This is a genomic window from Klebsiella sp. CTHL.F3a, from assembly GCF_019890895.1.
In the GTDB taxonomy this organism is placed as follows: domain Bacteria; phylum Pseudomonadota; class Gammaproteobacteria; order Enterobacterales; family Enterobacteriaceae; genus Klebsiella; species Klebsiella grimontii.
Window position 1 is genome coordinate 5,739,100 of the sequence record NZ_CP082360.1, and the last position, 115,343, is coordinate 5,854,442.

General features: G+C 55.3%; 94 protein-coding genes, 8 tRNA genes, 3 rRNA genes, 1 pseudogene and 1 riboswitch (1 of these 107 running past the window's edge). Of the genes and pseudogenes, 44 read left to right on the plus strand and 62 right to left on the minus strand.

The features are described from left to right. Positions 1-109: 109 nt before the first annotated feature. The 3 genes from K7H21_RS26870 to cyaY all read left to right on the plus strand — a co-directional run bounded on the left by K7H21_RS26870 (position 110) and on the right by cyaY (position 3,821). A complete protein-coding gene (locus K7H21_RS26870) occupies positions 110-1,786 on the plus strand; it encodes an MFS transporter (protein ID WP_223035478.1) in 1,677 nt (558 codons plus the stop codon). 86 nt (positions 1,787-1,872) lie between these two features. After that, positions 1,873-3,456, plus strand: a complete 1,584-nt coding sequence (locus tag K7H21_RS26875) for an MFS transporter (RefSeq protein WP_112167219.1) — start codon at positions 1,873-1,875, stop codon at positions 3,454-3,456. Between the two features lie 44 nt (positions 3,457-3,500). After that, entirely contained in the window at positions 3,501-3,821 is a 321-nt protein-coding gene (gene cyaY, locus K7H21_RS26880; protein WP_004097546.1) for an iron donor protein CyaY, read from the plus strand. An 80-nt stretch (positions 3,822-3,901) separates the two neighbouring features. Here the strand turns inward: cyaY and cyaA are convergent, their stop codons facing one another. Next, positions 3,902-6,451: a class I adenylate cyclase gene (gene cyaA, locus K7H21_RS26885; protein ID WP_032741996.1), complete on the minus strand. Its 2,550-nt coding sequence runs from the start codon at positions 6,449-6,451 to the stop codon at positions 3,902-3,904. Between the two features lie 346 nt (positions 6,452-6,797). On the opposite strand from cyaA, the gene hemC reads away from it, so the two are divergent. The 4 genes from hemC to hemY are packed head-to-tail and all read left to right on the plus strand — an operon-like array spanning position 6,798 to position 10,888. Then, positions 6,798-7,739 (plus strand): hydroxymethylbilane synthase, encoded by a 942-nt coding sequence (hemC, locus tag K7H21_RS26890; RefSeq protein WP_032741995.1) that lies wholly within the window; start codon positions 6,798-6,800, stop codon positions 7,737-7,739. Continuing rightward, positions 7,736-8,476 (plus strand): uroporphyrinogen-III synthase, encoded by a 741-nt coding sequence (gene hemD / locus K7H21_RS26895; protein ID WP_004127436.1) that lies wholly within the window; start codon positions 7,736-7,738, stop codon positions 8,474-8,476. Before hemC ends, hemD begins: the two co-directional genes overlap by 4 nt. A 21-nt stretch (positions 8,477-8,497) precedes the next feature. Next, positions 8,498-9,688: a uroporphyrinogen-III C-methyltransferase gene (gene hemX, locus K7H21_RS26900; protein ID WP_049114610.1), complete on the plus strand. Its 1,191-nt coding sequence runs from the start codon at positions 8,498-8,500 to the stop codon at positions 9,686-9,688. Positions 9,689-9,691: 3 nt separating this feature from the next. Beyond that, positions 9,692-10,888: a protoheme IX biogenesis protein HemY gene (gene hemY / locus K7H21_RS26905; protein WP_004127430.1), complete on the plus strand. Its 1,197-nt coding sequence runs from the start codon at positions 9,692-9,694 to the stop codon at positions 10,886-10,888. Between the two features lie 582 nt (positions 10,889-11,470). Here hemY and K7H21_RS26910 read toward each other — a convergent pair. The 19 genes from K7H21_RS26910 to trxA all read right to left on the minus strand — a co-directional run bounded on the left by K7H21_RS26910 (position 11,471) and on the right by trxA (position 28,580). Continuing rightward, positions 11,471-11,547: transfer RNA gene (locus K7H21_RS26910), tRNA-Pro, on the minus strand. A 45-nt stretch (positions 11,548-11,592) separates the two neighbouring features. Further along, a tRNA-Leu gene (locus K7H21_RS26915) sits at positions 11,593-11,679 on the minus strand. A 22-nt stretch (positions 11,680-11,701) separates the two neighbouring features. Beyond that, positions 11,702-11,777, minus strand: a tRNA-His gene (locus K7H21_RS26920). Positions 11,778-11,832: 55 nt separating this feature from the next. Then, positions 11,833-11,909 (minus strand) — tRNA-Arg (locus K7H21_RS26925). Between the two features lie 102 nt (positions 11,910-12,011). Beyond that, complete coding sequence (thrP, locus tag K7H21_RS26930; protein WP_004127426.1) at positions 12,012-13,397, minus strand: bifunctional threonine/serine APC transporter ThrP; 1,386 nt, start codon at positions 13,395-13,397, stop codon at positions 12,012-12,014. A gap of 240 nt (positions 13,398-13,637) precedes the next feature. Further along, positions 13,638-14,378, minus strand: a complete 741-nt coding sequence (gene wecG / locus K7H21_RS26935) for a lipopolysaccharide N-acetylmannosaminouronosyltransferase (protein WP_004127424.1) — start codon at positions 14,376-14,378, stop codon at positions 13,638-13,640. A gap of 11 nt (positions 14,379-14,389) precedes the next feature. Continuing rightward, entirely contained in the window at positions 14,390-15,736 is a 1,347-nt protein-coding gene (wzyE, locus tag K7H21_RS26940) for an ECA oligosaccharide polymerase (protein WP_004127421.1), read from the minus strand. Further along, entirely contained in the window at positions 15,733-16,812 is a 1,080-nt protein-coding gene (locus K7H21_RS26945) for a TDP-N-acetylfucosamine:lipid II N-acetylfucosaminyltransferase (protein WP_049115421.1), read from the minus strand. Before K7H21_RS26945 ends, wzyE begins: the two co-directional genes overlap by 4 nt. Then, positions 16,809-18,059 carry a lipid III flippase WzxE gene (gene wzxE, locus K7H21_RS26950; RefSeq protein WP_004127414.1) on the minus strand — a complete coding sequence of 417 codons (1,251 nt, stop codon included), beginning with the start codon at positions 18,057-18,059 and terminating at the stop codon, positions 16,809-16,811. Before wzxE ends, K7H21_RS26945 begins: the two co-directional genes overlap by 4 nt. Position 18,060: 1 nt before the next feature. After that, entirely contained in the window at positions 18,061-19,191 is a 1,131-nt protein-coding gene (gene rffA, locus K7H21_RS26955) for a dTDP-4-amino-4,6-dideoxygalactose transaminase (RefSeq protein WP_004127411.1), read from the minus strand. Positions 19,192-19,195: 4 nt separating this feature from the next. Continuing rightward, on the minus strand, positions 19,196-19,870 hold the full coding sequence (gene rffC, locus K7H21_RS26960) for a dTDP-4-amino-4,6-dideoxy-D-galactose acyltransferase (protein WP_112167223.1): 675 nt from the start codon (positions 19,868-19,870) through the stop codon (positions 19,196-19,198). Continuing rightward, complete coding sequence (gene rfbA / locus K7H21_RS26965; protein WP_142445063.1) at positions 19,848-20,729, minus strand: glucose-1-phosphate thymidylyltransferase RfbA; 882 nt, start codon at positions 20,727-20,729, stop codon at positions 19,848-19,850. Before rfbA ends, rffC begins: the two co-directional genes overlap by 23 nt. A 17-nt stretch (positions 20,730-20,746) precedes the next feature. After that, complete coding sequence (gene rffG / locus K7H21_RS26970; RefSeq protein ID WP_142445062.1) at positions 20,747-21,814, minus strand: dTDP-glucose 4,6-dehydratase; 1,068 nt, start codon at positions 21,812-21,814, stop codon at positions 20,747-20,749. Continuing rightward, positions 21,811-23,073 carry a UDP-N-acetyl-D-mannosamine dehydrogenase gene (wecC, locus tag K7H21_RS26975; protein ID WP_223035479.1) on the minus strand — a complete coding sequence of 421 codons (1,263 nt, stop codon included), beginning with the start codon at positions 23,071-23,073 and terminating at the stop codon, positions 21,811-21,813. The genes rffG and wecC overlap by 4 nt, the downstream gene beginning before the upstream one ends. Beyond that, positions 23,070-24,200: a non-hydrolyzing UDP-N-acetylglucosamine 2-epimerase gene (gene wecB, locus K7H21_RS26980; protein ID WP_004127395.1), complete on the minus strand. Its 1,131-nt coding sequence runs from the start codon at positions 24,198-24,200 to the stop codon at positions 23,070-23,072. Before wecB ends, wecC begins: the two co-directional genes overlap by 4 nt. 56 nt (positions 24,201-24,256) lie before the next feature. Then, on the minus strand, positions 24,257-25,303 hold the full coding sequence (gene wzzE / locus K7H21_RS26985; protein WP_142445061.1) for an ECA polysaccharide chain length modulation protein: 1,047 nt from the start codon (positions 25,301-25,303) through the stop codon (positions 24,257-24,259). Positions 25,304-25,324: 21 nt separating this feature from the next. Next, positions 25,325-26,419, minus strand: a complete 1,095-nt coding sequence (gene wecA / locus K7H21_RS26990) for a UDP-N-acetylglucosamine--undecaprenyl-phosphate N-acetylglucosaminephosphotransferase (protein ID WP_004127391.1) — start codon at positions 26,417-26,419, stop codon at positions 25,325-25,327. Positions 26,420-26,661: 242 nt separating this feature from the next. Further along, a complete protein-coding gene (rho, locus tag K7H21_RS26995) occupies positions 26,662-27,921 on the minus strand; it encodes a transcription termination factor Rho (protein WP_002883293.1) in 1,260 nt (419 codons plus the stop codon). A 329-nt stretch (positions 27,922-28,250) separates the two neighbouring features. Further along, entirely contained in the window at positions 28,251-28,580 is a 330-nt protein-coding gene (trxA, locus tag K7H21_RS27000; protein WP_004097507.1) for a thioredoxin TrxA, read from the minus strand. Between the two features lie 341 nt (positions 28,581-28,921). Between trxA and rhlB the strand changes: the two genes are divergently transcribed. Both rhlB and gppA read left to right on the plus strand, forming a co-directional pair. Next, positions 28,922-30,187, plus strand: a complete 1,266-nt coding sequence (gene rhlB / locus K7H21_RS27005; protein WP_004127388.1) for an ATP-dependent RNA helicase RhlB — start codon at positions 28,922-28,924, stop codon at positions 30,185-30,187. Between the two features lie 114 nt (positions 30,188-30,301). After that, a complete protein-coding gene (gene gppA / locus K7H21_RS27010) occupies positions 30,302-31,798 on the plus strand; it encodes a guanosine-5'-triphosphate,3'-diphosphate diphosphatase (RefSeq protein WP_162626108.1) in 1,497 nt (498 codons plus the stop codon). Between the two features lie 94 nt (positions 31,799-31,892). On the opposite strand, the gene K7H21_RS27015 is transcribed toward gppA, so the two are convergent. Continuing rightward, the gene (locus tag K7H21_RS27015; protein ID WP_004127377.1) at positions 31,893-32,633 is read right to left on the minus strand and encodes a GntR family transcriptional regulator; all 741 of its coding nucleotides are present in this window, start codon (positions 32,631-32,633) and stop codon (positions 31,893-31,895) included. Positions 32,634-32,853: 220 nt separating this feature from the next. On the opposite strand from K7H21_RS27015, the gene K7H21_RS27020 reads away from it, so the two are divergent. The 3 genes from K7H21_RS27020 to K7H21_RS27030 are packed head-to-tail and all read left to right on the plus strand — an operon-like array spanning position 32,854 to position 36,250. After that, positions 32,854-33,870, plus strand: coding sequence for an ADP-ribosylglycohydrolase family protein (locus tag K7H21_RS27020; RefSeq protein WP_004127374.1), 1,017 nt, complete (start codon positions 32,854-32,856; stop codon positions 33,868-33,870). A gap of 18 nt (positions 33,871-33,888) precedes the next feature. Beyond that, positions 33,889-35,304, plus strand: a complete 1,416-nt coding sequence (locus tag K7H21_RS27025) for a purine-cytosine permease family protein (protein WP_049112506.1) — start codon at positions 33,889-33,891, stop codon at positions 35,302-35,304. Then, a complete protein-coding gene (locus tag K7H21_RS27030) occupies positions 35,288-36,250 on the plus strand; it encodes a PfkB family carbohydrate kinase (protein WP_004127369.1) in 963 nt (320 codons plus the stop codon). The genes K7H21_RS27025 and K7H21_RS27030 overlap by 17 nt, the downstream gene beginning before the upstream one ends. Positions 36,251-36,253: 3 nt before the next feature. Here K7H21_RS27030 and rep read toward each other — a convergent pair whose 3' ends face one another. The 4 genes from rep to K7H21_RS27050 all read right to left on the minus strand — a co-directional run bounded on the left by rep (position 36,254) and on the right by K7H21_RS27050 (position 40,581). Beyond that, positions 36,254-38,272, minus strand: a complete 2,019-nt coding sequence (rep, locus tag K7H21_RS27035) for a DNA helicase Rep (protein ID WP_049112508.1) — start codon at positions 38,270-38,272, stop codon at positions 36,254-36,256. Between the two features lie 102 nt (positions 38,273-38,374). Then, on the minus strand, positions 38,375-39,103 hold the full coding sequence (gene pnuC / locus K7H21_RS27040; RefSeq protein WP_004127360.1) for a nicotinamide riboside transporter PnuC: 729 nt from the start codon (positions 39,101-39,103) through the stop codon (positions 38,375-38,377). Next, complete coding sequence (locus K7H21_RS27045; RefSeq protein WP_049112509.1) at positions 39,103-39,852, minus strand: nucleoside phosphorylase; 750 nt, start codon at positions 39,850-39,852, stop codon at positions 39,103-39,105. The genes pnuC and K7H21_RS27045 overlap by 1 nt, the downstream gene beginning before the upstream one ends. Positions 39,853-39,876: 24 nt before the next feature. Continuing rightward, a complete protein-coding gene (locus K7H21_RS27050; protein WP_004127355.1) occupies positions 39,877-40,581 on the minus strand; it encodes a Crp/Fnr family transcriptional regulator in 705 nt (234 codons plus the stop codon). Positions 40,582-40,775: 194 nt separating this feature from the next. On the opposite strand from K7H21_RS27050, the gene ppiC (K7H21_RS27055) reads away from it, so the two are divergent. Next, positions 40,776-41,057 (plus strand): peptidylprolyl isomerase PpiC, encoded by a 282-nt coding sequence (gene ppiC / locus K7H21_RS27055; protein ID WP_004127352.1) that lies wholly within the window; start codon positions 40,776-40,778, stop codon positions 41,055-41,057. A 52-nt stretch (positions 41,058-41,109) separates the two neighbouring features. Then, the gene (ppiC, locus tag K7H21_RS27060; RefSeq protein ID WP_004127351.1) at positions 41,110-41,391 is read left to right on the plus strand and encodes a peptidylprolyl isomerase PpiC; all 282 of its coding nucleotides are present in this window, start codon (positions 41,110-41,112) and stop codon (positions 41,389-41,391) included. A 167-nt stretch (positions 41,392-41,558) separates the two neighbouring features. Here the strand turns inward: ppiC (K7H21_RS27060) and ilvC are convergent, their stop codons facing one another. Further along, positions 41,559-43,034 (minus strand): ketol-acid reductoisomerase, encoded by a 1,476-nt coding sequence (gene ilvC, locus K7H21_RS27065; protein ID WP_004127350.1) that lies wholly within the window; start codon positions 43,032-43,034, stop codon positions 41,559-41,561. A 162-nt stretch (positions 43,035-43,196) separates the two neighbouring features. Between ilvC and ilvY the strand changes: the two genes are divergently transcribed. Then, a complete protein-coding gene (gene ilvY, locus K7H21_RS27070) occupies positions 43,197-44,087 on the plus strand; it encodes an HTH-type transcriptional activator IlvY (RefSeq protein ID WP_004127349.1) in 891 nt (296 codons plus the stop codon). A gap of 58 nt (positions 44,088-44,145) precedes the next feature. Here the strand turns inward: ilvY and ilvA are convergent, their stop codons facing one another. The 6 genes from ilvA to ilvL form a co-directional block, all read right to left on the minus strand. Next, positions 44,146-45,690 carry a threonine ammonia-lyase, biosynthetic gene (gene ilvA, locus K7H21_RS27075; protein ID WP_087828788.1) on the minus strand — a complete coding sequence of 515 codons (1,545 nt, stop codon included), beginning with the start codon at positions 45,688-45,690 and terminating at the stop codon, positions 44,146-44,148. Positions 45,691-45,692: 2 nt separating this feature from the next. Beyond that, a complete protein-coding gene (gene ilvD / locus K7H21_RS27080) occupies positions 45,693-47,543 on the minus strand; it encodes a dihydroxy-acid dehydratase (RefSeq protein WP_004097475.1) in 1,851 nt (616 codons plus the stop codon). A gap of 61 nt (positions 47,544-47,604) precedes the next feature. Then, positions 47,605-48,534 carry a branched-chain amino acid transaminase gene (locus K7H21_RS27085; RefSeq protein ID WP_004097473.1) on the minus strand — a complete coding sequence of 310 codons (930 nt, stop codon included), beginning with the start codon at positions 48,532-48,534 and terminating at the stop codon, positions 47,605-47,607. 16 nt (positions 48,535-48,550) lie between these two features. Beyond that, a complete protein-coding gene (gene ilvM / locus K7H21_RS27090; RefSeq protein WP_004107599.1) occupies positions 48,551-48,808 on the minus strand; it encodes an acetolactate synthase 2 small subunit in 258 nt (85 codons plus the stop codon). Then, positions 48,805-50,451 carry an acetolactate synthase 2 catalytic subunit gene (gene ilvG / locus K7H21_RS27095; protein WP_087828786.1) on the minus strand — a complete coding sequence of 549 codons (1,647 nt, stop codon included), beginning with the start codon at positions 50,449-50,451 and terminating at the stop codon, positions 48,805-48,807. The genes ilvM and ilvG overlap by 4 nt, the downstream gene beginning before the upstream one ends. Before the next feature lie 139 nt (positions 50,452-50,590). Further along, positions 50,591-50,689: an ilv operon leader peptide gene (gene ilvL, locus K7H21_RS27100; protein WP_001311244.1), complete on the minus strand. Its 99-nt coding sequence runs from the start codon at positions 50,687-50,689 to the stop codon at positions 50,591-50,593. Between the two features lie 350 nt (positions 50,690-51,039). On the opposite strand from ilvL, the gene K7H21_RS27105 reads away from it, so the two are divergent. Then, positions 51,040-52,560 (plus strand): YifB family Mg chelatase-like AAA ATPase, encoded by a 1,521-nt coding sequence (locus K7H21_RS27105; RefSeq protein ID WP_004127345.1) that lies wholly within the window; start codon positions 51,040-51,042, stop codon positions 52,558-52,560. Positions 52,561-52,583: 23 nt separating this feature from the next. Here K7H21_RS27105 and K7H21_RS27110 read toward each other — a convergent pair whose 3' ends face one another. Further along, complete coding sequence (locus K7H21_RS27110; RefSeq protein WP_004097464.1) at positions 52,584-52,922, minus strand: MaoP family protein; 339 nt, start codon at positions 52,920-52,922, stop codon at positions 52,584-52,586. A 118-nt stretch (positions 52,923-53,040) separates the two neighbouring features. Between K7H21_RS27110 and hdfR the strand changes: the two genes are divergently transcribed. Continuing rightward, a complete protein-coding gene (hdfR, locus tag K7H21_RS27115) occupies positions 53,041-53,862 on the plus strand; it encodes an HTH-type transcriptional regulator HdfR (RefSeq protein WP_142445059.1) in 822 nt (273 codons plus the stop codon). 81 nt (positions 53,863-53,943) lie between these two features. On the opposite strand, the gene K7H21_RS27120 is transcribed toward hdfR, so the two are convergent. From K7H21_RS27120 to btuB, 9 genes are all read right to left on the minus strand, one after another. Continuing rightward, a tRNA-Trp gene (locus tag K7H21_RS27120) sits at positions 53,944-54,019 on the minus strand. Between the two features lie 53 nt (positions 54,020-54,072). Then, a tRNA-Asp gene (locus K7H21_RS27125) sits at positions 54,073-54,149 on the minus strand. Between the two features lie 55 nt (positions 54,150-54,204). Further along, a 5S ribosomal RNA gene (gene rrf, locus K7H21_RS27130) occupies positions 54,205-54,320 on the minus strand. 200 nt (positions 54,321-54,520) lie between these two features. Then, positions 54,521-57,426 (minus strand): 23S ribosomal RNA (locus tag K7H21_RS27135). A 178-nt stretch (positions 57,427-57,604) separates the two neighbouring features. After that, positions 57,605-57,680 (minus strand) — tRNA-Ala (locus K7H21_RS27140). Positions 57,681-57,788: 108 nt separating this feature from the next. After that, positions 57,789-57,865 (minus strand) — tRNA-Ile (locus tag K7H21_RS27145). 72 nt (positions 57,866-57,937) lie between these two features. Continuing rightward, positions 57,938-59,477: ribosomal RNA gene (locus tag K7H21_RS27150) — 16S ribosomal RNA — on the minus strand. Together the 16S, 23S and 5S rRNA genes with 4 tRNA genes alongside form the textbook arrangement of a ribosomal RNA operon. A 378-nt stretch (positions 59,478-59,855) precedes the next feature. Next, the gene (gene murI, locus K7H21_RS27155) at positions 59,856-60,710 is read right to left on the minus strand and encodes a glutamate racemase (RefSeq protein WP_223035480.1); all 855 of its coding nucleotides are present in this window, start codon (positions 60,708-60,710) and stop codon (positions 59,856-59,858) included. Next, on the minus strand, positions 60,655-62,505 hold the full coding sequence (gene btuB / locus K7H21_RS27160; RefSeq protein ID WP_139529981.1) for a TonB-dependent vitamin B12 receptor BtuB: 1,851 nt from the start codon (positions 62,503-62,505) through the stop codon (positions 60,655-60,657). The genes murI and btuB overlap by 56 nt, the downstream gene beginning before the upstream one ends. A 65-nt stretch (positions 62,506-62,570) precedes the next feature. After that, positions 62,571-62,752: riboswitch (cobalamin riboswitch) on the minus strand. A 117-nt stretch (positions 62,753-62,869) separates the two neighbouring features. On the opposite strand from btuB, the gene trmA reads away from it, so the two are divergent. After that, positions 62,870-63,970: a tRNA (uridine(54)-C5)-methyltransferase TrmA gene (gene trmA / locus K7H21_RS27165; protein WP_139529980.1), complete on the plus strand. Its 1,101-nt coding sequence runs from the start codon at positions 62,870-62,872 to the stop codon at positions 63,968-63,970. A gap of 46 nt (positions 63,971-64,016) precedes the next feature. Here the strand turns inward: trmA and K7H21_RS27170 are convergent, their stop codons facing one another. Together K7H21_RS27170 and fabR are read right to left on the minus strand one after the other, a co-directional pair. Further along, a complete protein-coding gene (locus tag K7H21_RS27170) occupies positions 64,017-64,376 on the minus strand; it encodes a YijD family membrane protein (RefSeq protein WP_004127333.1) in 360 nt (119 codons plus the stop codon). 15 nt (positions 64,377-64,391) lie between these two features. Further along, on the minus strand, positions 64,392-65,027 hold the full coding sequence (gene fabR / locus K7H21_RS27175) for an HTH-type transcriptional repressor FabR (protein ID WP_004107582.1): 636 nt from the start codon (positions 65,025-65,027) through the stop codon (positions 64,392-64,394). 196 nt (positions 65,028-65,223) lie between these two features. Between fabR and sthA the strand changes: the two genes are divergently transcribed. Continuing rightward, positions 65,224-66,624 (plus strand): Si-specific NAD(P)(+) transhydrogenase, encoded by a 1,401-nt coding sequence (sthA, locus tag K7H21_RS27180; RefSeq protein ID WP_004116922.1) that lies wholly within the window; start codon positions 65,224-65,226, stop codon positions 66,622-66,624. Here the strand turns inward: sthA and oxyR are convergent. From oxyR to argC, 4 genes are all read right to left on the minus strand, one after another. Beyond that, complete coding sequence (gene oxyR, locus K7H21_RS27185) at positions 66,607-67,524, minus strand: DNA-binding transcriptional regulator OxyR (protein WP_004127331.1); 918 nt, start codon at positions 67,522-67,524, stop codon at positions 66,607-66,609. The genes sthA and oxyR overlap by 18 nt on opposite strands. Before the next feature lie 267 nt (positions 67,525-67,791). Next, positions 67,792-69,165: an argininosuccinate lyase gene (gene argH / locus K7H21_RS27190; protein WP_004127328.1), complete on the minus strand. Its 1,374-nt coding sequence runs from the start codon at positions 69,163-69,165 to the stop codon at positions 67,792-67,794. Between the two features lie 77 nt (positions 69,166-69,242). After that, positions 69,243-70,019 carry an acetylglutamate kinase gene (argB, locus tag K7H21_RS27195; protein WP_109213033.1) on the minus strand — a complete coding sequence of 259 codons (777 nt, stop codon included), beginning with the start codon at positions 70,017-70,019 and terminating at the stop codon, positions 69,243-69,245. A 6-nt stretch (positions 70,020-70,025) separates the two neighbouring features. Continuing rightward, positions 70,026-71,030: an N-acetyl-gamma-glutamyl-phosphate reductase gene (gene argC, locus K7H21_RS27200; protein ID WP_223035481.1), complete on the minus strand. Its 1,005-nt coding sequence runs from the start codon at positions 71,028-71,030 to the stop codon at positions 70,026-70,028. A 184-nt stretch (positions 71,031-71,214) separates the two neighbouring features. Between argC and argE the strand changes: the two genes are divergently transcribed. Together argE and ppc are read left to right on the plus strand one after the other, a co-directional pair. Continuing rightward, positions 71,215-72,366 carry an acetylornithine deacetylase gene (gene argE, locus K7H21_RS27205; protein ID WP_004127321.1) on the plus strand — a complete coding sequence of 384 codons (1,152 nt, stop codon included), beginning with the start codon at positions 71,215-71,217 and terminating at the stop codon, positions 72,364-72,366. Positions 72,367-72,620: 254 nt separating this feature from the next. Continuing rightward, entirely contained in the window at positions 72,621-75,272 is a 2,652-nt protein-coding gene (gene ppc / locus K7H21_RS27210) for a phosphoenolpyruvate carboxylase (RefSeq protein ID WP_049113499.1), read from the plus strand. A gap of 97 nt (positions 75,273-75,369) precedes the next feature. Here ppc and zinT read toward each other — a convergent pair whose 3' ends face one another. Next, entirely contained in the window at positions 75,370-76,017 is a 648-nt protein-coding gene (gene zinT, locus K7H21_RS27215; protein WP_004127314.1) for a metal-binding protein ZinT, read from the minus strand. Positions 76,018-76,168: 151 nt separating this feature from the next. On the opposite strand from zinT, the gene K7H21_RS27220 reads away from it, so the two are divergent. The 9 genes from K7H21_RS27220 (at position 76,169) to nagE (ending at position 87,726) form a co-directional block, all read left to right on the plus strand. Then, entirely contained in the window at positions 76,169-77,032 is an 864-nt protein-coding gene (locus K7H21_RS27220) for an AraC family transcriptional regulator (protein WP_004127311.1), read from the plus strand. Positions 77,033-77,237: 205 nt separating this feature from the next. Further along, positions 77,238-77,900 (plus strand): fructose-6-phosphate aldolase, encoded by a 663-nt coding sequence (fsa, locus tag K7H21_RS27225; RefSeq protein ID WP_004107558.1) that lies wholly within the window; start codon positions 77,238-77,240, stop codon positions 77,898-77,900. A 56-nt stretch (positions 77,901-77,956) separates the two neighbouring features. Continuing rightward, entirely contained in the window at positions 77,957-79,060 is a 1,104-nt protein-coding gene (gene gldA, locus K7H21_RS27230) for a bifunctional L-1,2-propanediol dehydrogenase/glycerol dehydrogenase (protein WP_004127305.1), read from the plus strand. 134 nt (positions 79,061-79,194) lie between these two features. After that, positions 79,195-79,944, plus strand: a complete 750-nt coding sequence (locus K7H21_RS27235) for a DeoR/GlpR family DNA-binding transcription regulator (protein ID WP_004127304.1) — start codon at positions 79,195-79,197, stop codon at positions 79,942-79,944. Positions 79,945-80,106: 162 nt separating this feature from the next. Then, positions 80,107-82,530 carry a glycyl radical protein gene (locus tag K7H21_RS27240; protein ID WP_223035482.1) on the plus strand — a complete coding sequence of 808 codons (2,424 nt, stop codon included), beginning with the start codon at positions 80,107-80,109 and terminating at the stop codon, positions 82,528-82,530. A 98-nt stretch (positions 82,531-82,628) separates the two neighbouring features. Further along, positions 82,629-83,543 (plus strand): glycyl-radical enzyme activating protein, encoded by a 915-nt coding sequence (locus K7H21_RS27245; protein ID WP_004127298.1) that lies wholly within the window; start codon positions 82,629-82,631, stop codon positions 83,541-83,543. 9 nt (positions 83,544-83,552) lie between these two features. Further along, positions 83,553-84,290 carry a glucosamine-6-phosphate deaminase gene (gene nagB, locus K7H21_RS27250; RefSeq protein ID WP_004127295.1) on the plus strand — a complete coding sequence of 246 codons (738 nt, stop codon included), beginning with the start codon at positions 83,553-83,555 and terminating at the stop codon, positions 84,288-84,290. A gap of 9 nt (positions 84,291-84,299) precedes the next feature. Beyond that, positions 84,300-85,442 (plus strand): N-acetylglucosamine-6-phosphate deacetylase, encoded by a 1,143-nt coding sequence (gene nagA / locus K7H21_RS27255; protein WP_004127287.1) that lies wholly within the window; start codon positions 84,300-84,302, stop codon positions 85,440-85,442. A gap of 268 nt (positions 85,443-85,710) precedes the next feature. After that, positions 85,711-87,726 carry an N-acetylglucosamine-specific PTS transporter subunit IIBC gene (nagE, locus tag K7H21_RS27260; RefSeq protein ID WP_004127285.1) on the plus strand — a complete coding sequence of 672 codons (2,016 nt, stop codon included), beginning with the start codon at positions 85,711-85,713 and terminating at the stop codon, positions 87,724-87,726. Positions 87,727-87,890: 164 nt separating this feature from the next. Here the strand turns inward: nagE and K7H21_RS27265 are convergent. From K7H21_RS27265 to K7H21_RS27275, 3 genes and pseudogenes are all read right to left on the minus strand, one after another. Next, positions 87,891-88,200 (minus strand): annotated as a pseudogene (locus K7H21_RS27265) (EamA family transporter); the annotation flags it as partial. A gap of 100 nt (positions 88,201-88,300) precedes the next feature. Further along, on the minus strand, positions 88,301-89,188 hold the full coding sequence (gene metF, locus K7H21_RS27270) for a methylenetetrahydrofolate reductase (RefSeq protein WP_004127280.1): 888 nt from the start codon (positions 89,186-89,188) through the stop codon (positions 88,301-88,303). Positions 89,189-89,354: 166 nt separating this feature from the next. Then, positions 89,355-90,260, minus strand: a complete 906-nt coding sequence (locus K7H21_RS27275; protein WP_170101104.1) for a LysR family transcriptional regulator — start codon at positions 90,258-90,260, stop codon at positions 89,355-89,357. 91 nt (positions 90,261-90,351) lie between these two features. On the opposite strand from K7H21_RS27275, the gene K7H21_RS27280 reads away from it, so the two are divergent. Beyond that, the gene (locus K7H21_RS27280) at positions 90,352-90,723 is read left to right on the plus strand and encodes a carboxymuconolactone decarboxylase family protein (RefSeq protein ID WP_139529975.1); all 372 of its coding nucleotides are present in this window, start codon (positions 90,352-90,354) and stop codon (positions 90,721-90,723) included. A 39-nt stretch (positions 90,724-90,762) separates the two neighbouring features. Here the strand turns inward: K7H21_RS27280 and K7H21_RS27285 are convergent, their stop codons facing one another. Together K7H21_RS27285 and metB are read right to left on the minus strand one after the other, a co-directional pair. Continuing rightward, on the minus strand, positions 90,763-93,195 hold the full coding sequence (locus tag K7H21_RS27285; protein WP_142444984.1) for a bifunctional aspartate kinase/homoserine dehydrogenase II: 2,433 nt from the start codon (positions 93,193-93,195) through the stop codon (positions 90,763-90,765). Positions 93,196-93,197: 2 nt separating this feature from the next. Then, positions 93,198-94,358, minus strand: a complete 1,161-nt coding sequence (gene metB / locus K7H21_RS27290; RefSeq protein ID WP_004127265.1) for a cystathionine gamma-synthase — start codon at positions 94,356-94,358, stop codon at positions 93,198-93,200. Positions 94,359-94,624: 266 nt separating this feature from the next. Between metB and metJ the strand changes: the two genes are divergently transcribed. Next, positions 94,625-94,942 carry a met regulon transcriptional regulator MetJ gene (gene metJ, locus K7H21_RS27295; RefSeq protein ID WP_004107547.1) on the plus strand — a complete coding sequence of 106 codons (318 nt, stop codon included), beginning with the start codon at positions 94,625-94,627 and terminating at the stop codon, positions 94,940-94,942. A 94-nt stretch (positions 94,943-95,036) separates the two neighbouring features. On the opposite strand, the gene rpmE is transcribed toward metJ, so the two are convergent. Next, entirely contained in the window at positions 95,037-95,252 is a 216-nt protein-coding gene (gene rpmE, locus K7H21_RS27300; RefSeq protein WP_004107543.1) for a 50S ribosomal protein L31, read from the minus strand. Positions 95,253-95,493: 241 nt separating this feature from the next. On the opposite strand from rpmE, the gene priA reads away from it, so the two are divergent. From priA to rraA, 7 genes are all read left to right on the plus strand, one after another. Next, positions 95,494-97,689, plus strand: a complete 2,196-nt coding sequence (gene priA / locus K7H21_RS27305) for a primosomal protein N' (RefSeq protein WP_004127261.1) — start codon at positions 95,494-95,496, stop codon at positions 97,687-97,689. A gap of 150 nt (positions 97,690-97,839) precedes the next feature. Then, a complete protein-coding gene (gene cytR / locus K7H21_RS27310; protein ID WP_004127258.1) occupies positions 97,840-98,868 on the plus strand; it encodes a DNA-binding transcriptional regulator CytR in 1,029 nt (342 codons plus the stop codon). A 91-nt stretch (positions 98,869-98,959) separates the two neighbouring features. After that, entirely contained in the window at positions 98,960-99,934 is a 975-nt protein-coding gene (gene ftsN / locus K7H21_RS27315) for a cell division protein FtsN (protein ID WP_223035483.1), read from the plus strand. Between the two features lie 91 nt (positions 99,935-100,025). After that, complete coding sequence (hslV, locus tag K7H21_RS27320) at positions 100,026-100,556, plus strand: ATP-dependent protease subunit HslV (protein ID WP_004127251.1); 531 nt, start codon at positions 100,026-100,028, stop codon at positions 100,554-100,556. A 9-nt stretch (positions 100,557-100,565) separates the two neighbouring features. Next, positions 100,566-101,900, plus strand: coding sequence for an HslU--HslV peptidase ATPase subunit (hslU, locus tag K7H21_RS27325; protein WP_004127247.1), 1,335 nt, complete (start codon positions 100,566-100,568; stop codon positions 101,898-101,900). Between the two features lie 243 nt (positions 101,901-102,143). Next, complete coding sequence (menA, locus tag K7H21_RS27330; RefSeq protein ID WP_004127244.1) at positions 102,144-103,070, plus strand: 1,4-dihydroxy-2-naphthoate polyprenyltransferase; 927 nt, start codon at positions 102,144-102,146, stop codon at positions 103,068-103,070. Positions 103,071-103,162: 92 nt separating this feature from the next. After that, positions 103,163-103,648: a ribonuclease E activity regulator RraA gene (gene rraA / locus K7H21_RS27335; RefSeq protein WP_004127241.1), complete on the plus strand. Its 486-nt coding sequence runs from the start codon at positions 103,163-103,165 to the stop codon at positions 103,646-103,648. A 59-nt stretch (positions 103,649-103,707) separates the two neighbouring features. On the opposite strand, the gene pfkA is transcribed toward rraA, so the two are convergent. The 3 genes from pfkA to cpxP all read right to left on the minus strand — a co-directional run bounded on the left by pfkA (position 103,708) and on the right by cpxP (position 106,422). Continuing rightward, entirely contained in the window at positions 103,708-104,670 is a 963-nt protein-coding gene (pfkA, locus tag K7H21_RS27340; RefSeq protein WP_004127238.1) for a 6-phosphofructokinase, read from the minus strand. A 202-nt stretch (positions 104,671-104,872) separates the two neighbouring features. Beyond that, positions 104,873-105,769 carry a CDF family cation-efflux transporter FieF gene (fieF, locus tag K7H21_RS27345; protein WP_049113482.1) on the minus strand — a complete coding sequence of 299 codons (897 nt, stop codon included), beginning with the start codon at positions 105,767-105,769 and terminating at the stop codon, positions 104,873-104,875. A gap of 149 nt (positions 105,770-105,918) precedes the next feature. Beyond that, positions 105,919-106,422 carry a cell-envelope stress modulator CpxP gene (gene cpxP / locus K7H21_RS27350; RefSeq protein WP_004127232.1) on the minus strand — a complete coding sequence of 168 codons (504 nt, stop codon included), beginning with the start codon at positions 106,420-106,422 and terminating at the stop codon, positions 105,919-105,921. Between the two features lie 149 nt (positions 106,423-106,571). Between cpxP and cpxR the strand changes: the two genes are divergently transcribed. After that, positions 106,572-107,270 (plus strand): envelope stress response regulator transcription factor CpxR, encoded by a 699-nt coding sequence (gene cpxR / locus K7H21_RS27355; protein WP_004127228.1) that lies wholly within the window; start codon positions 106,572-106,574, stop codon positions 107,268-107,270. Then, entirely contained in the window at positions 107,267-108,640 is a 1,374-nt protein-coding gene (gene cpxA, locus K7H21_RS27360; protein ID WP_004107505.1) for an envelope stress sensor histidine kinase CpxA, read from the plus strand. Before cpxR ends, cpxA begins: the two co-directional genes overlap by 4 nt. A gap of 92 nt (positions 108,641-108,732) precedes the next feature. On the opposite strand, the gene yiiM is transcribed toward cpxA, so the two are convergent. Both yiiM and sodA read right to left on the minus strand, forming a co-directional pair. Beyond that, positions 108,733-109,407: a 6-hydroxyaminopurine reductase gene (gene yiiM, locus K7H21_RS27365; RefSeq protein ID WP_223035916.1), complete on the minus strand. Its 675-nt coding sequence runs from the start codon at positions 109,405-109,407 to the stop codon at positions 108,733-108,735. Positions 109,408-109,478: 71 nt separating this feature from the next. Then, positions 109,479-110,099, minus strand: a complete 621-nt coding sequence (gene sodA, locus K7H21_RS27370) for a superoxide dismutase [Mn] (protein ID WP_004127220.1) — start codon at positions 110,097-110,099, stop codon at positions 109,479-109,481. Between the two features lie 291 nt (positions 110,100-110,390). Here sodA and rhaT point away from each other — a divergent pair, with 291 nt between their 5' ends. Then, the gene (gene rhaT, locus K7H21_RS27375) at positions 110,391-111,425 is read left to right on the plus strand and encodes an L-rhamnose/proton symporter RhaT (protein WP_004127216.1); all 1,035 of its coding nucleotides are present in this window, start codon (positions 110,391-110,393) and stop codon (positions 111,423-111,425) included. A gap of 5 nt (positions 111,426-111,430) precedes the next feature. Here the strand turns inward: rhaT and rhaR are convergent, their stop codons facing one another. Both rhaR and rhaS read right to left on the minus strand, forming a co-directional pair. Then, positions 111,431-112,279 (minus strand): HTH-type transcriptional activator RhaR, encoded by an 849-nt coding sequence (rhaR, locus tag K7H21_RS27380; protein WP_004127212.1) that lies wholly within the window; start codon positions 112,277-112,279, stop codon positions 111,431-111,433. A gap of 74 nt (positions 112,280-112,353) precedes the next feature. After that, positions 112,354-113,190 (minus strand): HTH-type transcriptional activator RhaS, encoded by an 837-nt coding sequence (rhaS, locus tag K7H21_RS27385; RefSeq protein WP_004127210.1) that lies wholly within the window; start codon positions 113,188-113,190, stop codon positions 112,354-112,356. A gap of 311 nt (positions 113,191-113,501) precedes the next feature. On the opposite strand from rhaS, the gene rhaB reads away from it, so the two are divergent. Both rhaB and rhaA read left to right on the plus strand, forming a co-directional pair. Then, positions 113,502-114,968 carry a rhamnulokinase gene (gene rhaB / locus K7H21_RS27390; protein ID WP_223035484.1) on the plus strand — a complete coding sequence of 489 codons (1,467 nt, stop codon included), beginning with the start codon at positions 113,502-113,504 and terminating at the stop codon, positions 114,966-114,968. Then, positions 114,965-115,343: the 5' end (the start) of an L-rhamnose isomerase gene (gene rhaA / locus K7H21_RS27395; protein ID WP_087828801.1), read on the plus strand. 881 nt of this gene lie beyond the right edge of the window; 379 of the gene's 1,260 nt are visible here — the first part of the coding sequence; it begins with the start codon at positions 114,965-114,967; the stop codon falls past the right edge of the window. Before rhaB ends, rhaA begins: the two co-directional genes overlap by 4 nt.

A 115,343-nucleotide genomic window follows, 5' to 3' on the forward strand; every position in this document is an offset into this window, starting at 1 on the left:
CCCCTGGCGCTTACGACAGTAAGTGACTGGGGTAAACGCAGGCAGCCAACACAGAGGCAGCTTGAAGGATGATGTGTAGATTGCCTGAAATTAACCACAGAACACTATCATGACGACAAATTCAGTAATTAACTCTCCCGGCATATCGCGCAACGCGGCCGCCGATACGGCGATGAAATGGTTGCCGCTTCTGGTACTGTGCCTCGCCCAGCTCTCGACATCCGGCGATAATGCCACGCTGAGCATCGCTACCGGCGCGTTGGTCAGCGACCTGCACGCCTCAATGGATCTCATCAGCATCGCCAACGCGATGTACTCGCTGGCCGCGGGGTCTCTGATGGTCGCCGCCGGAATGGCCGGGCTTATCGTGGGCTGGAAGAAAACCTTCCGCATCGGCTGCGCGCTGCTGTTTCTCGCCGAACTGACCGCTTATTTCTCACCGAACATGCTGGTCTTCACCTACGGCGCCCGTCTGCTTTCCGGTATTGGCGGAAGCTTTATGATCCCGTCGGTGCTGGGGCTTATCGCCAGTAACTACAAAGGCCGCCAGCAGGCGATCGCCTTTGGCGCTATCGGCGCAGCTAGCGGCGTCTCCTTCGCCGCCGGCCCGTTGATTTGCGGCCTGCTGGTTGACCACCTCGGCTGGCGCGCCGCGTTTGCCGCTATCGCCGGCCTGTGCATCGTCATCTTCAGCGGCTCCTTCCTGGTCCCTACGCCGGCAAAACCTGAACGCAAAGTGGTGTTCGATCTGCCCGGCGTCGTCCTGACCGTCATCGGCCTGTTCAGCGTGATCCTCGGCTTCCTGAAAGTATCAAGCTGGGGTCTGTTTACGCCGTTTAACGCGCCGTTCACCGTTATGGGCCTTAGCCCGGCGCCGTTCCTCGTCCTGTTTGGTCTGATCGTGCTGGCGATTATGCTGAAGTGGGAGCGCCATCGCGAAGCCACCACCGGCAGCGCGCTGATCCCGCTGTCGTTCCTCGCAACGCCGCAGGTGCGTAACGGTCTCTATCTGACGGCGTTTATCTTCCTCGCCTACGGTTCCGGTATTTTCGTGACCGTGAGCTTCGTGCAGGTAGTTGCCGGACTGAACGGTATTGAAACCGGCCTGCTCATTCTGCCGTTTGCGCTGGGCGTCGTGGTCTTTTCGCTGGGGCTGCCGATCGTCTGGAAAAACGCGAATCCGAAACGGATGTGCCAGAGCGCGCTGCTCATCGGCACGCTGGGCTCCGTGTTGTGCATCTTCGGCTTCGGCCCGTCTGATTTCAGCATGATCGTGCCGGTAGGGATGTGTCTGATTGGCGTCAGTATGGGCATCGTTTCCGCCTATTCCAGCTATATTGTTACCAGCGCCCTGCCGGCGCGCGATGCACAGCAGTCGGGCGGCGTGCAGGCGACTTCGCGTAACGTCGGCCAGGCAATCGGCGTGGCGGTTTGCGGTATGGTGATGCTGACGGCGATCACCATGACAGTGCAGGATATGGCGAGCCACGACGCTTCGCTGAGCCAGGATACACAGCAAAAAGTGGCGAATATCTCCGTCATTCCTTATCTCAGCGATACCGGCTTCTCAAAGCTAATGCTGGATCAAGGCGTGAATCAAAAGGATGTGACGGAACTCAACCAGGTCTATAAAACCGCCCGCCTGAAAGCTACGCGAGCGGGCATGGTCGCCACCGCGGTCATGACGCTGCTGTTTTTATTCGGGACGCGCAATCTCCCCGTCCGCGCCAAAGGGTCTGACGACGCAGCAGGAGAAGAGCCGCGTGCTAAGAAGTCGAAAATCTGAGTTAAGATCAAAAGATAACTAACAATAACGCGCCCCTCCCGCGAGGAAGGGCGCGTTTTGTCGTTTCTATCAAAAAGGAACAATCTGTGACCACCAACCCTACACCGACAAACTGGTTACCTTTGATTGTCTTGTGCTGCGCACAGTTTCTGGCCTCCGCCGATAACGTGACGTTGAGTATCGCCACGCAGGCGCTAATGAACGACCTGCACGCGACGCTTGGACAGGTCAGTACGGCGAATACCATGTATCCGTTGATTGCGGGCACGTTTATGGTGGCGGGCGGAATGCTGGGGTGTATCTGGGGTTGGCGGATGCTGTTTCGCATCGGATGCCTGATTTTTATCCTCGCCGAAATCTGCGCCTTTTTTTCGCCATCGATCACGCTCTTCACCTGGGGCGCGCGTCTGACCGCCGGGATAGGCGGTAGCCTGATGATCCCCGCCGTTTTTGGCCTGATCTCTGCCCTGTATCAGCAGCGACGACGGGTTGCCGCTTTTGGCGCGCTTGGCGCCTCCAGCGGCATTTCATTCGCCTGCGGGCCCATTCTATGCGGATATTTACTGGACCACGTCGGCTGGCGCATCGCGTTTGCCTCGCTGGGCCTGCTGGCGCTGCTTATTCTCATCTGTTCTGTCATCATCCCGGTATCAGAAAACAAACGCGCCGCTATCCCCTTCGATACCCCGGGTTTCCTGTTAGGCACCCTGGGGCTGTTTCTGACCATTTTCGGCATTCTGCGCATCCCGGTCTGGGGACTGATTATGCCTTTCGACGCCGCAGTGAGCATTCTCGGCCTGAGCCCCGCCCCTTTCGTCATCCTGTGCGGCCTGATTGTGCTGGTGATGATGCTGCGCTGGGAACGTCATTTTGAAGCCGCCACCGGCCACGCTCTGCTGCCCGCGGTTTTCCTGAAAACCCGCCTGGTGCGCCACGGGCTCTATCTCACGGGTTGGATATTTTTTGCCTACAGTTCGGCTATTTTTACCGTGGTGAGTTTTGTGCAGATTGTTAAAAGCGTATCGGCGATGGAAACAGGGCTGCTGATACTCCCTTTTGCGATCTGTCTCGCCGCCTGTTCTCTGGGTTTACCGCTGCTCATTCAGCAGCGAAACCCTCGCCGCCAGTGCCAGATGGGGCTGACTGCGGGAATCGCCGGCGCTCTGGTTGCCGCCGCGGCGCTGCACGTGACGGGATTTACCCCTGTACTGATGGCGTCAGGGCTCTGTTTAATCGGCGCGGGGATGGGCACCATCGCGACCAATGCCCCGATACTGGTCACCACGGGCGCAGGGAATCGGCACGCCGAACAGTCCGGCGGCGTTCAGGCCGCCTCGCGCGATATCGGGCAAGCATTAGGAATGGCGTTAATCAGTACCGTCATGCTAACGGTATTGACCTTCATGATGAAATATCAGGTACAGCACGATGTGGCAATCAGCCTGGCCGCCCGACAGGCCATCGGCCATCTCACGTTTATCCCGTGGACGAGCGATCGAACTTTTCATCAGCTTATCCAGACACAAAGCCTGGCGACCGGTGATATTTATAGCATTCTGCAGCATTATCAACAGAGCCGGATGGAAAGCGCGCGCTATGGGCTGCTGGCGATGGCCATCGTGACGTCTCTACTGCTTATCCGCCTTCGCCATCTGCCGAAGTCATCGTAGATTGCGCTATACTGCCGCCACGATCAAAAAAGCGGGAAAGAACCATGAACGACAGTGAATTCCATCGCCTGGCCGATACCCTGTGGATGACCATCGAAGAGCGTCTCGACGACTGGGATGGCGACAGCGATATCGACTGTGAAATCAACGGCGGCGTGCTGACTATCAGCTTTGAAAACGGCAGCAAAATTATTATCAACCGCCAGGAGCCGCTGCACCAGGTATGGCTGGCGACAAAACAAGGCGGCTACCATTTCGACTTGAAAGGCGACGAGTGGGTATGCGACCGCAGCGGCGAAACGTTCTGGGATCTGCTGGAACAGGCGGCGACCGCGCAGGCCGGTGAAGCGGTGAGTTTTCGCTAAGCGCGCGTGATTCGAGTTCCCCGGATTGCGGCTGGCGCCTTATCCGGGCTACATAACCCTATGCCGCACGCTACCCTTTCTCAGGAGTAGTGCTGCAGCATTGGCGACGTTGCGGCATCCTGACCGGCTGAAGCGGTAGCGGCGGCAATCACCTGGCTGCGGAACGGGATCACCTGTTCGCGACCGTCGACGTCGACGATTTGATAAAACTGCGGCAGGTTAAAGTTGATAAAGCTGGAGCCGTAGGTAAAGCGGTCATGCGATGAAGAGTAGAAGCGGCTGACGTCGCGCACCAGCTCCTCTTTGCTGCCCTCACAGTGGTGATACACCTCGGCGCGGTTGCTCTCATCAAGAATATAGATGTTAAATCCGTTATCGTTATCCGCATCTTCAAAGAAGAACTGAATGATCCCTTCGCTGGCAAAACCATCCACCACCTGCGGCAGCCTGACGTGGTTGGTCTCCACCTGCACCGACAGGCCGTGCAGTTTGTTATGCGAAATCGCGCCGTAGAATTCGATGGCGTTTTCCAGCTTCTGTACCGAGACGTTAAGGCGCTCGAAAAACAACCCCCAGGTCTGCCCGGATACGCGCAGCGCTTTAAAGCGGCCGGTATCCTGACGGGTGCTGGAGAGGCGTAGCTCAACGCATTCAGAAACCAGCTGCTGCACGCGAGTGCGGATCAGGCCGCGCAAATGCTGGCTATAGCAGAAGACCTCCACGCTATCCGGCGGCGCGGCGTCCTGATGCATCTTGCCGAGAATGGTTTTCAGCGCTTCGATCATCGCCTGCTCGCCGTTAAAATGCAGCGTTCGCACCTCGTTCCACGAGTTGCGGTACAGCAGATCGATGCTGCCAATCAGGCATTTTTGCTCTTCGCCGAAGCTAAAAACATCGAGCTTACGGAAGTCAAAATGCACCACCTGATTGCGGAAGGCCGCCGTCGGATCATATTCGAGGTTGACGATAATCGCCAGGTGGCGAATTTCGCACGGGCTATACAGCGCTTTCGGCGTCGGGGACGGCAGGCGCAACGGGAAGTGGTGCGCCACATCGGCCACCATCTCCTGCAGTTTAGCCAGATCGACAATGCCGTTGCCCTTAATAAACAGGCGAGTGCGTGACGTCAGCAGGCCGTTAAACCAGGCCCAGGCCACCAGCTTATTAAGATAACGGTTATATTCCAGCGGCTGGTGGCTGATGATCGACTCCATATCCGGCGCGCGGTTATAGACATACCAGCCGGTACGGTTGGCACGGCCGGGCGGCACATGGATAAAGGTCAGATTCGGCTCAGACAGATCCGGCGAAATTTGCGGGTTAACCAGGGTCACTTTCCCCGGCAGCGCTTCAAAGGCGGCGTACAGCTTACGCGTCAGCACGCCAATATCCTGCGGACTGGCGGAAACGCTCAGGTTGTTGCGACGCGCAAAGCGAATCAGGTTGCGATAGCTCTGCATCATCGCATCAAGCAGCTCGTTATGCGCTTTACGGACTTCGTCAATCTTCCAGTTGGCCCGGTTATCGAGCATCATCAGACGCTTTTCATCCCAGCCCCACTCTTTAACCAGGTGGCTGACGACTTCACGGCGCCAGCCGACGCAGGCACGCTCGCGGCTCAGCTTCTCGCACACTTTTAAATAGAAACATCGACGCACCAGATCGAGGCGCGTTTCATCCTCGATAGCCTGCAGATAGAGCGTGACGCGCTCCAGCATCATGCAGTAAGGGTCGAGGCCAAACGATACGATTTCACCGTCATGCAAGCGCTGCTTGATATCTTTCGCCAGCAGACGGTTGTTGGGGTACTCCCAGGAGTACGCTTCCAGCAGCAGCGTCTTCAGCACCGCTTTATAGGGCGAGTCGATGCTTTTATACAGCTGCCACAGGCTGGCGCCGAAGTACTCTTCCGCCGAGAGGGAGCTCAGACCGCCGAGATCCAGCCATTCGTTCGGCGTCAGCACGCCCTGCGCGTAGAGGCTCATCACGTAATCATCGTAATGCTCTTCTTCCTCGCACGGCACCATATTCCACAGAATACGCTTCCCGGCAAGGCGCACCGCGGTGCGGTAAAACTCATCCAGTAGCAGGATATGCTGGGTCGAACCGCAGTCTTCACCGCCCAGGCTGCCGCTTTCGTTATGGCGGAAGCGGTTTTCGTCGATCAGGAAGAAGCTCACTTCAACGCCCAACGACGCAGCCCAGCTTTCCAGCAGGCTGCATTTTCGCTGCAGCAGCTGGCGCTCTTCGCTATCCAGCCACGACTGATGGCAAACCCAGATATCAAGGTCGGAAGAACAGCTTTGCCCAACGGAAGAAGTACTGCCCATGGAGTAAAGGCCAGTGATGGGCAGCTCGCCTTTCGGCGGTTCCTGGGTCAGCATTCCACGATTGAGTTCAAGCTCGTCAAGGTAGTGGCGTTGGGTTTCATCAGGCGTGTAGAGGCAAATGCCACGGGGAACGTTACCGTCAAGGTAACCCGGCATCAGCGGGTGATGATAATGTAGTAATGTCGGCAGTAGACTGTAAACCTGCTGGAAAGCGGGTCCCATGGCAGCAAGGGCGCGATCCACGCGCAATTGGTTGATGGCATCCAGTCTCTGTTTCAGTGTCTCAATATAGAGGTACAAGACATATCGCCTGATGTTCAAAAACCCGACGTACAATAGTACGGAGAGTTTCAGTATTTCAACAAAAACCGTCACCATTCGTCGTCGGTGTGGTTGTGATGAGCTGCTGACTGACAAATGGTTTAAAACGTGATCAATCTAACACCTTGCGGATTGACCGTAAAGAAAGATGCGCTACATACAAGTGTAGCACCCTTTACTACGTGTAAATTCTTCACTACGTTTGCGGCAACCCGCAAACGCATGAAAGGCTAAAATGATGGCCGCGACCCTTACCCCCACAAAACTAACATCCCTAAGACAACAATGTTAGGATGGTTAGTGGTCGACTATGACGGTAACAAGCATGTTAGACAAAGTTTTGAGAATTGCCACACGGCAAAGCCCGCTTGCGCTATGGCAGGCACATTATGTGAAAGAGCGTCTGGAAGACTGTCATCCGGGGCTTTCTGTTGAACTGGTGCCGATGGTCACCCGCGGCGACGTGATCCTTGATACGCCCCTTGCAAAAGTGGGCGGCAAGGGTCTCTTTGTGAAAGAGTTAGAGCTGGCCATGCTGGAAGGCCGCGCCGATATTGCCGTCCATTCCATGAAAGACGTGCCGGTGGAATTTCCCGCTGGACTAGGACTGGTGACCATTTGTGAACGAGAAGATCCGCGCGATGCGTTTGTCTCGAACCACTACGCTTCCATTGATGAACTGCCGCACGGCAGCGTCGTTGGCACATCAAGTTTACGTCGCCAGTGTCAGCTGGCCGCAGCGCGGCCGGATCTCACCATCCGCTCCCTGCGCGGCAACGTTGGCACTCGTTTAAGCAAGCTCGATAGCGGCGAGTACGACGCGATCATTCTTGCCGCCGCGGGGCTTAAGCGCCTGAACCTTGAGGCACGTATTCGTCAACCGCTGACGCCGGAGCAATCTCTGCCCGCCGTCGGCCAGGGCGCGGTCGGCATTGAGTGTCGCCTTGACGACGAATGGACCAAAGCGCTGCTGGCCCCACTGAACCATACGGAAACGGCCATACGCGTACGCGCTGAACGGGCGATGAACACCCGGCTTGAAGGCGGTTGCCAGGTGCCTATCGGCAGCTATGCCGAACTGATCGACGGTGAGCTATGGCTGCGCGCGCTGGTTGGCGCACCGGATGGCTCGCACACGGTACGCGGCGAGCGGCGCGGTCGTCCGGAAGATGCCGAAACGCTGGGTGTCTCCCTTGCCGAAGAACTTCTGGATAACGGCGCGCGCGACATTCTCGCCGTCGTTTACGCAGGAGAAGCGCCACGATGAGCATTCTGGTTACCCGTCCGCTGCCGCAAGGCGAAGAGTTAGTCAGCCGCCTGCGCGCGCTGGGACGCGTGGCCTGGAGCTTTCCGCTCATCGAGTTTACCCCGGGTCGACAGCTCCCTGAGCTGAGCGCCCAGTTGGCAAGCCTGGCGGCGGGCGATTTACTCTTCGCGCTATCACAGCATGCCGTTGAGTTTGCCCACGCTCGCCTCCAGCAGCAGGGGCTGCGCTGGCCCACGGCGCCCGACTATTTTGCCATTGGCCGCACCACCGCGCTGGCCCTGCATAAAGTCAGCAATCGACAAGTTCGCTACCCGTTAGATCGGGAAATCAGCGAAGTCTTGCTACAATTACCTGAATTACAAAACATTGCGGGGAAAAAAGCGCTCATCCTGCGCGGCAACGGCGGGCGAGAATTACTCGGCGACACGCTTCGCGAACGCGGTGCCGATGTCACTTTTTGTGAATGTTATCAACGTAGTGCGAGGCACTATGATGGCGCAGAAGAAGCAATGCGCTGGCAGTCCCGCGGGGTTTCAACGCTGGTCATTACCAGCGGCGAGATGCTGCAGCAGCTCTGGGCGCTAATACCACAGTGGTATCGCGAACGTTGGCTCCTGAGCTGTCGCATTTTAGTTGTCAGTGAACGTCTGGCCGAACAGGCCAGGGAATTGGGCTGGCAGGATATCCAGGTTGCCGATAGCGCCGACAACGATGCGCTGCTACGCGCATTACAATAACTCTCAACATTGGAAGCCATAATGACGGAACAACAGAATCAATCCGCCGTGGTTGAAGAGACCAGGGAGGCCGTGGACACAACGCCACAGCCAGAAAATAACGTAGAAAAGAAAAACGGCGGCAGTAAAACCAGCCTCGCTCTGAGCGCCATAGCTATCGCTATCGCCCTCGCCGCTGGCATAGGTCTTTATGGCCTGACGAAGACCCAGGCGACCCGCCAGAGCGAAGCCAGCGCCGGGCTATCCAGCCAGATCGCCGCGCTGCAAAAAGCGCAGGAAAATCAAAAAAGCGAGCTTGAAAGCATCATTAAGCAGCAGACCGAGCAGCTGACGCAAGCACAGCGTCAGCAGGATGCTCTGGCGAAGAAGCTGGAAGAAGTGCAGGAAAAGGTCGCGGTCATTTCCGGCAGCGACGCAAAAACCTGGCTGCTCGCGCAGGCTGATTTCCTCGTGAAACTGGCCGGACGTAAGCTGTGGGGCGATCAGGATGTGACGACCGCCGCCGCGCTGCTGAAAAGCGCCGACGCCAGCCTCGCCGACATGAACGATCCAAGCCTGATTAGCGCCCGTCGCGCCATCACCGACGATATCGCCTCGCTCTCCGCCGTAAGTCAGGTGGACTATGACGGCATCATTCTGAAGGTTAACCAGCTCGCCAACCAGATCGATAATTTACGCCTGGCGGACAATAACGACGATGACACCCCGATGGATTCCGATAGCGATGAGCTATCCAGCTCCATTAGCGAGTGGCGGGTAAACCTGCAAAAAAGCTGGCAGAACTTTATGGACAGCTTTATTACCGTTCGCCGCCGCGATGAGACCGCCGTACCGCTGCTGGCGCCAAACCAGGACGTCTACCTGCGCGAAAACATTCGCTCGCGTCTGCTGGTCGCGGCGCAGGCCGTTCCGCGCCATCAAGAAGAAACCTACAAACAGGCGCTGGATAACGTCTCAACCTGGGTTCGCGCCTACTACGATACTGAAGACGCCACCACTAAAGCCTTCCTTGAGGATGTGGATAAGCTCAGCCAGCAAAGCATCACCATGAACGTACCAGAGAGCCTGCAGAGCCAGGCGCTGCTTGAGAAACTGATGCAAACGCGGGTACGTAATCTGATGGCGCAGCCGGCTGAAACCCAGACCAGCGTTCCGGCTCCCGCGCCGGCACCTGCTGCCCACGCGCCAACGCCTGCGCCACAAGGAGAGTAACGCATGTTGAAAATTCTCTTACTCTTCGCGCTGCTGCTTGCCGGAATCGTTGTTGGCCCGATGATCGCCGGTCATCAGGGCTACGTCCTGATCCAGACCGATAACTACAACATTGAAACCAGCGTCACCGGGCTAGCGATCATCATGATCCTCACCATGGTGGTGCTGTTTGCCATTGAGTGGCTGCTGCGGCGCATTTTCCGCACCGGCGCCCATACCCGCGGCTGGTTCGTGGGCCGCAAACGTCGTCGCGCCCGTAAGCAAACTGAGCAGGCGCTGCTGAAGCTGGCGGAAGGCGACTATCAGCAGGTTGAGAAGCTGATGGCGAAAAATGCCGATCACGCTGAGCAGCCGGTTGTGAACTACCTGCTGGCGGCGGAAGCCGCGCAGCAGCGAGGGGATGAAGCCCGCGCCAACCAGCATCTGGAGCGCGCAACTGAGCTCGCCGGCGATGACCTGATTCCTGTCGAAATTACCCGCGTACGCCTGCAGTTGGCGCGTAATGAAAACCACGCCGCCCGCCACGGTATCGACAAGCTGCTGGAGATCACGCCGCGTCATCCGGAGGTTCTGCGCCTAGCCGAGCAGGCCTACATTCGTACCGGAGCCTGGAATTCGCTGCTGGATATCATTCCGTCAATGGCGAAAGCCAACGTCAGCGATGAAGAGCACCGCGCCGAACTGGAACAGCTGGCGTGGATTGGTCTGATGGATAAAACCCTGGCCGACGGCGGCAGCGAAGGTTTGCGCGAATGGTGGAAAAACCAGAACCGTAAAACCCGCAGCCAGGTGGCGCTACAGGTGGCAATGGCGAATCGCCTTATCGAAAGCGACGACCATGATACCGCGCAGCAGATTATTATTGATGGTCTGAAAAAGCACTACGACGACCGTCTGGTCATGCCGATCCCGCGGCTGAAAACCAATAATCCGGAACAGCTGGAAAAAGTTCTACGTCAGCAGATTAAAACGGTCGGCGACCGCCCGCTGCTGTGGAGTACGCTGGGACAATCACTCATGCGCCATGGCGAGTGGCAGGAAGCCAGCATTGCGTTCCGCGCTGCGCTCAAGCAGCGCCCGGATGCGTTTGATTACGCGTGGCTGGCCGATACCCTCGACCGCCTGCATCAGCCGGAAGAAGCGGCGACGATGCGTCGCGACGGCCTGCTGTTAACCCTGCAAAACAACCCGCAGCAATAATGCGATTCTCGCCTCCGCCGGGGGCGAGAATATCTTCCCTTCCCGCCTGAACGCTTTCCGAGCCCTGAAAAGAAAAAAACGCCTGCTCTGAAACCAGGGCAGGCGTTAAAACAGGTCTGTTTGACAACAAATTGGGTGCTTCACTCAACGTAGTGTCCATGGTGTTTGATGAGGCTATATGCTTCATCCTTCACGCTGTCTCTTCGTTGGCTGCACACTCTCCCTAAATCACTTACCTTTGTAAGCGCCTGGGGATTCCCGTGCTGGCCGTCTCGACACATCATGAATGATTTAGCATATAAAATGCGACATCTGTCAGTGGACGATAAGCACCGTAAAACGGCTCTGCATCATTCCTGAGTTTATGAGGCGCTAAGGCGAACATAAGAGATGGAATGAGCATCTACCCGGTTATTATCGCACAGGATCTGTAGAAAATGCATCTACCCGAACAGGGAATTGGGACTATTCTGGAGAATAAATTGTAATGTGATTAGCGGAATATTGTTTTCGATATCAGGAAGATAAGATTTTTTTTCAAAATCAAAAAACAAAAAACCCCGCCGAAGCGGGGTTCAAAATTGGTCGGCGAGAGAGGATTCGAACCTCCGACCCACTGGTCCCAAACCAGTTGCGCTACCAAGCTGCGCTACTCGCCGATGTACTGCTTTTTTGAATTTTTAGTTCAATTCTTTATAAAGTCGTGGTGCGAGGGGGGGGACTTGAACCCCCACGTCCGTAAGAACACTAACACCTGAAGCTAGCGCGTCTACCAATTCCGCCACCTTCGCAATATCACAACTTTCTAAATAATGGGGTGGCTAATGGGATTCGAACCCACGACAACTGGAATCACAATCCAGGGCTCTACCAACTGAGCTATAGCCACCACTGCAAATCTTTTACGCGGTATTGAAACCACCGCAGCTCCAGCACCGGGTAAATGGTGCGCCCGACAGGATTCGAACCTGAGACCTCTGCCTCCGGAGGGCAGCGCTCTATCCAGCTGAGCTACGGGCGCTTAGCGCCGTTGCGGGGTCGGATAATACGGACTTCCTACCCCGCTGTCTAGTGCCTTTTTAAAGAAAATTATCGTTTGCTCATGCTTTGTGCGTTTTGTTGCTTATTGCGCCACATTATCAACATTCCCGCGTCGACCAAGGCCAAATACCTTATAAATAAGCGTCACGGCGGCAAGGAAAATCATTCCGACAAAGAGCGACATACGCGTATCGTCGTTAAATCCCATCCCTATCAGTACGCAAACCAGGAACGCCATAGTCAAATAGTTTGCCCACGGGAACAGCAGCGAGCGAAACGGATGGCTGGCCATGGCTTCTTTATGCACAAGACGAAAACGCAGCTGGCTAATCAGAATCACAAACCACGGTACCATCCCCGGCAGCACGCTGGCGCTGTAGACGTAGACGAAAACCCGCTGTGGATTAGGGATAATGTAGTTCAGGCACGAACCGACCAGCAGAATCAGGATCGACAGCGCCACGCCCGCCGAGGGTACGCCGTTGCGCGAGACTTTGGCGATGGCCGCGGGCAGCTGGCGATTCCTTGCCAGCGCGTAGAGCATGCGTCCGCAGCTGTACATTCCGCTGTTACAGCCGGAAAGCGCCGCCGTGAGCACCACAAAGTTAATAATACCTGCCGCCGCGGTGATGCCGATTTTGGCAAAGGTCAGCACGAACGGACTGCCGTTGGAGCCAATCTGATCCCACGGGAAAATAGTGACGATAACGAAAATCGCCCCCACGTAGAAAATCAGGATTCGCCACAGCACTTTTCCTACCGCGCTGCGCAGCGTGACCTGCGGATTCTTCGCTTCACCGGCGGTAATGCCGATAAGCTCGACGCCCTGGTAGGAAGCGACCACGATACACAGCGCCGTCAGGAAGCCCTTCCAGCCGCCGGCGAAGAAGCCACCGTGCTCGGTGAGATTGCCAAAGCCAATAGCGTGCCCGCCGTTGCCAAAACCAAAGAAAATAACGCCCAGCCCCACCACAATCATCACAATAATGGTGGTGACCTTAATCATAGCGAACCAGAATTCAATTTCACCGTAGAGCCGTACCGCCGCCAGGTTCGCCAGCGCCACCAGCCCGACCGCAATCAGCGCCGGTATCCACTGGACCATATCCGGGAACCAGAACTGGACATAGACCCCAATAGCCGTAATTTCCGATATCCCGACCGCCATCCACATAAACCAGTAAGACCATGCGGTGAGATAGCCGAAAAACGGGCTCATATAGCGGTGGGCATAAACGGCGAACGAGCCGGTTACCGGTTCGAGGAACAACATTTCGCCCATCGAACGCATGATAAAGAAGACAAAGAGCCCGGCGATAATATACGCCAGCAGAACCGAAGGTCCGGCCCACTTAAGCGTACTTGCCGCGCCCATAAATAACCCCACGCCAATCGTGCCGCCAAGAGCGATTAGCTCAATGTGTCGCGCCTCCAGTCCCCGCTGAAGTTCCGCTTTTTTCTCAGTCATATAACCTCTTGTGTTTGCCCTGCTCCGGGTTTAAGCGCATCCCAACCAGGATGTGTCTATACCGGTTATTTTTATGAATGAATAAAATGGAATAGCCCTGCCTGCGCGACGGTCAACTGACCGTCGCGTTTTAAGCATGCGAATGGTTAATGAATTTGAGGGAAATGGCAAATAAAGTATCAGACGAGTGAATACATTACACAGAATACCCAGGTAAACCCGCCCGCTTGCAGTGGAATGTCACAGCTTATCGGTGTAATACCAGCGTAAATAACGCAGCAGGCGCGCCTGCCTTTTTATTCGGCTCGGCTGCGAAACCAGGCGATAGAACCACTCCAGACCCAGATCCTGCCAGAACTTCGGCGCCCGCTGCACGTGGCCGGTAAAGACATCGTAGGTGCCGCCCACGCCCATATACAGCGCCTGCGGATAAACGTCCCGACAGTCGCGCATCAGGATCTCCTGACGCGGCGAACCCATCGCCACCGTGACGATCTTCGCCCCGCTATCGCGGATTCGCTCAAAGAGTGCCTGACGCTGGTCAGCGGCAAAATAGCCATCCTGGCTTCCAACGATATTCACGTTCCAGCGCTGGCGAAGCTGCTGCTCCGTTTGCGCCAGCACCTCGGGCTTACCGCCGATCAGAAATACCGGCGTTCCCTGAGCGCCTGCGCGCGCCATTAGAGCTTCCCATAAATCAGCGCCGGCGACGCGCGACACCTGCGACTGAGGGTATTTTTTACGTAGTGAGCGTACTACGCTGATGCCGTCAGCATATTTGAATTCTGCGGCTTCAATCAGCGCCCGAACCTCGGGGCTGTCTTCTACCGCCAGCATCTTCTCTGCATTAATCGCCACCAGCGTCCCCGTACGGATCTCGCCGTCGGCGTACAGATAATCCAGAGCGTGTTGCATATCGCGCCAACCAATGAGTTGTAGCCCTCTCAGCAGATACAACGGCGCGGATGTGGTCTCAGTCATGTACACCCTTATCAGACTTGAGGTTGCGTCAGCGGTTTAGCCCGCTTATGAATCAGCCCCACGCTATCCAGGAACCAGTACAGCAGTTTTGCCGCCAGCAGGCAGATCCCAAAGATGACGAGGAAAAAAACCACGCGGGAACCGAATGAATCCAGCCCTTCACGCGCCAGCACGATCATGTTGAAGATAGCGCCAAAACAGAAACTGTGCAGGATCGCCGCTTTATAGCGGTTCGTCTCCCGGTTGCCAAGCTCGTACAGCCAGTCAAACCATTTAATGATCAGCCCAACCGCCACCGCGCCCAGCGGGACGAACCAGACGCCGCCCATCACCACCAGCGAGCCAATCAGGGTCGGCGAAATCGCCAGGCCAGAATGGTTATTCAGCACGTCCCAGGTGAAATAGTTCGCGGTATTGAGCACCATTGTCGGACGACCGTGCCACAACCAGCTGGGGATAAACACGTAAAAATCCCGGATGATGGGCGCCAGCCCCTGGAACTCGATCTTGTCGTAGTTTTGCAGCAGCAGGGCCAGGTTTTCCCACGGCGAGAAAGTATCGCGGGTCAGATAGAGGAAAGTATAAAACGCCTCATCGCCGCTGACGTTCATGCCATAGCGCTTGAGGGCCAGCCAGAACATACCGACGATACCCAGCACGCCCGCCGCCGCCAGCATCCACAGGCTGATCCAGCCGCGAATGATGCCGATAAACAGGAAAATGGCAAAAGCGATGATAATGTTCGCCCGGGTGCCGCCAACGATGGCGTAGGTCAGCAGGCCAAAGGCGACGGTGCTAACGAGGAAGAATATCCACGCTTTATAATCCTGACGCAGAAAATAGACCACCAGCATTGCCGGGATGAAAAAGTAGAAGAAACGCTTTAGCGCCACGCCGGAGACTTCGCTGGAGAATATCTGGCTATAGGAGTTGAGTTTGAATAACAGGAATCCGTTATGCGCAAAGAAGATGCCGACGCAAAGCAGCGCCAACCCGAGTAAAATGCCCCAGGTCAGATGGGTCTCCACGCGATTCATCGTAAACAGCGGACGATGCGGATGGCCGTGCGCCGCCGAGCGTAGTCGCGTTTTGTAGGTGGCGTAGTAAACCGCATAAAAACAGACGGAAACCAACAGAGTTTGCAGCAGAATTTCCGGCGGGGCGACCGCGACGTCAAAGCGGAACACCAGAATACTGGTCAGCGGGAAGCCAAAGAAAAAGGTCAGCAGAAACAACAGCGAGAAAAAGACGTTGAAGTTGAAGCGTACGCGACGAAATTCAAAGTACGTGGCGGTGGCGATAAAGAGCGTCGACAGCAGCCAGACCAGCAGCAGCCCGCTAAATTGCATTAATGTCATGCATCCCCCCCCGCGGCAATCCGCAACGCGCGTCGCCAGCCCGTCAGATAATTCGGACGGAAGAAGGCGATCTGATTTTTATCCACACCGGCCAGCTGGCGCTGTGCTTCACGCACAACGCTCACGTCCAGCGCATCGCGGGTAAAGAGTACCGGAATATGCTGCTCCGACATATCCTGCCAGAAGGGATTATCCCGATTCAGCACGCAAGGGATGCCCGCCTGAATCAGCAGGCACAGCGTGCCGATACCCTGCTGACGGGCAAACAGGAAGTAGCCAAGATCGCAACGACGCAGCAGGGCCAGATAGTCATCAAACGCCAGCTTATCGCCCAGTACCTGAAGATGCTGCGGGCTGAACAGCGCCGCGCCGGCCGCGCGAACTTCATCGATATAGTCACTATTGTTGGCCGGATAGCCCATCGGCACGACGACATTGACCGTATCGCCGAACTGCTGATGAATCGCACGCAGCGCGGCGATGTGCTCATTGCTACGATCGCCGGAATTCCCCACCAGAATAGTCAGCGTGTCACCGCGCGGGGCGCTATCGGCGAGCGAATTCAGCGCCGGATCCATACGGGTCGGGAAGTAGAGCAGCTCACCCGGCACGCCCGAATGGCGGGCGGCGAACCAGCTCAGATCGCCGCGGGTAGCAAACACGCGCCCTACCCGGCCCTGCGCCATGCGCCGCAGGGGATAGAACAGACGAAACTTCAGGCTGGCGGAGTTCTCATACAGGTCCGCCCCCCAGATATGCCAGTTAAACTGCGCCGGGCGGATCCCGCCGCTGAGCAGCGCCAGCCACAGGCCGGTATTGAACTGGCCGTGAAAGAAAAAGCGCTGCTGCCGGTTCGCTTTTGCCAGCGCGATAACCGCCTGCGCCAGCGACTTTTTCCCCGGATAACAGCTGATGGAGAGCGCGGGATAGGCTGCGCGGATCCCTGTCTCCTCACCGACGACCATAAATATACGCGCCTGCTCGTCATCGACGGCCAGCTCATCATTAAAGAACCGCAGCACGGTCTGGTTGTGGTGCGGGATATCCGATCCCAGTACATGTATCAGTGCTGTCATGCCCGTTTACGCCAAAGTAAAAACACGCCGCTACAGAGAGCGAAATAAACAATATAGGTAGCCATATACGCCTGCGCCGCGCCGATTGCGCCATGCGCCGGGATAAGCCAGTGCGAGAATGCGGTCAACAGCGTGAACTGGCTGATTTCCGTCAGAATATAAAAACGTAGCGAGGCTTTGGCGATCACCAGATAGCCATAAACATAAGCCCCGACCTTTAACACATCGCCCACCAGCTGCCAGGCAAACAGATCGCGCATCGCCGTAAAACGGTCGGAAAAAAGTAGCCAGATAGCGAAATCACGCAGCAGCCACACCGTTAAGCTTGCTGCCGCCACCGCCGGGAGAACAAATTTTAACGATTTGCTAATCTCGCGGGTGATATCCGCTTTCGCCGTTAGCCGGGACAATGTCGGTAACAGATAAACGCTAAATGACGCGGTAATAAACTGCAGATAGGCGTCGGAGATGCTGCTCACCCCTTGCCAGATCCCCACCGCGTCCCAGCCATAGTGGGCCGCCAGCAGGTTACGCATCATCACATAGGCAACCGGCAGCGTCACCGAGGTAATCAGCGCCATCAGGGTAAATTTCGATAGCTGCCCCGCCAGGCCGTTGTCCCAGCGCGGGCACAGCGCGCTCAGCGGAATATTGCCGCGTCGCCACAGTACGAAGGCCGCCGGCACAACCACCAGCGCGGGCACCAGCGCCAGCCCCAACAATGCGCCCTGATAGCCGCCGAAACGGTAGCAGGCATAGTACGCCGCCACGCCAATCAGGCTCCCGGCGATAAGCGACAGCGCATTACCCGCCGCATCGCGAAAACCTTTCATCAGCGCTAACAAGAAATTCGCCCAGGCGATCCCCATCTGTACCAGGGCCACCAGCCGCACCAGGTTCTGGTAATGCTGATGGCCGAACAGCCCCTGGCTGATTGGCGCGGCCGCCAGCAGGAAGATCAGCGCCAGCAGTGTAGAGAAACCCAGTACCATCGCCGAAGAGGTGCCAACGACGTTGTACAACTGCCGGCGATCGTCATGATGCTGGGCTACCAGCTTAGTGACGCCGTTAAATATCCCGGCCCCCGCCAGTACGCCAAGTACGGTCACCAGCTGGCGGAAGTTACCCGCCTGCCCCACCCCTGCCGGGCCGAACGACACGGCCAGCAGCTTAACCACCAGCAGACCGGCGCCGATTTTGACCAGCGTGGACGCCGCGGTCCACAGAGACGCTTTTGCCAGCGACATATCAGGAGAAATAGCTCAGCAGCGAGTTAATTACCGTGCGCTGGTTGACGTTCGACAGGTTGTAGAATAAAGGCAGACGCAGCAGGCGTTCGCTCTCCTGAGTGGTGTAGCGATCCGTCCCGTGGAACTCGCCGAAGGTTTCCCCGGCCGGGCAGCTGTGCAGCGGGATATAGTGGAACACCGCCAGAATTTCCGCCTCTTTCAGCCAGGCGATCAGCTTGCTGCGATCGTCAATATCGCGCAGCTTGATATAGAACATGTGCGCATTTTGCCCGCAGTCGGCAGGAACGATCGGCAGATCGATACGTCCAGCCCGCGCCAGCGGCAGCAGGGCATCATAGTAGTTCTGCCACAGCGCCAGGCGCTGCTGGTTAATCCGCTCCGCCGCTTCCAGCTGCGCCCACAGATAGGCGGCCTGTAAATCGGACATCAGATAGCTGGAGCCGATATCGCGCCAGGTATATTTATCCACCAGACCACGGAAAAACTGGCTGCGGTTGGTGCCTTTTTCACGAATAATCTCCGCGCGCTCGACCAGCTTGCGATCGTTAATCAGCGTCGCGCCACCTTCACCACCCGCGGTATAGTTTTTGGTTTCATGAAAGCTGAAGCAGCCAATATGGCCGATAGTACCGAGCGCCCGGCCTTTATAAGTCGACATCACGCCCTGCGCGGCATCCTCCACCACAAACAGATTATGCTTGCCGGCGATAGCCATAATAGTGTCCATCTCGCAGGCCACGCCGGCGTAGTGAACCGGCACAATCGCGCGGGTTTTCTCGGTAATGGCCGCTTCAATCAGCGTCTCATCGATATTCATGGTATCGCGACGAATATCAACGAAGACGATTTTCGCGCCGCGCAGCACAAAGGCGTTGGCGGTGGAGACGAAGGTGTAGCTCGGCATAATCACTTCATCGCCCGGCTGGATATCCAGCAGCAGCGCCGCCATCTCCAGCGAAGCGGTGCAGGACGGCGTCAGCAGCGCTTTCACGGTACCGAAACGCTGCTCCATCCACTGCTGGCAGCGGCGGGTAAAACCGCCATCGCCGCACAGCTTGCCACTGCCCATCGCGGACTGCATATAATCAAGTTCGGTTCCCACCACCGGCGGCGCGTTAAATGGAATCATCATGTCACCTGTATAACCAGTACGCGGTGCTTTCGATATTCGCACCGCTAAGAATGTAACGTTTAAGCGCGGCGGTGTTACCCATCTGGGTCGCCACCCGCAGTGTCGTCAGCCCACGCAGCGCGGCCCAGCGCTGGGCTGCTTGCATTAATTCCGCTCCTGCGCCGCGTCCGGCCAGCAGGCCAATTCTCGCCTCGCGCTCGCTGAGCTGGCGCAGGGAGACAAACGCGCGAATATCACCATCAGGGGCGCGAAACACCAGACACTGATGATCGAAAGTCCCACGCACCGCATTTTCAATCCACTGGGCATAGAAGCGGGCGCTGGCATCGGCTGCGTACCAGGGCGCGCGAAAACGGCTCTGCGCAAAGGCCAACGCCGCCAGTTCTCGCAGCCGGGGAATATCCACCTCGGTCGCCGGCTCGGCACCGCTATCATCTGAAGCCGCAGGCGAAAGCGCGAGATCGACCTCGCCCTCCACCAGCCGGAAGCCCAATGCCTGCAGCGCGTCCAGACGCGCAATATCATCCGCCGCGACTTTCGCCTGCACCCGCGACCATCCGGCCAGCGCTTGCGCCGTCAGCGGCGGCGCATCGTCGCCAAAACGTACGATGGCGCTATTGACGCCGAAGAAGCGGTTTTCCCATTCAAGGGGTTCAATACTGGCGCGGACGGGCACGGAGTAAATCCAATAAATATTGGCCGTAGCCGGTTTTCTCCAGCCGTTTCGCCGCGCGCTTCACGCCGTCGTCGTCCAGCCAGCCATTACGCCAGGCAATCTCTTCCAGGCAGGCAATTTTGAAGCCCTGACGCTTTTCAACCGTCTGCACAAACATACTGGCCTCGATTAGGCTATCGTGCGTGCCGGTATCCAGCCAGGCAAAACCGCGGCCCAGCAACTCCACCGTCAGCGCGCCATCCTCGAGATACATTTGATTAATGGAGGTGATCTCCAGCTCGCCGCGCTCTGAGGGCTTAACCCGTTTCGCGTACTCTGCCACTTGACCGTCGTAGAAATAGAGGCCGGTTACCGCCCAGTTGGACTTGGGTTGCTTTGGCTTCTCTTCCAGTGAAATGGCGTGAAATTCGTCATCAAACTCCACCACGCCAAAGCGTTCCGGATCCATGACCTGATAGCCGAACACCGTTGCCCCGCTAGTGCGGGACGCTACGCTACGCAGCTTCGGGCTAAAACCCTGGCCGAAAAAGATATTGTCACCCAACACCAGACATGAAGGCTCACCGTTGAGAAAAGCCTCGCCGATAATAAAGGCCTGCGCCAGCCCGTCCGGGCTTGGCTGAACAGCATAGCTTAGCTGCACGCCGAACTCTGAGCCATCACCAAGCAGACGCTGAAAATCGCGCTGGTCATCCGGAGTGGTGATAATCAATACTTCGCGAATTCCGGCCAGCATCAACACCGAGAGTGGATAGTAAATCATCGGCTTGTCATAGATGGGTAGCAACTGTTTTGAGACGCCGCGCGTGATCGGATGCAGGCGAGTACCCGATCCGCCGGCCAAAATAATACCTTTCATTTTTCCCCCTCAGACGCTCATGCTTGCAGGCCCAGGCGTTCACCTTGATAGCTGCCATCCAGCACAGGTCGCCACCAGTCTTCATTCGCCAGGTACCATTGAACGGTTTTACGCATGCCGCTGATAAAGGTTTCATCCGGCGCCCAGCCCAGATCACGTTCAATTTTCGCCGCGTCAATGGCGTAGCGCAGGTCATGTCCGGGGCGGTCGGCAACAAAGGTGATGAGATCGCGATAGTGCGCCAGGCCAATCGGTTTATGCGGCGCGAGTTCTTCCAGCAGATCGCAAATGGTTTCCACCACTTCGATATTTTTACGCTCGTTATGGCCGCCGATGTTGTAAGTTTCTCCCGGCCCACCACGAGTTGCCACCCGATATAGCGCCCTAGCGTGATCCTCAACATACAGCCAGTCGCGAATCTGCTCACCATTGCCATAAACCGGCAGCGCTTTCCCCTCCAGCGCATTCAGGATGGTCAGCGGGATCAATTTTTCCGGGAAGTGATACGGCCCGTAGTTATTCGAGCAGTTGGTCACCAACGTTGGCAGTCCGTAAGTGCGCTGCCAAGCCCGTACCAGATGATCGCTGCTGGCTTTTGAGGCCGAATAGGGACTGCTGGGCGCATAAGGCGTGGTTTCGGTAAAAAACGCGCCGCTGTCGTGCAGATCGCCATAGACCTCATCCGTTGAGATATGGTGGAAACGAAAGACCGATTTTTTTTCGTTCGCCAGCGTATTCCAGTAAGCACGCGCCGCTTCAAGCAGAGTATAGGTACCGACAATGTTGGTTTCGATAAACGACGCCGGGCCATCAATAGAGCGGTCGACGTGGCTTTCGGCGGCCAGATGCATCACGATATTGGGCTGATAGTGGTGGAAGACGCGGTCCAGTTCGACCCGATCACAGATATCCACCTGTTCAAAGGCGAAACGCGGATCCCCGGCAACAGGCGCCAGCGACATCAGATTTCCGGCGTAGGTCAGCTTATCAACCACCACTACGTTATCAGTAGTTGCAGTGATGATTTCGCGCGCCACCGCCGAACCGATAAATCCCGCACCACCTGTGACCAGAATCGTGTTCACCGCCACACCCCTTTGGTATCGACGATAAAATGCTGGCTCACGCTGTCACCGCTCATCGCTTTAAATTCTTTATGATCGACCAGCATCACCAGCACATCGGCGCTCGCCAGCGCTTCGTCAAGCGTCGCCAGAGCGCACAGTCCGTCGAGCTTTTTCGGCAGCTGATGAATATTTGGCTCAACGACCAGGGTTTCGCCGCCGTGCCAGCGGGCGATTTGCGCGGCAATAGCCATTGCCGGGCTTTCGCGCAGGTCATCAATATTCGGCTTAAACGCGAGGCCAAAACAGGCGATTTTTAGCTCGCTGGCGCGTTTGTTGCTCACCGCGAGACAGTCGGCGACTCGCGCTTTCACCTGGTCGATTACCCATTCTGGTTTGTGGTCGTTGACTTCACGCGCGGTCCGGATAAGTCGAGCTTGCTGCGGGTTCTGCGCCACGATAAACCACGGGTCGACCGCGATACAGTGGCCGCCAACGCCCGGGCCCGGCTGAAGAATATTGACGCGCGGATGACGATTCGCCAGGCGAATCAGCTCCCAGACGTTAATCCCCTGATCGGCGCAAATTAGCGAAAGTTCATTGGCAAAAGCGATATTAACGTCACGGAAGCTGTTTTCAGTCAGCTTACACATCTCGGCAGTGCGCGAGTTGGTCACCACGCATTCGCCTTCAAGGAAGATTTTATACAGCTCGCTAGCGCGGGCCGAGCACACCGGCGACATGCCGCCAATCACGCGATCGTTTTTAATCAGCTCAACCATCACCTGCCCCGGCAAAACGCGCTCCGGACAGTAGGCAATATTGACGTCAGCCGCTTCGCCAGCCTGCTGTGGGAAACTCAGATCGGGGCGCATTTCCGCCAGCCAGCCAGCCATCTGCTCGGTTGCCCCCACCGGCGATGTGGACTCAAGGATAACCAGCGAGCCTTTCTTCAGCGTCGGCGCGATAGATTTAGCCGCCGATTCGACGAAAACCATATCCGGTTCGTGCAGATCTTTAAACGGCGTCGGCACCGCAATAAGATAGGCGTCGGCTTCTACCGGCGCGGTAGTGGCGCTCAGGTAGCCCTGTTCGACCGCCGTTTTGACGACGCTCGCCAGATCCGGCTCCACGATATGAATTTCTCCACGGTTAATGGTCTCCACGGCGTGTTGATTAATATCAACGCCGACCACCCGCTTTTGCCGGGAGGCGAACGCGGCAGCGGTTGGCAGGCCAATATATCCAAGGCCAATCACTGAAATGGTAGAAAAATTCATAGCGTTACCTGATTATTTTTAAGTGCAGACAAAATACGATGACACGCTTGTCCATCGCCGTACGGGTTATGCGCCCGGCTCATGGCCTGATACGCGGACTCATCTTGCAGCAAGCGCGTGACTTCATTGACGATGCGTTGGCTATCGGTTCCCACCAGGCACACGGTGCCCGCGCTAACCGCTTCCGGACGCTCGGTCATGTCACGCATCACCAGCACCGGCTTACCGAGCGATGGCGCTTCTTCCTGGATACCGCCGGAATCGGTCAGGATCAACCATGCGCGATTCATCAGCCAGACGAACGGTAGATAATCCTGCGGCTCAATAAGCATGACGTTCTCAACGTGGCCGAGAATACGCTTAACCGGCTCGCTGACGTTCGGGTTCAGATGAACCGGATAGACAATTTGTACGTCCGGGTTGTTAGCGGCGATCTCCGCCAGCGCATGGCAGATTTGCTCAAAACCACGGCCAAAGCTTTCCCGACGGTGCCCGGTGACCAGAATCATCTTTTTGCCGTTGGCGAGGAAGGGATAGCGCTGAGTCAGCTCGTTGCGCAGGACTTCATCGCTCAACACCCGGTCGCGCACCCAGAACAGCGCGTCAATAACCGTATTGCCGGTTACCGCGATCCGATTGTCGGCGATGTTTTCCCGCAGCAGGTTCTGCCGCGAGGTTTCCGTCGGCGCAAAGTGGTACGTTGCCAGATGCCCGGTCAACGTACGATTCCCCTCTTCCGGCCACGGCGAGCTCAGATCGCCCGTACGCAGCCCGGCTTCCACGTGCCCTACCGGAATGCGCTGATAAAAAGCGGCCAGGCTTGCCGCCATCGTCGTGGTGGTATCGCCATGCACTAGCACCACGTCCGGCTTAAACGACTCCAGCACCGGCTTTAAGCCCTCAAGGATACGGCAGGTAATCTCCGTCAACCCCTGGCCCGGCTGCATAATGTTAAGGTCGTATTCCGGAACAATAGAAAAAAGTTTCAACACCTGATCGAGCATCTCCCGATGCTGCGCGGTCACGCAAACTTTCGCCTCAAAATGAGGATCCTTTGCCAGCGCATGAACCAGAGGCGCCATTTTGATAGCTTCTGGTCTCGTGCCAAATACCGTTAGTACTTTCACATCGATTCTCTTCGATTAGGTGATAAAGGCTGAATGTCCTTCACCACGGGCCGCATTCACTGGACACGGCGACGCGATAACGAAACGCCTGCGCCGATGAGCGCGCCCACAATCCCCCACATCACCATCAGAAACACGCGGCGCGGGCTATCGCGTTTTACCGGTTCTTCAGGCGTTCGCAAATACCTGTAAGTCTGAAAACGCGGATCCAGGGTCGGCCCAACGTTTAATGTCGTTAGCATGGCGCGGCTTTGGTCATAATCAAGATCGTACTCCGGCCCCACCGCCTGCAGGTTTTCCAGTCGGGCCTGCAGCATCGGCCGTCCCAGTAAAAACAGCTCTGAATCCGGCAACTGGTCTGGTGGAATATCGGTTTCGCTGCGGGAGATATTGTGCTGCTGGGCGACTTTCAGCGCCTGTTCCACGCTATGCATGCGACGATTGAAAATCTCTCGCGCCACCTCTTCCTGACGCTTCACCTGCGCTTTCATCTGGATGGTACGCGCGGCCCAGGCGCCTTTAAGCTCGTCATTCAGATGCCCTGCCGCACGCTGGCTGGCGAAAGCCACATACTGGCGCAGCAGATTATTGGCATCCGGCGCGGTTTCTGCCGTCAGCTTCACGCTATCGTTGATGCTTTTTAGCGCATCGCCGGGCATAAACTGGATATCGTTAATCAGGTCATCCAGCAGAGCGGCATCGGCGCGAGCGTTACCCGACTGGCGCTGCTTGTAGTAGTCCGTTTGCAGCCAGAAGTCGCGGCGGGTATCCCATGACGCCTGCTGCATGATGAACTCTTTATAAGCTTCATCCATTACCGAAGGCTGATCGACCGAGACGAGATTGGCCTTGATATCGAGATTGCGTAAAAACTGCTGTTGCGAATAGTATCCCCCCAGCATGTTTACCGTTGGCCGATCGGTAATCGCCGTCGCGCTCCACTCCTGGCGAGCAAAAAAGGTATAAACCAGAACAACCAGTGCAAAGAGCACTGCGATACCTGCTATCCAGCTTTTTCCTGCCCATAAGGCGCGAAACAGCCCGCGAATATCCAGCTCATTCTCAACGTTCACTGTTTGTGCTCCCGGTAATGGTTGAGTCATCACGTCCCCAGATTGATTTGGTTAATTTGGATTATTGCCGCTGTGTCGCCGAATTCTGCGTCTAATACGTTTAACCATGCGCGCCACTTTCCAGGCGCGTTTAATGCAGTAGCCATAAAGAAAGAAGGCTACCAAAAAGAGTATTAACATCACCCATTCCGGCACAATGCGGGTGTATTCCGCCACCACGCCAACCAGAGCCAGCAGCGCGGCGGCCAGAGTGATCAGGACAAACGCCTGGCGGGAAGTAAACCCGGCGCGCATGATTAAGTGATGAATATGCTGACGGTCCGGGGAGAATGGACTCATCCCTTTACGCAAGCGACGGTACATAATCGCCACCATATCCATCAATGGGATAGCAATAATCCACAGCGCCGTGACCGGGCTAATAGGATGCGTCTTTCCCTGCGTGGTCTCCAGCAGGATCCAGATGATAGTGAAGCCAATCATGGTGCTGCCGGCATCACCCATAAAGACCTTATAGCGACGGCCAAGCGCACCGAGGTTAAGTAAAATATAGGGCAAAATGGCGGCAATCATCGCAAAACACCACATCGCCAGGCTGTACTGGCCATCAAACCACAGGATGATGCCCGTTGCCGCGAAAGAGACGGAGGACAGGCCGCCAAGCAGCCCATCAATACCATCTACCATATTGAAAGCATTGATCGCCGCCCAAACGGCGAACAGCGTGAGGAAGAAACCAAAGGGGCCGAGCACCAGCTCCCATGAGCCGAATATAAAACCGAGGCTACTAAGATGAAGATTTCCCACCATCATCATAATGACGGCGATAGCGGCCTGAATAACCGCGCGAATTTTTACGCTGATATCAAAGCGGTCGTCCAGCGCGCCGACCAGCACAAGCACCCCGGCACACCCCAGGTATAACCTTGCGTGGGGAATGTAATAGTCGGCGATGGCAAACGTAAAACAAATACCTGCGAAAACTGAAATACCACCAACTAACGGAATCAAACCCTGATGCCGTTTGCGATAGTTAGGTTTATCCACCAGCCCAACTCTTTTTGCCGCCTTGCGAGCGATAAATATAAACAGGGTAGTGAATAAGAAAATACTGATTAATTCAGTAATAGCAGTGAGTAAATTCACAACGCATGTGCTCTCAGCATAGTTAATCCGGGAAGTATAACGATGATGCCTCAACTCCAGAAGGGGCAAAGCAGAACATTACAAATTTATTGTAGAAATTTTAGACTGTTAAAGCTGTCTCTGCCTGCCATCATCCTGCACACATCATACGTTAACACCCATTTTGTTTTCCCTTGCTGGATCATACAAACCCGGAAAACAAAACGCCACGCAATAGCGTGGCGTTTTCTGGCATTTTTAACTTACGAACGCTTCATCATATCGAAGAAGTCATCGTTAGTTTTGGTCATCGCCAGTTTATTGATGAGGAATTCCATCGCGTCGATTTCACCCATCGGGTGAATGATTTTACGCAGGATCCACATCTTCTGCAGCTCTTCCTGAGTGGTGAGCAGCTCTTCTTTACGGGTACCGGAACGGTTGTAGTCGATAGCCGGGAAGACGCGTTTTTCTGCGATCTTACGAGAGAGATGAAGCTCCATGTTACCGGTGCCTTTAAACTCTTCGTAGATAACTTCGTCCATTTTAGAACCGGTATCGATCAGCGCCGTAGCGATGATGGTCAGGCTACCGCCCTCTTCCACGTTACGCGCGGCGCCGAAGAAACGCTTCGGACGATGCAGGGCGTTGGCGTCCACACCACCGGTCAACACTTTACCGGAGGCCGGGACCACGGTGTTGTAGGCACGCGCCAGACGGGTAATGGAGTCGAGCAGGATGATAACGTCTTTCTTATGCTCAACCAGACGCTTCGCCTTCTCGATAACCATCTCGGCAACCTGAACGTGGCGGGATGCCGGCTCGTCAAAGGTCGAAGCGACAACTTCACCTTTAACCAGACGCTGCATCTCGGTCACTTCTTCCGGACGTTCGTCGATCAGCAATACCATCAGTACGCAATCAGGATGGTTGTAAGCAATGCTCTGCGCGATGTTCTGCAGCAGCATGGTTTTACCGGCCTTCGGCGGCGCGACAATCAGACCACGCTGGCCGCGACCGATCGGCGATGCCAGATCCAGTACGCGGGCGGTTAAGTCTTCCGTCGAGCCGTTACCACGTTCCATACGCAGACGTGAATTTGCGTGCAGCGGGGTTAAGTTCTCGAACAGAATCTTGTTACGCGCGTTTTCCGGCTTATCGTAGTTAACTTCGTTAACTTTCAACAACGCAAAGTAACGCTCACCCTCTTTAGGAGGACGAATCTTACCGGAAATGGTGTCACCAGTGCGGAGGTTGAAGCGGCGGATTTGGCTGGGGGATACGTAGATGTCGTCGGGACCGGCGAGGTAGGAGCTGTCTGCTGAACGGAGGAAACCAAATCCATCCTGCAGTATCTCCAGTACGCCATCGCCAAAGATATCCTCGCCACTCTTCGAATGCTGCTTGAGGATGGCAAAAATAATATCCTGCTTACGCATACGGGCCAGGTTTTCCAGCCCCATATTTTCGCCGAGAGTAATCAGCTCAGAAACCGGCGTATTCTTTAATTCGGTAAGATTCATAATGGTGTGGGTTCTTAAACTCGGGGTGATTCTCGAACTTAATGTTGTGAATGGTATGGCAGGAACATCCATGCCTGTTAACGGCCTTCATCTCGTGTCTGTACGTTGCCTGGTCACAGGAAAGAACGCAGAACTGAAACGACTAAACGGAATGAGTGATAAGCCCGGATTATAAGCCTCACGCGCATTTTTGCGGGACGCTTTGGGTAAAACAAGATTCAAACAAAGGTATGTTTAAAACGAAGTCTGAGATTAACTTAGCACGACTCTCGCCGGGCGTCCAGAGATCCGCAAAAAATTGGACGCTGGACGCCGGCAGAGCAAGCCGCTTACGCCAGGTTGGCGTCGAGGAACTCTTTTAACTGGCCTTTAGACAGCGCGCCAACTTTGGTCGCTGCAACTTCGCCATTTTTGAACAGCAGCAGGGTCGGAATGCCGCGAATGCCGTATTTCGGCGCGGTACCCGGGTTCTGATCGATGTTCAGTTTAGCAATGGTCAGTTTGCCCTGATACTCTTCAGCGATCTCATCCAGAATCGGGGCGATCATTTTGCACGGACCACACCACTCTGCCCAGAAATCGACGAGGGTTAGCCCGTCAGCCTTGAGTACGTCCGTGTCAAAACTGTCGTCAGTCAGGTGAATAATTTTATCGCTCATATTTAACTCCACAGGAATAAGCCTGGTGTGTTGGTGTCGCGGCCATCAACGACGTGTCGATGCTACGTTATGCACGCTGTTCTTCAGAATGCCCCTTTTATCGATCTGCGTCACAATGTCCATCATGAACTTTGCCCCACAAAAGATAAAGCAACCCGCGTTCAAACCGGCTTATCGCAGATTTGTCACCCTCGCCTCGCTTAGTAGTCTAAGCTTTCGAAGATTCGTTCAGTTGCCGCAGACGCACCTTGAATAATTTCATACATAGCCAACGAAAGGTTGACGTTATTTCACCGGATACGCTTTCTTAATGCAATAGTTAGCTGATATTCTACCACACTATGAGCAAAACACATTTAACAGAACAGAAGTTTTCCGACTTCGCCCTGCACCCGGCAGTGATTGAAGCCCTTGAAAAAAAAGGGTTTCATAATTGCACACCCATCCAGGCACTCGCCCTCCCGCTTACGCTGGAAGGTCGCGATGTCGCCGGGCAGGCGCAAACCGGTACCGGTAAAACGATGGCGTTTCTGACGTCAACGTTTCATTATCTTCTCACTCACCCGGCGATCGCTGACCGCCAGGTCAACCAGCCGCGCGCGCTGATCATGGCGCCGACGCGTGAACTGGCGGTACAGATTCATGCTGACGCCGAACCGCTGGCGCAGGCTACCGGTCTGAAACTGGGCCTTGCTTACGGCGGCGACGGCTACGATAAGCAGCTGAAAGTGCTGGAAAGCGGCGTGGATATTTTGATCGGCACCACCGGTCGCCTTATCGACTACGCCAAACAGAACCATATTAACCTCGGCGCCATTCAGGTTGTCGTACTTGACGAAGCCGATCGCATGTACGATCTCGGCTTTATTAAAGATATCCGTTGGTTGTTCCGCCGTATGCCGCCGGCGAATCAGCGCCTGAACATGCTGTTCTCTGCCACCCTTTCTTATCGCGTCCGTGAACTGGCGTTCGAACAAATGAACAACGCCGAGTACGTCGAAGTTGAGCCTGAGCAGAAAACGGGCCACCGTATTAAAGAAGAGCTGTTCTATCCTTCCAACGAAGAAAAAATGCGCCTCCTGCAGACCTTGCTTGAAGAAGAGTGGCCGGATCGCGCGATTATTTTCGCCAACACCAAGCATCGTTGTGAAGATATCTGGGGTCACCTGGCGGCGGACGGCCATCGCGTTGGTCTGTTGACCGGCGACGTCGCGCAGAAAAAACGCCTGCGCATTCTCGATGAATTTACCCGCGGCGATATCGACATTCTGGTCGCAACCGACGTTGCCGCCCGCGGTCTGCATATTCCGGCCGTTACGCACGTCTTTAACTACGACCTGCCGGACGATTGCGAAGACTACGTTCACCGTATTGGCCGTACCGGCCGCGCTGGCGCCAGCGGTCACTCCATCAGCCTGGCCTGTGAAGAGTACGCGCTGAACCTGCCGGCGATTGAAACCTATATTGGCCATTCAATTCCAGTCAGCAAATACAATTCTGACGCACTCATGACCGAACTGCCCAGACCGCTGCGCCTCACGCGCCCGCGTCCTGGCAACGGCCCGCGTCGTAACGGCCCACCACGTAATCGTCGTCGTTCAGGTTAAAGCAATATGTCATACACAAAATCATGCAAGTTGCATCAAGGCGGCAAGAGAACGAATCCCGAGGAGCCGCGCTCCGGGAAAAAGCATGCAGCCAACGCAGAGGCAGCTTGAAGGATGAAGTGTATGAGTTCCACCTCGCTCTATGCAGCTATCGATCTTGGCTCCAATAGCTTTCATATGTTGGTTGTACGCGAGGTCGCCGGGAGCATCCAGACCCTCAGCCGTATCAAACGCAAAGTCCGTCTGGCCGCTGGCCTCAACGGCGACAACACGCTCTCTGCCGAAGCCATGGAGCGCGGCTGGCAATGCTTGCGCCTGTTCGCCGAGCGTTTGCAGGATATCCCCCCGACGCAAATCCGCGTGGTCGCCACGGCGACGCTGCGCCTGGCGGTTAACGCCGGTGAGTTTCTGGAAAAAGCGCGGGAAATCCTCGGCTGCGCGGTGCAGGTTATCAGCGGCGAAGAGGAAGCACGCCTGATTTATCAGGGCGTCGCGCATACCACTGGCGGCGCGGATCAGCGTCTGGTCGTGGATATTGGCGGCGCCAGCACCGAACTGGTTACCGGTACCGGCGCGCAAACCACCTCGCTTTTTAGCCTGTCGATGGGCTGCGTGACCTGGCTGGAACGATACTTCGCCGATCGCAGCCTGACCAAAGAAAACTTTGACCAGGCCGAAACCGCCGCGCGTGAAGTTTTGCGTCCCGTCGCCGATGTTCTGCGCTATCACGGCTGGAAAGTGTGCGTCGGGGCTTCCGGTACGGTCCAGGCGTTACAGGAAATCATGATGGCGCAGGGGATGGATGAACGCATCACCTTAGCCAAGCTACAGCAGCTCAAACAGCGCGCGATTCAGTGCGGTCGGCTGGAGGAGCTGGAGATCGAAGGTCTGACCCTTGAACGGGCGCTCGTCTTTCCTAGCGGGCTGGCGATTCTTATGGCCATCTTCAGCGAGCTGAATATTCAGTGTATGACGCTCGCCGGCGGCGCACTGCGTGAAGGTTTGGTATACGGCATGCTGCACCTGTCGATCGATCAGGATATTCGCAGTCGTACCTTACGCAATATTCAGCGCCGGTTTCTGGTTGATACCGAACAGGCACAGCGCGTTGCCCAACTGGCCGCCCATTTCGTTCATCAGGTGGAAAACAGCTGGGAAATTGAGCCGCTATGCTTCGATTTGCTGCAAAGCGCCTGCCAGCTGCATGAAATCGGTCTGAGCGTGGAATACAAGCAGGCGCCTCTGCATGCCGCCTGGCTGGTGCGCAATCTCGACCTGCCAGGATTTACCCCCGCGCAGAAGAAGCTGCTGGCGACCCTGCTGTTAAACCAAACCAGCACCGTCGACCTTTCTTCCCTTCATCAACAAAACGCGGTTCCGCCGAGAGTCGCGGAGCATATGTGTCGTCTGCTGCGTCTGGCTATTCTGTTTGCCAGCCGCCGACGCGACGATCTGCTGCCGATGATTACGCTGGCTGCCGTTGATGAAAGTTTGACGCTAACGCTGCCGCAGGGCTGGCTGGAGAATCATCCGCTGGGTCGGGAAATGGTCGAACAGGAGTGCCAGTGGCAGAGCTACGTTCACTGGCCGCTTCGGCTTAACGAGCAGTAAGTCGTCGGATATTATCCGCTCTTACATAAAGCGATTGCGGGTTTCATACACCGACCATGCCAAACGGTAATGAACGATAACTGGCCGACTGCGCTTATTGCAGCTTCACTCTGAAATCAAAATTAAAGTAATTGCTCAGGCAGAAAGCGGTACCGTACTCAAGCACCTCGCCCTGGGCATTACGACTTTTCAGCGTAATTTTCATCAATGGCACACCCTGCGGCAGGTCGAGCAAATTCAGCTCTTCCGCCGAAGGAATATGCACCGTCAGCGAGTAATCCTGAAGATCGGGATAAATAGCATTTTCCGCCCAGTGCGCGTACAGCGACCCTTCGAGTAAATCCGGGCGGGGTAAGAAACGCTCGGGAATAAACATGGTTTCGATAGACACCGGAAGGGCATCGACCAGACGTACGCGTTTGATTTTCGCCACTCGATCGCCGACGGCGATCTCCAGCTGACGAGCCAGAAAATCATCCGCCGCCAGCTTTTCCCGCACCAGCCATCGATTGGACACCGTTCCTGAATTTTGTAGCTGGGCAGAAAATCCGCCGCTGGCAAGGTTATAGCTTACCGGCAGATTCACCTCGGTACCTTTTCCATGGCGCTTAATCACCAGCCCAGCTTCCAGCAGCGCATCAAGGGCCTTAACCACCGTCACGCGCGACAATTCCAGGGTCTGAGACATTTTGCGCTCGGAGGGCAGAATGCTGCCGTGCGTCAATAAACGCTCGGTCATCGCAGCTTCAATAGCTTGTTTAAGCTGAATATAAAGCGGCGCGGGAGCCTCTGCATTCAGACGCCCTTTTATATACTCAAGCAATGGTTGCGACATAATTTCATGGCCTTGCGGAATTCAGTGACAGTGGATTTATCATAGTGGATCCATACTGGAATCAATAGCCCCATCATAACGTCGCCCCATTCATTTTTACGTCGCTTTTTTCTCTCAGAATGCGCCTGCGATCACAGCATAACTATAAAGGACTTTAACTGGACTTAATCTGGATCTATTTTTAGATTAACTTTTATTCATTTCTTCCAGGGAGTCGACGATGTCTGATATTCGCCCTACCTATATTGCCGAAAGCCGCATCCTTGGCTGTCTTTATGGGCAAGCCATCGGTGATGCGATGGGCATGCCCTCTGAACTGTGGCCTAAACGTCGAATCATTAACCATTTTGGCTGGATTGAACGCTTTCTTCCCGGGCCGAAAGAGAATATTGCGGCCTGCGAATTTCGCGCCGCCGAGTTCACGGATGACACCCATCAGTGTATCGCGCTGATGGATGCGCTCGATGAACACAACGGCGTGACCGATCCCCTGACTATCGCCAGACACATTCTGCTGTGGGCCCGACGCTGCAAGGCATTCGAGAAAAATATTCTCGGCCCAACCTCAAAAGCTTCTCTGATCGCGCTCGAACAGGGGCAACCGCTGGATGAGATCGCGGCCAACGGCGTGACCAACGGCGCGGCAATGCGCGTGGCGCCGATGGGTTGTCGACTACCAACCGGGGACAGGGCCTTTTTCATTGAGCAAGTGCGGCTATCCTGCCTGCCGACGCACAAATCAGACATCGCCATCGCCGGCGCGGTGGTCGTTGCCTGGGCTATCAGCCGCGCCATTGAAGGAGCCGGGTGGCCGTTAATTAAAACCGAGTTGTCGTCGCTGGCAAATGAAACCCAGCGCCATTACGAGTCCACTTTTAGTCCACTTCTTGGGAACCGTATCCACCTGGCGCTGGAAACGATTGCCGGGGAGAATGACCACCTGACAGGTATTGAACGTATTTATGAGGATATCGGCGCCGGTATGGATATTATCGAGTCCGTCCCCGCAGCGATTGCGCTGGTCGAGCTGGCAAAAACGCAGCCCATGAAATGCGCTATGCTGGCAGCCAATTTAGGCGGCGACACCGACACTATTGGCGCGATGGCAACCGCCATTTGCGGCGCGCTTCATGGCATAGAGGCTTTTCCTGAAGAACCTGTACAACAGATTAAGCAGGCCAACAGCATCGACTTCGCGCCTTACGCACGGCGGCTTGCAGAATACCGCTTCGCATAATTCACAGAGGGCATCACTATGGACAGCAAAGCTTCATACGATGGAAATATCCAGACGGCAGATCCCGGAATGGCGGAATTAGGGATCGGTCTCGTTCCCCCGGTCCACCAGACCCAACAACCGATCCAGCTGTTTTTCGTCTGGTGCGCCGCGAATATTGGCATTCTTGGGGTCGTTTACGGCGCGGTGATTGTGTCGTTTGGCCTCTCATTCTGGCAGGCGATTCTTGCCGCCGTGGCGGGCGTCGCCTCTTTTGCGCTGGTCGGCGTCACCAGCATCGCCGGCAAAATCGGCCGCACCACGACGCTCACTCTCTCCCGGGTCATTTTTGGCAAACGCGGTAATATCGCCCCCACCAGCTTCTGTTGGGTGAATCTGATGGGCTGGGAGGCGGTCAATATCATTACCGGCACGCTCACCCTCGTCGCGCTGTTTGCCGCCATGGGTTTTGAAGAGAGTCTCACCACCACCGCGCTGTCGCTTTTCTTGTTTGGCGGGCTGACCGTACTGGTCAGCGTGCTCGGACAAAATGCCGTGTTGATGATGCAAAAATGGATCACCCGGATCTTTGGCGCCATGACGCTGCTGGTAGTGATCTATTTACTCTTCACCGCAGACTGGCAGGCCATCCTCGCGCTGCCTTCAGGCAGCTGGCTCACCGGTTTTCTGCCGGCGGTATCAATTATTGCCGCCGGTACCGGCATCAGCTGGGCTATCGCCGGCGCCGACTATAGCCGGGATCAGCGTCCCGACGCCGGTGAAAAGCCTATTTTTCTCGCCGTTGTCAGCGGCGCCGCGCTCCCCCTACTGCTGCTGATGCTCACCGGGATACTGCTTACCGCCCAGATCCCCGATCTGGCGTCCAGCGAGAACCCCATTTCAGCGATTGGCAAACTGCTGCCTTCCTGGATGGCAATCCCCTATCTGGCCGCGGCGACCGCCGGGGTCGTGACCATCGCCGTATTGAGCCTCTATTCCGCCAGTCTTAATCTGTTAAGCATGGGGATTAAGCTCCAGCAGCGTTCCGCCGTGGCCCTCGATGCCGTACTGGTGCTGGGGATCGCGCTCTATGTGCTATTTGTCTCGAAAGATTTTCTTGGGCCCTTCATCGCGTTTCTGATTTTCTGCGGCGTATTTCTGGCCGCCTGGGCCGCCATTTTTATGGTCGATTTTTATCGGATTCGCCGCCGAGCCGGATATGCTGAAGCTGATTTATTCAGGGAAAGCGGAGCAAACCGCACCGCGCTGGGCTGCTGGATTGTCGGCGCGCTGGCGGGATTGATGGTATCCAAAACCGGGTTTATCGACGGTCCTTTCGCCGTCGGCATTTTCGCGGACTCCAGCCTGGGTCTGTTTGTCTCTTTTATTCTGAGCCTGGCGCTGTATCTGGCGTTCGGCGCAAGAAAGGAGGCCAGCCGTGACAATAACAGCTGACCTGCTGTCGCCGCGGCGGCCGATCGTGGTTATCGGCGCCGCTTTTAGCGACATGATCCTCCATCTCGATGCACTACCGCATAGCGGTAGCGATGTTTCCGCCCGCGACGGCGGACGGCAGATTGGCGGCTGCGCGTTCAATGTCGCCCGCGCGCTCTCACGCCTTGAACTCCCTGTGATAAACGCGATACCGGTGGGAAATGGCGAGTGGGGGCAGGCCGTTGCACAGAAAATGGCGCAGGAAAACCTACCCGTCCTCTTGCGCCACCCCACTCACGATAACGGCTGGTGTCTGGCCCTCGTCGAGGCTAACAAAGAGCGGACGTTTATCACCGTTGAGGGCTGCGAGCAGCACTGGAACAACGAGCTACTCGCACAAATTCCGCAGCCGAAGGACGCCATAATTTATGTCTCTGGCTACGAGCTGGCCAGCGAAGCCCTGCGCAAGTGGATTCTGGACCTTACGGAAGATAAAACGCTGTTTGTCGATTTTGGTCCGCGTCTGGGTGAACTGGATATTCACTTTATCCAGGCGTTGTTGGGCAAAGGTCCCGTGCTCACCCTGAATCGCGATGAACTGAGCTTGCTGTGCGCACGTTTATACGATACGGATAGCGCGACCCTTCACGCCGCTTCGCGGCTCGCCAGCGACTGGCATTTACGGGCGATCTGTCGGTTTGATAAAGATGGCGCATGGGTGGTTGAACCCGACGCGGAACCGCAGCACATTCCTGCCTGCCGCGTGAAGGTCTATGACACGATTGCCGCAGGAGACAGCCACTGCGCCGGTACGATCGCCGGGCTGGCCTGCGGGATGGATCTACGCCAGGCCGCGCTGCTGGGCAATGAAGTAGCGGCTATTGTCGTCACCCGGCCGGGTTCAGACGGTGCTCCGGGTCGCGAAGAGCTACGTCAGTTCCAGCTTCAGCAGCAAAACGGCCGCTAGCCGCTATTTACGCGCTTTCGCCAGCATCGCCCGGATGTTGGCGACATTCGCCTGGCCTTTATGCATGCGTTCTTCCGGCGAAATAACTTTGCGCTCCTGCTCCCAAATCAGATCATCCTGCGGCAGCTCCAGCAGGAAACGGCTCGGCTCCGGTCGCACCAGCTCGCCGTACTGCCGGCGCTCTTTGCACAGGGTAAAAGTGAGCTCTTTCTGCGCGCGGGTGATACCCACGTAGGCAAGACGGCGTTCTTCATCGACGTTGTCTTCATCAATACTACTCTGGTGCGGCAACAGCCCTTCCTCCATGCCAACCAGATAGACGTAGGGGAACTCCAGTCCCTTTGAAGCATGAAGCGTCATCAGCTGAACCTGATCCGTCTCCTCATCCGACTCGCCGCGCTCCATCATGTCTCGTAGCGTGAAACGGGTCACGACCTGGGTGAGCGTCATCGGTTCATCGATATCGCTGCCCTCCAGCATTTCGGTCATCCACGTGAAGAGCGTATTGACGTTTTTCATCCGCATTTCGGCGGCTTTCGGGCTGGGCGAAGTCTCATAGAGCCATGATTCATAATCCACGCCGCGGATCAGATCGCGGACGGCGGCAATCGGCTCGCGCTCTGAAAGCTGCTGGATCTCCCGCAGCCAGTGGGTGAAGCGGGTCAGAGACTCGTAGCCGCGTCCGTTCAGCGTCTGGGTCAGACCCATATCGAAGCTGGCGGTAAACATGCTTTTATTGCGCCCCATCGCCCATTCGCCCAGCTTTTGCAACGTCGCCGAACCGATTTCACGCTTCGGCGTATTGACGATGCGCAGAAAGGCGCTGTCGTCATCAGGGTTAGTCAGCACGCGCAGATAGGCCAGCAGATCTTTAATTTCCGGGCGGGAAAAGAACGACGTGCCGCCAGAAATTTTGTACGGAATGCGGTTTTGCATCAGCATCTTTTCGAAAACCCGTGACTGATGGTTGCCGCGATACAGGATCGCGTAATCCTTATAGGCAGTTTTATTAATAAAGTGATGAGCGATGAGTTCACCGGCAACGCGTTCCGCCTCATGATCTTCATTGTTGGCGGAGAGCACCTTCAGCTCTACGCCATAGCCCAGCTCGGAAAACAGGCGCTTTTCGAAGACGTGCGGGTTATTGGCAATCAGGATGTTGGCCGCCTTCAGAATACGCCCGGAAGAGCGGTAGTTTTGCTCCAGCTTGATCACCTGCAGCGCCGGGAAATCCTGGCTTAGCAGCACCAGGTTCTGCGGCCGCGCGCCGCGCCAGGAGTAGATCGACTGATCGTCATCGCCGACCACGGTAAAGCGCGCCCGCTGCCCCACCAGCAGTTTCACCAGCTCGTACTGGCTGGTGTTGGTATCCTGGTATTCATCCACCAGCAGATAGCGAATCTTGTTCTGCCAGCGCTCCCGCACCTCTTCGTTACGCTGCAGCAGCAGGGTCGGCAGCAGGATCAGATCATCGAAGTCGAGTACGTTACAGGCTTTCATATGCGCGTCGTACAGCCCGTAGCAGTGAGCAAAGATCCGATCCCGCTCCCCTTTCGCGCCAGCGGCGGCCTGGACAGGGGTTTTCAGATCGTTTTTCCAGTTGGAGATCGTGGAGATCAGCTGCTGAAGTACCACTTTGTCTTCTTCGATCAGCCCTTCGGTGAGCTCTTTTAACAGCGCCACCTGGTCGGTATCGTCGAACAGCGAGAAGTTGGATTTCATCCCTAACGCAGCGTATTCGCGTTTGATGATATCCAGCCCCAGCGTGTGGAAGGTGGAAATCATCAGGCCGCGCGCTTCTTTACGCCCCAGCGTTTGCCCGACGCGCTCTTTCATTTCGCGCGCCGCCTTATTGGTAAAGGTGACCGCCGCGATATGGCGCGCCTGATAGCCGCAGCCGCGGATCAGGTGGGCTATTTTATTGGTAATAACGCGGGTCTTACCGGAACCGGCACCCGCCAGCACCAGGCACGGTCCGGTAACGAATTCGACGGCTTGTTGTTGGCCAGGATTTAAACGCATGGGAGTCTTTTGCTCAATCTTCGAACGGGGTGGGGATTGTAGCAGAAAGAGGGGCGGTGAGAGCAACAGGCTGCCCATTCAGGCAGCCTGGCAATAGGTCAATCAGGATGCGGCTGCAGCAAGCGGCGTATAGCCGTTGCGCTGCGCGCTCTTGATCCAGCTGTACGAGCCCATCACCGCGATCGCCGTCAGCAGGACATATTCAAGCGACATGGCGTAAACGCCCTGTACCGCATAGATAACCACGCTAATCACGTCGATAACCACCCACAGCAGCCAGTTTTCGACGAACTTACGCGTCATCAGCACCATGGCCGCAATCGACAACACCAGCATGGTGGAATCCCAGAACGGGAAGGCGTCGGGCTGGAGGTCGGGCATCGCGACCTGCATACCGAACGTTTGCAGTAGGGCAATCATGATACGGGTGAGCGTCGCGAACACCGGGTCAATAAATAGCGTCATCAGCACAATCGCCACCGCGCAGATGCCGCCCAGCGCCAGCGTTTGCTGACGGGAAAGCCAACGTACCTTGAGCGCGGCCTCCTGCGCCTCGTTTTGCCGGCTCCACGCGTACCAGCCGTAAATATTGGCAGCGAAGAAAAACACCTGCAGCAGCAGGCTGGCATAGAGCTGGATCTGGAAAAAAATGGCCGCAAACAGCGTGACGTTGATCAGGCCAAACAGATAGTTGATGATTTTTTCCCGGCTGGCGCACCAGATACACAACAGGCCGAATACGGTACCGATAGCTTCAATCCACGATAGCGCATAGCCGCCTTCGCCGAGAGGAATGTTGACCATCACATTGTTGATGCTAAAAAAGTCCATCACAAACCTCCTTGCTGGCTAGCGGAATAAATGGCGCGTAGCGCCAGGGTAATTTGCCGTTCTTCGCCCTGCTGGCACAGCGTTTCCTGCTGGACATAATCATTGATGCTGCTATCCAGACAACCGTTATGGGCAACAACCACATTGAGTAATGAAGCCGTACGTAACCCGCGCAGCGCGCCGATAGTCATCAGGGCGGCACTCTCCATATCCGCCCCCAGAATGCCGCGCGCCGACCACTGCGCATCCAGTTCCGCCTCACGATCGGTATAGAAACTGTCATGGCTGCGCACCAGACCGCACGCGACCGGGATGTTCATCTGCCGCGCCTGCGCCACCAGTTCCCAGGTCAGCTGCGGGTCGGCGCAGGCCGGATAGCCCGCTGGCGCATAGGTTCGGCTGGTACCGTCATCCATCACCGCGGCGTGAGCGATAATCACATCGCCGAGCGCAAGATTATCCTGCAGTGCCCCGCAGCTGCCGATACGAATCAGAGTGGTTACGCCGATCTGGCGCAGCTCTTCAATGGCAATCGCCGTAGATGGCCCGCCGATGCCGGTAGAGAGCACTAAAATCTCGACGCCCTGATACCAGCCGCGCGCGGCGCGAAACTCCCGGTTCTGACCGAGTGGCTGTGGATTATCAAGAAAATTGGCGATGCGGTCGACCCGCTGCGGGTCGCCCGGCAGCAGCGCGTACCGCGCGCCGGTCATCTCTTTGCTTAACTGGATATGGGGTTGCAGCGACATTCTCCCGCCTCCTTACTCTTGCGGTTATCCGATATCAGCCTCCTGCTTCAGTTTTTCAGGAGCTAACAACACAATGCGTTCACCATCGGTATCAATAATCTGTAGCGCTTTCAGGTCATGCAAAATACGGTTAATACTGCGGGTCGTCGCCGCGAATTCCTGGCTGAGATTCTGCTTATCCAGCAAGATTTCATCGGCACCATCCTGTTGGTAACGCAGCCATAACGCCTGACACACCCGCTGATGCAGCGAGTAAAGATTGTCGCTGCTGGCCTTCTTCGACAGCTGGTAATACTGCTGGCTAAAGAAGCGCAGCATCCGCTGGTTAAAATGGTTATCTAACGCTAGCCAGCGGCAGAAATGTTCCTGCGACAGGCTCAGAAGCTGCACATGACCCACCGCCACCACCGAGCAGATGTAATGACGCGATTCAAAGATCTCGAGCTCGCCCAGCATGTCGCCTTTACGGTAGCGGGCCTGACGGTAGCGGCGCCCGTCCTCAGCCTCATAGAAAACGTCCACCTCACCGGCGATAATCAGCGAAAACCGCTGACACACTTCACCCTGTCGGCAGATAAAATCACCGCGCGGGATCTCTTCGAAACGCCAGCGCCGCATGATCTCCAGAGGACAATATTTCAGTAATTCATAGAGCAGCGGATCGCTCACAATCTCGCTCAGCCCGGAAAGCCAGCCGACTGAAAATTCAGGTTTTTTCATTGTGTCCATGTTATCTCGCTCCACGACGTTAAGGACAGGACGGCTGTCCCTGGCAGGGGGGAATACGCCGGATAAAAGTGTTGCTCATCTCCCGCTTCCATCTATCAGGCGAGACATCTGTCCCGCGATGGCGAAGAGTATATGTCCGCGACCAAAGCGGGTGGTAAAGTAACGGGATATCTTTGAGACGTGAGAACAAAATAATGGCAAAGAGCGCAGCAGCCCTGCACATCCTGGTTAAAGAAGAGAAGCTGGCGCAAGAGATCCTCGCCAAACTGGAACGTGGCGTGAGCTTCGATCATCTGGCAAAACGCTATTCAAAGTGCCCCTCCGGGCGCAACGGCGGCGATCTCGGGGAGTTTAATCAAGGAGTCATGGTCGGGCCGTTCGATAAGGCAGTCTTTAGCTGCCCGCTGCTCAAACCTTACGGGCCGGTCAAAACCAAGTTTGGCTACCACATCATTAAGGTGCTGTATCGCCGCTAGCCCATGCTACTATTGCGCCCTGATTCATCCCCTATTCAATCAAGGTACGATCATGGCAAAAACGGCAGCAGCACTGCATATCCTGGTTAAAGAAGAGCAGCTGGCACTGGATCTTCTGGAGCAAATTAAAAACGGCGCCGATTTCGGTAAACTGGCGAAGAAGCACTCGATCTGCCCGTCCGGCAAACGCGGCGGCGACTTAGGTGAATTCCGCCAGGGCCAGATGGTGCCGGCGTTTGATAAAGTTGTCTTCTCCTGCCCGGAGCTGGAGCCCACCGGCCCGCTGCACACCCAATTCGGTTATCACATCATCAAAGTGCTGTACCGCAAATAAAAAAACCGGTGTCTTATTGCACCGGTTTTTTATCTCACAGCTTTCCCCTAAGGATTTCAGCTTGCAGGAAGGCGGCAAGTGAGTACAACCCCAGGAGCATAGATAACTATGTGACTGGGGTGTACCAACGCAGCCAACGCATCTGCAAGTTGAAAGACGACGGGGAATTAGCCCGCTACCGCAATACGCTTCATATCGGTCATGTAACCGCGCAGTTTCTTACCAACCTGCTCGATAGCGTGGCTGCGAATGGCTTCGTTCACGTCGCGCAGCTGAGCGTTATCTACCGCGCCTTCGGCAATCGCTTTACCCAGGTCGCCGGTCTGCAGGGTGGTCATGAACTCTTTCAGCAGCGGTACGCAGGCGTAAGAGAACAGGTAGTTACCGTATTCAGCGGTATCGGAGATAACCACGTTCATTTCGTACAGACGCTTACGAGCGATGGTGTTGGCAATCAGCGGCAGCTCGTGCAGTGATTCGTAGTAAGCAGACTCTTCGATGATGCCGGAATCCACCATGGTTTCAAACGCCAGCTCAACGCCCGCTTTCACCATTGCGATCATCAGAACGCCTTTATCGAAGTACTCCTGCTCGCCGATTTTACCTTCAAACTGCGGTGCGGTCTCGAACGCGGTCTTACCGGTTTCTTCACGCCAGGTCAGCAGTTTCTTATCGTCGTTGGCCCAGTCAGCCATCATGCCTGAGGAGAATTCACCGGAGATGATGTCATCCATATGCTTCTGGAACAGCGGCGCCATGATCGTTTTCAGCTGTTCGGACAGCGCATAAGCACGCAGCTTAGCCGGGTTAGACAGGCGATCCATCATCAGGGTGATACCACCCTGTTTCAGCGCTTCGGTGATGGTTTCCCAGCCGAACTGAATCAGTTTTTCGGCGTATGCCGGGTCGGTACCCTCTTCCACCAGCTTATCGAAGCACAGCAGAGAACCGGCCTGCAGCATACCGCAGAGGATGGTCTGCTCGCCCATCAGATCGGATTTCACTTCGGCAACGAAGGAAGATTCCAGAACGCCCGCACGGTGACCGCCGGTCGCCGCAGCCCAGGCTTTAGCAATCGCCATGCCTTCGCCTTTCGGATCGTTTTCCGGGTGAACCGCGATCAAGGTCGGTACGCCGAAGCCGCGCTTGTACTCTTCACGCACTTCGGTACCCGGGCACTTCGGCGCCACCATCACGACAGTGATATCTTTACGGATCTGCTCGCCAACTTCCACGATGTTGAAACCATGTGAGTAGCCCAGCGCCGCGCCATCTTTCATCAACGGCTGAACGGAACGTACAACGTCAGAGTGCTGTTTGTCCGGAGTCAGGTTAACCACCAGATCGGCCTGCGGGATCAGCTCTTCGTAGGTCCCTACTTTGAAGCCGTTTTCGGTCGCTTTACGCCATGACGCGCGCTTTTCGGCAATCGCTTCTTTACGCAGGGCGTAGGAAATATCCAGACCGGAGTCACGCATGTTCAGACCCTGGTTCAGGCCCTGAGCGCCACAGCCGACGATGACCACTTTTTTACCCTGAAGGTAGCTTGCGCCATCGGCGAATTCGTCGCGACCCATAAAGCGACATTTGCCCAGCTGCGCCAGCTGCTGGCGCAGGTTCAGTGTATTAAAGTAGTTAGCCATGGTGATACCTCGTGATGTTGTGCGTCTTATTGTTCGGTTCGCTTGCCGTGTCTGTGCAAGAGAGAATGAACTTACTATATGACAGGAAATTTATTGCGGAAATTGATATATTCACAACGTCACGTTGCAATTTCTGCAATGTAAAATCGTGGAGTGCCGCCGGTGGATTTACGCGATCTAAAAACCTTCCTGCATCTGGCGGAGAGCCGCCATTTTGGCCGCAGCGCGCGGGCGATGCACGTCAGCCCCTCCACGCTTTCCCGGCAGATTCAGCGCCTGGAAGAAGACCTTGGGCAGCCGCTGTTTGTCCGCGATAACCGCACGGTAACGCTTACCGAAGCAGGAGAAGAACTCCGCACCTTTGCCCAGCAAACGCTGTTGCAGTACCAGCAGCTGCGCCACGCGATCGATCAGCAAGGTCCGTCGCTGTCGGGCGAACTGCATATCTTCTGTTCGGTGACCGCCGCCTACAGTCATCTTCCGCCGATTCTCGATCGTTTCCGCGCCGAACATCCCTCGGTGGAAATAAAACTCACCACCGGCGATGCCGCCGATGCGATGGAGAAAGTAGTCACGGGTGAGGCCGATCTGGCGATTGCCGGGAAACCCGAGACGCTGCCTGGCGCAGTGGTGTTTTCCATGCTGGAGAATTTGGCGGTAGTGCTGATCGCCCCGGCGCTGCCTTGTCCGGTTCGCAATCAGGTCTCGGTGGAGAAACCCGACTGGGCAACGGTACCCTTCATTATGGCCGATCAGGGGCCCGTGCGCCGCCGCATTGAGCTATGGTTTCGCCGCCATAAAATCAGTAATCCGTCGATTTACGCTACGGTGGGCGGACATGAAGCCATGGTTTCTATGGTGGCGCTGGGCTGCGGCGTCGCGCTGCTGCCGGAAGTGGTGTTGGAAAATAGCCCGGAGCCCGTTCGCAATCGCGTCATGATTCTGGAGCGTAGCGACGAGAAAACCCCTTTTGAACTGGGCGTCTGCGCGCCAAAAAAGCGGCTGCATGAGCCGCTGATTAATGCATTCTGGAATTTGCTGCCTGGTCACTAGTGCCGGATGCCTGAACCGGCCTACAACCCGATCGTAGGCCAGATAAGCGCTGCGCAGCTTAACCTGCGAGGAAGAACCTGAACGCTGGATTATTGCTCTCGTCGTGGCAATCGTAGCCCAGCTCATGCAAGCGGGTTTCGAAATCAGGCTCATGATCGCCCAGTTCGAATGCCGCCAGCACGCGGCCATAATCGGTACCGTGGCTGCGATAATGGAACAGAGAGATGTTCCAGTGGGTGCCCAGGGTATGCAGGAACTTCAGCAGGGCGCCGGGCGATTCCGGAAACTCGAAGCTGAACAAACGCTCCTGCAGCGGCTGCGACGGACGCCCGCCGACCATATAGCGCACGTGCAGCTTGGCCATTTCATCGTCGGAGAGATCCACTACGCTGTAGCCCCCCTCGTGCAGCAGGTTGAGGATCTCTTTCCGCTCTTCCAGTCCCCGGCTCAGGCGCACGCCGACAAAAATGCAGGCATTTTTCGCATCCGCGAAGCGGTAGTTGAACTCCGTCACCGAACGACCGCCCAGCAGCTGGCAGAACTTGAGGAAGCTGCCCTTCTCTTCCGGAATGGTGACCGCCAGTAGCGCTTCGCGCTGTTCCCCAAGCTCGCAGCGTTCGGAAACGTAGCGCAGGCCGTGGAAGTTGACGTTCGCGCCGGAAAGCACGTGCGCCAGGCGTTCGCCGCGAATATTATGCTGAGCGATATATTTTTTCATCCCCGCCAGCGCCAGCGCCCCGGAAGGTTCTGCTACCGCACGCACATCTTCAAACAGGTCTTTCATCGCCGCGCAGATGGCATCGCTATCGACAGTAACGATGTCGTCGAGATACTCCTGACACAGACGGAAAGTCTCATCGCCGATACGTTTAACCGCTACGCCTTCGGCAAAGAGCCCAACGCGGGGTAAATCAACCGGATGACCCGCATCCAGCGCGGCTTTCAGACAGGCAGAATCCTCGGCCTCAACCGCAATGACTTTGATCTGCGGCATCAGCTGTTTGATCAGCACCGCCACGCCCGCCGCGAGACCGCCGCCGCCGACCGGGACAAACACGCGATCGATATGGGCATCCTGCTGCAGCAGCTCCAGCGCCAGCGTCCCCTGCCCGGCAATCACCATCGGATGGTCGAAAGGCGGAACCCAGGTGAACCCCTGCTGCTGCGCCAGATCGATGGCTTTGGCTTTGGCTTCATCGAAATTTGCGCCGTGCAGCAGCACTTCACCGCCGAAGCCGCGCACCGCATCAACTTTGATATCCGCAGTGGCGGTTGGCATGACGATGAGCGCCTTCACGCCCAGGCGAGATGCCGAGAAAGCCACGCCCTGCGCATGATTACCCGCCGAAGCGGTAATCACGCCATGCGATTTTTGTTCTTCCGTCAGACCCGCCATCATCGCGTACGCCCCGCGCAGCTTAAAGCTGTGCACCGGCTGACGGTCTTCACGCTTCACCAGCACAACGTTATCGAGGCGCGACGAGAGCTTTTCCATTTTTTGCAGCGGCGTGATCTGCGCGGCTTCGTATACCGGCGCGCGCAGTACCGCTCTGAGGTATTCCGCCCCCTCAGGGGCGGCGGACAGGGGTTGCGACTCGGCCATCATTAACCCCCAAGTTTCGATTTATCGCGCACCGCGCCTTTATCGGCGCTGGTTGCCAGACTGGCATAGGCGCGAAGGGCAAAGGAAACCTGACGCTCGCGATCTTTCGGCGTCCATGCTTTATCACCGCGGGCTTCCTGAGCTTCGCGTCGCGCCGCAATCTCGGCATCGCTCAGCTGCAGCTGAATACCGCGGTTCGGGATATCGATAGCAATCATGTCGCCATCTTCAATGATCGCGATATTGCCACCGCTGGCTGCTTCCGGAGAAACGTGGCCAATAGAGAGACCCGAGGTACCGCCGGAGAAGCGTCCATCGGTAATCAGCGCACAGGCTTTACCCAGGCCCATTGATTTCAGGAAGGTCGTCGGGTAGAGCATCTCCTGCATCCCCGGCCCACCTTTCGGCCCTTCATAGCGGATGACGACTACGTCACCGGCGACCACCTTGCCGCCGAGGATCGCATCCACAGCCGCGTCCTGGCTTTCGTATACCTTCGCCGGGCCGGTAAATTTGAGGATGCTGTCGTCAACGCCGGCGGTTTTCACGATGCATCCGTTCTCGGCAAAGTTGCCGTACAGAACCGCCAGACCGCCATCCTTGCTGTAAGCATGTTCCAGCGAGCGGATACAGCCTTCTGCGCGATCGTCATCCAGGGTGTCCCAACGGCAGTTCTGAGAGAAAGCCTGCGTTGTGCGGATACCCGCAGGGCCAGCGCGGAACATCTTCTTAACCGCTTCATCCTGCGTGACGGTGATATCATACTGCTCCAGCGTCTGCGGCAGGGACAAACCAAGCACGTTTTTCACATCGCGGTTCAGCAGCCCGGCACGATCCAGTTCACCTAAAATACCCAACACGCCGCCCGCGCGATGCACGTCTTCCATATGATATTTCTGCGTACTTGGCGCGACCTTACACAGCTGCGGCACTTTGCGGGAAAGTTTATCGATATCGCTCATGGTGAAGTCGATTTCCGCTTCCTGCGCCGCCGCCAGCAGATGCAGTACGGTATTGGTGGAACCGCCCATGGCGATATCCAGCGTCATGGCGTTTTCAAACGCCGCCTTATTGGCGATATTACGCGGCAGCGCAGAGGCATCGTCCTGCTCGTAATAGCGTTTAGTCAGCTCAACGATACGTGAGCCCGCATTGAGGAACAGCTGTTTACGATCGGCGTGAGTCGCCAGCAGCGAGCCGTTGCCCGGCTGCGACAGGCCCAGCGCTTCGGTCAGGCAGTTCATGGAGTTCGCGGTGAACATTCCCGAACAAGAGCCGCACGTCGGACAGGCGGAACGCTCAACCTGATTACTCTGATCGTCGGAGACTTTCGGGTCAGCGCCCTGAATCATCGCGTCAACGAGGTCGAGTTTAATGATTTGATCGGACAGTTTGGTTTTCCCGGCTTCCATCGGGCCGCCGGAAACAAAAATGACCGGAATATTCAGGCGCAGGGACGCCATTAACATCCCCGGGGTGATTTTGTCGCAGTTGGAGATACAGACCATCGCATCAGCACAGTGGGCGTTAACCATGTACTCTACCGAGTCGGCGATCAGTTCGCGGGATGGCAGTGAATAAAGCATACCCCCGTGGCCCATCGCGATCCCATCATCCACCGCAATAGTGTTGAATTCTTTGGCGACGCCGCCAGCGGCTTCGATTTGCTCAGCAACCAGCTTACCGAGATCGCGCAGGTGAACGTGACCCGGCACGAACTGGGTGAAAGAGTTCACCACGGCGATAATCGGCTTACCGAAATCATCGTCGGTCATTCCAGTGGCGCGCCACAGCGCGCGGGCACCCGCCATATTACGGCCGTGAGTGGTTGTGGCGGAACGGTACTTAGGCATGCTTTAGTTACTCCCAGTTTCGGTGAAATGGGGCGTTGCGTGTCGCCCCATTTTTTTATGCTTATTGATTAACCTGATCCAACCAGCCCCATTTATCCTCGGTTTCACCGGTGAAGAGGCCAAAGAATGCTTGCTGAATGCGCTTGGTGATCGGGCCGCAGCGGCCTTCGCCCACCTGAATACCATCAACGCTGCGTACCGGCGTGATCTCCGCGGCAGTACCGGACATAAAGACTTCGTCGGCCAGGTACAGGGACTCGCGGGACAATACCTGCTCGCGGACTTCCAGACCCAGGTCTTTCGCCAGCTTGATGATAGCGTCGCGGGTGATGCCCGGCAGCGCGGAAGAGGTGAACGGCGGAGTAAACAACACGCCATCTTTGACTTCAAACAGATTTTCACCGGCGCCTTCAGAGATATAGCCGTTCACGTCCAGCGCGATACCTTCCTGATAGCCATGGCGACGCGCTTCGCTGCCGACCAGCAGAGAAGAGAGGTAGTTACCGCCCGCTTTAGCTGCGGTTGGGATCGTGTTTGGCGCCGCGCGATTCCAGGAAGAAACCATCGCATCGATCCCCTGATCCAGCGCTTCGGCACCCAGGTAGGCGCCCCACGGGAACGCCGCGATGATCACGTCAGTGTTATAGCCCGGAGGCGGGTTGACGCCCATGCCCACATCGCCGACAAAGACTAACGGACGGATATAGGCGCTGGTCAGGCTGTTTTTACGAATAACTTCGCGGCAGGCTTCCATCAGTTCATCAACGCTCTGAGAAACCGGGAAACGATAGATTTTGGCTGAGTCATGCAGACGCTGCATATGTTCACGGTGACGAAACACCACCGGTCCCTTGTGAGAATCGTAGCAACGAATGCCTTCAAATACGGAAGTCCCGTAGTGCAGCGCATGGGACATTACGTGAACCTTCGCCTCGCCCCACGGAACCATCTCACCATTGAACCAAATGTAGTCAGCTTTTTTCGTCGTCATTATTCTTCCTTTGCGCTCAGGCGCGAATTTGTTGTGATGTTGGTTGCTGGATCTCGACGCAGGCGACGTCCACCAGTTTGCTTAATTGACTAAACAGTAATTCGACGGGCCGCTGGCTGGCAACGGTCAGTTCAATATTAATATTCCGGGCATCGGCGGCGGTTTCCATATTCATCGCGCAAATCTGGAACCCGCGATGGCGCACGACGCGCAGCACGCGTTCTAACGTTTCAGGGTTAAAGCGAGCCTGCAAGGCGACCTGATGTTGCATCATGATAATTTCTCCAGCATTTCTGCATTACTGGCACCGGGCGGCACCAACGGCCAGACGTTCTCAAGTTCATCGATTGAGACATGAAGCAGGTAAGGCCCCTGGCTCGAAAGCATGGTGTCGAGTGCCGCTTCAACCTGGTCTTTACGGGTGATGTGTTGACCAGGGATGCCGAAGGCGCTGGCCAGAGTAAGAAAATCGGGGTTATCGGTAAGAGTGGTTTCGCTATAACGTTCCTGAAAAAACAGCTGCTGCCATTGTCGAACCATTCCTAAACGCTGGTTGTCCAGTAAGACTATCTTCAGCGGCAGCTGCTTGCGTTTTACGGTGCCCAGCTCCTGCACGTTCATCATGAAGGAACCGTCACCGGAGATACAGATAACCGTATCATCGGGGCGGGCCACCTGCGCACCTACCGCTGCGGGCAAGCCGAAACCCATAGTGCCTAATCCACTGGAAGTGATGAAATTCTCCGGGCGCGTATAGGTCATATGCTGCGCTGACCACATCTGATGCTGGCCCACATCGGTTGTCACGACGCAGTCTGCGGGTTTGCGATCGGAAAGCTGCTTCAGCAGCAGCGGGGCATAGATAGCGTCTCCCGGATGGTCATAGCGCCAGGCATGCTCGGCGCGCAGCTGCGCATTACGTTGGCGCCAGGCGTCAATAGACAGCGGCTGCTGCAGTGCGGGCAGCATTACGTTCAAATCGCCGGTCAGGCCGATATGCGCCTGACGGAGCTTGTTCAGTTCAGCCGGATCGATATCCATATGGATAACTTTGGCGTGCGGGGCAAACGTATTCAGCTTACCGGTGACGCGATCGTCAAAGCGAGCGCCTACCGCGATCAGCAGGTCACATTCCTGTACCGCCAGGTTGGCCGCCTTGGTGCCGTGCATCCCCAGCATCCCCAGATAGTAAGGATAATCCGCCGCAACAACCCCCAGCCCTTTCAGGGTGGCGGTCGCTGGCATTTGCGTGACGGCAAGAAATTCGCGCAGCGCCGGTACCGCCTGCGCCATCCCCACGCCGCCGCCTACGTATAACATCGGCTTCTGCGACTGAATCAGCATCTGCAAAGCGTATTCGATATCCGCATATGGAAAATCAACGTCGTCGGCTACCATGGAAAAATGCGGATCGAGATCGCCTTGAGCCAGCTGGATGTCTTTTGGGATATCGACCAACACGGGACCGGGACGCCCGGAGTTTGCTACGTGGAAAGCTTCGGCAATGATGCGCGGCAGTTCTTCCAGCGACTGCACCAGGAAACTGTGCTTGGTGCATGCCAGCGATAAACCGAGGACATCAACTTCCTGGAATGCGTCGGTGCCAATGAACGGGGCAGCAACCTGGCCAGTGATAGCAACAACGGGAACGGAATCAAGCAGTGCGTCGGCGAGGCCGGTGATCAGGTTGGTTGCGCCAGGCCCCGAAGTGGCAATACACACGCCGGTTTTGCCGGTAGCCCTGGCATAGCCGATAGCCGCCATAGCCGCGCCCTGTTCATGCCGGCAAAGTAAGTGTTCCACGCCGCCGTCATACAATGCATCGTAAACCGGCATAATTGCTCCACCCGGATAGCCAAAAACGGTATCGACTCCCTGTGCTCGCAAAGCATGTACTACCCACCGCGCCCCATTCATAGTTACTTCCCCGTCGTAGATCGAGAGAAACAGAATTTTATGCTACCAACCATCGTCTGCTCCTCTTTTCTGTTTTTAAGTTATAAAAAAACCCCCGGACCTTTCGGTGCGGGGGTCTTAGTTCGTTAAGGCTTGTTTTTTAAGCCTTTCCTCGTCCAAGTGCAGCCCCGCACGGTGGGATAATAATCACCACCACGCTAATCACGACCAGGCTAATCACTCGTAGAAGGGCTGTCATTTTATGTTCTTTCTGGCTTCATGTTCGAAGGAATACCTAAAGAGGTACCACAGACTTCGCGTTAAACACAAGATTTTTTTATGACGTCATTTCTTACCTTGCTAACCATTTACGAAAAAACAATTGTTTTTAATGGAAAAAACATGAAATGAAAATATTTCAATTTGTGGCTTACTCCACAGCACTTTCTCATCTTGTTGCCTGATGACAGCATTTTACGAGGCAGTATCCAACACCAGTGCAAAGCGGAAATTGCCGGGAAATTGGCAGGGAGCAAGCATGCAGAATTTAATATTGCCGAATTACTCAACAACAAATCCCCGACATAATCCCGGTTCTCAGGAGGTTTTATGTCACTCGCCATTGTTTACACCCGCGCCGCTCTCGGGATCGGCGCCCCGCTTATCACCGTTGAAGTTCATATCAGCAACGGGCTCCCAGGCCTGACAATGGTAGGACTGCCTGAAACAACGGTTAGAGAAGCGCGTGACCGGGTACGTAGTGCGATTATCAACAGCGGCTACGCTTATCCGGCGAAAAAAATCACTATTAATCTGGCCCCGGCCGATCTGCCAAAAGAAGGTGGAAGATATGATTTACCTATCGCTCTCGCGCTTCTGGTGGCCTCTGAGCAGCTTAAAGCTCCCAGGATAAATCAATATGAGTTTGTCGGCGAGCTGGCGCTTACAGGCGCTCTGCGTGGCGTTCCTGGTGCTATATCCAGCGCCATGGAGGCCATAAAAGCGGGGCGGAAGATTGTTATCTCTAATGAGAATTCTCCAGAGGTTGGGTTAATCGGCGGCAGTGACTGTCTTATCGCCACCGATCTCCAGGAAGTCTGCGCTTTTCTCGAAGGTCAACATACCCTGGCTAACCCCCTTCCCGAAGGGGAATATTCGGATGAAACATCGGTTGATTTGCGTGATGTTATTGGCCAGCGGCAGGGGAAACGAGCGCTGGAAATTATTGCAGCAGGTGGTCACAACCTGCTGATGATAGGCCCGCCCGGCACAGGAAAAACGATGCTCGCCAGTCGATTACCGGGACTAATGCCGCCGCTGAGTAACCAGGAAGCGCTGGAAAGCGCAGCAATACTTAGCCTGGTCGATTCCAGGCATGCCATGAAAAATTGGCGCCGCAGGCCCTTTCGCGCCCCGCATCATAGCGCCTCCCTCGCGGCCATGGTCGGCGGAGGCTCAATTCCGGCACCGGGAGAGATCTCCCTTGCCCATAACGGCGTCCTGTTTCTGGATGAGTTGCCTGAATTCGAACGCAGGGTTCTGGATGCGTTACGCGAACCCATTGAGTCAGGGGTTATCCATATCTCGCGCACCCGCGCCAAAATCGATTATCCAGCCCGTTTCCAGCTTATTGCAGCGATGAATCCCAGCCCGACAGGGCACTATCAGGGCCAGCATAATCGCGCTTCACCGGAACAGACGCTACGCTACCTTGGTCGTTTATCCGGCCCGTTTCTTGACCGGTTCGATCTCTCCCTGGAGATCCCACTTCCCCCGCCGGGGGTGCTCAGCCAGGGAACAAACGAAGAGGAAAGTAGCGCCTGCGTACGCCAACGTGTTCTGGCCGCACGCGAAAGGCAGCTATCGCGGCAGAAAAAACTTAATGCGCATCTGGGAAATGATGAGATGAAAATCTGCTGCCAGCTTCATCAAGATGACGCTATCTGGCTGGAGCAGACGCTAACGCAGCTTGGACTTTCAATCCGTGCCTGGCAGCGCCTGCTTAAAGTTTCCCGGACTATTGCCGATATTGAAGCCGTCGAACGCATCGAACGTCATCATCTGCAGGAGGCTCTTGGCTATCGGGCAATAGACAGAATGTTAGGCCATCTACAAAAAATGATGGCGTAAAAAAAGGGCTTACGCCCTTTTTCTTAATCATCGCTTTCTGTGTAATCTTCCGTACCTTCCACCTGCGGCTTGCCGCCGGACAAAGTATGGAAACGCTTCGGACGCTTAATCCGCGCCATGTACTTAATCCAGACGCGTTCTGCTTCCGTCGCGGGCTCACGTTCACCGCGACATACCGAAACAAACTGTTTTTCATCGTCGGTGACAGGCTCGCGTTTACCTAGTTCGAGTTCATTAAAGGCATAACCATGACGTTCCAGCAGTTGCGCCTCTTTGATGGTGAAATCTCCATGACGGGAAAACCCGCGCGGATAATTTTTATTGTCGAAAAAACGATTAGTTGTCGTAAAGCTTTCCGCCATCCTACACGCTCCTGATTCTTTGGCCGAGCTAATTATGGCGCGGAGTATTAGTTACGCTTGACAGAGCGTCAAACAAAACATTTAAATCATCACGACAAATAATTTTGCGGAGAAGAGTGTGGATACGGAATTGCTCAAGACTTTCCTTGAGGTGAGCAGAACTCGCCACTTTGGCCGAGCCGCAGAGGCGCTTTATCTGACGCAGTCAGCAGTTAGCTTTCGTATTCGTCAACTGGAGAACCAGCTGGGGGTAAATCTTTTTACCCGCCATCGTAATAATATCCGTCTGACCTCAGCCGGAGAGAAACTGCTGCCCTACGCCGAAACGCTGATGAATACCTGGCAAGCTGCGCGCAAGGAGGTCGCGAATGCTTCCCGACATAATGAATTTTCGATCGGTGCCAGCGCTTCTCTGTGGGAATGTCTGCTGAACGGATGGCTGGGCAAGCTCTATACGGAGCCCTATAACCTCCAGTTTGAGGCGCGGATTGCGCAGCGCCAATCGCTGGTCAAACAGCTGCACGAACGTCAACTTGATCTCTTGATCACGACAGAATCGCCGAAGATGGATGAACTAAGCAGCCAGTTATTGGGTAATTTTACCCTGGCGCTTTATTGTGCCTCTCCGGCTAAATACACAAATGAATTGAATTATTTACGCCTGGAGTGGGGGCCCGATTTCCAACAAAACGAAGCTGGATTGATCGGAAATGATGATATTCCTCTGCTGACCACCAGTTCTGCCGAATTAGCTTACCAACAACTCAGCGCCCTTAAAGGATGTACATGGTTGCCCGTACTCTGGGCTCAGGGGAAAAATAATCTGCACACGGTGACCGACAGTGCGACGCTCTCAAGGCCTCTCTATGCAATTTGGCTACAAAACAGCGATAAACAAGCGCAGATTCGGGAGATCCTGCAGCACAATATATTGGAATAGACGCACTCCTCCAGGGATGGAGGACGATCGGCGGGAAATTTAAAGCAAAAAAAATCCTTTGCCTGAGCAAAGGATTATATATGGCAGGGGCGGAGAGACTCGAACTCGCGACACCCGGTTTTGGAGACCGGTGCTCTACCAACTGAGCTACGCCCCTAAAGTTTCTTATCATTAAGCCTGCTTAATCAGCAGGCTTAATTTTTTAATAAGTGGCGGAACGGACGGGACTCGAACCCGCGACCCCCTGCGTGACAGGCAGGTATTCTAACCGACTGAACTACCGCTCCACCGAATACTTCTGTAACCACCGGATTAATACACCGGCTTACTACTTAATTTGATGCCTGGCAGTTCCCTACTCTCACATGGGGAGACCCCACACTACCATCGGCGCTACGGCGTTTCACTTCTGAGTTCGGCATGGGGTCAGGTGGGACCACCGCGCTATCGCCGCCAGGCAAATTCTTTGTGCTCAGTACGCAATTCTTTATCGCATCTGCCGCGTTGCCCGCGCTCGTAAAGTCAGTCACATACTTCTGTATGCTCCTTCCTTTCCTTCGCTTGTCGCCTTGCTGCTGCGCAAATTATTGCGTACTCAACTCTGAATCAATGCTGAAATTGTTGTCTTCTCAATCCGCCAAAACATCTTCGGCGTTGTAAGGTTAAGCCTCACGGTTCATTAGTACCGGTTAGCTCAACGCATCGCTGCGCTTACACACCCGGCCTATCAACGTCGTCGTCTTCAACGTTCCTTCAGGACCCTTAAAGGGTCAGGGAGAACTCATCTCGGGGCAAGTTTCGTACTTAGATGCTTTCAGCACTTATCTCTTCCGCATTTAGCTACCGGGCAATGCCATTGGCATGACAACCCGAACACCAGTGATGCGTCCACTCCGGTCCTCTCGTACTAGGAGCAGCCCCCCTCAATTCTCCAGCGCCCACGGCAGATAGGGACCGAACTGTCTCACGACGTTCTAAACCCAGCTCGCGTACCACTTTAAATGGCGAACAGCCATACCCTTGGGACCTACTTCAGCCCCAGGATGTGATGAGCCGACATCGAGGTGCCAAACACCGCCGTCGATATGAACTCTTGGGCGGTATCAGCCTGTTATCCCCGGAGTACCTTTTATCCGTTGAGCGATGGCCCTTCCATTCAGAACCACCGGATCACTATGACCTGCTTTCGCACCTGCTCGCGCCGTCACGCTCGCAGTCAAGCCAGCTTATGCCATTGCACTAACCTCCTGATGTCCGACCAGGATTAGCTGACCTTCGTGCTCCTCCGTTACTCTTTAGGAGGAGACCGCCCCAGTCAAACTACCCACCAGACACTGTCCGCAACCCCGATTAGGGGCCCACGTTAGAACACCAGCCATTAAAGGGTGGTATTTCAAGGATGGCTCCACGCAGACTGGCGTCCACGCTTCAAAGCCTCCCACCTATCCTACACATCAAGGACCAGTGTTCAGTGTCAAGCTATAGTAAAGGTTCACGGGGTCTTTCCGTCTTGCCGCGGGTACACTGCATCTTCACAGCGAGTTCAATTTCACTGAGTCTCGGGTGGAGACAGCCTGGCCATCATTACGCCATTCGTGCAGGTCGGAACTTACCCGACAAGGAATTTCGCTACCTTAGGACCGTTATAGTTACGGCCGCCGTTTACCGGGGCTTCGATCAAGAGCTTCTCCTTACGGATAACCCCATCAATTAACCTTCCGGCACCGGGCAGGCGTCACACCGTATACGTCCACTTTCGTGTTTGCACAGTGCTGTGTTTTTAATAAACAGTTGCAGCCAGCTGGTATCTTCGACTGATTTCAGCTCCATGGGTAAACCACTTCACCTACATATCAGCGTGCCTTCTCCCGAAGTTACGGCACCATTTTGCCTAGTTCCTTCACCCGAGTTCTCTCAAGCGCCTTGGTATTCTCTACCTGACCACCTGTGTCGGTTTGGGGTACGATTTGATGTTACCTGATGCTTAGAGGCTTTTCCTGGAAGCAGGGCATTTGTCACTTCAGCACCGTAGTGCCTCGTCATCACGCCTCAGTGTTAAAGTGAACCGGATTTACCTGGAACACACACCTACACGCTTAAACCGGGACAACCGTCGCCCGGCCAACATAGCCTTCTCCGTCCCCCCTTCGCAGTAACACCAAGTACAGGAATATTAACCTGTTTCCCATCGACTACGCCTTTCGGCCTCGCCTTAGGGGTCGACTCACCCTGCCCCGATTAACGTTGGACAGGAACCCTTGGTCTTCCGGCGTGCGGGTTTTTCACCCGCATTATCGTTACTTATGTCAGCATTCGCACTTCTGATACCTCCAGCAACCTTCACAGGCCACCTTCAACGGCTTACAGAACGCTCCCCTACCCAACAACACATAGTGTCGCTGCCGCAGCTTCGGTGCATGGTTTAGCCCCGTTACATCTTCCGCGCAGGCCGACTCGACCAGTGAGCTATTACGCTTTCTTTAAATGATGGCTGCTTCTAAGCCAACATCCTGGCTGTCTGGGCCTTCCCACATCGTTTCCCACTTAACCATGACTTTGGGACCTTAGCTGGCGGTCTGGGTTGTTTCCCTCTTCACGACGGACGTTAGCACCCGCCGTGTGTCTCCCGTGATAACATTCTTCGGTATTCGTAGTTTGCATCGGGTTGGTAAGTCGGGATGACCCCCTAGCCGAAACAGTGCTCTACCCCCGAAGATGAATTCACGAGGCGCTACCTAAATAGCTTTCGGGGAGAACCAGCTATCTCCCGGTTTGATTGGCCTTTCACCCCCAGCCACAAGTCATCCGCTAATTTTTCAACATTAGTCGGTTCGGTCCTCCAGTTAGTGTTACCCAACCTTCAACCTGCCCATGGCTAGATCACCGGGTTTCGGGTCTATACCCTGCAACTTAACGCCCAGTTAAGACTCGGTTTCCCTGCGGCTCCCCTATACGGTTAACCTTGCTACAGAATATAAGTCGCTGACCCATTATACAAAAGGTACGCAGTCACCCAACAAGTGGGCTCCTACTGCTTGTACGTACACGGTTTCAGGTTCTTTTTCACTCCCCTCGCCGGGGTTCTTTTCGCCTTTCCCTCACGGTACTGGTTCACTATCGGTCAGTCAGGAGTATTTAGCCTTGGAGGATGGTCCCCCCATATTCAGACAGGATACCACGTGTCCCGCCCTACTCTTCGAGTTCACAGCCTGTGTGTTTTAGTGTACGGGAGTATCACCCTGTACCCTGCGACTTTCCAGACGCTTCCACTAACACACAAGCTGATTCAGACTCCGGGCTGCTCCCCGTTCGCTCGCCGCTACTGGGGGAATCTCGGTTGATTTCTTTTCCTCGGGGTACTTAGATGTTTCAGTTCCCCCGGTTCGCCTCGTTTGACTATGTATTCATCAAACGATAGTGCAACGAATTGCACTGGGTTTCCCCATTCGGACATCGCCGGCTGTAACGGTTCATATCACCTTACCGACGCTTTTCGCAGATTAGCACGTCCTTCATCGCCTCTGACTGCCAGGGCATCCACCGTGTACGCTTAGTCGCTTAACCTCACAACCCGAAGATGTTTCGTAAAACATCATCGTGTCGCGAAAATTTGAGAGACTCGAACACACATAACATGTGTGTCGTTTCAATTTTCAGCTTGATCCAGATTTTTAAAGAGCAAAACTTCGCAGTGAACCTTTTCAGGTACACTCTGAAGTTTTCTTGTGGTGTGCAGTAAAGATGGTGGAGCTATGCGGGATCGAACCGCAGACCTCCTGCGTGCAAAGCAGGCGCTCTCCCAGCTGAGCTATAGCCCCATCGTAGTTAAATCTCATCAACCTTAATTCCTGTTGAGGCAAGGCGGGGTGACACGAAGCATACTTAAAGTATGTGAGTGTCGCCGCAACGCAGCATCAGCAGAAATTTGGTAGGCCTGAGTGGACTTGAACCACCGACCTCACCCTTATCAGGGGTGCGCTCTAACCACCTGAGCTACAAGCCTGCAGAGATTTTCTTACTGCTTATTTTTCATCAGACAATCTGTGTGGACACTACAAAGGCAGGTTCTTTAAGGTAAGGAGGTGATCCAACCGCAGGTTCCCCTACGGTTACCTTGTTACGACTTCACCCCAGTCATGAATCACAAAGTGGTAAGCGCCCTCCCGAAGGTTAAGCTACCTACTTCTTTTGCAACCCACTCCCATGGTGTGACGGGCGGTGTGTACAAGGCCCGGGAACGTATTCACCGTGGCATTCTGATCCACGATTACTAGCGATTCCGACTTCATGGAGTCGAGTTGCAGACTCCAATCCGGACTACGACATACTTTATGAGGTCCGCTTGCTCTCGCGAGGTCGCTTCTCTTTGTATATGCCATTGTAGCACGTGTGTAGCCCTACTCGTAAGGGCCATGATGACTTGACGTCATCCCCACCTTCCTCCAGTTTATCACTGGCAGTCTCCTTTGAGTTCCCGACCGAATCGCTGGCAACAAAGGATAAGGGTTGCGCTCGTTGCGGGACTTAACCCAACATTTCACAACACGAGCTGACGACAGCCATGCAGCACCTGTCTCAGAGTTCCCGAAGGCACCAAAGCATCTCTGCTAAGTTCTCTGGATGTCAAGAGTAGGTAAGGTTCTTCGCGTTGCATCGAATTAAACCACATGCTCCACCGCTTGTGCGGGCCCCCGTCAATTCATTTGAGTTTTAACCTTGCGGCCGTACTCCCCAGGCGGTCGACTTAACGCGTTAGCTCCGGAAGCCACTCCTCAAGGGAACAACCTCCAAGTCGACATCGTTTACAGCGTGGACTACCAGGGTATCTAATCCTGTTTGCTCCCCACGCTTTCGCACCTGAGCGTCAGTCTTTGTCCAGGGGGCCGCCTTCGCCACCGGTATTCCTCCAGATCTCTACGCATTTCACCGCTACACCTGGAATTCTACCCCCCTCTACAAGACTCCAGCCTGCCAGTTTCGAATGCAGTTCCCAGGTTGAGCCCGGGGATTTCACATCCGACTTGACAGACCGCCTGCGTGCGCTTTACGCCCAGTAATTCCGATTAACGCTTGCACCCTCCGTATTACCGCGGCTGCTGGCACGGAGTTAGCCGGTGCTTCTTCTGCGGGTAACGTCAATCGACAAGGTTATTAACCTTATCGCCTTCCTCCCCGCTGAAAGTACTTTACAACCCGAAGGCCTTCTTCATACACGCGGCATGGCTGCATCAGGCTTGCGCCCATTGTGCAATATTCCCCACTGCTGCCTCCCGTAGGAGTCTGGACCGTGTCTCAGTTCCAGTGTGGCTGGTCATCCTCTCAGACCAGCTAGGGATCGTCGCCTAGGTGAGCCGTTACCCCACCTACTAGCTAATCCCATCTGGGCACATCTGATGGCAAGAGGCCCGAAGGTCCCCCTCTTTGGTCTTGCGACGTTATGCGGTATTAGCTACCGTTTCCAGTAGTTATCCCCCTCCATCAGGCAGTTTCCCAGACATTACTCACCCGTCCGCCACTCGTCACCCGAGAGCAAGCTCTCTGTGCTACCGTTCGACTTGCATGTGTTAGGCCTGCCGCCAGCGTTCAATCTGAGCCATGATCAAACTCTTCAATTTAAGTTTGATGCTCGTGAATTAAACTTCGTAATGAATTACGTGTTCACTCTTTGAGACTTGGTATTCATTTTTCGTCCGAGGACGTTAAGAATCCATGTCACTTTGAGTGCCCACACAGATTGTCTGATAAATTGTTAAAGAGCAGTGCAACGCGGCTTTCGCTCACCGTTGCGAGGTCCCGTATAATACGTTTTCCTCATTCAGAGTCAAGCGTTTAATTTTGCTTTTCTCTGCCGGCATTCATCGCTGAATCCCGCTGACCCGGCGGGCTGTAAGCCGTTGTTCCGTGTCAGTGGAGGCGCATTATAGGGAGTTCTGAGACGTTGACAAGCCCTGTTTTCAAAAAATCTTTCAACCGTCTCTTTTTTGTGCAAAACGCTATGAAAGCGGTAATTTTTCCAGCGATTCGAAGCCATAGCGCCGCAAAACGCTCAAAAGCCGCTCAGTTTCAGGCGTCAACGCCATACAGTACGCAATATTGGCATCACTCGATTTAGCGTCAGGCGCTTCGTGCTCTAATAGCCAGGCTGTGCGACGCGCAATTGCCGCCCCGGAGTCGATCATTCTCGTCCCTTCCGGCAGAACCTGCTGCAGCTCTTCTTGTATTAGAGGGAAATGCGTACACCCCAGCACAACCGTATCAGGCGGTTCCTGCATTCTCAGCCAGGGACGCAGGATACGTCGCAGTTCATCCAGCGGGACCGGTTCACCGTGGAGCTTAGCCTCCGCCAGCTCCACCAGCTCTGCCGACCCCAGCATTTCAATTTTGCATTCATTCGCAAAGCGAGAGATCAGTTCGCGCGTATAAGGACGTTTTACCGTTCCGCGCGTCGCCAGAAGACCAACAACGCCATTCGCCGTTAAGCGAGCCGCGGGTTTTATCGCCGGAACGACGCCGACAACCGGGAAGGCGAATTTATCGCGTAATGCGGGGAGGGAAACGGTACTTGCGGTGTTACAGGCAATGACGGCCAATGCCAACGGATAGCGCTGCTGTACCGCGGTAACGATCTCCAGAACGCGTTCAACAATAAACGCTTCGCTTTTCTCACCGTATGGAAAAGCGACGTTATCGAAAGCGTAGATGTAATGGAGTTCCGGCAGAAGATGCCGAATCTCATTATATACCGACAACCCACCGACGCCGGAATCAAACACCAGCACGGTGGGACGTGGTTTAGAAGGTGTAGCTGCCAGACAAGGTGTATTCTCGTCCTGCAGTTTGGTAGCCATATGCTGTCTCGTAATCTTTATCGAACAGGTTGGCTATTTTACCACGAACTGTCAGGTGTGAGGTGACAGGATACGACAATCCTATGTCCCACACGCTAACACCACCCAATTTGACGGTATGAGAGGTATATGTTGTCGAATCATAAGCGTTATCGTACCGCTGCCCCATGTACTGATAGGCAACATTCCAGCCAAGATCGTAAACTTGCCCCGTCAGTTCGTATTTCACCTGCTGTTTAGCACGGCGAGCAAGAATCTTATTGGTTTCATCATCACGCGGATTGAGATATTGCAACGTCAAGTGATGATCAACCGGGCCAGTTGTGATACTCCCTGTCCATTCAAGGCCCTTAATAGTAGCGGACTTCACGTTGTAATAAGCATTATTGTCGTAGTCGATCAGGTTTTGAATTTCATAATGGTACGCGGAAAGACGCCAATCCAGAGGACCAGTAAGCCCTTCAAGCCCCGCTTCCCACTGCTTCGACTCTTCCGGCTTCAGGTTAGCGTTAGAAGAGATGCCGAAGCGTTCTGCACCGTACTGCTGGCCGAGTGATGGTGCCAGGAAGCCAGTACCATAAGAAAGCGTTACTCGATAGCCCTCAACAAACTCCCAGCCAGCCGCCGTCTGCCAGGTTCCGTGCCAACCAAATTGTTCGTCGTGGTCTTCACGGCCAGATGCTTCCAGGGTCACACTATCAATCTGTTGCTGCCCGGTCAGATATAGCCCAGTAGTATCGCGCTTGTAGACATCCGTGCTGCTTGTACCGCTGGACTTCAGCTTCTCTTGTTTCCAGTCCACGCCACCGCTAACTGAACCGTGCCCTACTTCAACGTTATTACCCCACTGGATATAACGCTGCTCCATATCGTCCAGGCTAGAGCCGGCGGCATAACGACCCGCCTGACCGTTGTAGTTATAATTCTTAAGATGCTGATAGTTGGCGATCAGTTGGGTCGAGTAGATCCCGGAATTGTAGCTAAGACCGGTATCCCATGACTGAGTGTAATTCTGACTTTCATCACTGCCGCCTACATAACCCCCGCTACCCTGATCGTAGTCAGTATTCGAGGAGTAACCGTAACCACGGAAGAAGCCGGAAAAACTGTCATTAAACTTATGCTGCACGCCCCCCCAGAACAGTTTGTTACGGTAACCGTCACGATCGCTATCGTCGCTGTAGGTCGAATCAGGTTGAACGTTGAAGCCTTTGGTCGTCTGGTAGGCACCGGCCGCCGTCACGATCGTGCCGCCAAAACGTTTATTGATAGCGCCGTCATAGGTCTGATAACCGTTCGTCCCCATTCCAGCGTTAATTTGTGCTCGTTCGTCGCGACTCATCGTAATGATGTTAACCACACCACCAATCGCACCAGAACCATAAACGGCGGAACGTGGGCCTCGAATATATTCAATGCGTTGCACCAACGATACCGGGATTTGACCGATATCAATCGCATTGCCAATACCAGAACGTGCCATCGGAATGCCGTCAATCAGCACCAGCACATGACGTGCTTCAGTGCCGCGCACAAATAAAGAAGAAGTCTGCCCCATCCCCCCATTCTGCGCGATATCCACCCCCGGCAGGCGACGCATCACATCATTAAGATCTTTTGACTGCCAGCGCTGAATATCTTCCCGCGTAACAACATCCGTTGGCGCAAGGACCGTATTGACCGGCTGTTGAAAACGGTTTGCTGTGACCACTAACGTATCTGAATTGCTGTCCTGCGCCCAGCCGGAAAATGCCGTGACGGAGAGCGCCGTCATCAGCGAAGCTTTTTTAATCATTTTAAAGCATCCGTAATAAATAAAGGATGCCGCCGGCTCTATCAGTAGCACGCGATGATAGAAACCAAATGCGACGTATTCCGGCAGGTCTTCGGGCTTGGAGTGTTTGATGGATGAGGACTTCCCGCTAAATAACCGCAGTGTCTGCATAATGCGCTCATCCCACTTTTCCTTACCGCTGCGCGTCAGCTCCAGATTTACACTGGATTCCCTATTAACTCATAGGACCGGTAGCACGATGCTATAATCAGAAACATATAGATGTCCAGACTTCTACCGTTATATTTCCTTATATCATCAGGGCTGGACATCCCCGGCGCTTTCCCTACAATCCCCCGCGTACTTATTTTATTCAGGATGCATCATGACCCCCGAACACCTTCCTACCGAACAATATGAAGCGCAGCTGGCAGAAAAAGTCGTCCGTTTGCAGAAAATGATGGCGCCTTTCAGCGCCCCGGTTCCGGAAGTGTTTCGTTCGCCGGTCAGCCACTATCGCATGCGCGCAGAGTTCCGCCTGTGGCACGATGGCGATGACCTGTACCACATTATGTTTGATCAGCAGACCAAATCCCGCATTCGCGTCGATACCTTCCCGGCCGCCAGCGAGCTGATTAATCAGCTGATGGCCGCGGTGATTGAAGGCGTACGCGATAACCCGGTACTGCGCCATAAACTGTTTCAGGTGGATTATCTGACCACCCTGAGCAATCAGGCCGTGATATCGCTGCTGTATCATAAGAAGCTCGACGATGAATGGCGTCAGCAGGCAGAGCGCTTCCGCGATGCGCTGCGAGCGCAAAATCTGAATGTGCATCTGATTGGCCGCGCGACGAAAACTAAAATCGAGCTGGATCAAGACTATATCGATGAACGTCTGCCAGTTGGCGGGCGTGAAATGATCTATCGTCAGGTTGAGAATAGCTTCACCCAGCCAAACGCGGTAATGAACGTCCAGATGCTGGAGTGGGCTATCGATGCCACCAAAGGCGCAACTGGCGACCTGCTTGAGCTGTATTGCGGTAACGGTAACTTTTCGCTGGCGTTGGCGCGTAATTTCGAACGCGTGCTGGCAACGGAAATCGCTAAACCGTCCGTCGCGGCGGCGCAATATAATATTGCAGCGAACCACATTGATAATGTGCAGATTATCCGCATGTCGGCGGAAGAGTTTACCCAGGCGATGAACGGCGTGCGGGAGTTTAACCGCCTGCAGGGCATTGATCTGAAGAGCTATCAGTGCGAGACGATTTTCGTTGATCCGCCGCGCAGTGGGCTGGATAGCGAAACGGAGAAAATGGTGCAGGCGTATCCGCGTATTCTGTATATCTCCTGCAATCCGGAGACCCTATGCCAGAACCTGGAAACGCTCAGTGAGACCCACGCGGTCACGCGCCTGGCGCTATTCGACCAGTTCCCGTATACCCATCATATGGAATGCGGCGTACTGCTAACGAAGAAGTAAAGCTGCGCGAGAAAACCCGGCAACAGCGCTGCTGCCGGGTGAGAGATTATTCCGCGACCGCGTTCTTGCGGTTGCGCAATTTGTAGCCAATCCAGAACACCATAATCACTGACAGAACTGCCGGGAAGAAGTTAGAGCCGATGTCCGGATACTCCGCGCGCACAACGGTGCTGTAAACCAACACGCCGAGAATAAAGCAAGCAGCGGCAAGCCCCGGCAAACCCACGGGCATACTACGATTCTGATAGCGCTGATGCAGGCAGTATACCGTCAGCACCAACGACAAGATGGGGAAGATGGAAAAAGGGACAATGGAGCTGAACAGCGCGGCGAAGGTACCATTAATGGATAAACCTGCGATCAGCGCCAGCAGCAGCGTACCTCTATCTTGTACTGAGTGTTTCATTGCTCGTCCTTCACGTTATTCGGAATGATTTGATATTTTTTCTTGTTCACGGCGATACCAGTAATACGCGCCTTTCGAGATCATTCTGAGCTGCAGCACCAGGCGTTCTTCCAGCTGTCGACGCTGCTCCGGGCCTACATCGAGAGCCTCAGCGCCAGCGCTAAATACGATGGTGACCATAGCTTCAGCCTGCGCTTCGGTAAAGGCGCGCGGCATATGGTTTTCGATTTCTAAATAGTCGGCAAGTTCCGCGATAAAATGCTGAATTTCACGCGCCACGGCGGCGCGAAACGCCGCAGACGTACCGGAGCGTTCCCGCAGCAGCAGGCGGAAGGCGTTCGGATTGTTGCCAATAAATTCCATAAAGGTGGAAACAGAAGTGCGAATGACGCTGCCGCCTTTCGCTATACGCTGGCGCGCCTGACGCATCAGCTGGCGCAGCATAAGCCCGCTTTCATCCACCATGGTCAGACCAAGCTCATCGACATCACGAAAATGGCGATAGAAGGACGTCGGGGCGATCCCCGCTTCCCGCGCAACTTCGCGCAGGCTTAAGCTGGCAAAACTGCGTTCAGCACTTAGCTGGCTAAATGCCGCTTCCACCAGCGAACGCCGGGTTTTTTCTTTTTGTTGCGCTCTTACGCCCATCACGTTGTCTGAATCCTTCCATAAGCCCTTCCGGCACTATACCAGAGATCAGAACCAATCGGTTTACACTGGATTGTGAATGATTGTTTACGAGCTGTTTCTGCTTTTATGCCGCAAAAAAGCACAACGATAATTGGGTTAAAGCGCGGCAAATGTTATCATCGTGTTTATTTTATGTATAAAACAGGTGAGTAATGCCATGTCACACTCTTGGGATTATGATGCAATTGTGATTGGTTCCGGTCCTGGCGGAGAAGGTGCCGCCATGGGGCTGGTGAAACAGGGAGCACGCGTTGCCGTCATTGAGCGCTACCATAACGTTGGCGGCGGTTGTACCCACTGGGGTACCATCCCGTCAAAAGCCCTCCGCCATGCCGTCAGCCGTATTATCGAGTTTAACCAAAATCCCCTCTACAGCGACCATTCCCGTCTTCTTCGTTCTTCCTTCGCCGACATCCTGAACCATGCCGACAGCGTCATTAACCAGCAAACCCATATGCGTCAGGGTTTCTATGAGCGTAACCACTGTGAAATCCTGCAGGGTAATGCCCATTTTGTTGATGAACACACTATCGCGCTGGAATGCCACGACGGTACCGTGGAAACGGTGACGGCGGAAAAGTTCGTGATTGCCTGCGGTTCACGCCCGTACCATCCGGCAGACGTTGACTTCCATCACCCGCGCATTTATGACAGCGACTCGATCCTTAGCCTGCACCACGAACCGCGCCATGTGATCATTTATGGGGCCGGGGTGATCGGCTGCGAATATGCGTCGATCTTCCGCGGAATGGAAGTGAAGGTGGATCTGATCAACACCCGCGATCGCCTGCTGGCGTTTCTCGATCAGGAGATGTCCGACTCCCTCTCCTATCACTTCTGGAATAGCGGCGTGGTCATTCGCCACAATGAAGAGTACGAAAAGATTGAGGGCGTGGATGACGGCGTCATCATGCACCTGAAATCCGGCAAAAAGCTAAAAGCGGACTGCCTGCTGTACGCTAACGGCCGCACCGGGAATACCGACTCTCTGGCGCTGGAAAATATCGGCCTGCAAACCGATAGCCGCGGTCAGTTGAAGGTCAACAGCATGTATCAAACCGCCCTGCCGCATATTTATGCCGTCGGCGATGTGATTGGCTACCCGAGCCTGGCCTCGGCCGCCTACGACCAGGGGCGCATCGCTGCCCAGGCGCTGGTGAAAGGCGAAGCCTCGGCGCATCTGATTGAAGATATCCCTACCGGTATTTACACCATTCCGGAAATCAGCTCCGTTGGCAAAACCGAGCAGCAATTGACGGCCATGAAAGTGCCTTACGAGGTAGGGCGCGCGCAGTTCAAGCATCTGGCGCGTGCGCAGATTGTCGGCATGAGCGTCGGTACGCTGAAGATCCTGTTTCATCGCGAAACGAAAGAGATCCTTGGGATTCATTGCTTTGGCGAGCGCGCGGCCGAAATTATTCACATCGGCCAGGCGATAATGGAGCAGAAAGGCGGTGGTAACACCATTGAGTACTTCGTTAACACCACCTTTAACTACCCGACGATGGCGGAAGCCTATCGGGTAGCCGCGTTAAATGGCTTAAACCGCCTGTTTTAACGCGGTGTCGAAATGGCCATCCATCTTCCCGCGGATGGCCTCTGCCAGATGTTCATAGCGGCTACGCAGCGGCGAACCCGGGCGATAAACCAGCCCCACGGTACGTCTCGGTTCCGGCTTGATACAGGGCACATAGACCACGCCATCGCGCTTTCTCTCCTGCGGCACGGCTAAGGCTGGCAGCAGCGTGATGCCGCTACCGGCAGCCACCATGTTACGCAACGTTTCGAGGCTGGTCGCCCGGAAATGCGTATCCTCGTCGGCGCCCGCTTCAAAGCAAAAGCCCATCGCCTGATCGCGCAGGCAGTGGCCGTCTTCCAGCATCAGCAGCTTTTCACCGGCCAGGTCCGACATCGGCACGCACTCGCGGTTAGCCCACGGGTGATCTTCGTAGATAGCCAGCATCATGGGCTCATCAAACAGCGGCACCTCAATAAACGCTTCGCTCTCTTTGACCAGCGCCAGAATCGCGCAGTCGAGCTTACCGCTATCAAGCTGCGCTAAAAGCTGATGGGTTTGTGCTTCATGCAGATACATTTCCAGCTTGGGAAAGGTCTGATGCAGCATCGGGATAATCAACGGCAGCAGATAAGGGCCAATCGTCGGGATCAGTCCAATATGCAGCGGCCCGGACATGGTCTCTCCCTGCTGGCTTGCCATTTCCTTCAGCACTTTGACTTCGCGTAGCACGGTACGCGCCTGATCCACCAGCAGCAGCCCTGCCTGGGTGAACAGAACCTTACGGCTGGTGCGTTCCAGCAACATCACACCGAGCTCATCCTCCAGCTTACGGATTTGTCCGCTAAGCGTAGGTTGGCTGACGTGACAAGAATCCGCCGCGCGGCGGAAGTGGCGGTGTTCGGCTAGCGCTACCAGATATTCAAGATCGCGAATATTCATTATTCATCCTCCATCGCCACGATAGTCCATGGCGATAGATAGAATAGCAACGAACGATTATCCCTATCAAGGTTTCTGTTCAATAATAAACCCATAAATGAGGAAAACTGCAGAAAATCATCGCGCTTCCTCACAGTTTTCTACCCGGATAACTAAAGCCAACGTGAACTTTTGCGGACCTTGTGTCCGCTTTTTTTTGTATAAAAAAAGCCCGGGGTTACCCGAGCTTCGTTTATTTACCGCCTTAAAAGCAGCCCCGCAGGCGAATCACACCAGGCGCTGTTTAGCGTCGGCAATCGCCTGAGCCACCTGCTGAGGAGAAACGCCGCCTTTAGCCGCACGCTTATCCAGACACGACTGCAGCGCCAGAATCGGATAGACGTCATCCGCAATCACGGAGCTAAATTTCTGCAAATCGGCCAGAGGCAGATCCTCCAGCGGCTTGCCCTGGGCAATGGCTTCCACTACCGCTTCACCGACAATATGGTGCGCTTCACGGAACGGCACACCTTTAGCAACCAGATAATCCGCCAGTTCGGTGGCATTCGCATAGCCCTGCTGCGCCGCTTCTTCACAGCGCGGGCGTTTTACCTGAATACCGTCAAGCACCAGTGCCGCCATATGCATGCAGTCGAGCCAGGTATCAAGCGCGTCAAACAGCCCTTCTTTATCTTCCTGCATATCTTTGTTGTAGGCCAGCGGCAGCCCCTTGAGGGTCATCATCATGCCGGTCAGCGCGCCCTGCACGCGGCCGCATTTACCACGGATCAGCTCCAGCGCATCCGGGTTTTTCTTCTGCGGCATCAGGGATGAGCCAGAAGTCACGCGGTCAGAAAGCTCAACAAAACTCGCTTCGCCGGTATTGAAGAAGATCAGATCTTCGGCAAAACGCGACAGGTGGACCATACCGATTGAGGCATCGGACAGCAGTTCCAGTACGTGATCGCGATCGGACACGCTGTCCAGGCTATTGCGGGTTGCCGATGCGAAGCCCAGCCAGCCGGCAAGCTGTTCACGATCGATTTCATAGGCAGTACCCGCCAGCGCTCCGCAGCCCAGCGGGCTGACGTCCAGACGTTTAAGCGCATCCTGCAGACGGCTTTCATCTCGTGCCAGCATTTCAACATAGGCCAGACACCAGTGGGCAAACGTCACCGGCTGCGCGCGCTGCAGGTGGGTATAGCCCGGCATGACGGCGTCCTGGTTATTCTCAGCCGTCTCGACCAGCGCGCTTTGTAGCTGACGATTCGCCGACAGCAGTTCCACAACGGTATCTTTGCACCACAGCTTCAGGTCTGTCGCCACCTGGTCATTACGGCTACGCCCGGTGTGCAGCTTTTTGCCCAGTTGGCCGACCTTGTCGATCAACTTACCTTCCACCCAGCTATGAATATCTTCCGCATCGCTTTCGAGGATCTGCTGCGGGTTAGCCCGCACGTCTTCCAGCAGAATGTTCAGCGCCTCTTCCAGCTGCTGTTGTTCATCAGCGGTCAAAACGCCAACCGTCACCAGCGCTTTGGACCAGGCAACAGAGCCAACGATATCCTGCTCCGCCAGGCGATAGTCAAAGCGCAAAGAGTCGTTGAACTGTTTGAACCGCTGATCCGCTGCCTGAGTAAAACGCCCACCCCAAAGTGCCATAACATGCTTCCTTAATATCTTTGAATTTTATTGCCCGGCGGCGCTACGCTTACCGGGCCGACAAAATGATAAATTGATTATGCGAGAATACGCGTGCCGATCGGCGTGCCGTTAAACAACGCAGGGAGCTGCTCCGCGTGACGCCAGGAGGCGATATCGACCGGGCGGCCTAATGTCCGCGCCGCGTCCAGGGCCGCATTCACTTTGACGATCATGCCGTCGGTGATAATGCCCTGCTCGATCAGCTGTTCAGCCTTCTCGGCGGTCATTTCCGCAATGCGCTGCCCTTTGCCATCTAGAATGCCGCTTACATCAGACAGCAGAATCAAGTCTGCGCCGAGCGTTGCCGCCAGCGCGGTCGCCGCCTGGTCGGCGTTGACGTTCATCAACTCGCCTTCATCGGTGACGCCGATGGAGCTAACGACCGGCATATAACCGCCCGCCAGCAGCGAGTTAATCAGCGCCGGAGAACCCGGCTGAGCGTATCCGACATGACCAAGCTCTTCATCAAGCTGCGTCACTTTGACGCTATCGCCGTCACCGAGGAATAGACCAACGGCAGCCAGTCCATGCTTCTTCGCCCACGCCAGCAGCGTTTTGTTGGCGGTTCCCGCCAGCGCGCCGGTAATAATGTCGATCTGATCCGCCGGCGTGACCCGCAGACCGTTTTTCTTGTTCACCGGCAGGTTGAGCTGCTTCATGAGTTCATCCACCACGCAGCCGCCGCCGTGCACAATAATCAGCGGGCGCTGATGGGATTCGCGGTAGTTCACCAGTGCCGTAAACAAGCGCTCAAGCGCTTCTTCGCTGTCCAGCAGGACGCCGCCAAGTTTGATAATTAAAGGATTCATCATCACACCTTAAATAAGAGACTGCGTCTCAGCGAAGCCGAAACGAATATTTGCGCACTGCACGGCCTGCGCGGCCGCGCCTTTCAGCAGGTTATCTTCCGCCGCCACCACGATGATATGTTCATCCTGGACCACAAAACCGATATCACAGAATGGCAGACCCACGACATTTTTCAATGCAGGGACACCTTTATCGTATAAACGTACCAGCGGTTTTTCCGCATAGGCCTGCTGGAACACCGCCGCCACCTGCTCTTTGCTCACGCCGGGTTTTAGACGGCAGGTGATGGTCTCCAGAATTCCGCGCTTAAAATTGCCCAGATGCGGAGTAAAAATCACGTCCGCGCCCAGGTGGGTTGAAATTTCCGGGTGATGACGGTGGTTGAAAACGCCGTAGGGTTGCAGGCTGACTTCGCAGAAGCTATTGCCGATAGAGGCTTTACGCCCGGCGCCGCTTACCCCGCTGGTCGCGTTGATCACCGGCCACTGGTTAAGATCCAGCAGCCCCGCCTCGATCAGCGGTTTTAACGATAGCTGAGCCGCCGTCGGGTAGCAGCCCGGTACGGCGATCAGATTGGCTTCTTTTAGCTTTTCGACGCTCCACTCGGCCAGGCCGTAAACCGCCTGCTCCAACAGTTCAGGGTACTGATGAGTGAAACCGTAATATTTTTCATAGAAGGCGCCGTCATTCACGCGGAACGCCCCGGAGAGATCGAACACGACGCAGCCTGCGGCGAGGAACTGCGGCGCCAGGTCATGGCTCACCTCGTGCGCGGTGGCGAGGAAAACCACATCCACTCCGGCGCTAAACTCGCTGATATCGGACATCGGCTGCAGCGGCAGATCGACAATGCCTTTCAGCTGCGGATGCAAATCGGAAACTAATTTTCCCGCATCATTGCTTTGCGCGGAGACCGTCAATGCGGTTATGGTCATATGAGGATGGCGATTTACATAGGCCACTAGCTCTGCGCCGGCATAACCGCTGGCGCCCACAATCAGCGTGTTCAACATTGGGGCTCTTCACCTTCTTGCTTACGTATATTTGCCCTGGAAGACCGTTGCCTTCCCCACCCTGTTGAGCCGTAAGAGCATCATCCTTATATTCGATGGGTTTTCTTACGCTCAACGATAATGTATTTTTATTCACAAATAATGCATGAATATTGATACTATCACGACCCGAGGTGTGTCAACAATGAAAAACAAATTACCGCCCTTTATCGAGATTTACCGCGCGCTGATCGCCACACCTTCCATCAGCGCAACCGAAGAGGCGCTGGATCAGAGCAATGAGTCTTTAATCAATTTACTGGCTGGCTGGTTCCGTGATATCGGCTTTAATGTTGAAGTTCAGCCGGTACCGGACACGCGCAATAAATTCAACCTGCTGGCCAGCAGCGGCCACGGCGCTGGCGGCCTGCTGCTTGCCGGGCACACCGATACCGTCCCGTTTGATGATGGCCGCTGGACCCGCGACCCTTTTACCCTGACCGAGCACGACAATAAGCTGTACGGTCTCGGCACCGCGGATATGAAAGGCTTCTTCGCTTTTATTCTCGACGCCCTGCGCGACGTTGACGTCACTCAGCTGAAAAAGCCGCTCTATATTCTGGCGACGGCCGATGAAGAGACCAGCATGGCCGGCGCCCGCTACTTCGCCGAGACGACCCAACTGCGACCGGACTGCGCCATTATCGGTGAGCCCACGTCGCTGCAGCCGATACGCGCGCACAAAGGTCACATGTCCAACGCGGTTCGCATTCAGGGGCAGTCGGGCCACTCCAGCGACCCGGCACGCGGCGTCAACGCGATTGAACTGATGCACGACGCCATTGGCCGCATTATGCAGCTGCGCGACGACTTAAAAGAGCGTTATCACTATGCCGCCTTTACCGTTCCCTGGCCGACGCTCAACCTCGGCGCCATCCACGGCGGCGATGCCTCCAACCGCATTTGCGCCTGCTGCGAGCTGCACATGGATATTCGTCCGCTGCCCGGAATGACGCTCAACGATCTCAACGGGCTGCTGAACGAGGCGCTGGCGCCGGTGAGCGAGCGCTGGCCTGGACGCCTGACCGTTTCTGAACTGCATCCGCCGATCCCCGGTTACGAATGTCCGCCGGACCATAAGCTGGTTGAGGTCGTAGAAAAACTCCTCGGCGCGCAAACCGACGTGGTGAACTACTGTACCGAAGCGCCGTTTATTCAGACTCTCTGCCCGACGCTGGTGTTAGGCCCGGGCTCTATCAACCAGGCCCATCAGCCGGATGAGTACCTGGAAACGCGCTTTATTAAGCCGACCCGCGAGCTCATCACTCAGGTGGTCCACCATTTTTGCTGGCATTAAATACGCATTCTCTCGGGCGATTTCATCCGCGCGAGAGGGTGACAATTATCACATTTTCATAAGCAACACTTATCAAGCGACCTCCGAGTTAAATTTCGCAAATTGCCGCCATTTATTCGTTTGCTGAAGCGATTTCGCAACAATTGACGTGGGGGTTTTTACGTGGCTTTATAAAAGACGGTTGCTTATCCACTGCTCAAATTATCGAGCGCCGGATATAACAAAATAAAATGAGATGGGGTGTCTGGGGTAACATGAACGAACAATATTCCGCTTTGCGTAGTAATGTCAGTATGCTCGGTAAGGTGCTGGGCGACACCATCAAGGATGCGCTAGGAGAAAACATTCTTGATCGTGTCGAAACTATCCGTAAGTTGTCCAAATCTTCTCGCGCTGGCAATGAAGCCAACCGCCAGGAACTGCTCACCACGTTGCAAAACTTGTCCAACGACGAGCTACTGCCGGTGGCGCGCGCCTTTAGCCAGTTTCTGAACCTGGCGAATACCGCTGAGCAATACCACAGCATTTCGCCAAAAGGCGAAGCGGCCAGTAATCCGGAAGTGATTGCCCGCACCCTGAGAAAGCTTAAAGAGCAACCCAACCTCAACGAAACCATTATTAAGCAAGCCGTTGAATCCCTGTCGCTGGAACTGGTGCTGACCGCGCACCCGACCGAAATCACGCGTCGTACGCTGATCCATAAGATGGGTGAAATCAACAGTTGCCTGAAGCAGCTCGATAACAACGACATTGCGGACTATGAACGTCATCAGGTCATGCGCCGTTTGCGCCAGCTGATTGCCCAGTCGTGGCACACCGATGAAATCCGCAAACATCGCCCGACCCCGGTGGATGAAGCGAAATGGGGCTTCGCAGTTGTTGAAAATAGCCTGTGGGAAGGCGTACCGAACTACCTGCGCGAGCTGAATGAACAGCTGGAAGACAACCTGAACTATCGGCTGCCGGTCGACTTTGTTCCGGTTCGCTTTACTTCCTGGATGGGCGGCGACCGCGACGGCAACCCGAACGTGACTGCCGACATTACCCGCCACGTCCTGCTACTCAGCCGCTGGAAAGCAACCGATCTGTTCCTGAAAGACGTCCAGGTGCTGATTTCCGAGCTATCAATGGTCGAGTGCACCGATGAGCTGCGCGATCTGGCAGGCGCGGAAGGCGCGCAGGAACCCTATCGTTACCTGATGAAAAAGCTGCGCACGCAGCTGATGGAGACGCAGGCCTGGCTGGAAGCGCGCCTGAAAGGGCAGAAACTGCCGAAACCAGCGGGTCTTATCACGCAAAACGAGCAGTTGTGGGAACCGCTTTACGCCTGTTACCAATCGCTGCAAGCCTGCGGCATGGGCATTATCGCCAATGGCGAGCTGCTCGACACCCTGCGCCGCGTAAAAGCCTTTGGCGTACCGCTGGTGCGTATCGATATCCGTCAGGAAAGCACCCGCCACACCGAAGCGCTGGGCGAAATGACCCGCTATCTCGGCATCGGCGACTATGAAAGCTGGTCAGAAGCCGATAAGCAGGCCTTCCTGATCCGCGAACTGAACTCTAAACGCCCTCTGCTGCCGCGCCAGTGGGAGCCAAGCGAAGAAACTCGCGAAGTGCTTGAGACGTGCAAAGTCATCTCCGAGGCGCCGCGCGGCTCGATTGCGGCCTACGTGATTTCAATGGCCAAAACGCCGTCAGACGTCCTGGCAGTACATCTGCTGCTGAAAGAGGCTGGCATCGGCTTCGCGCTGCCGGTCGCCCCGCTGTTCGAAACCCTGGACGACCTGAATAACGCAGACGACGTCATGACCCAACTGCTGAATATCGACTGGTATCGCGGCTTTATCCAGGGCAAACAGATGGTCATGATTGGCTATTCCGACTCGGCGAAAGATGCGGGCGTGATGGCCGCCTCCTGGGCGCAGTACCAGGCGCAGGACGCCTTAATTAAGACCTGTGAAAAAGCCGGTATTGAGCTGACCCTGTTCCACGGTCGCGGTGGTTCTATCGGTCGCGGCGGCGCGCCGGCGCACGCGGCCCTGCTCTCTCAGCCTCCGGGAAGCCTGAAAGGCGGCCTGCGCGTCACCGAACAGGGCGAGATGATCCGCTTTAAATACGGCCTGCCGGAAGTCACCATCAGCAGCCTATCGCTCTATACCAGCGCGATTCTGGAAGCCAACCTGCTGCCGCCGCCGGAGCCCAAAGCGCAATGGCGCGACATCATGGCCGAGCTATCAGATGTCTCCTGCGAGATGTACCGCGGCTACGTGCGTGAAAATAAAGATTTTGTTCCTTACTTCCGTTCCGCAACGCCGGAGCAGGAGCTGGGTAAACTGCCGCTGGGCTCGCGTCCGGCAAAACGTCGCCCGACCGGCGGCGTCGAGTCGCTGCGCGCCATTCCGTGGATCTTCGCGTGGACGCAAAACCGCCTGATGCTGCCAGCCTGGCTGGGCGCCGGCGCCGCGCTGCAAAAAGTCGTTGAAGGCGGCAAGCAGAGCGAGCTGGAAAGCATGTGCCGCGACTGGCCGTTCTTCTCTACCCGCCTCGGCATGCTGGAGATGGTCTACTCAAAAGCCGACCTGTGGCTGGCGGAATATTACGATCAGCGTCTGGTGAAACCGGAACTATGGAAGCTCGGTGAAGAGCTGCGCCAACTGCTGTCCGCCGATATCAACGTGGTGCTGGCAATCGCCAACGACTCCCACCTGATGGCCGACCTGCCGTGGATCGCGGAGTCCATCCAGCTGCGTAATATCTATACCGACCCGTTAAACGTGCTCCAGGCCGAGCTGCTCCATCGTTCACGCCTGGCGGAAGAGAAAGGTGAAAAACCGGATCCGCGCGTTGAACAAGCGCTGATGGTCACTATCGCCGGCGTTGCGGCAGGCATGCGTAACACCGGCTAGTTCGCCTTGCGGAACCTGTAGCCCGGCTAAGCGTAGCGCGAGCCGGGTTAAAAACCGTAGCTCCGGTAAGCATCACGTTTACCGGAGCTATTTTTTATTAGTGGTGCAGCATTTCGTCGACAATCTGCTCTTTGTGCAGCGCATAAGGATAGTAGGTTGGCCAGTTATCCATCTCTTTCAGCAGCGCGTCCTGGGACTCATCGCCCATGAATATGTGGAAATGCTGGGACTTGCGCGGCGCGATAGTATGATCGCTAAACTGAACAAACTTCGGCGCTTTTGAATCCGCCTGCTGGCATTCGAACAAGTAGCGCACGCCTTTTTTACCGGATGCGTAGGTCAGAATTTTGTAACCGGAATAGCTGTACTTACAGGCGTTGACGGTTTTCCCGACGTGAAACTCCATGACGTTATCCTCGATACCAATTTGGTCGACATCGGTAGCGTAGCCCTTCTTATAATATTCCCGATATTCCGCCACGCTTTTACCGGCCTTTTTGGCCTTCTGCTCCAGAACCGGATCTAAATCCCCGTTCAGCAGATAGGGGTTAACCGACTGCCAGATCCCCTCCCAGTCGCTCAGCGCCCTGTCCTTTACGTCCTGGTCGGCAAAAATACCTTCGCTCGCCTTTTGTTCCGCTTCGGTCAGCGCCGGGCCATGGCCAGGGTGACCGTGGGCAAAAGCCTGGCTGCTCGCCATTACCATGCCAATGCCAAACGCCAGCGCGGAAATCTTTTTGGTCATCACTCTCTCCTGAGTTTAGGCTTGCAATAATATGTTACGATATAACATATCAATCAAATCTTACAATACTCTTCGCAGAAAAACCGCGCGGCTTTTCCCTCTGTCAGTTTGTTAGGTATGATGAAAAGAGATCGCATTACGCGGAGAGAGAATGAATAGCGATATTAATCAGGCCATTGATTCTTTTATTAAAGGCCCAGCGGTAATCGGCAAAATCCGCTTTTCCACAGAGACCAGACCGGCTTCTGAGAATGCGCTATGCGTCGATTTTCCGCGCCTCGAAATCATGCTTGCAGGCCAGCTTCACGATCCAGCGATTAATGCCGAACGCACCCAGCTCATGCCGCACGATGTGCTGTATATTCCCGCTGGCGGATGGAATGACCCGCAATGGATGACGCCCTCCACTCTGCTCACTATTTTATTTGGTAAACAGCAGCTGGAATTCGTCCTGCGCCACTGGGACGGCAGCGCGCTTAACGTGCTGGATAAACAGCAGGTTCCGCGCCGCGGTCCCCGGGTCGGCTCTTTTCTGCTGCAGGCATTGAATGAAATGCAGATGCAGCCGCGGGAGCAGTACACGGCCCGCTTTATCGTCACCAGCCTGCTCAGCCACTGTGCCGATCTGCTGGGCAGCCAGGTACAAACCTCATCGCGCAGCCAGGCGCTTTTTGAAGCGATTCGTAAGCATATTGACGCCCACTTTGCCGACCCATTAACCCGGGAGTCGGTGGCGCAGGCGTTTTATCTCTCGCCAAACTATCTATCCCATCTGTTCCAGAAATGCGGGCCAATGGGCTTTAACGAGTATCTGAATCACATCCGCCTGGAGCAGGCCCGAATGCTGTTAAAAGGTCACGATATGAAAGTAAAAGATATCGCCCACGCGTGCGGTTTCGCCGACAGCAACTACTTCTGCCGCCTGTTCCGCAAAAACACCGAACGCTCGCCGTCAGAGTATCGCCGTCAATATCATAGCCAGCTGACGGAAAAAACGGCCTCAGCAAAAAACTAGATTTTTGTGTGTTAAACCTGACTTTTGTGCGCACTTTTACTTCCACTTTAATCCGTATTACGGGATAAACGTGATCTAAATCATCCTTACTCATAATGCGTACATTTATCCAGTTTTTGGCAAATTTGTCATCTGGCGACCCTTCGAGTGAAAGCCGTATTCTTACCTCAACGACACTACCGAATTATGTACTGAGGAAAGAATCATGGAACTCTATCTGGACACCGCAAACGTAGCAGAAGTTGAACGCCTGGCGCGTATCTACCCGCTGGCCGGCGTGACCACCAACCCGAGCATTATCGCTGCCGGTAAAACGCCGGTTTGGGATGTTCTGCCGCGCCTGCAAAAAGCCGTCGGCCCGGAAGGTATTTTGTTCGCCCAGACCATGAGCCGCGACGCGCAGGGCATGGTGGAAGAAGCCAAACGCCTGAGCAACGCCGTCCCCGGTATCGTGGTAAAAATCCCGGTCACTGCCGAAGGCCTTGCCGCTATCAAATTGTTGAAAAAAGAAGGCATCCCTACACTTGGCACGGCGGTCTACAGCGCCTCTCAGGGCCTGCTGGCCGCGCTGGCCGGGGCAAAATATGTTGCCCCTTACGTAAACCGCGTCGATGCCCAGGGCGGTGACGGCATCCGCATGGTCCAGGAGCTGCAGTCCCTGCTGGAACTGCATGCGCCGGAAAGCAAAGTGCTGGCCGCCAGCTTCAAAACTCCACGCCAGGCGCTGGATTGCCTGTTAGCCGGTTGCGAAGCTATCACCCTTCCGTTAGATGTAGCGCAACAAATGCTCGGTACCCCTGCGGTAGAGTCAGCCATTGAGAAGTTTGAGCAGGACTGGAATAACGCCTTTGGAACTCTGAACCTGTAACCCGATCGGCGAGCCGCCCAGGGGGGTGGCATCACGGTCATCCAGGAGGAATAGAAATGGATCGCATTATTCAATCACCCGGTAAGTATATTCAGGGCGCAGACGCAATGACTCGCCTTGGCGGCTACCTCAAACCGCTGGCTGAACGCTGGCTCATCGTTGGCGATAAATTCGTACTCGGTTTTGCCGAAGAAAAACTGCGTAAAAGCCTGGCGGATGCTGGGCTGGTCGGTGAAATCGCTCCGTTTGGCGGTGAATGCTCACACAATGAAATCAATCGCTTGCGTGGTATCGCCGATTCTGTCCAATGCACAGCCGTGCTCGGTATCGGCGGCGGCAAGACGCTGGATACCGCAAAAGCATTAGCACATTTTATGAATCTTCCGGTGGTTATTGCGCCGACGATTGCTTCCACCGATGCGCCGTGCAGTGCGCTCTCGGTCATTTATTCCGATGATGGCGAGTTTGATAGCTATCTGATGCTGCCGCGCAACCCGAACATGGTTATTGTTGACTCGCAAATCGTAGCTGGGGCCCCGGCACGCCTGCTGGCAGCCGGTATCGGCGACGCGCTGGCGACCTGGTTTGAAGCGCGTGCCTGCTCCCGCAGCGGCGCGACCACCATGGCTGGCGGTAAATGCACCCAGGCGGCGCTGGCGCTGGCTGAACTGTGCTACAACACGCTGATTGAAGAGGGTGAAAAAGCCATGCTGGCGGCAGAGCAGCACGTTGTGACGCCTGCGCTGGAACGGGTGATTGAAGCTAACACCTACCTGAGCGGCGTCGGGTTTGAAAGCGGCGGCCTGGCGGCTGCGCACGCTATTCACAACGGTCTGACCGCTATTCCGGACGCTCACCACTACTATCATGGTGAAAAAGTGGCTTTCGGTACGCTTACGCAGCTGGTACTGGAAAACGCGCCGGTGGAAGAGATCGAAACCGTAGCAGCGCTGTGCCATAGCGTCGGGCTGCCTATCACCCTGGCGCAGTTGGATATTAAAACCGATATCCCGGGCAAAATGCGTACCGTCGCGGAAGCCGCCTGCGCGGAAGGTGAGACCATCCACAATATGCCCGGCGGCGCGACGCCGGATCAGGTCTATGCGGCGCTTCTGGTCGCCGACCAATACGGTCAACGCTTCCTGCAAGAGTGGGAATAACCTCTGCACACACCTGCTTCGGTGGGTGTGTTCTTTCATGTTCTTTTCATCCCCCATTGTCAGCCTGAATGATGTGTTTTATAGTGCGATTTTCCTCCGGGTGTATCGTAGACATGCAATCATCAGATCGAAGAATGAGTATTTATGCCATTCTGCAACAGGACAAAAAAGTCGTCGTCAATGAACTCGCCGAAAAGTTCGGCGTCACCAAAATGACCATCCGTCGCGACCTGTCTTTCTTTGAAAAACAAGGTATTGTAAAAACAACCTACGGCGGGGCCTATTTGACAAGCGGTGCCAGCGTCGAGCCCAGTTTCCAGCTCAAATCAATACAGATGGTCGATGACAAGCATCTGATTGGCCAGAAAGCCGCCGAACTGGTTGAGGATGGCGATACGATTATTATCGATTGCGGTACCACGCCACTGGCCCTGGCACAGTTTATTTTTGATAAAAAAATCATGGTGATAACGAATTCCGTTCCAGTAGTTAATCTATTGAAAGGGAGAAAAAATATTAAATTAATCGTGGCACCAGGTGAGTACGAGGACGATACCCAAGGGATGATCTCCTTCAGCACCGCTGATTTCTTTCGTAATATCCATGCCGATAAGGTCTTCCTCAGTACTCAGGGTATTAACGAACTGGGAGAACTGACGGTACCCAAAATGACCGATGCCCACGTCAAGCAAGCGCTGATGCGTGCTGGAAGGCAAAAAATACTACTGGCAGACAGAAGCAAGTTTGGCCAAACATTTCTTGCTGGCCATGCTCGTCTGGCTGACCTCGACCTCGTTATCAGCCAGACCGACCTCCCCAACGACACCCTCTCTCTGATTAAAACGCAAAACGTACAGCTATTGCTGGCAGATACTCACTCCTGATCGCACAGACGTCTGACAACAGGCGTCTGTGTTTTTTTGCACCCTTAGAATGTTCCATTTGGATTCATTAAAGTCAAAAGAAACAAAATAGATCATTTTTTTATTGACAAAAGAACACCTCAGGCGTGGAATAGGGATACCCACTCCAGAATTGAGGTCTTTATGAACGGATTACTGAGCTTCAAACCCACCAACAACGATTGTGATTTCAATCGTATCGCCAAAAAACAAGATCAGATGTTCCACCGCGTGGCGACCATTTGCCCGGAACGCGCGGAGATCATCACCGAATCCTTCAAACGTTCTGAGGGTAAATCCATTGTGATTCGCCGGGCGTTAGCGATGGCCGATATTCTGGAAAAGATGACTATCTATATCGAACCGGACATGCTGATCGTCGGTAATCAGGCAAGCGCCAATTTTGCCGCCCCGGTGTTCCCGGAATACTCGTTTAACTGGGTCATTGACGAGCTGGACGAGTTCGATAAACGTTCAGGCGACAGCTTTCAGGTTGCTGAAGAAACCAAAGCACGCTTGCGTGTGCTGCAGGATTATTGGCAGGGGAAAACACACCAGGATGAAGTGTTGACTAACCTACCGCAAATAAACCGCCTGGCAGAAAAACAGGGGGTACTACACCGCGGCGGTATCAGTATGTCTGGCGATGGCCATATCATTCCGAACCATGACTTTGTACTGGAAGTCGGCTACGGTGGGATGCGTGATATCGCAAAACAACATCTGGCGGAAGACCAGGACCTGACTGAAGAACAGACGGATTTCTACCAGGCGGTCATCATCACCATGGATGCGGCGCTGCATTACTGCAAACGCTTCTCTCTGTTGGCAAAAGAAGAGGCGGAAAAAACCGCCGATGCTAAACGCCGTAACGAACTACTGACGATGAGCGAAATGTTCGCTCACCTGATGGAAGGCAAAGCACAAAGCTTCTACGAAGCGGTAGAAACCGTCTACCTGACTCACCTGCTAATGATGATCGAAAGTAACGGCCATTCCTTCTCTTTCGGCCGTTTTGACCAGTACGTCTGGCCGTTCTACGAGGCGGATATCAACTCCGGAAAAATCAGCAAAGAAAAAGCGCTGGAGATCCTGACCCACTTCTTCATCATGACCAACAGTCTGAATAAAGTGCGCCCGTGGGGCCACACGCAGTACAGCGGCGGCTACCCGCTCTACTCCAACCTGATGGTTGGCGGTATGAAGCCGGACGGCACCGACGGTACCAACGATCTCTCTTATTTATCGCTGGAAGCCATGGCATTGACCGGCCTGCCAGAGCCAAACCTGAGCGTACGTTTCTCTAAAGATACCCCGCACTCGCTGATGCAGGATTCAGCAAAACTGATCCGTAAAGGATTCGGCATGCCGTCCATCTTCTGCGACGAAGTGGTTATCCCGGCGATGATGACTCTCGGCCTGACGGAAGAAGTCGCGCGTGAATATGCCTCAATGGGTTGTGTCGAAACCGCGATTCCGGGGCGCTGGGGCCATCGAGCCACCGGGATGACCTACGTAAACTTCGGCAAAATTCTTGAACTGGTGATGAACAACGGCTGCGACCCGGCAACTGGCGTACAGCTGGTCAAAGTCAACGGTAAGGAAGGTCGTGAGATTAATTATGAATCTTATGATGAAGTCTGGGCCGCGTGGAATCAGCTGCTGGAATTCTACTCCGATCTGGCTGTTGATTGTGACCTGGTCTGCGACCGTGCGCTGAAATATCACGATGCCGACGCCTTTGCTTCTGCCACCATCAATTGCTCGCTGGAGCGCGGCAAAACCCTGAAAAATGGCGGCGCTGAATATGACTTCGTTAGCTCATCCAATATCGGTCCATCAGTGGTTGGCGACAGTCTGGCAGCGGTGAAAAAGCTGGTCTTTGATGACAAGGTGTTGACTCTGAAGCAGCTTCGCGATGCGATGGACTGCAACTTTGAAGGCATCGAAGGCGCCCGCGTGCGTAAACTGTGCCGTAACGCGCCGAAGTTCGGTAACGATATCGACTACGTTGATCACATCGTCGCCGACGTATTCGAGTCCTACCTGAAGCTGCTGCCGAAATACAAAACCGACCGTTACGGTAAGGGACCGAAGGGCTGTGGGTACACCATGTCCACCTCCAATATCACTTCATATGTACCAAACGGTTTTGACGTTGGCGCAACTCCGGATGGCCGCCTGGCCACTCTACCGCTGAACGAAGGCGCATCACCATGCCTTGGCGCGGACAAAGAAGGCCCGACTGCGGTGATCAACTCCGTCGCGAAACTGCCTAACCAGAAAATCGCCGGTGGCCAGCTGCTGAACATGAAATTTACACCGAGCGCGCTGGAAGGCGACGATAATCTGGAGAAATTCACTCATTTCATGGAAGCCAGTCGCGAGAAAAATATCTTCCATAACCAGTTCAACATCATCGATTCGAATCTTTTACGCGCGGCTAAAGAGCGCCCGGAAGATTATCCGAATCTGATGGTCCGCGTTGCGGGTTACTGCGCTCTGTTCTCGACGCTGATGCCGGAAGCGCAGGACGCGATTATTGCCCGCACAGAACTGGCCTGGTAGATATCCCGACATACTTCGAGTTGCAGTTACGTTGTTAAGGACGCTTATAGCGTCCTTATCCTGCCACCCGAATTATTTAGGGTATATATGGAGGTAATATGAGAACTGGCCTGATTTCACGCATTCAGCGTTACTCGACCAAAGACGGTCCAGGAATACGTAGTACCGTATTTATGCAGCAATGTAATTTACGCTGCCAGTGGTGTGCGAATCCGGAGACTATCAGACCAGGTTTCAACGTTTTCTGGTTTAAGGAACGCTGCCGCCAGTGTGGCACCTGCGCTAAGGCCGCAGTCAATAACACCATTACCATGGCGACACCGGGTAACGGCGTGAATATCGATCGAAAAAACTGTACCAACCTGCTGGATATGGTCGATATGTGCCCCTATGACGGTTACGAAAAAGTGGGTAAGGAGATGTCCTCCCACGAGTTGGCCAATCTGCTGCTGCGCGATAAATCATTTTACGACTCCAGCCACGGTGGCGTTACTTTTTCCGGCGGCGAGCCTGCACTGCAGGCTGAGTTCGTCAGGGAGACGGCTCTACTGTTAAAAGAGGCGGATGTGCACGTTTGCCTTGATACTGCCGGGCATATTCGCTGGGAGAAACTGCGCCCGCTGATCGAAGCGGTCGATCTGGTCTCTTACGATTTTAAGGCCTTTGATGCCGAGACGCATCTCGCCTGTACCGGCGTAGATAATCGGTTGATCCTTGAAAATGCCAAAGCGATCGCGGCGATGGGTACCCCCATGCTTGCGCGCATGGTCATTGTCCCCACACGTAATGACGATCCGGAAGATATCCGTCAACGCCTGGATTTTATCCGCAAGCTGGGCGCTGCGGTTCAGCAGGTCGATATTCTGGAATATCACATCTACGGTGTTGGAAAGTATCAAAAACTTGGCATGCCCTATCTTCTGAATAATATTCCTGGCTGCCAGCGAGAAATGACAGAGCAAATAAAACATTACGCCGAAGAAATTGGTCTGAAAGCAACCATAGGCGGCTAAAGGATAAACATGTTAAATTTTATCATTACTGAAACCTACAAAGAAATGAGTGAGCTGGCGGCTAGTCGGGTAGCGATTGCGCTAGCGAAAAAACCGAATTTGGTGATGGCATTACCTACCGGAGGAACTCCTGTGGGCCTTCTTGCAGAAATGAGTCGAATGGCTAAAAGCGCAGAGGCTAATTTCGCACACGCCAGATCATTTAACATTGATGAATATATCCCGCTAAAGAAGGACGATCCGCAAAGCTATTACTGGTTTTTAGAGCACTATTTTTATCAGCACGCTAATATCCCTTGTGAAAATACCTTTGCACCCAACGTTCTGGCTGAAGATTTAAACGCAGAATGCGCACGCTATGAGCGTGAAATTCAGGCGCAAGGTGATTTTGATATCACTATCCTTGGCATTGGTCACGATGGGCATATTGGTTTTAACGAACCTCATCCCACTCATAGCCCTGTCTGCCATATTATTGATCTTAATGAAGAAACCATAGAGGCCAACGCTCGATTCTTCTCACGTAAAGAAGATGTGCCGCTACGGGCGATAACGCTCGGTATGGGAACTATTCTAAGAAGTAAAGAAATTGTCCTGATTGCTAACGGTAAATCAAAAGCGGCGGTCATTAAACAGCTTCATGAGTGCACTCGTGTCGACCCATTATTCCCCGCCTCGTTCTTACTGATGCATCCAGACGTAACCATTATTTGCGACCGCGAGGCAGCATCGCTCATCAACGCATAAGGTGGATATATGAAAATCCAGAGTGAACGTGTTTGGCTAGCGGGTGGTTTCTATCCGGCGCAGCTGACCCTGGAAAATGGTGTTATCAGCGATATCACGCTGGGGCTCAGCCCAAATGTTGACCAGGACTATGGCTCACGGCGCATAATACCAGGGTTGATTGACACTCATGCCCACGGCGCCTGGGACTATGATACTAACGAAGACGATCCTGAGGGGCTTCGACGCTGGACGTATCGTCTGCCGGAAGAAGGCGTCACCGCGTTTTGTCCCACGACCGTGACCGATGAAGATACCACTCTGTTTGCTGCGCTGGAAAATATCTCGCGCGTTATGGATGAAGGTTACCAGGGTGCGGAAATTCTCGGCATCCATCTGGAAGGGCCATTTCTTAGCCAGCTTTACCGCGGCGCACAGCCGGAAAAACAGATTCGGCCGGCCAGCGTCAGCGCGTTTCAAGCCTTTGAACGTGCAGCTCATGGGCGAATCATCGCCATCAGCCTTGCGCCAGAAGAAGATGCCGAATTGGCGTTAACACGCTATTGCACTCAGCAAGGTATCGTGGTCAATCTGGGTCATTCGGATGCCTCCTTCGAACAGGCTTTGGAAGCGGTCGCTAATGGCGCAAAAAATGTCACCCATGTTTTCAACGGGATGGCGAAATATGTCAACCGTGAACCGGGCCTTTTGGGCGCCGCGCTCCGACTCGACGGTCTTTACGGCGAATTGATCGCCGACGGCATTTTTGTGAGCCTGGTTTCTGCCGCTAATCTCTATCGCATTAAGAATGATGATGACGTCATTATGATTAGCGATTCAATGAAATCAAAAGGTTGCCCTCCTGGCCGCTATATGTTTGGTGGTGAACCAATGATTTTAGGTCCGGATGGTGCAACCCGACGTGAAAATGGTGTACTGGTGGGCAGTACTCTACAGCTGAATCGCGGGCTCTATAATATGGTTGAGGGTGCGACAGTACCCTTTGCCTCAGCATTAAAATCCTGCACCATCAACCCCGCCAGATTGTTAGGGTTAGAGAACCGGAAAGGTAAATTACAGCGCGGATTCGATGCTGACATCGTTATATTAGAAGATGACTATCAGGTTAATACAACATACTGCAAAGGAGTCATCGCCTATTCAGTAAATTAACCTTTTTAATTACCGAGCATAAAACAAATAAGCGGACATTGAAAAATGGCTGCTATTTTCTTACGCCTTTAAATTATTAAAAATATTACCTTGTAAAGTATTTAATAAAATGCGACAGAGATAACATTAACCTTTCTCTTATTCCCTTAAAAATAAAACCACAAAAACAAAGCGGTTATAACACCGCAATACCCATCGCAGGGTCAGCCAGTATAAATGCCCTCACGGTCACGCTGGCTTCAGGATTTTATTTTCTAAGAGAACGATAATGAATATATTGGGTTATCTCCAGAAGGTGGGGCGTGCGCTAATGGTGCCAGTCGCCACATTGCCCGCAGCAGCAATTTTAATGGGTATCGGATATTGGATTGATCCCAATGGTTGGGGAAGTTCTAATGCTCTTGCAGCGTTATGTATTCAGTCCGGTGCCGCCATTATCGATAATATGGGCGTACTTTTTGCCGTAGGAGTCGCATACGGCATGTCAAAAGATAAAGACGGCGCGGCCGCGCTGGCAGGATTTGTGGGTTTCCTGGTATTAACCACACTTTGCTCGCCAGCCGCCGTTGCAATGATCCAAAAAATACCGGCAGATCAGGTACCTGCCGCCTTTAGCAAAATTAAAAACCAGTTTATCGGTATCATGGTGGGAATTATCGCCGCCGAGCTTTACAATCGTTTCAGCAGCGTCGAGTTACCAAAAGCGCTCTCCTTTTTCAGCGGCCGCCGTCTGGTACCGATCATCACCTCTTTCGCCATGATTATCGTTGCCTTCATACTGATGTTTATCTGGCCAGTGGTGTTCAGCGGCCTGGTGAGCTTTGGCGAACATATCCAGAAGCTAGGTTCACTGGGAGCTGGAGTCTACGCCTTCTTCAACCGCCTTTTGATACCCGTTGGTCTGCATCACGCTCTCAACTCGGTGTTCTGGTTTGATGTAGCCGGTATTAACGATATCCCCAATTTCCTCGGCGGCGCACAGTCGCTTGCTTCAGGCAAAGCGGTACTCGGCATTACCGGCCGCTACCAGGCTGGTTTCTTCCCGATCATGATGTTTGGCCTGCCGGGAGCTGCACTGGCGATTTATCAATGCGCACGCCCGGAAAACAGAGCCAAAGTCATGGGTATTATGATGGCCGGCGCCTTTGCCGCCTTCTTTACCGGGATCACCGAGCCACTGGAATTCTCCTTTATGTTTGTAGCGCCCGTGCTGTACGTCATTCACGCGGCCCTGACTGGCCTCTCGGTCTTCATTGCTGCCAGCATGCACTGGATTGCCGGTTTTGGCTTCAGCGCCGGTTTGGTTGACATGGTGCTGGCCTCGCGTAACCCGCTGGCGACGCAGTGGTACTTGCTGATCCCAATGGGGGTGGTGTTCTTCGCTATCTACTATCTGGTCTTCCGTTTCACCATCACTAAATTTAATCTGATGACCCCAGGTCGTGAACTCGCCGTTGCCGGAAGCGCTGCTGATGGTGAAGATATAAATGTTAGCGACAATAAAGAGCAAAGTGTAACCGCGCTGGCCCGCCAGTACATTGCGACGATTGGCGGCTCCGATAATCTGACCTCTATTGATGCCTGCATTACCCGCCTGCGCCTGGGAGTTAAAGACGCTACACTGGTCAACGAAGCGCTGGCAAGACGCCTGGGTGCCAGTGGCGTGATCCGCCTGAACAATACAAATGTGCAGATTATCGTCGGATTTATTGCAGAGAAAATTGCCAATGAGATGAAAACCGCTGGTCATGTTGATGCTGCTGAAGCTCTACCAGTTGCCACCACGCCTGTTGTTAACAAACCCCGCACTACGGCTGGCGCCATTGTTATCGCCGAACTACTCTCTCCGGTAAGCGGTGAGGTGGTGGAACTGCAACAAGTGCCGGACGAAGCTTTTGCCAGCAAAGCTGTCGGTGACGGCATCGCCATCAAGCCCACCAGCAATATCGTCCTCTCTCCCGCCGCGGGGACAATCGTCAAAATCTTCAATACCAATCACGCGTTTTGCCTCGAAACGGAAAAAGGGGCTGAGATCGTAGTCCACATGGGGCTGGATACCGTCGCGCTTGACGGCCAGGGATTTAAGCGGTTGATTGAAGAAGGTAGCGAAGTGGCTGCGGGGCAGCCAGTGCTTGAGATGGACCTTGATTTTCTCAACGCAAACGTGCGATCGATGATAAGTCCAGTGGTGTGTAGCAACGTTGAGGACTTTGGCTGCCTGGAAATTAAGGCTAAAGGCCAGGTTATCGCCGGACAAACCCTGCTTTATGAGATTAAGGGATAAGAGAAAGCATTGAAGGAAAACGGCCGTCGCGCTGGCGGCCGAAGAGGGCTGGCAACGTATGCCACTGGACGAGAATCTCAATGGGGTGCAGACCGCCTCATGCGCTCTGCACCCGCGCCACACGTTTTTTCATGCTGATAGCAGTCAGCGCCTCACAATGGCCAAAATACCAATGCCCAGAAAACCCAGGCTGATACTGCGGAACCAGCCACGCCACCGCACTCATCACCAACGCGCCGTACACCATTTCCCAGGTCGTCAGAGCGAGTAAATCAACGCCTGGATAGTGAACATACCTTCGCTTCACAATGATGGCGCTGGCTCCCCAGCTGATGCTGGAACGAATCGCCAGCAGAGCGCTTTCATCAAGGAGAAGTCGAGCTGCCATGCCTGCAGCACCAGCAATAAACCGAATGCCGTCAGTCCAATAGCGGCATACTGTATTCGCCGCATGCGTTCGCCTAAAATACTCGCTTTGCCGACGTGGTGATAAACCAAAAGAAGCGGCGCCGAATGAATTTTTTCGTCGCCGCGTAAAAAAGGGAAGGATAAGAAGAGGAAAACGGAATGGGAGTTAAGCCGGTCGCACGCCCAGAGTGTGGCAAATTGCGTAACTCATTTCCGCGCGGTTAAGCGTGTAAAAGTGGAAATCTTTCACCCCTTCACGGCTTAAAATCTTCACCATATCCATCGCAATGTTCGCACCCACCAGCTGACGAGTTTCGGCGTCATTATCCAGGCCCTCAAACATTTTCGCCATCCACGTCGGGATACGCACGTTGGTCATATCGGCAAACTTTTTCGCCTGCTTAAAGTTAGAGACCGGCAGGATACCCGGAATGATTTCGACATCGATACCGGCCGAGACGCAACGATCGCGAAAACGCAGGTAACTTTCAACGTCGAAGAAGAACTGGGTAATCGCGCGATTTGCCCCGGCATCAACTTTACGCTTCAGGTTAAGCAGGTCAGCCTGCGCGCTTTTAGCTTCAGGATGGACTTCCGGATAAGCCGCGACGGAAATATCAAAGTCTCCGACCTCTTTCAGCAGAGTGACCAGGTCTGCCGCATACATATCCGGCTTACCGCTGCCCGGCGGCAGGTCGCCACGCAGCGCAACGATATGGCGAATCCCGCTATTCCAGTAATCCTGGGCAATGGCGCGCAGCTCATCACGGCTGGCGTCAATACAGGTCAGATGCGGCGCGGCTTCAAGACCGGTACGCTCTTTTATACCTTTGATGATGCTATGGGTGCGGTCACGTTCACCGGAGTTAGCACCGTAAGTCACGGAGACAAACTTCGGCTTCAGGCTACTCAGGCGATCGATGGATTTCCAGAGGGTTTGCTCCATTTCACTGGTGCGCGGCGGAAAGAATTCAAAAGAAACATTAATCTGGCCCTGCACTTCCGCCAGGCTCTGATTCAGGGCTTCCCGCTGATTGGCGTGAAAAAAGCTCATACCTTACCTCATCAATCGCATTTTATTGTTTGTTGTGTTGCGAACTTCTATACGTTTAGACGTCCAGATGTAAAAATGACGGAAAAGAGCACCGGCGTCAATAGAAAAATCAGCGTAAACAGTGAGGAATATTCAGACAAGATGAAATTAATTCATGGCGCATTCGCTAAGGTAATGATTTTTCAAGAACTGCTATCACCCTTTCCCGTAACCCCTCATTTGCGGGCATCGTGACCACACCCAGCCTAAGAGGAAGCTGCTGGCTGGCGTCCCGAAGAGGACAAAAGACCACCCCTTGCCGCTGAATCGCGGAAAAAGAGGCTGGCAGGAGGATCATGCCTTCTCCGCGCGCAATGCGCGCCAGCAGAACATCATGCTCGGCGGGCTCCTCAACGTAAGCGGGCGAATAGCCTGCCCGATCAAAAATACGCCGCGTATAGTCAAAAAAATCAGGATTACGCTCGCGTGGAAACCAGAACAACGGCCGGTGATTGAGCGCGCTTAACGTCAGGTCCGCCGTGACGGCCTCCGGCCAGGATGCGGGTAACGCTACGATGAGCGGCTCCTGGTAAGACAAAGGATGCAGGTGAAGCCCCTCGGTATTCAGCGGCAGCGCCACCAGCGCCGCATCCAGCTTGCCCTTTCGCACCAGCCGGGCCAACGCCGGTGATGACTGACGAGTGATATGTAAAGCGCCGGTCTGTTCCCCCAGAGCGGATTCCGCGGCGGCGAAAACGCCCTGTTCAAAGGCCGTCGTCAGCCCGATCCGCAGAAGCTGCTGCGCAGGCGCCGAGAGCTGGCTCAGCGCCGACAGGGTGCGCTCCTGAAGACACAACAGCGGCCGAACGATGTCCAGCACCCGTTTTCCCTCATCGGTCAGAATCAAGCCTTTGGTGTGGCGCAAAAATAGCGCCACCCCCAGTTGAGATTCCAGATGACGAATATGACGGCTCAGCGGCGGCTGCGAAATAAAGAGCCGCTGAGCCGCTCGGCTGATGTTACTTTCCTCCGCAACCACTGCGAAATAGCGCAGCAGGCGGACATCCAGATTCTGTAAGCGTGAATTTGTCATACTGAAAAGGTATCACGAAAAGGGTATTACTCAAGTCCGGTAAACTTCCCTAACCTTCCTCGTAACGCATAATCACACTGAGGAATAGGCTATGAGCAGCGAACGTTATACCACCGGACAAGAAATGCTACAGCGCGTGGACGGCAAAGGCGGCGATGCCGTCGTCAACAGCCTGAAGGATATCGCCCCCGATTTTGCCCGCTATCTGATTGAGTTCCCCTTCGGCGATATTTACGCCAGGCCAGGGCTCGATTTGCGCAGCCGTGAAGTTGCCACCATCGCCGCGCTCACGGCCCTCGGCAATGCCGCACCGCAGCTAAAAGTGCATATCGCCGCCGGGTTAAATGTCGGCCTGACACAGGAAGAGATTACCGAAGTTATCATGCAGATGGCGGTCTATGCCGGATTCCCGGCGGCCCTGAATGGCCTGTTTGCCGCCAAAGAAGTTTTCGCTGCGCACTAAGGCGAAAAGACCAGGCGTTGCCTGGTCTTTTATTTATGACTACAGCAGCTGCGCCAGGCGGTTGATATCCGACTGAATCGCCCCGGCGGTCACATCACGACCGGCGCCCGGACCACGGATGACCAGCGGGTTATCGCGATACCAGCGGCTCTCAATGGCGAAGACGTTATCGCACGGCAGTAGCGCCGCCAGCGGATGCTCTTCGCGCACCGCTTCAACGCCGACGCGGGCTTTACCATTGGCATCAAAACGCGCCACGTAGCGCAATACCAGACCCATTTCACGCGCCGCCTCCAGGCGCTGCAGCATCTGTTCGTTCAGCTCTTCACCGTTCTCGAAGAAGTGATCAACAGAACCCTCTTCGCAATGAGCGGGCACCAGCGACTCTACGCGCACCTGATCTGGCTCGATATTGTAACCCGCTTCACGCGCCAGGATGACCAGCTTACGCATCACGTCTTTCCCGGAGAGATCGACACGCGGGTCCGGCTCCGTCAGCCCCTGCTGCCAGGCCTGATCGACGAGGTCAGTAAACGGCACGGTACCGTCAAACTGCAGGAACAGCCAGGAGAGGGTGCCGGAGAAAATACCGCTTAGCGCGAGAATGGTATCGCCGCTATCAATCAAGTCACGTACCGTGTGGTTGACCGGTAAACCGGCTCCGACGGTAGCGTTGTACAGCCAATGTCGCCCAGTTTTCTCGAACGCATCGTGGATCTGGCGATATTTGCTGCTGCTGCTGGCGCCAGCCAGCTTATTCGCGCTAATAACGTGGAAGCCATGGCTGGCGAAATCAAGATACTGATCGGCCAACTGCTCGCTGGCGGTCACATCAAGCACAACTAAATCATCATACGGATGCGCACGCATCCACAGGAACAACGACTCTTCATCCTGTTCAATCGCTTCATCATTAAAGAAAGCCAGCGCACGACTGGCGTCGAGGCCTTCATAATTGAGCAGGCTGCGGCGGCTATCCACGACGCCGGCAAGAATAAATTCAAAACCGGTACGGGCGGAAAGTGTCGTTTGCTCACGGGCGAACAACTCCAGCCAGCGTGAACCGATATTGCCTTTACCAAACAGTACCAGCCCAATACGCTTTTCCGCGCGGAACAACGACTGATGCAGGCCCTGAATAAGGCTTTCCGTCGGCCCGGCGCGCAGTACCGCGACCAGGCTGATGCCCTCTTCTGATTGCCAGGTAAACTCTACCGGCTGGCCTTTCAGCTGCTGCCAGAAACGGTGGCAGTGCAGCGGATTACGGGTCACGCCGGCGCCGACCATCGCCACCAGCGCCAGCTTCTGACGCAGACGCAGCTCGCCCGGCAGCCCCGCTTCGTCCAGCAGCTTCAGCGCGCTGTCGGCCACTTCAGAGGTGTAGCAGAACTGCAGCAGCTTACGGTCGGCGTGTACGCCAACCGCCAGCGGCCGCAGCTGGGCGCGTTTTAAAATAGCGTCCAGCTCTTTATGCGCCAGTTTGAAATCCTGACCACCAGGCACCTGAAACTCAATCAGGCAGACATCATCGTGGCTGGTGACGATACGCGCCCCGGTGCCGGAAGCCAGCACGCGTTCGATGCGCGTAGAGCCCTGATCCGGGGTGTAGCTACAGCGTAATTGTAAATCGATATCGCTGCCGGAGACCGGCTGCAGCGTACGGGCATGTAGCACCGGCGCCGCCAGGCGGGCCAGCTCGCTGGCTTCATCAAGGCGCAGCAGCGGTAGCAGGCATGCATCTTTCACTTTCCGCGGATCCGCGCTGTAGACCCCGGCCACGTCGCTCCAGATAGTGACGCGAGACGCCCCGGCCAGTGCGCCGATTTGGGTGGCGGAATAATCGGAACCATTACGCCCCAGCAGAACGGTTTCTCCGGCGTTGTTACGCGAGATAAAGCCGGTCACCACCAGACGTTTGTTCGGGTGCTGAGCCATCAGCTGCTGCAAAAGCGGATAGGAGAGGCCTTCATCCACCTGCGGCTGCGGGGAGCGCTCGGCGCGTAAGAAGCTACGCGCATCCAGCCAGGCGGCCTCTACGCCCAGATGGTTCAGCACCGCCGCCATCAGGCGGGCCGACCAGACTTCGCCATGACCAACGACTTCGGCATATACCGCGTCAGTAACGCCGCCATCCAGCAGCCCGGCAAGACGCTCAAGATCCTGAATAAACGTGGCGATCAGCGTGTCGGCAGCGTCTGGCGACAGCAATCCGGAAATGAGATCCATCTGATAACGACGGAGCGATTGTTGCACCTGATGCGCAGAGAGGCGATCGGTCTGGCTGAGCTTCAGCCAGCTGATCAACTGGTTGGTGGTACTGCCGGCGGCAGAGACGACCATCATATCGCCCGCCTGCGAATACTCCGTCATGATACCCGCGACGCGCAGGTAACATTTCGCATCCGCTAAACTACTCCCACCAAATTTGTGCAGCTGACGACCCTTCGCCCCTGCCTGCGCAATCACACTCATGTTTATTCCTCGTTTGCTGCCCGGAAGCCATTTTCCAGGTCGGCAATTAAATCTTCACCATCTTCAATACCGGTCGAAATCCGCAGAAGCGTTTCTGAGATCCCGGCGGCCGCACGCGCTTCAGGCGCCATGCCCGCATGGGTCATCGTCGCTGCGTGGGAAATCAGACTTTCCACGCCGCCCAGCGATTCCGCCAGCGTAAACAGCGATAGCCCGCTCAGGAAACGACGCAGCGTCTGCTCATCGCCATCCAGTTCGAAGCTTAACATCGCCCCAAAACCTTTTTGCTGACGCGCCGCAATCTCATGCCCCTGGTTTTCCGGCAGGGACGGATGGTACAGTTTTTTCACCAGCGGCTGGGTTTTCAGATAGTCGACAATCGCCAGCGCGTTGCGCTGCGCCACTTCCATACGCGGAGAAAGCGTACGTAAGCCGCGCAGCAGCAGATAGCTATCAAACGCTCCGCCGGTGACGCCGATATTATTCGCCCACCATGCCAGTTCGGTGACGGTCGCCGGATCTTTGGCGATAACCACCCCGGCCACCACGTCAGAGTGGCCGTTCAGATATTTGGTGCATGAATGCAACACCAGATCGGCGCCCAGCGCCAGCGGATTCTGCAAAGCCGGGCTCAGGAAGGTGTTATCCACCACGCTGACCGCTCCGGCCTCACGCGCCAGACCGCAGATTTTCGCAATATCCACAACTCTCAGCAATGGATTACTTGGGCTTTCGACCAGAACCAGCTTCGGTTTTTCCGCCAGCGCGGCGCTCAGCGCCTGCTCGTCGTTCTGATCGACAAACAGCACGCGATAGCAGCCGCGCTTCGCCAGGCTATCAAACAGGCGGTAGCTGCCACCGTAGCAGTCGTGCGGTGCCACCAGCAGATCGCCCGGTTTCAGGAATACGGTGGTGACCAGCAAAATAGCCGACATGCCGGTATTGGTCAGAACCGCCCCCGCGCCGCCCTCCAGCTCCGCCAGCGCACGCTGCACCACATCACGGGTCGGGTTACCGCGACGAGAGTAGTCGTGGGCGCGAGGTTCGTTAAATCCGGTGAAGTTATAGGTGCTGGAGAGATGAATGGGCGGGACAACGCAACCGTACTGCTCGTCGTCATTTAAACCGCTACGCACTGCGATGGTGGCCTGTTTACGCGTCATGTTGGGGAGTTCCTGGGCTGAGTCGGTGAAAAGTCAGGCACCAGAGTAATCATTGTTATAATAGACGTCAATACATCTGGACATCTAAACTTCTTTGCGTATAGATTGAGCAAACTGGAAATAGCCGTTAAAATTATATGCATTAGCGCACATCCGTAGCGGCTTGTTTGGTGTCAGATGCGCCCCTCTACGGTAAACTACGCGCAATTATGGCCAGAACTCGCGTTCAGGCCCTTAACTAATGAATAGAGGATTAAAGGTAACTCATGGCTGAATGGAGCGGCGAATATATCAGCCCATACGCTGAGCACGGTAAGAAGAGTGAGCAAGTAAAAAAAATTACGGTTTCCATTCCTCTGAAGGTGTTAAAAATCCTCACCGATGAACGCACGCGTCGTCAGGTGAATAACCTGCGTCACGCGACCAACAGCGAACTGCTGTGCGAAGCGTTCCTGCATGCCTTTACCGGTCAACCGTTGCCTAACGATGAAGACCTGCGTAAAGAGCGCAGCGATGAAATCCCGGAAGCGGCGAAAGAGATTATGCGCGAGCTGGGAATCGACCCGGATACGTGGGAATACTAAAACCATAAAAAAAAGCAGAAGGAATCTTCTGCTTTTTTTGCGCGGTTGCGCGCGAGAGACAAAAAAGCCGCCCTGAGGCGGCTTCTTCAGCAAATTACTTGCTGGTACCCGGTACGCTGAAGCGCTTGTTGAAGCGGTCAACACGGCCACCGGTAGCAACATCACGCTGTTTGCCGGTGTAGAACGGGTGGCATTTACCGCACACGTCGAGGTTCAGGTCGTGACCTACGGTAGAACGGATTTTCATGACGTTACCGCAAGAGCAGGAAGCAGTAACTTCTTCGTATTTCGGATGAATATCTTTTTTCATGGGAGAACCTCAGTTAAGGCCGCGTCGCTCTTCCAGCCCTAACGCCAGACACCACGCGATGTTAATAATTTCCCGGTGCGATTGCGCAAAGCGAAATTGCCGGGTAATAGATTTTGATACCGCATAAAGCGCATCAAAGGCGGCGAATCATACAGAATTTGACCAGCATATGCAAACTGATCCGCGAGCCCTTATCACAATGTGTATACTAACCCGCCAGATTTCAAGTCAGGAAGATTAAATGCCCGTCGCTCACGTTGCCCTGCCCGTTCCGCTGCCCCGCACTTTTGACTATTTGCTGCCTGACGGCATGCCGGTCAAAGCGGGCTGTCGCGTGCGCGTCCCGTTCGGCAAACAGGAGCGGATAGGTATCGTAACGGCGGTCAGTGAGCGCAGCGAACTGCCGCTCAACGAACTCAAGCCGGTGGCTGAAGTCCTCGACGCCGGGCCGGTCTTCTCCGCTTCGGTCTGGCGGCTGCTGCTGTGGGCGGCGGACTACTACCATCATCCCATCGGCGATGTGCTGTTTCACGCGCTACCGATCGTGCTGCGCCAGGGAAAGCCCGCCAGCGCGACGCCAATGTGGTACTGGTTTGCCACCGAACAGGGGCAAGCGGTTGATATCAACAGCCTTAAGCGCTCACCGAAACAACAGCAGGCGCTGGCGGCGCTGCGTCAGGGGAAGATCTGGCGCCATCAGGTTGCCGAACTGGAATTTAACGACGCCGCCCTGCAGGCGCTGAGGGGTAAAGGCCTGGCGGAGCTGGCCAGCGAAGCGCCGGCTATCGCCGACTGGCGCGCAGGCTTCTCGGTACCCGGCGAACGCCTGCGTCTTAATACCGAACAGGCCACCGCCGTGGGCGCGATCCACAGCGCCTCGGACAGCTTTTCCGCCTGGCTGCTGGCCGGGATCACCGGCTCGGGCAAAACGGAAGTGTATCTGAGCGTCCTTGAAAACGTGCTGGCGCAGGGTCGCCAGGCGCTGGTGATGGTGCCAGAAATCGGCCTGACGCCGCAGACTATCGCCCGTTTCCGCCACCGTTTTAACGCCCCGGTGGAAGTGCTGCACTCCGGGCTGAACGACAGCGAACGCCTCTCCGCGTGGCTAAAAGCTAAAAACGGCGAAGCAGCGATTGTGATCGGTACTCGCTCGTCGCTATTCACTCCTTTTAAAGACCTCGGGGTGATCGTCATCGATGAAGAGCACGACAGCTCTTACAAACAGCAGGAGGGCTGGCGCTATCACGCCCGCGATCTGGCGGTCTGGCGCGCCCACAGCGAGCAAATCCCGATTATCCTCGGCTCGGCGACTCCGGCGCTGGAGACGCTTTATAACGTTCGCCAGGGCAAGTATCGCCAGCTGAAGCTCACCAAACGAGCGGGCAATGCGCGCCCGGCTCAGCAGCACGTTCTGGATTTAAAGGGCCAGCAGCTGCAGGCCGGACTGTCTCCGGCGCTGATAGGCCGCATGCGCCAGCATCTGCAGGCCGATAACCAGGTGATTCTGTTTTTGAACCGCCGTGGCTTCGCGCCGGCGCTGCTGTGTCACGACTGCGGCTGGATAGCGGAGTGTCCGCGCTGCGACAGCTACTACACGCTGCACCAGGCCCAGCATCATCTGCGCTGCCACCACTGCGACAGCCAGCGCCCGATTCCGCGCCAGTGCCCCTCCTGCGGTTCGACGCATCTGGTACCGGTCGGTCTGGGAACTGAACAACTTGAACAGGCCCTGGGGCCGCTGTTTCCCGATATCCCGATTTCCCGTATCGACCGGGATACCACCAGCCGCAAAGGCGCGCTTGAGCAATATCTTGCCGACGTCAACCGCGGCGGCGCGCGCATTCTTATCGGCACCCAAATGCTGGCGAAGGGGCACCACTTCCCGGATGTCACCCTGGTTTCCCTGCTGGACGTTGACGGCGCGCTGTTTTCCGCCGATTTCCGCTCGGCGGAGCGCTTCGCTCAGCTCTACACGCAGGTTTCAGGCCGCGCAGGCCGGGCGGGCAAACAGGGCGAGGTGATCCTGCAGACCCACCACCCGGAGCACCCGCTGCTGCAAACGCTGCTTTATAAAGGATACGACGCGTTTGCCGAGCAGGCGCTGGCAGAACGGCAAAGCATGCAGCTGCCGCCGTGGACCAGCCACGTGCTGATTCGCGCCGAAGATCATAACAACCAGCAGGCGCCGCTTTTTTTACAGCAGCTGCGCAATCTGCTGCAGGCCAGCCCGCTGGCCGATAAGAAACTGTGGGTGCTCGGGCCGGTTCCGGCGCTGGCGCCAAAGCGCGGCGGCCGCTGGCGCTGGCAAATTCTCCTTCAGCATCCGTCGCGCGTTCAGCTGCAGCATATCGTCAGCGGAACGCTGGCGTTGATTAACACGCTACCCGAAGCGCGAAAAGTGAAATGGGTACTGGACGTCGATCCTATTGAAGGTTAAGGCTTCTCTTGCGAGGCGGATCGAAAAATTCAACCGTCATCACGTTTTTCATGAAAATTCTGTAACTCTCTGGATGTACTATCTGTTAAAAATGTTGCTGATGTCAGAACGCCAGGGATGTGTCTGCGCCAGTCAGCGAGGAGAAATCAGGTGAAGCCCAAAAAACAGGTCGTTGCCGCCACTATGAAAGACGTTGCCCAAAAGGCAAACGTTTCCACGGCAACCGTATCCCGAGCGTTAATGAACCCCGATAAGGTTTCGCAGAGCACCCGTAACCGGGTCGAGCAGGCCGCGCTTGAAGTCGGCTATTTACCGCAATCGCTCGGGCGCAATATGAAGCGCAACGAGTCGCGCACCATCCTGGTGATTGTGCCGGATATCTGCGACCCCTTCTTCAGCGAGATCATTCGCGGTATTGAAGTCACCGCCGCGGAGCAAGAGTACCTGGTGTTGATCGGCGATTGCGCCCACCAGAACCGTCAGGAAAAGACCTTTATCGACCTGATCATTACCAAGCAGATCGATGGCATGCTGCTGCTGGGCTCCCGTTTACCCTTCGATGCGGGCGTGGAAGAGCAGCGCAATCTGCCGCCAATGGTGATGGCCAATGAATTCGCTCCCGAGCTGGAGTTGCCGACGGTGCATATCGATAACCTCACCGCCGCGTTTAACGCTGTGAACTATCTGCACGAGCTGGGGCACCGCCGCATCGGCTGTATCGCCGGCCCGGAAGAGATGCCGCTGTGCCATTACCGCCTGCAGGGCTATGTCCAGGCGCTCCGTCGCAGCGGGATAACCGTCGATCCGCACTATATCGCCCGCGGCAACTTTACCTATGAAGCCGGCGCCAGCGCGCTGGAACAGCTGCTGGCGCTGCCGGTACCGCCAACGGCTATTTTCTGCCATAGCGATATTATGGCGCTGGGGGCGCTATCGCTGGCGAAACGTCGCGGCCTGAAAGTTCCTGAAGATCTGTCTATTATTGGTTTTGATAACATCTCTTTGTCTGAATTTTGCGATCCGCCATTGACGACCGTCGCGCAACCACGTTTTGATATTGGCCGCGAAGCGATGCTGCTTTTGCTGGATCAACTGCACGGTCATAACGTCAGCAGCGGATCACGATTACTTGACTGCGAGCTTATCGTTCGCGGCAGTACGCGCAAAATCCGAACATAACCACCAGGCTTTCGGGCCTGCTCTTCTGGTCAAAGCCCCGCCGCTTAAGTAACATGGCGGGCTGAAAAACGAATAAGACAGCGAAACGATAGTGGCACAACGAGATTATGTACGCCGCAGCCAACCGGCTTCTTCGCGGCGCAAAAAGAGCAATACGCGAAGCTCAAGGAACAAACAAGGCGGCCTTTCGGCGGTTTCACCGACTATGGTGGCCATCGCTGCGGCAGTGCTGGTGGCCTTTATCGGTGGACTGTACTTCATCACTCACCATAAGAAAGAAGAAGCTGAAGCGCTGCAGAACCGCCAGGCCGCGGGCAACGGCCTGCCGCCGAAGCCGGAAGAGCGTTGGCGCTATATTAAAGAGCTGGAAAGCCGTCAGCCCGGGGTACGCGCGCCTACGGAACCCACCGCGGGCGGAGAAGTCATGAAGCCGGAGCAGTTGACGGATGAGCAGCGCCAGCTACTGGCGCAGATGCAGGCCGATATGCGTCAGCAGCCCACGCAGCTGACCGAAGTGCCGTGGAATGAACAAACTCCGGCACAGCGTCAGCAAACCTTGCAGCGTCAGCGTTTAGCTCAGCAGCAGGTACAGCAACAGCAGCTCGCGCAGGCCCAACAGCAGACGCAGGTACAGCAACCGCGAACCCAGCCGCGGGTTGTCGAGCAGCCGAAGCCGGTACAACAGCAGCCGAGGCAGACGGCGTCGAATCAGCAGCCGTATCAGGACCTGCTGCAAACGCCAGCGCATACCAGTACCGCGCAGCCTAAAGCCCAGGCCGCCGCGCCGGTAACCCGTGTAGAAGAAGCGCCGAAAACCGCCGCGACGGAGAAAAAAGACGATCGCAGCTGGATGATCCAGTGCGGGTCCTTTAAAGGCGCTGAGCAGGCGGAAACCGTGCGCGCGCAGCTGGCGTTTGAAGGCTTCGCCTCGCACATCACCACCAATAACGGCTGGAATCGCGTGGTGATTGGCCCGCTGAAAGGCAAAGAAAACGCCAGCAATATGATTGAACGGCTGAAAATGGCCGGACACGCAAACTGCATTCGTCTCACCGCCAGGGGTTGAAACCCTCAAAATCCCCCCCATCTATAATTGCATTCTGCCCCGCGTAAACCGCGGGGCCCCTATTCCGCTTTTGCAACCAAGGGGTCTGCTCGTGACTACAATTGTAAGTGTTCGCCGTAACGGCCATGTCGTTATTGCCGGTGATGGCCAGGCCACGCTGGGCAACACCGTAATGAAAGGCAACGTGAAAAAAGTGCGCCGCCTGTATAACGACAAAGTGATTGCCGGCTTTGCGGGCGGCACCGCTGACGCCTTCACGCTGTTCGAACTGTTTGAACGTAAGCTGGAAATGCATCAGGGCCACCTGGTGAAAGCCGCCGTTGAGCTGGCGAAAGACTGGCGTACCGACCGGATGCTGCGCAAGCTCGAAGCGCTGCTGGCGGTGGCTGACGAAAACGCCTCGCTCATCATCACCGGTAACGGTGACGTGGTGCAGCCAGAAAACGATTTGATTGCTATCGGCTCCGGCGGTCCCTACGCCCAGGCCGCGGCTCGCGCCCTGCTGGAAAATACCGATATGGGCGCACGCGATATCGCAGAGAAAGCGTTGAGTATTGCAGGTGATATCTGCATTTATACCAACCACTTCCATACCATCGAAGAATTGACCTCCAAAGCGTAAGGATCTCCCATGTCTGAAATGACCCCACGCGAAATTGTCAGCGAACTGGACAAACACATTATCGGCCAGGACGCAGCCAAGCGCTCCGTCGCCATCGCTCTGCGTAACCGCTGGCGTCGTATGCAGCTCAACGAAGAGCTGCGTCACGAAGTCACGCCCAAAAACATTCTGATGATCGGCCCGACCGGCGTCGGTAAAACGGAAATCGCCCGTCGTCTGGCAAAGCTTGCCAACGCGCCATTTATCAAGGTTGAAGCGACTAAATTCACCGAAGTCGGCTATGTTGGTAAGGAAGTGGACTCCATCATCCGCGATCTGACCGATGCGGCGATCAAAATGGTGCGCATGCAGTCCATCGACAAAAACCGCTATCGTGCGGAAGAGCTGGCGGAAGAGCGCATCCTCGACGTGCTGATCCCGCCGGCGAAAAACAACTGGGGCCAGGCCGAACAGCCTCAGGAACCTTCCGCCGCGCGCCAGTCTTTCCGTAAAAAACTGCGCGAAGGTCAGCTTGATGATAAAGAGATTGAAATCGATCTCGCGGCTGCGCCGATGGGCGTTGAAATCATGTCCCCTCCGGGCATGGAAGAGATGACCAGCCAGCTGCAGTCCATGTTCCAGAACCTGGGCGGCCAGAAGCAAAAACCGCGTAAGCTGAAAATTAAAGACGCGATGAAGCTGCTGATTGAAGAAGAAGCGGCGAAGCTGGTCAACCCGGAAGAGCTGAAGCAGGATGCCATCGACGCCGTTGAGCAGCACGGTATCGTGTTTATCGACGAAATCGACAAAATCTGTAAGCGCGGCGGCAACTCTTCCGGCCCTGACGTATCTCGTGAAGGCGTACAGCGCGACCTGCTGCCGCTGGTTGAAGGCTGCACCGTCTCCACTAAGCACGGTATGGTGAAAACCGATCACATTCTGTTTATCGCCTCCGGCGCGTTCCAGGTCGCCAGCCCGTCTGACTTAATCCCGGAACTGCAGGGTCGTCTGCCGATTCGCGTTGAGCTGAAAGCGCTGACCACCCACGACTTCGAGCGTATTTTAACCGAGCCGAACGCGTCTATCACCGTGCAGTATAAAGCGCTGATGGCGACCGAGGGCGTCAATATCGAATTCACGGAAGATGGCATCAAGCGTATCGCTCAGGCCGCATGGCAGGTCAACGAAACTACCGAGAACATCGGTGCACGTCGTCTGCATACCGTACTGGAGCGTCTGATCGAAGACATCTCCTACGATGCCAGCGAAATGAATGGCCAAACCGTCACCATCGATGCGGAATATGTCGGTAAGCATCTGGATGTTCTGGTGGCAGATGAAGATCTGAGCCGTTTTATCTTATAATCCGGTTCAATATATTTTCATCACACTAGATGGGGCTATAGATACCCTACTCATTCGAGTTGCAGGACAAAACGGTTAACCGTTTGAACAGACCTTACGCTGGCCCCGAAGGCCAAATCACGCGGCAAGGGAATTCATCCCCAGGAGTGTGCATAAGTACATGACTGGGGTGAATGAGCGTAGCCTACGTATCTGCAGCCTGAAGTATGAAGGGTAGGGCCCCATTTTTATTGGCCGGGACTTATGACCGAACACGCAATCACTCGCACCCAGGCCTGGCTGGAAAGCCTGCGCCCCAAAACGTTACCTCTGGCCTTTGCTGCCATTATTGTTGGCTCCGCGCTTGCCTGGCATCAGGGCAGTTTCGATCCCTGGGTTGCGCTGCTGGCCATCATTACCGCCGGTTTATTACAAATCCTCTCCAATCTGGCCAACGATTATGGCGACGCGATAAAAGGCAGCGATAAACCTGACCGTATCGGCCCGCTGCGCGGTATGCAGAAAGGCGCCATCACCCAGGCGCAGATGAAACGCGCGTTGATTCTCACCGTGGCGCTGATTTGTCTCTCCGGCCTGACGTTGCTATTCCTGGCCTGGCAAACCATGGCCGATTTTATCGGTTTTATGGTCCTCGGCGGTCTCGCGATCGTTGCCGCCATTACCTATACCGTCGGCACTCGCCCTTACGGCTACATCGGCCTTGGCGATATCTCCGTGCTGGTGTTCTTCGGCTGGCTTAGCGTCGTCGGGAGCTGGTATCTGCAGGCGCACAGCGTTGAAGCGGCCATTTTCTTACCCGCCACCGCCTGCGGTCTGCTGGCGACGGCGGTGCTGAATATTAACAATCTGCGCGATATCGACAGCGATCGTGAAAACGGTAAAAACACCCTCGCCGTGCGCCTGGGGCCGGTTAACGCTCGCCGCTATCACGCTTGCCTGCTGTTTGGCGCGCTGCTGTGCCTGGCGCTGTTTAACCTGATCTCGCTGCATAATCCGTGGGGCTGGCTGTTCCTGCTGGCGACGCCGCTGCTGGTTAAGCAGGCGCGTTATGTGATGCGGGAGCGCGACCCCGTCGCCATGCGTCCAATGCTCGAAAGAACCGTTAAAGGGGCACTGCTGACCAACCTGCTGTTTGTTATCGGAATTATTTGCAGCAGGCTTGCGGCTTAACTGACAAATATCAATTAACAATTGATGATTTTGCCAACAGCGTGATTCACGAGATATACTGAAAATTCTCGCAGCAACTGAACGTTAAGCCTATGAAATACGATACTTCCGAGCTTTGTGACATCTACCAGGAGGATGTCAACGTCGTGGAACCTCTGTTCTCCAACTTTGGGGGGCGCTCGTCGTTTGGTGGACAAATCATCACGGTAAAATGTTTCGAGGATAACGGGTTGCTCTACGATATGCTCGAACAGAACGGCCGTGGTCATGTCCTGTTGGTTGACGGTGGTGGTTCCGTTCGACGCGCATTGATTGACGCTGACCTGGCGCGTCTGGCCGTACAAAACGAGTGGGAAGGGCTGGTCGTCTATGGCGCGGTGCGTCAGGTTGACGATCTGGAAGAGCTGGATATCGGTATCCAGGCGCTGGCCGCCATCCCCGTCGGAGCCGCAGGTGAAGGGATCGGCGAAAGCGACGTGCGCGTCAACTTCGGCGGCGTCACCTTCTTTTCCGGCGACCATCTCTACGCCGATAATACCGGGATTATCCTTTCCGAGGATGCCCTGGATATCGAGTAGCTTCCCGCCCATAAAAAAGGCCTTCTCTCTGAGAAGGCCTTTTTGTTTCCGTTGGAAGCTTAGTACAGCTTCTTAGCGCAATCCAGCCAGTCGCTTTTGAACGGACGCTTCATGTTCTCAATAGCGTCGATAATGTCGTGGTGCACCAGCTTCTCGTTCTGAATACCGACGCAGCGGCCGCCGAAGCCCTGCAGCAGCAGGTCAATCGCGTACGCGCCCATGCGGGATGCCAGAATACGGTCATAAGGAACCGGAGAGCCGCCGCGCTGAATGTGGCCCAGTACGGTTGCGCGAGTTTCACGGCCGGTCTCTTTCTCGATGTAGTGAGCCAGCTCGTCGACGTCGCACATATGCTCGGTGATCGCCACAATCGCGTGCTTTTTGCCTTTGGCGATGCCCGCCTTAATTTCTGATACCAGGTCGTCGCGAGTGTATTCAACCTCAGGCACCATGATGAACTCACAGCCGCCGGAGATAGCTGCCGCCAGGGTCAGGTCGCCGCAGTAACGGCCCATCACTTCCACAACGGAAATACGCTGGTGGGAGGAAGAGGTGTCACGCAGGCGGTCAATAGCCTCTACCACGGTGCTCAATGCGGTGAAGAAGCCAATGGTATAGTCGGTGCCTTTGATATCGTTGTCGATAGTGCCCGGCAGGCCGATGCAGGGGAAGCCCATCTCAGTCAGACGCACGGCACCCATATAGGAACCGTCACCACCGATAACCACCAGCGCATCCAGGCCGCGCTTTCTCATATTTTCAATGGCGACTGCGCGAATATGTTCTTCGCGGAATTCTGGAAAACGCGCCGACCCCAGGAAGGTGCCGCCGCGGTTGATCATGTCGGAAACGCTGTAGCGGTCGAGCTGAACCATACGATCTTCATACAGGCCGAGGTAACCGTCATAGATTCCAAAAACTTCCAGACCTTCCGTTAATGCCGCACGCACAACGCCACGAATTGCTGCGTTCATGCCCGGGGCATCACCGCCACTTGTCAACACACCGATTTTCTTAATCATGACTACCTCTGAACTTAGGAAGCAAAAAATAATCCTGTTGCCTGAAGCGCCCCTCACCAGGAGTGCACAACGATAATTGCAATAGTATATCAAACGCTTCTGGCTGAATTGATTCAGGTCAGACCAAATGGCGGTAATTTATACAAAAAATGCCGATCCGCCCCACACTTTTACATCGAGTTTACAGACTATAACCTAAAGATCATAAAACACCCTGCCGCCCTAACGGCACCACAGAGCAGGGGTCCTGGTGGATAATGACATCGGACCCGGGAAAACGGAGCAACAACGCCTGCTCCACCTGGTCGGCAATTACGTGTGCCTGAACCAGCGGGAGGTTATCTTCCATTTCCAAATGAATCTGAATAAAGCGAGTCGGCCCTGACTGCCGCGTTCGTAGATCGTGCGCCCCGCTGACGCCTGGCCACGCGGTCACGATATTGATAATTTCCTGGCGTTCCTCATCAGGAAGCGCGCGGTCTAACAACGACTGAACGGCGTCATAAGCCATGCGCAGCGCGCTATATAAAATATAGACGCCTATACCTAATGCAAACAGCGCATCAGCACGGTGCCAGCCGTACCAGGAGAGGGCCAGCGCCACCAGAATTGCGCCGTTCATCATAACATCAGACTGATAATGAAGCATATCCGCCCGTACCGCCTGACTTTGTGTTTTTCTTACGACCCAGCGCTGGAACGTGACCAGCAGCAGCGTGCTGACCAGCGCAATCAGCGTCACCACCATCCCAACGCCCGCCGCATTCATCGGCTCAGGACGAACGAGATGATCAATACCGGTCAAGAACAGAAACAGCGCCGAGCCGGAGATAAACATACTTTGCGCCAGCGCGGCCAGCGATTCCGCTTTACCATGGCCAAAGGTATGTTCTTCATCGGCAGGCTGCAGCGAATAACGCACCACCAGCAGGTTGGTCAACGAGGCGGCGATATCCACCAGTGAATCAACCAGCGCCGCCAGAATACTCACAGACCCGGTATACCACCATGCAAAAATCTTGATCAAAAGTAACGCAGAGGCCATCACCGTCGCCGCAATCGCCGCGCGGCTCACCAGCTGCCCATAAGATTGATTCATAAACGCTCCTTACTTCGCGATGCGCTTAGTATAACCCGATCTTTTACCGGGACGGGGAGACAGGAGGGCGCTGAATAACGGGCAAAAAAAACCCCCACATCATGTGGGGGAAGACAGGGATGGTGTCTATGGCAAGGAAAACAGGGTTGTTACTGGGGTTGCAGGGTATTGCTACTACTCGAAAGCATCATCGCTGAGCCTTTATGCATCCGTGCAACCTCACGCAACTGATCCATTCGTTGCTGGTGCTTAGCGTTTAAAACCGCTTGCTGCTCTGGCGTTAGCAGGTGATACATCTGGTTGCGAACTTTTGCCATTTCAACCTGGCGGGCAACCTGTTCCTGCGCCATCTTATCTGCCTGAGCGCGTACAGCGTTTTCATCAAAATTTTCTGCGGTGACAAGGCGATGCATTGTCTCCATTTCGCTAACATTAACGGGTGGCCTGTCGTGGCGTGCCCGCTGCATAAGATCTCGTAACTGTTGCCGTTGGTGTTCAGTTAAACTTATGCCGTCAAACATATGGCTCTGGCTGCTGCGCTGGACCCCTTCGTCTCCGGGAAGCCAGTTAACGCTGGTGACGACTTCAGCGGCTTGGCTATATGCACTTAGCGCCAGCGTTGAGGCCATGACGGCAGCGATAACATTGCGCATCACATACTCCCAAAACGTTTGTGTCGCGATTCAACGAGAGAGAGTTTACGATGCAGGCTGCAAACATGCGTCAGGGGGTGTAAAACAACGTAAAGTCATGGATTAGCGAGCCTTGATGACGTAATTTCTGCCTCGGAGGTATTTAAACAATGAATAAAATCCTGTTAGTAGATGATGACCGGGAGCTCACCTCCCTGTTAAAAGAGCTGCTCGATATGGAAGGTTTTAATGTGCTCGTCGCCCATGATGGGGAACAGGCGCTGGCCCTTCTGGACGACAGCATCGATTTACTTTTGCTTGATGTGATGATGCCGAAGAAAAACGGTATCGACACGCTCAAAGAGTTGCGTCAGACACACCAGACCCCGGTTATCATGCTAACGGCCCGCGGGAGCGAGCTGGATCGCGTTCTCGGCCTCGAGCTGGGCGCGGACGATTATTTGCCTAAGCCGTTCAACGATCGTGAGCTGGTGGCGCGTATACGCGCGATTCTGCGCCGGTCGCACTGGAGCGAGCAGCAGCAGACAACCGAAGCCGGTTCACCGACGCTGGAAGTGGATGCGCTAAGCCTTAACCCCGGTCGCCAGGAAGCCAGCTTCGATGGTCTGACCCTGGAACTGACCGGCACCGAGTTCACCCTGCTCTATCTTCTGGCGCAGCATCTTGGCCAGGTGGTATCGCGTGAGCATCTTAGCCAGGAAGTGCTGGGTAAACGCCTGACGCCATTCGATCGCGCGATCGACATGCACATCTCCAACCTGCGGCGCAAGCTGCCGGAGCGCAAAGACGGCCATCCGTGGTTTAAAACCCTGCGCGGACGCGGCTATCTGATGGTATCGGCTTCATGATTGGAAGTTTAACCGCACGCATCTTCGCTATTTTCTGGCTCACGCTGGCGCTGGTGTTGATGCTGGTTCTGATGCTGCCCAAGCTGGACTCGCGCCAGATGACCGAGCTGCTGGAGAGCGAGCAACGTCAGGGCATCATGATTGAACAGCACGTCGAGGCCGAACTGGCGAACGATCCGCCAAACGACCTGATGTGGTGGCGTCGTCTGTTTCGCGCCATCGATAAGTGGGCTCCGCCGGGCCAGCGTTTGCTGCTGGTTACCAGCGAAGGTCGCGTTATCGGCGCCGAGCGCAACGAAATGCAGATTATCCGCAACTTTATCGGCCAGGCGGATAACGCCGACCATCCGCAGAAAAAGCGCTATGGTCGTCTGGAAATGGTCGGGCCTTTTTCCGTCAGGGATGGAGAAGATAACTACCAGCTCTATCTGATTCGCCCTGCCAATACATCACAATCAGACTTCATCAATCTGCTGTTCGATCGGCCGTTACTGCTGCTGATCGTCACCATGTTAGTCAGCGCCCCGCTGCTGCTGTGGCTGGCGTGGAGCCTGGCGAAACCCGCACGTAAGCTGAAAAATGCCGCCGATGAAGTCGCCCAGGGCAACCTGCGTCAGCATCCGGAGCTGGAAGCCGGTCCGCAGGAGTTTTTAGCCGCCGGGACCAGTTTTAACCAGATGGTGACCGCGCTGGAGCGCATGATGTCCAGCCAGCATCGTCTGCTGTCCGATATCTCGCACGAACTGCGCACGCCGCTGACCCGCCTGCAGTTAGGCACCGCATTGCTGCGCCGCCGCAGCGGGGAAAGCAAAGAGCTGGAGCGCATTGAGATGGAAGCGCACCGGCTGGATAGCATGATCAACGACCTGCTGGTGATGTCGCGCAATCAGGCGAAAACCGCGCTGGTCAGCGAAACGGTGAAAGCCAACCAGCTGTGGGGCGAGGTGCTGGATAACGCCGCCTTTGAAGCCGAACAGATGGGGAAATCGTTCACCGTCGAGTATCCGCCGGGGCCCTGGCCGCTGTACGGTAACCCCAATGCGCTGGAGAGCGCGCTGGAAAATATCGTACGTAACGCGCTGCGCTATTCGCATACCAAAATTTCAGTGAGCTTCTCGGTGGATAAAGACGGAATTACGGTTAACGTCGATGATGACGGGCCGGGCGTGAGTCCGGAGGATCGCGAGCAGATTTTCCGTCCGTTCTACCGTACCGATGAGGCGCGCGACCGCGAGTCTGGCGGTACCGGCCTGGGTCTGGCGATTGTCGAAGCGGCGATTCAACAGCACCGCGGTTGGGTAAAAGCCGACGACAGCCCGCTGGGCGGTCTGCGTTTAACCCTCTGGCTGCCGCTGTATAAGCGCACCTGATGCCCCCGGCCTGCGCTTCGCCAGGCCGGGTTCGAAACGGGGAGCCCGGATAAAGCGCAAAGCGCCGCCATCCGGGAACGCGCACGGAAGCGCTATTTTCCCCACAATCTCCGCGAATTATTCTCGATCTGCCCGCTTAAACGCCGCTTCTGCATCGTTCTGCTCCAGCTTACCGACAGCCCCGCCGCGGAAAGTAAACGTCGGTACTGGTCATCATCGAACGGCATCTGCCAGGCGATGGCGCCCGCTTCGTGAACGCTGACGTCGCTGAGCCGGGATACCAGCGCCAGCGGCGCATCGCTGGAGACTTGCCCACCCGCCACCACCCGATACAACCAGCCGGTTTTACCGCTGTTCTGCATAAGCTGGGCCATATCGCTGACGGCAAAATGATAGTTGAGCTTGAAGCAGGGAGAGCGCGGCTGCGTCACCTGGATCAGCGCCTCTCCCCAGCGGAAGATATCGCCGATGTAGACATTTTTTTCCGTCAGCCCTTCGGTCGAGAGATTCTCGCCAAACGCCGGGGCGCAGAAAAGATCCGCCTGCTGCGGAAGTTCAAACGCCCAATGGGCGTAGTGTTCTCGGGGATAGTTGCACAGCGCGCGGTCCGGTCCGCCGTGAATTTTCTTCTCGGCCTGCTCATCGCCCTCCAGCCCCAAATCGCCGAGGATCAGTTCACCATCGACCTGGACTTTCCCGATGGCGCTTGGACGGCTGCCGTCGTAATCCCTTACCTTGCCCACAAAGACATTCACCGGATAGTGCATCGCTGCTCCTTTGCTGCGGATATAAAAAAAGCGAGTCATCAGACTCGCTTCTCGCTCAGCACAATGCAACCTTATTTTTTGGCGGCAAAACGCGCTGCGGCTTCGTCCCAGTTCACGACGTCCCAGAACGCTTTGATGTAGTCCGGGCGACGGTTCTGGAATTTCAGGTAGTAAGCGTGTTCCCACACGTCCAGGCCGATAATCGGAAAGCCGGAAGCGCCGGAGATAGCTTCACCCATCAGCGGGGAGTCCTGGTTAGCGGTAGAAACCACCGCCAGCTTGTCGCCTTTCAGCACCAGCCACGCCCAGCCGGAGCCGAAACGGGTCGCAGCCGCTTTTTCAAATTCCGCTTTGAAGTTGTCAACGGAACCGAAATCGCGCTCGATAGCCGCTTTCAGGTCGCCCTGCAGGGTGGTACCGGTTTTCAGGCCTTTCCAGAACAGGCTGTGGTTAGCGTGGCCGCCGGCGTTGTTACGCAGAACGGTTTTTTTGTCTGCCGGCAGCTGATCCAGTTTGGTAATCAGCTCTTCTGCGGACAGGCTCGCGAATTCAGGCAGGCTTTCCAGCGCCGCGTTGGCGTTGTTCACGTAGGTCTGGTGGTGTTTAGTGTGATGGATTTCCATCGTCTGCTTGTCAAAATGCGGTTCCAGGGCGTCATAAGCGTACGGCAGGGCAGGCAGTGTGTAACTCATAATCATCTCCATTATTGTCGAGCGGCGGAAAGTGTTAATGCCGCGTAAGCAGTTGGTTCATTATAGTTAATTAAATGATATTGAAAACGCTTATCAATGCCGTATTTTTAATAAGGTTATAACAGGGGGGAATTGATGTCGTTTTGTGATACAGAACAACTAATTAAGTTTTTGGTTGCCAGGTTCAGGCTTCCGGTGGCAACAGCTTAAAGGCGGAAAAACTGACCGATTTTTACACTCACCGGGTCGGAAGAAGATTTATCCGATAAAAAATAGATGAGGATAAAATCAATGAATCACGCGATTACGATGGGTATTTTTTGGCATTTGATAGGTGCGGCCAGTGCAGCCTGTTTCTATGCCCCGTTCAAGAAAGTTAAACATTGGTCCTGGGAAACCATGTGGTCTATCGGCGGTATTGTCTCCTGGCTGATCCTCCCCTGGGCCATCAGCGCCATGCTGCTGCCCGATTTCTGGGCCTATTACGGCTCTTTTAACGCCTCCACGCTGCTGCCCGTTTTCCTGTTCGGCGCCATGTGGGGTATCGGTAATATCAACTACGGCCTGACGATGCGCTACCTCGGCATGTCGATGGGGATCGGCATCGCGATTGGTATCACGCTGATTGTTGGCACCTTAATGACGCCGATTCTTAACGGTCAGTTTGCTGTTCTCATTAACACCAAAGGCGGCCAGATGACGCTGCTCGGCGTGCTGGTCGCGGTGATTGGCGTGGGGATCGTCACCCGCGCCGGCCAGTTGAAAGAGCGCAAAATGGGCATCAAAGCCGAAGACTTCAACCTGAAAAAGGGGCTGGTCCTGGCGGTGATGTGCGGCATCTTCTCGGCCGGTATGTCGTTCGCCATGAACGCCGCCAAGCCGATGCATGAAGCGGCCGCCGCGCTCGGCGTTGACCCGCTCTATACCGCGCTGCCAAGCTATGTGGTGATCATGGGCGGCGGCGCGCTGGTTAACCTCGGCTTCTGCTTTATTCGTCTGGCAAAAGTGAAAAACCTGTCGATAAAAGCCGACTTCTCGCTGGCAAAACCGCTCATCGTCAGCAATATCCTGCTTTCGGCGTTAGGCGGCCTGATGTGGTATCTCCAGTTCTTCTTCTATGCCTGGGGCCACGCCAGCATTCCGGCGCAGTACGACTACATGAGCTGGATGCTGCATATGAGCTTCTATGTGCTGTGCGGCGGCCTGGTGGGTCTGATACTGAAAGAGTGGAACAACGCCGGTCGTCGTCCGGTGGGTGTCCTCAGCCTCGGCTGCGTGGTGATTATTATCGCCGCCAATATCGTTGGTCTGGGAATGGCGAACTAGCGTCGTCAGGCGGCGGTGCGACTGCGCTGCCGCCACTGCCCTGGCGTCATGCCTATCTCGCGGTTAAACACCACCGAAAAGTAGTTGCTGTCTTCAAACCCGCACTGCATCGCCACTTCGCCAATCAGCCGTTCGGTATGCTGCAGCAGATACTGCGCGTGACAGATGCGCAGCTGGCGCAGGTAGTGGTTGATGGTCATCCCCGTCTGCTGACGAAACTGCTGACGCAGCGCACGTTCGCTGCACCCTTCGCGCTCGCAAAAACGGTCAAGAAAGAAGGGACGATTGAGGCTGCCCGCCAGCTCGGTGAGCAGCTTATCGAGCAGCGCTTCGCTTTGGGTTGCCGCCAGATTATCGGTGGCGTAGCGATAGCGCTGAAGAATAAGCGCCAGCTGCGCAAACAGCAGTTCGGCCATATTATTGGCCTGCGCATCGCTGCGGCTGCTTTCATGCTCCAGCTGGGTAATCACCTGCCTGACCTGGGCCATGCCGCTGCTGCCAATCCGCCAGTGCGGAACCCACGGAGTGCCGAACAGACCGGGAATGTGCGCCGCCCAGTCAAAGTTAAGCCGCAGCCGGTCCGGGCAGTAAATGACGTTTTGCAGGACGAGATCGTTCACCGAGGCGTAGGAGTGTTTGTCTTCCGCGCGGATATAGAACAGATCGCCGCGGGTAATCCGCCACGGGCGATCGTTAAGGACGTGCAGGCCGTTCCCCCGCCACACCAGCACCAGTTCGCAGAACTCGTGGGTATGCTCGGCGAAGACGTTTTGCGGATAGCGATCCGCTACCGCCACCGCCTGAGCGGGGGAGGCGAAAAATTCATCTTTGCGAAGAATCAGCTGACCTGCCACGACATCAACTCCGGACGCGAAAAAACGAGTCATTATTCGCGTTTATGCCTGCTAAAACGTTGACTGCTCTCGCGTTACTGAAGAATGGCGTCGCGTCCCTGGCGAATATCACGCGGAGACCAGGCAAACTCCCGGCGAAAAAGCGTCGAAAAGTGGTTACTGTCGCCGAATCCACAGCGATAGGCGATATCGGTCACACTATCATCGCTATGGCGCAGCAGATGGCGCGCCTTCATCAACCGCACCCGATTCAGATAGCGCTGCGGCGTCAGTCCGGTTTGCTGTTTTAACTGGCGATGCAGGGTTCGCAGGGAGAGTGAAAACCGCGCCGCGACCTCTTCCCAGCAGATATCTTCGGCAAAATGGTCTTCCAGCCAGGCCATTAAATGGTTCAGCCGCGCCTCGTTGTCCGACGCCCCTTCGGCCAGGCTGCTTTTACGCAGGTGCACCAGCAGTTGCATAAATAAAATCTCGCGGCTGGCGATAGCGTGCATATCCGCATCCGCGCCGACCTCCTCCATCTGATCCACAATCTGGCGCACCTGCTGCAAAGCGCTCTGATTAACCCGCCAGTGCGAAAGGTAATTTCCCTCTTGCTCCTGCGGCAGCAGCGCGTTCAGGCCGGACAAAAAGCGAAACGCGTCCGGCGCGCGATAGAGCACATTGGTCAGGCACAGATTATCGGTATGTTCGTAGAGATGGCGGTCGTGATCGCGAATAAAGCAGACCGAACCGCCGCTGATGGTGTAGGGCTGGCCGTTGAAAACGTGAATTCCCGTACCGTGTTCCACAATAACAATCTCATGAAAATCATGGTGATGTTCAGGAAAAGCGGATTGTGGGAGCCGCGGCTCAATGGCGACAGCTGAAACGCCGGACTTAAAGAAATCCACACTGTGCAACATGGTCATAGCAGCTCCTCGAAATGAGAAATGTTATCAATCAGTGGAGCAAATAGTAATTAAGGGGCGGCGATCCGGCCTTCAATTTTTGACCGTAAAATTCGTAAAGCCTGCCGCTTTTTCAAGAAATGACGGGAAAGATCGGGAACTGCGGACAACATCACATCCCGCACGCCACCGCGGAGAAAACGAAACTGTGACCTCTCTCACGGTCACCTTTGCTTTCTTGCCAGCGGCCAATTTTCCCTGTCAGTAACAAGAAGGTGAGCCTGACGCGACTTTTTTAGACTGCATGCAATGATTTTCACAAGGATCTTCCCATGAGTCTTCGTCATTGTGTCGCCGTTGATTTAGGCGCCTCCAGCGGGCGGGTGATGCTAGCCAGCTATCAACCCGGCCAGCAAACCCTGGCCCTGCGCGAAATTCACCGCTTTACCAATAGTCTGCAGAAGGTCGATGGCTTCGACTGCTGGGATCTCGATAGCCTGGAAGAGGAAATTCGCCGCGGTCTGGAGAAGGTCTGCGAACAGGGCATCCTGATCGATAGCATCGGCATTGATACCTGGGGCGTGGATTATGTCCTGCTGGATAAACAGGGCCAGCGTGTCGGCCTGCCGGTTTCCTATCGCGACTCCCGCACCCAGGGCCTGATGCGCCACGCCGAAGCCCAACTGGGCCGCGCGGAAATCTACCGCCGCAGCGGCATTCAGTTTCTGCCGTTTAACACCCTTTATCAGCTGCGCGCGCTGGTTGAACAGCAGCCGGAACTGGTCAGCCAGGCCGCGCACGCGCTGCTGATCCCGGACTACTTTAGCTTCCGCCTGACCGGCAACATGAACTGGGAATACACCAACGCCACCACCACGCAGTTGGTCAACATCAACAGCGATAGCTGGGATGAAGACCTGCTGAACTGGAGCGGCGCGCCGCGCGAATGGTTCGGTACGCCGACCCATCCCGGCAACGTCATCGGCCACTGGATTTGCCCGCAGGGCAATCACATCCCGGTGGTCGCCGTCGCCAGCCACGATACCGCCAGCGCGGTTATCGCCTCGCCGCTGGCCAGCAAAAACGCCGCCTACCTCTCTTCCGGCACCTGGTCGCTGATGGGCTTTGAAAGCAAAACCCCCTGCACCAGCGATGCGGCGCTAAGAGCCAATATCACCAACGAAGGCGGCGCCGAAGGCCGCTATCGGGTGCTGAAAAATATTATGGGCCTGTGGCTGCTGCAGCGGGTGCTCAAGGAGCAAAACGTCGGCGACCTGCCAGCGCTGATCGCGCGTACCGCTGCGCTTCCGGCCTGCCGCTTCGTCATCGACTGCAACGATGACCGCTTTATCAACCCGGACCACATGAGCGCGGAAATCCAGGCCGCCTGCCGCGAATCCGGGCAGCCGGTTCCTGATACCGACGCCGAACTGGCGCGCTGCATTTTCGACAGCCTGGCGCTGCTCTACGCCCGGGTGCTCAACGAGCTGGCGGCGCTGCGCGGTCAGCCGTTCAGCCAGCTGCATATCGTCGGCGGCGGCTGCCAGAACGAACTGCTTAACCAGCTGTGCGCCGACGCCTGCGGCATCACCGTGGTTGCCGGCCCGGTTGAGGCCTCCACGCTTGGCAATATCGGTATCCAGCTGATGACCCTGGATGAGTTGAACAACGTCGATGAATTCCGTCAGGTGGTACGAAAAAACTACGCCCTCACTACCTTTACCCCTAATCCTGAAAATGAAATTGCCCGCTTCGTCGCGCAGTTTCAGCCACAACAGAACAAGGAGCTTTGCGCATGACCACTCAACTTGAACAAGCCTGGGAAATTGCCAAACAGCGCTACGCCAGCGTCGGCGTGGACGTCGAGGAGGCCTTGCGCCAGCTGGATCGCCTGCCCGTGTCCATGCACTGCTGGCAGGGCGATGACGTCGTCGGTTTCGAAAACCCGGAAGGAAGCCTGACCGGCGGTATTCAGGCCACCGGCAACTACCCGGGTAAAGCGCGTAACGCCAGCGAGCTGCGCGCCGACCTTGAGCAGGCGATGAGCCTGATCCCTGGGCCAAAACGCCTGAACCTGCACGCGCTCTATCTGGAATCCGATACGCCGGTATCGCGCAATGAAATTAAGCCGGAGCACTTTAAAAACTGGGTGAAGTGGGCGAAAGCCAACAAGC

Coding starts and splice junctions, on each gene's coding strand:
- K7H21_RS26870 (WP_223035478.1), top strand. CDS start 110: ATGACGACAAATTCAGTAATTAACTCTCCCGGCATATCGCGCAACGCG.
- cyaY (WP_004097546.1), top strand. CDS start 3,501: ATGAACGACAGTGAATTCCATCGCCTGGCCGATACCCTGTGGATGACC.
- hemC (WP_032741995.1), top strand. CDS start 6,798: ATGTTAGACAAAGTTTTGAGAATTGCCACACGGCAAAGCCCGCTTGCG.
- hemD (WP_004127436.1), top strand. CDS start 7,736: ATGAGCATTCTGGTTACCCGTCCGCTGCCGCAAGGCGAAGAGTTAGTC.
- hemX (WP_049114610.1), top strand. CDS start 8,498: ATGACGGAACAACAGAATCAATCCGCCGTGGTTGAAGAGACCAGGGAG.
- hemY (WP_004127430.1), top strand. CDS start 9,692: ATGTTGAAAATTCTCTTACTCTTCGCGCTGCTGCTTGCCGGAATCGTT.
- thrP (WP_004127426.1), bottom strand. CDS start 13,397: ATGACTGAGAAAAAAGCGGAACTTCAGCGGGGACTGGAGGCGCGACAC.
- wecG (WP_004127424.1), bottom strand. CDS start 14,378: ATGACTGAGACCACATCCGCGCCGTTGTATCTGCTGAGAGGGCTACAA.
- wzyE (WP_004127421.1), bottom strand. CDS start 15,736: ATGACATTAATGCAATTTAGCGGGCTGCTGCTGGTCTGGCTGCTGTCG.
- K7H21_RS26945 (WP_049115421.1), bottom strand. CDS start 16,812: ATGACAGCACTGATACATGTACTGGGATCGGATATCCCGCACCACAAC.
- wzxE (WP_004127414.1), bottom strand. CDS start 18,059: ATGTCGCTGGCAAAAGCGTCTCTGTGGACCGCGGCGTCCACGCTGGTC.
- rffA (WP_004127411.1), bottom strand. CDS start 19,191: ATGATTCCATTTAACGCGCCGCCGGTGGTGGGAACCGAACTTGATTAT.
- rfbA (WP_142445063.1), bottom strand. CDS start 20,729: ATGAAAGGTATTATTTTGGCCGGCGGATCGGGTACTCGCCTGCATCCG.
- wecC (WP_223035479.1), bottom strand. CDS start 23,073: ATGAATTTTTCTACCATTTCAGTGATTGGCCTTGGATATATTGGCCTG.
- wzzE (WP_142445061.1), bottom strand. CDS start 25,303: ATGACTCAACCATTACCGGGAGCACAAACAGTGAACGTTGAGAATGAG.
- rho (WP_002883293.1), bottom strand. CDS start 27,921: ATGAATCTTACCGAATTAAAGAATACGCCGGTTTCTGAGCTGATTACT.
- trxA (WP_004097507.1), bottom strand. CDS start 28,580: ATGAGCGATAAAATTATTCACCTGACTGACGACAGTTTTGACACGGAC.
- rhlB (WP_004127388.1), top strand. CDS start 28,922: ATGAGCAAAACACATTTAACAGAACAGAAGTTTTCCGACTTCGCCCTG.
- gppA (WP_162626108.1), top strand. CDS start 30,302: ATGAAGTGTATGAGTTCCACCTCGCTCTATGCAGCTATCGATCTTGGC.
- K7H21_RS27015 (WP_004127377.1), bottom strand. CDS start 32,633: ATGTCGCAACCATTGCTTGAGTATATAAAAGGGCGTCTGAATGCAGAG.
- K7H21_RS27020 (WP_004127374.1), top strand. CDS start 32,854: ATGTCTGATATTCGCCCTACCTATATTGCCGAAAGCCGCATCCTTGGC.
- K7H21_RS27025 (WP_049112506.1), top strand. CDS start 33,889: ATGGACAGCAAAGCTTCATACGATGGAAATATCCAGACGGCAGATCCC.
- rep (WP_049112508.1), bottom strand. CDS start 38,272: ATGCGTTTAAATCCTGGCCAACAACAAGCCGTCGAATTCGTTACCGGA.
- pnuC (WP_004127360.1), bottom strand. CDS start 39,103: ATGGACTTTTTTAGCATCAACAATGTGATGGTCAACATTCCTCTCGGC.
- K7H21_RS27045 (WP_049112509.1), bottom strand. CDS start 39,852: ATGTCGCTGCAACCCCATATCCAGTTAAGCAAAGAGATGACCGGCGCG.
- K7H21_RS27050 (WP_004127355.1), bottom strand. CDS start 40,581: ATGGACACAATGAAAAAACCTGAATTTTCAGTCGGCTGGCTTTCCGGG.
- ppiC (WP_004127352.1), top strand. CDS start 40,776: ATGGCAAAGAGCGCAGCAGCCCTGCACATCCTGGTTAAAGAAGAGAAG.
- ppiC (WP_004127351.1), top strand. CDS start 41,110: ATGGCAAAAACGGCAGCAGCACTGCATATCCTGGTTAAAGAAGAGCAG.
- ilvC (WP_004127350.1), bottom strand. CDS start 43,034: ATGGCTAACTACTTTAATACACTGAACCTGCGCCAGCAGCTGGCGCAG.
- ilvA (WP_087828788.1), bottom strand. CDS start 45,690: ATGGCCGAGTCGCAACCCCTGTCCGCCGCCCCTGAGGGGGCGGAATAC.
- ilvD (WP_004097475.1), bottom strand. CDS start 47,543: ATGCCTAAGTACCGTTCCGCCACAACCACTCACGGCCGTAATATGGCG.
- K7H21_RS27085 (WP_004097473.1), bottom strand. CDS start 48,534: ATGACGACGAAAAAAGCTGACTACATTTGGTTCAATGGTGAGATGGTT.
- ilvM (WP_004107599.1), bottom strand. CDS start 48,808: ATGATGCAACATCAGGTCGCCTTGCAGGCTCGCTTTAACCCTGAAACG.
- ilvG (WP_087828786.1), bottom strand. CDS start 50,451: ATGAATGGGGCGCGGTGGGTAGTACATGCTTTGCGAGCACAGGGAGTC.
- ilvL (WP_001311244.1), bottom strand. CDS start 50,689: ATGACAGCCCTTCTACGAGTGATTAGCCTGGTCGTGATTAGCGTGGTG.
- K7H21_RS27105 (WP_004127345.1), top strand. CDS start 51,040: ATGTCACTCGCCATTGTTTACACCCGCGCCGCTCTCGGGATCGGCGCC.
- K7H21_RS27110 (WP_004097464.1), bottom strand. CDS start 52,922: ATGGCGGAAAGCTTTACGACAACTAATCGTTTTTTCGACAATAAAAAT.
- murI (WP_223035480.1), bottom strand. CDS start 60,710: ATGGCTACCAAACTGCAGGACGAGAATACACCTTGTCTGGCAGCTACA.
- btuB (WP_139529981.1), bottom strand. CDS start 62,505: ATGATTAAAAAAGCTTCGCTGATGACGGCGCTCTCCGTCACGGCATTT.
- trmA (WP_139529980.1), top strand. CDS start 62,870: ATGACCCCCGAACACCTTCCTACCGAACAATATGAAGCGCAGCTGGCA.
- K7H21_RS27170 (WP_004127333.1), bottom strand. CDS start 64,376: ATGAAACACTCAGTACAAGATAGAGGTACGCTGCTGCTGGCGCTGATC.
- sthA (WP_004116922.1), top strand. CDS start 65,224: ATGTCACACTCTTGGGATTATGATGCAATTGTGATTGGTTCCGGTCCT.
- oxyR (WP_004127331.1), bottom strand. CDS start 67,524: ATGAATATTCGCGATCTTGAATATCTGGTAGCGCTAGCCGAACACCGC.
- argH (WP_004127328.1), bottom strand. CDS start 69,165: ATGGCACTTTGGGGTGGGCGTTTTACTCAGGCAGCGGATCAGCGGTTC.
- argB (WP_109213033.1), bottom strand. CDS start 70,019: ATGATGAATCCTTTAATTATCAAACTTGGCGGCGTCCTGCTGGACAGC.
- argC (WP_223035481.1), bottom strand. CDS start 71,030: ATGTTGAACACGCTGATTGTGGGCGCCAGCGGTTATGCCGGCGCAGAG.
- argE (WP_004127321.1), top strand. CDS start 71,215: ATGAAAAACAAATTACCGCCCTTTATCGAGATTTACCGCGCGCTGATC.
- ppc (WP_049113499.1), top strand. CDS start 72,621: ATGAACGAACAATATTCCGCTTTGCGTAGTAATGTCAGTATGCTCGGT.
- zinT (WP_004127314.1), bottom strand. CDS start 76,017: ATGACCAAAAAGATTTCCGCGCTGGCGTTTGGCATTGGCATGGTAATG.
- K7H21_RS27220 (WP_004127311.1), top strand. CDS start 76,169: ATGAATAGCGATATTAATCAGGCCATTGATTCTTTTATTAAAGGCCCA.
- fsa (WP_004107558.1), top strand. CDS start 77,238: ATGGAACTCTATCTGGACACCGCAAACGTAGCAGAAGTTGAACGCCTG.
- gldA (WP_004127305.1), top strand. CDS start 77,957: ATGGATCGCATTATTCAATCACCCGGTAAGTATATTCAGGGCGCAGAC.
- K7H21_RS27235 (WP_004127304.1), top strand. CDS start 79,195: ATGAGTATTTATGCCATTCTGCAACAGGACAAAAAAGTCGTCGTCAAT.
- K7H21_RS27240 (WP_223035482.1), top strand. CDS start 80,107: ATGAACGGATTACTGAGCTTCAAACCCACCAACAACGATTGTGATTTC.
- K7H21_RS27245 (WP_004127298.1), top strand. CDS start 82,629: ATGAGAACTGGCCTGATTTCACGCATTCAGCGTTACTCGACCAAAGAC.
- nagB (WP_004127295.1), top strand. CDS start 83,553: ATGTTAAATTTTATCATTACTGAAACCTACAAAGAAATGAGTGAGCTG.
- nagA (WP_004127287.1), top strand. CDS start 84,300: ATGAAAATCCAGAGTGAACGTGTTTGGCTAGCGGGTGGTTTCTATCCG.
- nagE (WP_004127285.1), top strand. CDS start 85,711: ATGAATATATTGGGTTATCTCCAGAAGGTGGGGCGTGCGCTAATGGTG.
- metF (WP_004127280.1), bottom strand. CDS start 89,188: ATGAGCTTTTTTCACGCCAATCAGCGGGAAGCCCTGAATCAGAGCCTG.
- K7H21_RS27275 (WP_170101104.1), bottom strand. CDS start 90,260: ATGACAAATTCACGCTTACAGAATCTGGATGTCCGCCTGCTGCGCTAT.
- K7H21_RS27280 (WP_139529975.1), top strand. CDS start 90,352: ATGAGCAGCGAACGTTATACCACCGGACAAGAAATGCTACAGCGCGTG.
- K7H21_RS27285 (WP_142444984.1), bottom strand. CDS start 93,195: ATGAGTGTGATTGCGCAGGCAGGGGCGAAGGGTCGTCAGCTGCACAAA.
- metB (WP_004127265.1), bottom strand. CDS start 94,358: ATGACGCGTAAACAGGCCACCATCGCAGTGCGTAGCGGTTTAAATGAC.
- metJ (WP_004107547.1), top strand. CDS start 94,625: ATGGCTGAATGGAGCGGCGAATATATCAGCCCATACGCTGAGCACGGT.
- rpmE (WP_004107543.1), bottom strand. CDS start 95,252: ATGAAAAAAGATATTCATCCGAAATACGAAGAAGTTACTGCTTCCTGC.
- priA (WP_004127261.1), top strand. CDS start 95,494: ATGCCCGTCGCTCACGTTGCCCTGCCCGTTCCGCTGCCCCGCACTTTT.
- hslU (WP_004127247.1), top strand. CDS start 100,566: ATGTCTGAAATGACCCCACGCGAAATTGTCAGCGAACTGGACAAACAC.
- menA (WP_004127244.1), top strand. CDS start 102,144: ATGACCGAACACGCAATCACTCGCACCCAGGCCTGGCTGGAAAGCCTG.
- rraA (WP_004127241.1), top strand. CDS start 103,163: ATGAAATACGATACTTCCGAGCTTTGTGACATCTACCAGGAGGATGTC.
- pfkA (WP_004127238.1), bottom strand. CDS start 104,670: ATGATTAAGAAAATCGGTGTGTTGACAAGTGGCGGTGATGCCCCGGGC.
- fieF (WP_049113482.1), bottom strand. CDS start 105,769: ATGAATCAATCTTATGGGCAGCTGGTGAGCCGCGCGGCGATTGCGGCG.
- cpxP (WP_004127232.1), bottom strand. CDS start 106,422: ATGCGCAATGTTATCGCTGCCGTCATGGCCTCAACGCTGGCGCTAAGT.
- cpxR (WP_004127228.1), top strand. CDS start 106,572: ATGAATAAAATCCTGTTAGTAGATGATGACCGGGAGCTCACCTCCCTG.
- cpxA (WP_004107505.1), top strand. CDS start 107,267: ATGATTGGAAGTTTAACCGCACGCATCTTCGCTATTTTCTGGCTCACG.
- yiiM (WP_223035916.1), bottom strand. CDS start 109,407: ATGCACTATCCGGTGAATGTCTTTGTGGGCAAGGTAAGGGATTACGAC.
- sodA (WP_004127220.1), bottom strand. CDS start 110,099: ATGAGTTACACACTGCCTGCCCTGCCGTACGCTTATGACGCCCTGGAA.
- rhaT (WP_004127216.1), top strand. CDS start 110,391: ATGAATCACGCGATTACGATGGGTATTTTTTGGCATTTGATAGGTGCG.
- rhaS (WP_004127210.1), bottom strand. CDS start 113,190: ATGACCATGTTGCACAGTGTGGATTTCTTTAAGTCCGGCGTTTCAGCT.
- rhaB (WP_223035484.1), top strand. CDS start 113,502: ATGAGTCTTCGTCATTGTGTCGCCGTTGATTTAGGCGCCTCCAGCGGG.